Source organism: Paenibacillus sp. NPDC058898 (assembly GCF_049316025.1).
Taxonomy (GTDB): domain Bacteria; phylum Bacillota; class Bacilli; order Paenibacillales; family Paenibacillaceae; genus Paenibacillus_AQ.
On sequence record NZ_JBMOSM010000004.1, the window covers coordinates 288,358 to 403,700 of the forward strand.

107 protein-coding genes, 5 tRNA genes and 2 other annotated features (2 of these 114 only partly in view) are annotated in these 115,343 nt (G+C 48.9%); of the genes, 94 read left to right on the forward strand and 18 right to left on the reverse strand.

The genetic code is table 11. From position 1 onward, the window contains the following. The 29 genes from ACOZB4_RS13260 to ACOZB4_RS13400 form a co-directional block, all read left to right on the forward strand. A protein-coding gene (locus tag ACOZB4_RS13260) for an adenosylhomocysteinase (RefSeq protein WP_379406545.1) crosses the window boundary here: on the forward strand, positions 1–487 show its final stretch. The gene continues 782 nt to the left of window position 1, outside the view; only the last 487 of its 1,269 coding nucleotides appear in the window; its start codon lies beyond the left edge, outside the window; its stop codon occupies positions 485–487. A gap of 207 nt (positions 488–694) precedes the next feature. Continuing rightward, on the forward strand, positions 695–1,132 hold the full coding sequence (gene mraZ / locus ACOZB4_RS13265) for a division/cell wall cluster transcriptional repressor MraZ (protein ID WP_009590832.1): 438 nt from the start codon (positions 695–697) through the stop codon (positions 1,130–1,132). A 77-nt stretch (positions 1,133–1,209) separates the two neighbouring features. Beyond that, the gene (gene rsmH / locus ACOZB4_RS13270; RefSeq protein ID WP_339273450.1) at positions 1,210–2,163 is read left to right on the forward strand and encodes a 16S rRNA (cytosine(1402)-N(4))-methyltransferase RsmH; all 954 of its coding nucleotides are present in this window, start codon (positions 1,210–1,212) and stop codon (positions 2,161–2,163) included. Between the two features lie 33 nt (positions 2,164–2,196). After that, on the forward strand, positions 2,197–2,610 hold the full coding sequence (locus ACOZB4_RS13275) for a cell division protein FtsL (protein WP_379406544.1): 414 nt from the start codon (positions 2,197–2,199) through the stop codon (positions 2,608–2,610). Between the two features lie 18 nt (positions 2,611–2,628). Next, positions 2,629–4,899 carry a penicillin-binding transpeptidase domain-containing protein gene (locus tag ACOZB4_RS13280; RefSeq protein WP_379406543.1) on the forward strand — a complete coding sequence of 757 codons (2,271 nt, stop codon included), beginning with the start codon at positions 2,629–2,631 and terminating at the stop codon, positions 4,897–4,899. Positions 4,900–4,986: 87 nt separating this feature from the next. Continuing rightward, positions 4,987–6,930: a stage V sporulation protein D gene (locus tag ACOZB4_RS13285; RefSeq protein WP_379406542.1), complete on the forward strand. Its 1,944-nt coding sequence runs from the start codon at positions 4,987–4,989 to the stop codon at positions 6,928–6,930. A 59-nt stretch (positions 6,931–6,989) separates the two neighbouring features. Further along, positions 6,990–8,474: a UDP-N-acetylmuramoyl-L-alanyl-D-glutamate--2,6-diaminopimelate ligase gene (locus tag ACOZB4_RS13290; protein ID WP_379406541.1), complete on the forward strand. Its 1,485-nt coding sequence runs from the start codon at positions 6,990–6,992 to the stop codon at positions 8,472–8,474. Further along, positions 8,474–9,895, forward strand: a complete 1,422-nt coding sequence (locus ACOZB4_RS13295) for a UDP-N-acetylmuramoyl-tripeptide--D-alanyl-D-alanine ligase (protein WP_379406540.1) — start codon at positions 8,474–8,476, stop codon at positions 9,893–9,895. The genes ACOZB4_RS13290 and ACOZB4_RS13295 overlap by 1 nt, the downstream gene beginning before the upstream one ends. Before the next feature lie 4 nt (positions 9,896–9,899). After that, the gene (gene mraY, locus ACOZB4_RS13300) at positions 9,900–10,865 is read left to right on the forward strand and encodes a phospho-N-acetylmuramoyl-pentapeptide-transferase (protein ID WP_076320635.1); all 966 of its coding nucleotides are present in this window, start codon (positions 9,900–9,902) and stop codon (positions 10,863–10,865) included. 3 nt (positions 10,866–10,868) lie between these two features. After that, positions 10,869–12,302 carry a UDP-N-acetylmuramoyl-L-alanine--D-glutamate ligase gene (murD, locus tag ACOZB4_RS13305; protein ID WP_379406539.1) on the forward strand — a complete coding sequence of 478 codons (1,434 nt, stop codon included), beginning with the start codon at positions 10,869–10,871 and terminating at the stop codon, positions 12,300–12,302. A gap of 49 nt (positions 12,303–12,351) precedes the next feature. Next, entirely contained in the window at positions 12,352–13,449 is a 1,098-nt protein-coding gene (gene spoVE / locus ACOZB4_RS13310; protein WP_076320637.1) for a stage V sporulation protein E, read from the forward strand. 5 nt (positions 13,450–13,454) lie between these two features. Continuing rightward, entirely contained in the window at positions 13,455–14,564 is a 1,110-nt protein-coding gene (murG, locus tag ACOZB4_RS13315) for an undecaprenyldiphospho-muramoylpentapeptide beta-N-acetylglucosaminyltransferase (protein ID WP_379406538.1), read from the forward strand. 157 nt (positions 14,565–14,721) lie between these two features. After that, positions 14,722–15,627 (forward strand): UDP-N-acetylmuramate dehydrogenase, encoded by a 906-nt coding sequence (gene murB, locus ACOZB4_RS13320; protein WP_076320639.1) that lies wholly within the window; start codon positions 14,722–14,724, stop codon positions 15,625–15,627. Positions 15,628–15,643: 16 nt separating this feature from the next. After that, the gene (gene murA, locus ACOZB4_RS13325) at positions 15,644–16,927 is read left to right on the forward strand and encodes a UDP-N-acetylglucosamine 1-carboxyvinyltransferase (protein WP_076320640.1); all 1,284 of its coding nucleotides are present in this window, start codon (positions 15,644–15,646) and stop codon (positions 16,925–16,927) included. Positions 16,928–16,987: 60 nt separating this feature from the next. Further along, positions 16,988–17,743, forward strand: coding sequence for a cell division protein FtsQ/DivIB (locus ACOZB4_RS13330; RefSeq protein ID WP_339271948.1), 756 nt, complete (start codon positions 16,988–16,990; stop codon positions 17,741–17,743). Positions 17,744–17,958: 215 nt separating this feature from the next. Continuing rightward, the gene (gene ftsA / locus ACOZB4_RS13335) at positions 17,959–19,242 is read left to right on the forward strand and encodes a cell division protein FtsA (protein WP_076320641.1); all 1,284 of its coding nucleotides are present in this window, start codon (positions 17,959–17,961) and stop codon (positions 19,240–19,242) included. Positions 19,243–19,299: 57 nt separating this feature from the next. After that, on the forward strand, positions 19,300–20,430 hold the full coding sequence (gene ftsZ / locus ACOZB4_RS13340; protein ID WP_379406537.1) for a cell division protein FtsZ: 1,131 nt from the start codon (positions 19,300–19,302) through the stop codon (positions 20,428–20,430). Between the two features lie 392 nt (positions 20,431–20,822). Then, the gene (gene spoIIGA, locus ACOZB4_RS13345) at positions 20,823–21,839 is read left to right on the forward strand and encodes a sigma-E processing peptidase SpoIIGA (RefSeq protein WP_379406587.1); all 1,017 of its coding nucleotides are present in this window, start codon (positions 20,823–20,825) and stop codon (positions 21,837–21,839) included. Positions 21,840–22,009: 170 nt separating this feature from the next. Then, positions 22,010–22,732 carry an RNA polymerase sporulation sigma factor SigE gene (sigE, locus tag ACOZB4_RS13350; protein ID WP_071222992.1) on the forward strand — a complete coding sequence of 241 codons (723 nt, stop codon included), beginning with the start codon at positions 22,010–22,012 and terminating at the stop codon, positions 22,730–22,732. 77 nt (positions 22,733–22,809) lie between these two features. Continuing rightward, the gene (gene sigG, locus ACOZB4_RS13355; RefSeq protein WP_006209087.1) at positions 22,810–23,592 is read left to right on the forward strand and encodes an RNA polymerase sporulation sigma factor SigG; all 783 of its coding nucleotides are present in this window, start codon (positions 22,810–22,812) and stop codon (positions 23,590–23,592) included. A gap of 196 nt (positions 23,593–23,788) precedes the next feature. Then, positions 23,789–24,088, forward strand: coding sequence for a YlmC/YmxH family sporulation protein (locus ACOZB4_RS13360; protein WP_243390607.1), 300 nt, complete (start codon positions 23,789–23,791; stop codon positions 24,086–24,088). A gap of 69 nt (positions 24,089–24,157) precedes the next feature. Further along, the gene (pgeF, locus tag ACOZB4_RS13365) at positions 24,158–25,015 is read left to right on the forward strand and encodes a peptidoglycan editing factor PgeF (RefSeq protein WP_379406536.1); all 858 of its coding nucleotides are present in this window, start codon (positions 24,158–24,160) and stop codon (positions 25,013–25,015) included. 8 nt (positions 25,016–25,023) lie between these two features. Next, entirely contained in the window at positions 25,024–25,713 is a 690-nt protein-coding gene (locus tag ACOZB4_RS13370) for a YggS family pyridoxal phosphate-dependent enzyme (RefSeq protein WP_379406535.1), read from the forward strand. Between the two features lie 2 nt (positions 25,714–25,715). After that, positions 25,716–26,162 carry a cell division protein SepF gene (locus ACOZB4_RS13375; RefSeq protein WP_009589651.1) on the forward strand — a complete coding sequence of 149 codons (447 nt, stop codon included), beginning with the start codon at positions 25,716–25,718 and terminating at the stop codon, positions 26,160–26,162. A gap of 8 nt (positions 26,163–26,170) precedes the next feature. Beyond that, the gene (locus ACOZB4_RS13380) at positions 26,171–26,440 is read left to right on the forward strand and encodes a YggT family protein (protein WP_076320646.1); all 270 of its coding nucleotides are present in this window, start codon (positions 26,171–26,173) and stop codon (positions 26,438–26,440) included. A gap of 15 nt (positions 26,441–26,455) precedes the next feature. Beyond that, positions 26,456–27,238, forward strand: a complete 783-nt coding sequence (locus ACOZB4_RS13385; RefSeq protein WP_422759549.1) for an RNA-binding protein — start codon at positions 26,456–26,458, stop codon at positions 27,236–27,238. 172 nt (positions 27,239–27,410) lie between these two features. Continuing rightward, complete coding sequence (locus ACOZB4_RS13390; protein ID WP_076320648.1) at positions 27,411–27,905, forward strand: DivIVA domain-containing protein; 495 nt, start codon at positions 27,411–27,413, stop codon at positions 27,903–27,905. Positions 27,906–27,970: 65 nt separating this feature from the next. Continuing rightward, positions 27,971–28,251 (forward strand) — a binding site (T-box leader). Positions 28,252–28,354: 103 nt separating this feature from the next. Beyond that, positions 28,355–31,444: an isoleucine--tRNA ligase gene (gene ileS, locus ACOZB4_RS13395; protein ID WP_379406533.1), complete on the forward strand. Its 3,090-nt coding sequence runs from the start codon at positions 28,355–28,357 to the stop codon at positions 31,442–31,444. Between the two features lie 240 nt (positions 31,445–31,684). Beyond that, positions 31,685–32,032 carry a DUF5665 domain-containing protein gene (locus tag ACOZB4_RS13400; protein ID WP_076320650.1) on the forward strand — a complete coding sequence of 116 codons (348 nt, stop codon included), beginning with the start codon at positions 31,685–31,687 and terminating at the stop codon, positions 32,030–32,032. A 62-nt stretch (positions 32,033–32,094) separates the two neighbouring features. On the opposite strand, the gene ACOZB4_RS13405 is transcribed toward ACOZB4_RS13400, so the two are convergent. After that, a complete protein-coding gene (locus ACOZB4_RS13405) occupies positions 32,095–32,835 on the reverse strand; it encodes a TraR/DksA C4-type zinc finger protein (protein WP_076320651.1) in 741 nt (246 codons plus the stop codon). A gap of 209 nt (positions 32,836–33,044) precedes the next feature. Between ACOZB4_RS13405 and lspA the strand changes: the two genes are divergently transcribed. The 27 genes from lspA (at position 33,045) to ACOZB4_RS13540 (ending at position 54,573) form a co-directional block, all read left to right on the forward strand. Continuing rightward, entirely contained in the window at positions 33,045–33,545 is a 501-nt protein-coding gene (lspA, locus tag ACOZB4_RS13410) for a signal peptidase II (RefSeq protein WP_379406532.1), read from the forward strand. Between the two features lie 14 nt (positions 33,546–33,559). Next, positions 33,560–34,516, forward strand: a complete 957-nt coding sequence (locus ACOZB4_RS13415) for an RluA family pseudouridine synthase (protein WP_422759551.1) — start codon at positions 33,560–33,562, stop codon at positions 34,514–34,516. Between the two features lie 167 nt (positions 34,517–34,683). After that, on the forward strand, positions 34,684–34,827 hold the full coding sequence (locus ACOZB4_RS13420) for a hypothetical protein (protein ID WP_379406589.1): 144 nt from the start codon (positions 34,684–34,686) through the stop codon (positions 34,825–34,827). Positions 34,828–34,969: 142 nt separating this feature from the next. Further along, entirely contained in the window at positions 34,970–36,934 is a 1,965-nt protein-coding gene (gene abc-f, locus ACOZB4_RS13425; protein WP_379406530.1) for a ribosomal protection-like ABC-F family protein, read from the forward strand. 116 nt (positions 36,935–37,050) lie between these two features. Beyond that, on the forward strand, positions 37,051–38,304 hold the full coding sequence (locus ACOZB4_RS13430; RefSeq protein ID WP_379406529.1) for an LL-diaminopimelate aminotransferase: 1,254 nt from the start codon (positions 37,051–37,053) through the stop codon (positions 38,302–38,304). 318 nt (positions 38,305–38,622) lie between these two features. Further along, positions 38,623–39,177: a bifunctional pyr operon transcriptional regulator/uracil phosphoribosyltransferase PyrR gene (pyrR, locus tag ACOZB4_RS13435; protein ID WP_379406528.1), complete on the forward strand. Its 555-nt coding sequence runs from the start codon at positions 38,623–38,625 to the stop codon at positions 39,175–39,177. After that, on the forward strand, positions 39,177–40,088 hold the full coding sequence (locus ACOZB4_RS13440; protein WP_179090579.1) for an aspartate carbamoyltransferase catalytic subunit: 912 nt from the start codon (positions 39,177–39,179) through the stop codon (positions 40,086–40,088). Before pyrR ends, ACOZB4_RS13440 begins: the two co-directional genes overlap by 1 nt. 121 nt (positions 40,089–40,209) lie before the next feature. After that, positions 40,210–41,511, forward strand: a complete 1,302-nt coding sequence (locus tag ACOZB4_RS13445) for a dihydroorotase (protein ID WP_076320658.1) — start codon at positions 40,210–40,212, stop codon at positions 41,509–41,511. Positions 41,512–41,571: 60 nt separating this feature from the next. Continuing rightward, on the forward strand, positions 41,572–42,708 hold the full coding sequence (locus tag ACOZB4_RS13450) for a carbamoyl phosphate synthase small subunit (protein ID WP_213645330.1): 1,137 nt from the start codon (positions 41,572–41,574) through the stop codon (positions 42,706–42,708). 1 nt (position 42,709) lies between these two features. Next, the gene (gene carB / locus ACOZB4_RS13455; RefSeq protein WP_379406527.1) at positions 42,710–45,916 is read left to right on the forward strand and encodes a carbamoyl-phosphate synthase large subunit; all 3,207 of its coding nucleotides are present in this window, start codon (positions 42,710–42,712) and stop codon (positions 45,914–45,916) included. A 40-nt stretch (positions 45,917–45,956) separates the two neighbouring features. Further along, a complete protein-coding gene (gene pyrF, locus ACOZB4_RS13460; RefSeq protein WP_379406586.1) occupies positions 45,957–46,673 on the forward strand; it encodes an orotidine-5'-phosphate decarboxylase in 717 nt (238 codons plus the stop codon). Further along, positions 46,670–47,311, forward strand: coding sequence for an orotate phosphoribosyltransferase (gene pyrE, locus ACOZB4_RS13465; RefSeq protein WP_339271962.1), 642 nt, complete (start codon positions 46,670–46,672; stop codon positions 47,309–47,311). The genes pyrF and pyrE overlap by 4 nt, the downstream gene beginning before the upstream one ends. A gap of 207 nt (positions 47,312–47,518) precedes the next feature. Then, positions 47,519–48,103 (forward strand): TetR/AcrR family transcriptional regulator, encoded by a 585-nt coding sequence (locus ACOZB4_RS13470; RefSeq protein ID WP_379406526.1) that lies wholly within the window; start codon positions 47,519–47,521, stop codon positions 48,101–48,103. Positions 48,104–48,320: 217 nt separating this feature from the next. Further along, entirely contained in the window at positions 48,321–49,127 is an 807-nt protein-coding gene (locus tag ACOZB4_RS13475; protein ID WP_379406525.1) for a hypothetical protein, read from the forward strand. Continuing rightward, on the forward strand, positions 49,120–49,254 hold the full coding sequence (locus ACOZB4_RS13480) for a hypothetical protein (protein WP_379406524.1): 135 nt from the start codon (positions 49,120–49,122) through the stop codon (positions 49,252–49,254). The genes ACOZB4_RS13475 and ACOZB4_RS13480 overlap by 8 nt, the downstream gene beginning before the upstream one ends. Before the next feature lie 2 nt (positions 49,255–49,256). After that, positions 49,257–49,421, forward strand: coding sequence for a DUF4176 domain-containing protein (locus tag ACOZB4_RS13485; RefSeq protein WP_379406523.1), 165 nt, complete (start codon positions 49,257–49,259; stop codon positions 49,419–49,421). 38 nt (positions 49,422–49,459) lie between these two features. Further along, complete coding sequence (locus ACOZB4_RS13490; protein WP_164817394.1) at positions 49,460–49,624, forward strand: hypothetical protein; 165 nt, start codon at positions 49,460–49,462, stop codon at positions 49,622–49,624. Positions 49,625–49,706: 82 nt separating this feature from the next. Beyond that, positions 49,707–49,783: transfer RNA gene (locus ACOZB4_RS13495), tRNA-Met, on the forward strand. A gap of 55 nt (positions 49,784–49,838) precedes the next feature. Beyond that, a tRNA-Ile gene (locus tag ACOZB4_RS13500) sits at positions 49,839–49,912 on the forward strand. Between the two features lie 349 nt (positions 49,913–50,261). Next, the gene (locus ACOZB4_RS13505) at positions 50,262–50,372 is read left to right on the forward strand and encodes a YjcZ family sporulation protein (RefSeq protein WP_372238779.1); all 111 of its coding nucleotides are present in this window, start codon (positions 50,262–50,264) and stop codon (positions 50,370–50,372) included. A 559-nt stretch (positions 50,373–50,931) separates the two neighbouring features. Further along, complete coding sequence (locus ACOZB4_RS13510) at positions 50,932–51,519, forward strand: hypothetical protein (RefSeq protein ID WP_379406522.1); 588 nt, start codon at positions 50,932–50,934, stop codon at positions 51,517–51,519. A 383-nt stretch (positions 51,520–51,902) separates the two neighbouring features. After that, entirely contained in the window at positions 51,903–52,064 is a 162-nt protein-coding gene (locus ACOZB4_RS13515) for a hypothetical protein (protein ID WP_379406521.1), read from the forward strand. Between the two features lie 104 nt (positions 52,065–52,168). Then, entirely contained in the window at positions 52,169–52,375 is a 207-nt protein-coding gene (locus ACOZB4_RS13520; protein WP_379406520.1) for a hypothetical protein, read from the forward strand. A gap of 139 nt (positions 52,376–52,514) precedes the next feature. Continuing rightward, positions 52,515–52,585, forward strand: a tRNA-Ile gene (locus ACOZB4_RS13525). A 475-nt stretch (positions 52,586–53,060) separates the two neighbouring features. Continuing rightward, positions 53,061–53,240 (forward strand): hypothetical protein, encoded by a 180-nt coding sequence (locus ACOZB4_RS13530; protein WP_379406519.1) that lies wholly within the window; start codon positions 53,061–53,063, stop codon positions 53,238–53,240. Between the two features lie 194 nt (positions 53,241–53,434). Continuing rightward, positions 53,435–54,145: a DUF421 domain-containing protein gene (locus tag ACOZB4_RS13535; protein ID WP_339271967.1), complete on the forward strand. Its 711-nt coding sequence runs from the start codon at positions 53,435–53,437 to the stop codon at positions 54,143–54,145. Between the two features lie 239 nt (positions 54,146–54,384). Further along, the gene (locus ACOZB4_RS13540; RefSeq protein ID WP_076321296.1) at positions 54,385–54,573 is read left to right on the forward strand and encodes a hypothetical protein; all 189 of its coding nucleotides are present in this window, start codon (positions 54,385–54,387) and stop codon (positions 54,571–54,573) included. Between the two features lie 95 nt (positions 54,574–54,668). Here ACOZB4_RS13540 and ACOZB4_RS13545 read toward each other — a convergent pair whose 3' ends face one another. From ACOZB4_RS13545 to ACOZB4_RS13555, 3 genes are all read right to left on the reverse strand, one after another. Beyond that, positions 54,669–55,874, reverse strand: a complete 1,206-nt coding sequence (locus ACOZB4_RS13545; protein ID WP_379406518.1) for an MFS transporter — start codon at positions 55,872–55,874, stop codon at positions 54,669–54,671. A gap of 119 nt (positions 55,875–55,993) precedes the next feature. Then, positions 55,994–56,593, reverse strand: a complete 600-nt coding sequence (locus ACOZB4_RS13550) for a TetR/AcrR family transcriptional regulator (protein ID WP_339271969.1) — start codon at positions 56,591–56,593, stop codon at positions 55,994–55,996. Between the two features lie 366 nt (positions 56,594–56,959). Beyond that, positions 56,960–57,724, reverse strand: coding sequence for a polysaccharide deacetylase family protein (locus ACOZB4_RS13555; RefSeq protein WP_379406517.1), 765 nt, complete (start codon positions 57,722–57,724; stop codon positions 56,960–56,962). A 344-nt stretch (positions 57,725–58,068) separates the two neighbouring features. On the opposite strand from ACOZB4_RS13555, the gene ACOZB4_RS13560 reads away from it, so the two are divergent. From ACOZB4_RS13560 to ACOZB4_RS13570, 3 genes are all read left to right on the forward strand, one after another. Then, a tRNA-Leu gene (locus ACOZB4_RS13560) sits at positions 58,069–58,154 on the forward strand. Between the two features lie 207 nt (positions 58,155–58,361). Continuing rightward, positions 58,362–59,048 (forward strand): uracil-DNA glycosylase, encoded by a 687-nt coding sequence (locus ACOZB4_RS13565; RefSeq protein ID WP_215164057.1) that lies wholly within the window; start codon positions 58,362–58,364, stop codon positions 59,046–59,048. 19 nt (positions 59,049–59,067) lie between these two features. Further along, positions 59,068–59,463 carry a hypothetical protein gene (locus ACOZB4_RS13570; RefSeq protein ID WP_076320670.1) on the forward strand — a complete coding sequence of 132 codons (396 nt, stop codon included), beginning with the start codon at positions 59,068–59,070 and terminating at the stop codon, positions 59,461–59,463. A 100-nt stretch (positions 59,464–59,563) separates the two neighbouring features. Here ACOZB4_RS13570 and ACOZB4_RS13575 read toward each other — a convergent pair whose 3' ends face one another. Continuing rightward, positions 59,564–60,640 (reverse strand): AI-2E family transporter, encoded by a 1,077-nt coding sequence (locus tag ACOZB4_RS13575; protein ID WP_076320671.1) that lies wholly within the window; start codon positions 60,638–60,640, stop codon positions 59,564–59,566. A 100-nt stretch (positions 60,641–60,740) separates the two neighbouring features. Beyond that, positions 60,741–61,079, reverse strand: a complete 339-nt coding sequence (locus ACOZB4_RS13580) for a L,D-transpeptidase (protein WP_076320672.1) — start codon at positions 61,077–61,079, stop codon at positions 60,741–60,743. Positions 61,080–61,261: 182 nt separating this feature from the next. Between ACOZB4_RS13580 and ACOZB4_RS13585 the strand changes: the two genes are divergently transcribed. The 10 genes from ACOZB4_RS13585 (at position 61,262) to ACOZB4_RS13630 (ending at position 80,886) form a co-directional block, all read left to right on the forward strand. After that, the gene (locus ACOZB4_RS13585) at positions 61,262–63,085 is read left to right on the forward strand and encodes a cache domain-containing sensor histidine kinase (protein WP_379406516.1); all 1,824 of its coding nucleotides are present in this window, start codon (positions 61,262–61,264) and stop codon (positions 63,083–63,085) included. Beyond that, positions 63,078–64,589, forward strand: coding sequence for a response regulator transcription factor (locus ACOZB4_RS13590; RefSeq protein WP_379406515.1), 1,512 nt, complete (start codon positions 63,078–63,080; stop codon positions 64,587–64,589). Before ACOZB4_RS13585 ends, ACOZB4_RS13590 begins: the two co-directional genes overlap by 8 nt. 127 nt (positions 64,590–64,716) lie before the next feature. Continuing rightward, on the forward strand, positions 64,717–66,192 hold the full coding sequence (locus tag ACOZB4_RS13595) for an ABC transporter substrate-binding protein (protein ID WP_215164052.1): 1,476 nt from the start codon (positions 64,717–64,719) through the stop codon (positions 66,190–66,192). 139 nt (positions 66,193–66,331) lie between these two features. Continuing rightward, a complete protein-coding gene (locus ACOZB4_RS13600) occupies positions 66,332–67,261 on the forward strand; it encodes an ABC transporter permease (RefSeq protein ID WP_179090580.1) in 930 nt (309 codons plus the stop codon). A 53-nt stretch (positions 67,262–67,314) separates the two neighbouring features. Then, entirely contained in the window at positions 67,315–68,211 is an 897-nt protein-coding gene (locus ACOZB4_RS13605) for a carbohydrate ABC transporter permease (RefSeq protein ID WP_076321299.1), read from the forward strand. A 26-nt stretch (positions 68,212–68,237) separates the two neighbouring features. Then, positions 68,238–70,535, forward strand: a complete 2,298-nt coding sequence (locus tag ACOZB4_RS13610; protein WP_379406514.1) for a glycoside hydrolase family 3 N-terminal domain-containing protein — start codon at positions 68,238–68,240, stop codon at positions 70,533–70,535. A gap of 3 nt (positions 70,536–70,538) precedes the next feature. Further along, the gene (locus ACOZB4_RS13615; RefSeq protein WP_379406513.1) at positions 70,539–73,652 is read left to right on the forward strand and encodes an alpha-mannosidase; all 3,114 of its coding nucleotides are present in this window, start codon (positions 70,539–70,541) and stop codon (positions 73,650–73,652) included. A gap of 20 nt (positions 73,653–73,672) precedes the next feature. After that, positions 73,673–74,992 carry a glycoside hydrolase family 125 protein gene (locus ACOZB4_RS13620; protein ID WP_098742788.1) on the forward strand — a complete coding sequence of 440 codons (1,320 nt, stop codon included), beginning with the start codon at positions 73,673–73,675 and terminating at the stop codon, positions 74,990–74,992. Then, entirely contained in the window at positions 74,989–78,129 is a 3,141-nt protein-coding gene (locus tag ACOZB4_RS13625) for a beta-galactosidase (protein WP_379406512.1), read from the forward strand. The genes ACOZB4_RS13620 and ACOZB4_RS13625 overlap by 4 nt, the downstream gene beginning before the upstream one ends. Before the next feature lie 21 nt (positions 78,130–78,150). Further along, positions 78,151–80,886 carry an alpha-mannosidase gene (locus tag ACOZB4_RS13630; RefSeq protein ID WP_379406511.1) on the forward strand — a complete coding sequence of 912 codons (2,736 nt, stop codon included), beginning with the start codon at positions 78,151–78,153 and terminating at the stop codon, positions 80,884–80,886. 206 nt (positions 80,887–81,092) lie between these two features. Here ACOZB4_RS13630 and ACOZB4_RS13635 read toward each other — a convergent pair whose 3' ends face one another. Together ACOZB4_RS13635 and ACOZB4_RS13640 are read right to left on the reverse strand one after the other, a co-directional pair. After that, complete coding sequence (locus ACOZB4_RS13635) at positions 81,093–81,254, reverse strand: hypothetical protein (RefSeq protein WP_179090567.1); 162 nt, start codon at positions 81,252–81,254, stop codon at positions 81,093–81,095. Between the two features lie 179 nt (positions 81,255–81,433). Continuing rightward, positions 81,434–81,937 (reverse strand): L,D-transpeptidase, encoded by a 504-nt coding sequence (locus ACOZB4_RS13640; RefSeq protein WP_306023904.1) that lies wholly within the window; start codon positions 81,935–81,937, stop codon positions 81,434–81,436. Positions 81,938–82,282: 345 nt separating this feature from the next. Here ACOZB4_RS13640 and ACOZB4_RS13645 point away from each other — a divergent pair, with 345 nt between their 5' ends. The 8 genes from ACOZB4_RS13645 to ACOZB4_RS13680 all read left to right on the forward strand — a co-directional run bounded on the left by ACOZB4_RS13645 (position 82,283) and on the right by ACOZB4_RS13680 (position 88,356). Beyond that, positions 82,283–82,909, forward strand: a complete 627-nt coding sequence (locus ACOZB4_RS13645; protein WP_379406510.1) for a TetR family transcriptional regulator — start codon at positions 82,283–82,285, stop codon at positions 82,907–82,909. 22 nt (positions 82,910–82,931) lie between these two features. Beyond that, the gene (locus ACOZB4_RS13650) at positions 82,932–83,492 is read left to right on the forward strand and encodes a GNAT family N-acetyltransferase (RefSeq protein WP_379406509.1); all 561 of its coding nucleotides are present in this window, start codon (positions 82,932–82,934) and stop codon (positions 83,490–83,492) included. A 45-nt stretch (positions 83,493–83,537) separates the two neighbouring features. After that, complete coding sequence (locus ACOZB4_RS13655; RefSeq protein WP_076320685.1) at positions 83,538–84,323, forward strand: ABC transporter ATP-binding protein; 786 nt, start codon at positions 83,538–83,540, stop codon at positions 84,321–84,323. A 1-nt stretch (position 84,324) separates the two neighbouring features. Further along, entirely contained in the window at positions 84,325–85,956 is a 1,632-nt protein-coding gene (locus tag ACOZB4_RS13660) for a hypothetical protein (protein ID WP_379406508.1), read from the forward strand. A 660-nt stretch (positions 85,957–86,616) separates the two neighbouring features. Next, complete coding sequence (locus ACOZB4_RS13665) at positions 86,617–87,228, forward strand: hypothetical protein (RefSeq protein WP_379406507.1); 612 nt, start codon at positions 86,617–86,619, stop codon at positions 87,226–87,228. Positions 87,229–87,234: 6 nt separating this feature from the next. Beyond that, positions 87,235–87,780, forward strand: coding sequence for an accessory gene regulator ArgB-like protein (locus tag ACOZB4_RS13670; protein WP_379406506.1), 546 nt, complete (start codon positions 87,235–87,237; stop codon positions 87,778–87,780). Next, entirely contained in the window at positions 87,758–87,898 is a 141-nt protein-coding gene (locus tag ACOZB4_RS13675) for a cyclic lactone autoinducer peptide (protein ID WP_215164042.1), read from the forward strand. The genes ACOZB4_RS13670 and ACOZB4_RS13675 overlap by 23 nt, the downstream gene beginning before the upstream one ends. Positions 87,899–88,149: 251 nt before the next feature. Then, positions 88,150–88,356: a hypothetical protein gene (locus ACOZB4_RS13680; protein ID WP_339271983.1), complete on the forward strand. Its 207-nt coding sequence runs from the start codon at positions 88,150–88,152 to the stop codon at positions 88,354–88,356. A 99-nt stretch (positions 88,357–88,455) separates the two neighbouring features. On the opposite strand, the gene ACOZB4_RS13685 is transcribed toward ACOZB4_RS13680, so the two are convergent. Then, positions 88,456–88,528 (reverse strand) — tRNA-Val (locus ACOZB4_RS13685). 135 nt (positions 88,529–88,663) lie between these two features. Here ACOZB4_RS13685 and ACOZB4_RS13690 point away from each other — a divergent pair. Both ACOZB4_RS13690 and ACOZB4_RS13695 read left to right on the forward strand, forming a co-directional pair. Next, entirely contained in the window at positions 88,664–88,927 is a 264-nt protein-coding gene (locus tag ACOZB4_RS13690) for a hypothetical protein (RefSeq protein ID WP_379406504.1), read from the forward strand. A gap of 340 nt (positions 88,928–89,267) precedes the next feature. After that, a complete protein-coding gene (locus tag ACOZB4_RS13695) occupies positions 89,268–89,711 on the forward strand; it encodes a GNAT family N-acetyltransferase (RefSeq protein WP_379406503.1) in 444 nt (147 codons plus the stop codon). 89 nt (positions 89,712–89,800) lie between these two features. On the opposite strand, the gene ACOZB4_RS13700 is transcribed toward ACOZB4_RS13695, so the two are convergent. Together ACOZB4_RS13700 and ACOZB4_RS13705 are read right to left on the reverse strand one after the other, a co-directional pair. After that, positions 89,801–90,034 (reverse strand): DUF3892 domain-containing protein, encoded by a 234-nt coding sequence (locus ACOZB4_RS13700; protein ID WP_379406502.1) that lies wholly within the window; start codon positions 90,032–90,034, stop codon positions 89,801–89,803. A 62-nt stretch (positions 90,035–90,096) separates the two neighbouring features. Then, positions 90,097–90,834, reverse strand: a complete 738-nt coding sequence (locus ACOZB4_RS13705; protein WP_076320692.1) for an MBL fold metallo-hydrolase — start codon at positions 90,832–90,834, stop codon at positions 90,097–90,099. Positions 90,835–91,084: 250 nt separating this feature from the next. On the opposite strand from ACOZB4_RS13705, the gene ACOZB4_RS13710 reads away from it, so the two are divergent. Beyond that, positions 91,085–91,639, forward strand: coding sequence for a copper amine oxidase (locus tag ACOZB4_RS13710; RefSeq protein WP_076320693.1), 555 nt, complete (start codon positions 91,085–91,087; stop codon positions 91,637–91,639). A 94-nt stretch (positions 91,640–91,733) separates the two neighbouring features. Beyond that, a complete protein-coding gene (locus ACOZB4_RS13715; protein WP_071223049.1) occupies positions 91,734–92,057 on the forward strand; it encodes a DUF1292 domain-containing protein in 324 nt (107 codons plus the stop codon). 66 nt (positions 92,058–92,123) lie between these two features. Here the strand turns inward: ACOZB4_RS13715 and ACOZB4_RS13720 are convergent, their stop codons facing one another. Together ACOZB4_RS13720 and ACOZB4_RS13725 are read right to left on the reverse strand one after the other, a co-directional pair. Further along, positions 92,124–93,599 carry an aminotransferase class I/II-fold pyridoxal phosphate-dependent enzyme gene (locus tag ACOZB4_RS13720; protein WP_379406501.1) on the reverse strand — a complete coding sequence of 492 codons (1,476 nt, stop codon included), beginning with the start codon at positions 93,597–93,599 and terminating at the stop codon, positions 92,124–92,126. A gap of 374 nt (positions 93,600–93,973) precedes the next feature. Beyond that, positions 93,974–94,597 (reverse strand): YktB family protein, encoded by a 624-nt coding sequence (locus ACOZB4_RS13725; RefSeq protein WP_379406500.1) that lies wholly within the window; start codon positions 94,595–94,597, stop codon positions 93,974–93,976. Between the two features lie 264 nt (positions 94,598–94,861). On the opposite strand from ACOZB4_RS13725, the gene ACOZB4_RS13730 reads away from it, so the two are divergent. Together ACOZB4_RS13730 and gndA are read left to right on the forward strand one after the other, a co-directional pair. Then, positions 94,862–95,458 (forward strand): hypothetical protein, encoded by a 597-nt coding sequence (locus ACOZB4_RS13730; RefSeq protein ID WP_076320696.1) that lies wholly within the window; start codon positions 94,862–94,864, stop codon positions 95,456–95,458. A 192-nt stretch (positions 95,459–95,650) separates the two neighbouring features. Then, positions 95,651–97,060, forward strand: a complete 1,410-nt coding sequence (gndA, locus tag ACOZB4_RS13735; RefSeq protein WP_379406499.1) for an NADP-dependent phosphogluconate dehydrogenase — start codon at positions 95,651–95,653, stop codon at positions 97,058–97,060. Between the two features lie 93 nt (positions 97,061–97,153). Here gndA and ACOZB4_RS13740 read toward each other — a convergent pair whose 3' ends face one another. Next, complete coding sequence (locus tag ACOZB4_RS13740) at positions 97,154–97,591, reverse strand: hypothetical protein (RefSeq protein WP_379406498.1); 438 nt, start codon at positions 97,589–97,591, stop codon at positions 97,154–97,156. 217 nt (positions 97,592–97,808) lie between these two features. On the opposite strand from ACOZB4_RS13740, the gene ACOZB4_RS13745 reads away from it, so the two are divergent. After that, positions 97,809–98,321, forward strand: coding sequence for a shikimate kinase (locus ACOZB4_RS13745; RefSeq protein ID WP_256720386.1), 513 nt, complete (start codon positions 97,809–97,811; stop codon positions 98,319–98,321). A 131-nt stretch (positions 98,322–98,452) separates the two neighbouring features. On the opposite strand, the gene ACOZB4_RS13750 is transcribed toward ACOZB4_RS13745, so the two are convergent. Then, positions 98,453–98,761 carry a rhodanese-like domain-containing protein gene (locus tag ACOZB4_RS13750; RefSeq protein WP_179090581.1) on the reverse strand — a complete coding sequence of 103 codons (309 nt, stop codon included), beginning with the start codon at positions 98,759–98,761 and terminating at the stop codon, positions 98,453–98,455. Positions 98,762–98,928: 167 nt separating this feature from the next. Between ACOZB4_RS13750 and aroA the strand changes: the two genes are divergently transcribed. The 4 genes from aroA to ptsP all read left to right on the forward strand — a co-directional run bounded on the left by aroA (position 98,929) and on the right by ptsP (position 104,526). Next, entirely contained in the window at positions 98,929–100,221 is a 1,293-nt protein-coding gene (gene aroA, locus ACOZB4_RS13755) for a 3-phosphoshikimate 1-carboxyvinyltransferase (RefSeq protein WP_379406497.1), read from the forward strand. Between the two features lie 52 nt (positions 100,222–100,273). Further along, complete coding sequence (locus tag ACOZB4_RS13760; RefSeq protein WP_339271988.1) at positions 100,274–100,696, forward strand: CoA-binding protein; 423 nt, start codon at positions 100,274–100,276, stop codon at positions 100,694–100,696. A 186-nt stretch (positions 100,697–100,882) separates the two neighbouring features. Further along, entirely contained in the window at positions 100,883–102,766 is a 1,884-nt protein-coding gene (locus tag ACOZB4_RS13765) for a glucose PTS transporter subunit IIA (protein WP_076320700.1), read from the forward strand. Then, positions 102,763–104,526, forward strand: coding sequence for a phosphoenolpyruvate--protein phosphotransferase (gene ptsP, locus ACOZB4_RS13770; protein ID WP_076320701.1), 1,764 nt, complete (start codon positions 102,763–102,765; stop codon positions 104,524–104,526). The genes ACOZB4_RS13765 and ptsP overlap by 4 nt, the downstream gene beginning before the upstream one ends. 142 nt (positions 104,527–104,668) lie before the next feature. On the opposite strand, the gene ACOZB4_RS13775 is transcribed toward ptsP, so the two are convergent. Continuing rightward, positions 104,669–105,196, reverse strand: coding sequence for a type 1 glutamine amidotransferase domain-containing protein (locus tag ACOZB4_RS13775; protein ID WP_379406496.1), 528 nt, complete (start codon positions 105,194–105,196; stop codon positions 104,669–104,671). Positions 105,197–105,501: 305 nt separating this feature from the next. On the opposite strand from ACOZB4_RS13775, the gene ACOZB4_RS13780 reads away from it, so the two are divergent. From ACOZB4_RS13780 to ACOZB4_RS13795, 4 genes are all read left to right on the forward strand, one after another. Next, positions 105,502–105,924: a hypothetical protein gene (locus ACOZB4_RS13780; protein ID WP_422759553.1), complete on the forward strand. Its 423-nt coding sequence runs from the start codon at positions 105,502–105,504 to the stop codon at positions 105,922–105,924. 95 nt (positions 105,925–106,019) lie between these two features. Beyond that, positions 106,020–106,367, forward strand: coding sequence for a bacillithiol system redox-active protein YtxJ (gene ytxJ / locus ACOZB4_RS13785; protein WP_213645301.1), 348 nt, complete (start codon positions 106,020–106,022; stop codon positions 106,365–106,367). A gap of 93 nt (positions 106,368–106,460) precedes the next feature. Next, complete coding sequence (gene ccpA, locus ACOZB4_RS13790) at positions 106,461–107,471, forward strand: catabolite control protein A (protein WP_098742808.1); 1,011 nt, start codon at positions 106,461–106,463, stop codon at positions 107,469–107,471. 115 nt (positions 107,472–107,586) lie between these two features. Further along, on the forward strand, positions 107,587–108,288 hold the full coding sequence (locus ACOZB4_RS13795) for a 5'-methylthioadenosine/adenosylhomocysteine nucleosidase (RefSeq protein ID WP_379406494.1): 702 nt from the start codon (positions 107,587–107,589) through the stop codon (positions 108,286–108,288). A gap of 118 nt (positions 108,289–108,406) precedes the next feature. On the opposite strand, the gene ACOZB4_RS13800 is transcribed toward ACOZB4_RS13795, so the two are convergent. Next, the gene (locus ACOZB4_RS13800) at positions 108,407–109,039 is read right to left on the reverse strand and encodes a GNAT family N-acetyltransferase (protein ID WP_076320706.1); all 633 of its coding nucleotides are present in this window, start codon (positions 109,037–109,039) and stop codon (positions 108,407–108,409) included. A gap of 286 nt (positions 109,040–109,325) precedes the next feature. On the opposite strand from ACOZB4_RS13800, the gene acsA reads away from it, so the two are divergent. Continuing rightward, positions 109,326–111,050, forward strand: a complete 1,725-nt coding sequence (gene acsA / locus ACOZB4_RS13805; RefSeq protein ID WP_076320707.1) for an acetate--CoA ligase — start codon at positions 109,326–109,328, stop codon at positions 111,048–111,050. 222 nt (positions 111,051–111,272) lie between these two features. Here the strand turns inward: acsA and ACOZB4_RS13810 are convergent, their stop codons facing one another. After that, positions 111,273–114,380 (reverse strand): transglycosylase domain-containing protein, encoded by a 3,108-nt coding sequence (locus ACOZB4_RS13810; RefSeq protein WP_379406493.1) that lies wholly within the window; start codon positions 114,378–114,380, stop codon positions 111,273–111,275. A 144-nt stretch (positions 114,381–114,524) separates the two neighbouring features. Further along, positions 114,525–114,782, forward strand: a binding site (T-box leader). A gap of 51 nt (positions 114,783–114,833) precedes the next feature. Here ACOZB4_RS13810 and tyrS point away from each other — a divergent pair. Next, positions 114,834–115,343, forward strand: partial view of a tyrosine--tRNA ligase gene (gene tyrS / locus ACOZB4_RS13815; protein ID WP_379406492.1) — the beginning only. 744 nt of this gene lie beyond the right edge of the window; 510 of the gene's 1,254 nt are visible here — the first part of the coding sequence; its start codon is at positions 114,834–114,836; its stop codon lies off the right edge, out of view.

Here is a 115,343-nt window from a genome sequence, read left to right on the forward strand (position 1 = left end):
GCACGAAGCAGCCAAATTGGGAGACTTCTTTGTCACCGTCACGGGTAACCGCGATGTCATTAGTGGGGAAGACTTTGATGTCATGAAGGACGGTGCCATTTTATCCAATGCCGGTCACTTCGATGTGGAAGTCAATAAACCGGATTTGTCAGAACGGTCTCAATCGGTTCGCACGGTTCGGCGGAATATTGAAGAATATCATCTGAAAGATGGTCGTAAGATTTATTTGCTTGCCGAAGGCCGTTTGGTGAATCTGGCGGCAGGTGACGGACATCCGGCAGAAATTATGGATATGACGTTTGCGCTTCAAGCTTTGTCTCTCAAACACGTGAATGATCAGTACAAGAACATCGGTAACCACGTAGTAAATGTTCCTTACGAATTGGATGAACAGGTTGCCTTATATAAACTGGAAAGTCTAGGTATTACAATCGACAGTCTGAGCGCTGAGCAAAAGTCTTACTTGGACAGCTGGGCTCAGCACTAAACAGCAGCAGCTTTAGATCATTTGCAAACCTCCTTTCCATCCCCGAGTGGGATGAAAGGAGGTTTTTTGTGCGAATGTCCTGAGAGAAAGTTCCAAAAAAACAAATGCTCGTTAGAAGGTATTTGATTCTTGACGCCGAATCTATTATCCTAAAGTGGTGGAAAGTGGTGCAAAGTGGGGAATCGGGGTTAAGGGGTGGAGTGCCTGATGTTCATGGGGGAGTTTCAACATAGCATCGACGATAAGGGGAGAATCATCATCCCTGCTAAATTTCGTGACCTCCTGGGCACCTCGTTTATCGTAACCCGCGGATTGGACAATTGCCTCTTTGTATACCCCAAAGATGAATGGGCCATCATGGAGCAGAAGCTCAAATCCCTGCCACTCATGAAGTCGGATGCACGTGCATTCACTCGGTTTTTTTTCTCCGGGGCGACAGAATGTGAATGGGATAAACAGGGAAGGGTAAATTTGCCGGGCAATTTGCGCGAGTTCGCCAAGCTCGAGAAGGAATGCGTTGTCATCGGCGTATCGAGCCGAGTGGAGATCTGGAGCAAGGAGCAGTGGCAGAATTACTATCAGCAGTCGGAGGAAGCATTCAACGACATTGCTGAGAAGCTGGTAGACTTTGATTTTGATTTATAACCAGCTAGGAACATCGTATTGAAATGGACAAGTTACACTTAAAAATCATGAATGAGACACAATGGAGGGCTGCAGCTTTGTTCCATCACATCACAGTGCTTAAGCAAGAAGCAACAGAAGGGCTGCGCATCAAACCAGACGGTATATATGTTGACTGTACGCTCGGGGGAGCAGGGCACAGCTCGCTTATTGCTTCCCAACTAAGTTCGAAGGGCCGGTTAATCGCACTGGATCAAGACGACTGGGCATTGAATAATGCCCGGGAAGTCATGAAGCCTTATGTGGACCGGATCACTCTTGTCAAAACCAATTTTCGTGATTTGGAGGAGGTGCTCCGAAACGAAGTGGAGGTTGATGAGAACGGGCAGCCGCAAGTTGACGGTATACTGTTCGATTTGGGCGTATCCTCTCCGCAGTTCGATGAAGGGGAGAGAGGTTTTAGTTACAACCATGATGCCCCGCTTGATATGCGGATGGATCAGTCCGCTGAGCTTACCGCAGCCAAGATTGTAAACGAATGGCCAGAACAGGAAATCGCACGAATATTGTATGAATACGGCGAAGAGAAATTTTCAAGACGAATTGCCAAGGTCATTGTTGAAAGAAGGGCACAGAGTCCTATTCAAACAACGGGTGAGCTTGTCGAAATGATTAAGGAAGGGATTCCGGCCGCAGCTCGGAGAACGGGCGGCCATCCGGCGAAACGAAGTTTTCAAGCGTTTCGGATTGCGGTAAATGATGAGCTTGGCGCATTCAAAGATGCGCTTCACCAAGCCGTGAGATGTCTTGCACCAGGAGGAAGAGTTTCAGTAATCACTTTTCACTCGCTCGAAGACCGGATATGCAAACAGATTTTTAACAGCTACATTCCCAAGTGTACGTGCCCTCCAGACTTTCCGATGTGTGTGTGCGGAGGCGGCCAAGGTGATCTGAAACTGGTGAACCGCAAACCGCTTATGCCCTCTGCGGAAGAGATTGAGAGTAATCCAAGGGCACGATCAGCGAAGCTGCGGATTGCGGAGAAACTGTAGAAACATCAAATCCCTGAAGAAGGAGAATCAGCCATGGCCTACACACGCGGCAATTTAGCCGTACAGGAGAGACAGAAGGAAACGCAGCAGTCCGCTTATCTCGAGAAGACAAAAGTCGTCAAACGTCGTTCCCAGCTTCCGCAAAAAGAAAAGCTGCTGTATATGTTGTCCGTGGTGTTTGTGGTTGCCGTCATGGGCGTCATTGGCATGAGTCATGTTCATTCCTATGACTTAAATCGGCAAATTCATGATACCGACAATAATATACTCAAAGCGAAACGAAATATTGATCAGCTTCAGGTTGAAAAGCAAACACTGGAGACGCAAATATTGGACAAGGCAAAAGAGTTGGGTTATGTGCCTATTGAGGATAAAAATACGATCCATCTATCACCCGTCTCGGGTTCATCCGGGACACAGAATTCGGACTCGGGACAAAATGATTGAAGTGTGAGGTTTTGACCGATGATAAAAAAAATCAAATTGCGTACTGTGCTAATAGGGGGATGTATAACCCTCTTTTTTGCTTTATTGATTGGACGGGTCTTTTGGCTGCAGGTAATCGATAACGACTTCTGGAAGGAACAAGCTTTATCGAAATGGTCGCGTAAACAGGATCTTCCGGCCACACGAGGGACGATTATGGATCGGGACGGCGATATTCTTGCCATGGATGCGCCTGCCTTTACGGTCATTGTGAACCCTGCGGTCATTCAGGCTAACGGCATGGAGAATGAGGTCGTTAAAGGGCTGCATGAGATTCTCGACAAGGATGAGGGCGAACTTCGTGAGCTGGTTAAAGCTAAAGACGATAAAGGGGAATACCTCAAAGGCCGTGAAGTCCGCAGTGAAGGATGGAAGATTGACCAGGAGAAGATGGAAGAGGTTAAAGAGTTTAGTGAAAGCTTGAATCAAAAATTAAAGGCTGCCGGTAAGGTTCCCGATTCGGGTATCGGCTTTCAGCGAGAGTCAAAACGATTCTATCCCAAAGAGACATTGGCTGCACATATCTTGGGTTATACCGATCGTCAGGGTAAAGGTGTCGGAGGCATTGAGCAATATTATGACGACGAGCTGAAGGGAACTGACGGATTCGCTTCTTACAAGAGTGACAAGAAGGGGGTCAAGCTGCCGAGTGAGAACGATTTATATCAGCCTGCAATAAATGGGAAAAATTTAGTGCTGACGACCGACGATACAATCCAGTATTATATCGAGGAAGCGATGCGCGACACGTATAACCAATATAAACCAATCAGTATGACGGTAATCGCAGCGGATCCGAACACGATGGAAATACTGGGGATGGCCAATATGCCGACTTTTGATCCCAATACATATTCGGAATGGAATCAAAAGAATTTTAACAATCATGCCGTGCGGTCCACCTATGAGCCGGGATCGACCTTCAAAATTGTAACGCTGGCCAGTGCAGTTCAGGAGAAGCTGTTTAACCCGGGTGCTATTTATCAATCCGGATCCATAAGAGCGGGTGGAAGAACTCACCGGGACATTAACAGCGTAGGGTGGGGGCCTATCACCTATTTGGAAGGCGTGAAGAAGTCGAGTAACGTTGCTTTTGTCAAATTGGGATTCGAAATGCTTGGCAAGGAACGATTTACCAACTATATTAAGGAATTTGGGTTTACTCAGAGAACGGGGATCGACCTCCCAGTCGAAGTTTTGGGTACCTTGAATATGACTTATGATTCCGATATTTCAACCATGACCTACGGTTACGCTGTATCCGTAACGCCTATCCAACAGATTGCTGCTATTTCGGCAGTGGCCAACGGAGGCAAGCTCATGAAGCCTCATATGGTGAAGCAGATCGAGGACCCTAACACGGGTAAGGTTGATAAAATCGAGCCGGAAGTCGTGCGCCAGGTCATATCTCCTAAGGCCGCAAGAGAAACAGGGACTTACCTTGAGCAGGTAGTAGCCGACCAATCCATTGGTACAGGTAGGCTTGCGTATATTGATGGCTACCGGGTTGCGGGTAAAACCGGTACCGCTATAAAATCCGGCGGCGGATATAAAGACCGTTCGAAACAAGTGGTTTCGTTCATCGGATACGCTCCCGTCGAGAATCCGAAGATTGCCGTGCTGGTCATTATCGACGAACCAAACGTGGAACAGGGCGGTGGTAAGCTGGCAGCACCGATATTCAAAGAAATCGTCTCCAAGACCTTGAATTATTGGGGCGTTCCCAAATCGAATGAGGCTCAGGATAAAGAAAAATCGAATGCAGGCACGACGCAGAAGGATTCCCTGAAAGCACCAGACTTTACGGGGCTGAAGCTGAGTGACGTAAAAGCCAAGCTGCTGAAGGATGGAGTGGCATTTGAGACCTTGGGCAACGGAAACACGGTGAAAGAGCAATATCCGCCTGCAAATGCAATCATTAGTGCAGGGCAACGGATCTATCTTCTTACTGAGGATAGCCCAACGATGAAAATCCCGAATTTAGAGGGTGAATCGCTCAGGGACGCCATGGAAGTGCTCACCTTGATGAAAGTAAAGGTTAATGTTCAAGGTGAGGGCTACGTTGTTTCGCAATTGGAAGCCAAGGAGAATGGCCAGCGAATCGTGCAGTTAACCCTGAAATCGGCGCAAGAGTTAATAACGGGAAGCAGCAGCTCTGATGAAACATCATCCGCTGGCAACGAAGATCCTAACGGGGAAGAATCCACCGATGAAGAAACTGAAACAACAGGCAGCGCAGGAGGGGAATAGCTTGTTCTAACCCGGGTTTGTCCCGAATACTCATGTGAAGAACGCATAATCATGAGCTTTCGGGTTCAAACAGGGAGGGAAGCTTAGGTGAAAGTATCCAAGGTATCGCAGCGGAGAAGACTGCTCTGGAGCCTGCTGCTGCTGCTCCTGCTGTTCTCGGCACTGATCATCAGATTGGCTTACGTGCAGATTGGAAAAGGAACGGAGCTGTCGGCGAAGGCGGAGGATCTCTGGCGCCGCGACATTCCGTTTGCGGCACAGCGTGGTGAAATTTTGGATCGTAACGGAACCGCATTGGTTACGAATATAACGACACCGACCATTTGGGCGATTCCTGTACAAATCAAAGATCCGGACCATACGGCCGAAACCTTGGCTGGGCTTATCAACATGGACAAAACCGATATCAAGAAAATCATTACGAAACGTTCGAGGTTGGAACGGATAAATCCCGGTGGACGAAAAATTACGATGGAGCTGGCTCAGGAAATTCGTGATTTGAAGCTGCCGGGTATCGTTGTTGCTGAGGATTACAAACGGTATTATCCCTATGGCGATCTCGCAGCCCATATTTTGGGATTCACAGGGGCCTACAGTCAGGGACTTACCGGCTTGGAAGCCATGCATGACGACAAGCTGAAGGGCTTCGAAGGCGGAATATCCTATCTGTCCGATGCAGGCGGAAGAATCATGCCGGGCTCCTCGGAGAAGTATGTCGAGCCTCGTGATGGTTTGAATCTGGAGCTAACGATCGATAAATCGATCCAGTCCATTATGGAGCGGGAGCTTGACCAAGCCATGGTGAAGTATCAGGCGAACGGGGCCTGGTCGATTGCCATGAATCCCAAGACAGGCGAGATTTTGGCGATGGCCAGCAGGCCGGGTTATTCTCCTGCCAATTACCAGCAGTTTTCAGCCGAGACGTATAATCGCAACCTGCCGATCTGGATGACCTATGAACCGGGCTCGACGTTCAAGATTATTACGCTTGCCGCTGCCCTTGAAGAGGACAAGGTTAATCTGAAGAGCGATCACTTCTTTGACAGTGGGGCGGTAGAGGTCGGTGGAGCAAGACTGCGCTGCTGGAAAAAAGGCGGACATGGCAGCCAGACCTTCATGGAGGTTGTCCAGAACTCCTGCAACCCGGGCTTTGTGGCGTTAGGTCAGAAGCTGGGCAAGGAAAGCCTGTTCCAGTATATCCGCGATTTTGGCTTTGGGGCCAAGACGGGCATCGATTTGAATGGGGAAGAGAATGGCATCCTGTTCAAACTCGCTAACGTCGGTCCGGTTGAGTTAGCCACAACGGCATTTGGGCAGGGAGTATCAGTTACGCCGATCCAGCAGGTTGCGGCAGTGTCCGCGGCCATTAACGGCGGCAAATTGTTTAAGCCGCATGTGGCCAAGGCGTGGGTCAATCCGGAGACGGGAGAGACGGTTGAGGAAATCAAGCCGGAGCTCGTCAGACAAGTGATCTCGGAAGAAACATCCAAGCAAGTGCGCGAGGCGCTCGAGAGCGTTGTCGCCAAAGGGACCGGACGTCCGGCCTTCATTGACGGTTATCGCGTCGGAGGGAAGACGGGAACTGCCCAGAAGGTTATTAACGGCCGCTACTCGTCGACCGAGCATATTGTATCGTTTGTCGGATTCGCACCTGCCGATGATCCTGAGATTGTGGTGTACACTGCGGTAGATAATCCGAAGGGCATTCAGTTCGGTGGTGTCGTAGCTGCTCCAATCGTACAGAACATCCTGGAGGATGCGCTGCATTATATGAAGGTTCCACCGCGTAAAGATCAGCTTGCCCGCGAGTATAAATATGGCGAGACGCCAACCGTGACTGTGCCGAATCTGGTCGGAGCGACCATTCAGGATCTCTATGAGGATCTGAATATGAATTTCATGCTGGCCAAGTCCGGGACCGGCAACACGGTGATTTCCCAGGCCCCGAAGCCGGGAAGCCGGGTGGAGCGGGGGGCTACCATTCGGATTTATATGGGTGAAGACCCGGAGGAATCCAAGCACGAACATTAAGGCATCATCTGGTTCACGAGCGGGACGGATGATGCAGATATATAGAGAGAGGGATAACAATGAAATTGAAGCAATTATCATCCGTATTGGCTGCTGCTGTTATCAAAGGATCCGGAGATGTTGAAATAACGGGGATTGAAACAGACTCGAGACAAGTGAAAGCGGGGGATTTGTTCATTTGTCTGCCGGGTCATACGGTAGATGGGCACCAGTTTGCAGCCCAGGCTGCCGACCAAGGCGCTGCGGCATTGGTCGTTGAGCGTAAGCTTGAGGTAGACCTTCCGCAAGTCATCGTGAAGGACAGCCGTTTTGCGATGGCGGGTTTGGCGAATGCCTTTTTTAATCAGCCAAGCTCCCGCATGAAGATGATCGGTGTAACCGGAACGAACGGCAAGACCACGACAACGTATTTGATTGAGTCGATCATGAACGATTACGGTCTGAAGACCGGACTCATCGGCACGATTCAAATGAAATACGACGGCCGTTCGTTCCCGATGCCGAGAACAACGCCCGAGGCGTTGGAGCTTCAGCGTTACTTGAACGATATGGCGAACGCAGGCACCGAGTGCTGCGTGATGGAGGTATCCTCGCATGCGCTCGAACAGGGGCGGGTGAAGGGAACGGATTTCCGGACGGCCATATTCACAAACCTGACGCAGGATCATCTGGACTATCATCATACGATGGAAGAATACCGCGGGGCAAAAGGACTATTTTTCTCCCGGCTGGGCAACGCTTTTGCCAAGGAAGAATCATCGCGCAAATATGCTGTCCTGAATGCGGATGATGAGGCTTCAGCTTATTTTGCCAAGCAGACGGCAGCGGAAGTGATTACCTATGGTTTGGGAGACGATGCGGATATACGAGCAAGCAACATCTCGATCACCGCTCAAGGGACCTCGTTCCATGTGGATACATTCCGCGGCAGTGCGGATATTTCAATTCGAATGGTAGGGAAATTCAACGTGTATAACGCTATGGCCGCGATTGCTGCCGCGCTTCTTGAGGGAATCCCGCTCGAGGATATCAAGAACAGCCTGGAATCCGTACCCGGAGTCGACGGCCGCGTTGAGGTCGTGGATGAGGGTCAGCCGTACGCTGTGATTGTGGATTATGCACATACGCCGGACGGACTCGAAAATGTGCTGCGTACCGTTAATGAATTTGCTGAAGGACGGGTGCTCACGGTATTCGGCTGTGGCGGCGACCGGGATCGGACCAAACGGCCGATCATGGGTAAAATTGCCGCAAAATATAGCGATGTTGTATTGGTGACTTCCGATAATCCCCGTACCGAAGACCCGGATTTGATCCTGAAGGATATCGAAGCCGGCTTGATTGAGGACGGAGTGGCAACAGAAAGCTACAAGCTCATCGTCGATCGTCGGGAAGCGATCGAAAAGGCTATTGAAATGGCAAGCCCGGGCGATGTAGTATTGATTGCGGGGAAAGGTCATGAGACCTACCAGCTGATTGCGGGCGAAGTGCTAGATTTTGACGACCGCATCGTAGCCAAAGACGCGATAAGGGGCAGACAATAGTGATCCATAAATCATTAAAGAGCATCGCCGACATGTGCGGCGGGACGCTCTCACGTAACCAAGATGACAGCATTATCATTCAAGGGGTCGGTACCGACTCCCGAACCATACAGCCGGGTAATCTGTTTGTTCCGATTGTCGGCGAGAAATTTGACGGGCATACGTTTGCCGAGAGCGTGCTTGCCAGCGGAGCAGGCGCAGTGCTCTGGCAGAGAGATCATCAACCGATTCCCGACGACCTGCCGCTCATTCTCGTTAAGGATACGTTAACGGCACTCCAGTCGCTTGCTGCGGCCTATTTGTCCGAGAGCCGTGCAAAGGTGATCGGCATTACCGGCAGCAACGGGAAAACGACAGTGAAGGACATGGTGTCCGCACTGCTTGAAACCACGTTTAAGGTTCACAAGACGCAAGGCAATTACAACAATCATATCGGCCTTCCGTTAACCGTACTCGCGATGAAGGAAGATACCGATGTGATCGTGCTTGAGATGGGCATGAGCGGACGTCGCGAGATTGAACTGCTCTCGACCATTGCGCGTCCGGATATGACGGTGATTACTAACGTAGGGGAAGCGCATATGCTTCAGCTAGGTTCGCGCGAAGAAATCGCCCGCGCCAAGCTTGAAATCATCAGCGGCATGAAGCCAGGCGGATTGCTGATCTATCACGGGGACGAACCGTTGATCCGTCAGGTGCTTGCTGAAGAAGCTACGGTGAAGCCTGAGGGACTGCGAACGTTTACGTTCGGCAATCAAGAAACCAATGATGATTATCCGACGGGACTCATGTTCCATGCAAGAGGCATCATATTCACTTCGAACCGGCATGCGGGCGAAGGCTTCAGCTTACCGCTTCTGGGTCGTCATAATGTAGTCAACGCGCTGGCAGCGATGGCTGTAGCGGCCCATTTGGGAATCGGCGATGAAGCCATTCGCAGCGGCTTTGCCAATCTGAAGCTGTCGAGTATGCGGATCGAAGCTGTGGAGACTGCGTTCGGGGTCACCGTGCTGAATGATGCTTACAATTCCAGTCCTACCGCGGTTAAGGCGGCAGTGGACGTGCTTGGAGATATGAAAGGCTACCACCGACGGATTGCCGTTCTCGGGGACATGCTGGAACTTGGTCAGCGGGAAGAGGAATTCCATGCCGAGATTGGAGATTATTTATCTCCGGACAATGCGGATCTTGTGTTCACCTTCGGCCCATTGTCGCTTCACACGGCGAAGAAAGCGAAAGATCGCTTCCCTGAAGGGGCTGTGCTTCCGTTTACGGATAAAGAGCAGCTGATCGAGGCTTTGCTGGAGCGGGTAACGGAGAAGGATATCGTATTGGTGAAAGCTTCGCGCGGCATGAGACTGGAACACGTGGTTGACGCCTTGAAGGCCCTGCCTGGCGGCAACAATGGAGTGAGGGGGTGAGCTGATGGACTTTCAATTGCTGTTATTGACAATCGGTGTAGCGTTTGTGCTTGCGGTGATATCGGCTCCGCTGCTCATTCCGCTGCTGCGGAGGATGAAGTTCGGCCAGCAGGTAAGGAGCGACGGTCCGCAGAGTCACTTGAAAAAAGCCGGGACGCCCACGATGGGCGGCGTTGTAATTTTGCTTGCTTTTACACTGACTTATATTAAATTTTCACCTGTCGATACTGATTTCTATGTAATGATCGTAGCCACGCTCGGTTTTGGTTTGATCGGCTTTCTTGACGACTATATTAAGATCGTATTTCGCAGATCATTAGGACTCACGGCTAGACAGAAGCTGTTTGGACAGCTTCTGTTTTCCGGTATTATGTGCTGGTTATTGATCTCCAACGGCCATAGCACGGCAATAAGCGTTCCAGGAATGGATTGGTCCTTTGATTGGGGGCCGTGGTTCTATTATCCGTTCATCGTGGTCATGATGCTTGCGATCAGCAACGCGGTCAATTTCACCGATGGATTGGATGGTCTTCTGTCCGGTGTGAGTGCAATTGCCTTTGGTGCTTATGCCATTGTGGCGATCCAGTCTACCTCGTTTGCGGCGGCATTCTGTGCAGCAGCGATGATCGGTGCGGTTCTCGGTTTTCTGGTATTTAACGCTCATCCTGCCAAGGTGTTCATGGGAGACACAGGCTCTTTAGGAATCGGCGGTGCCATTGGCGCCATTGCTATCGTAACCAAGAGCGAGCTGCTGTTCCTGATCATTGGCGGAGTCTTCGTCATCGAGATGCTATCTGTTGTGCTTCAGGTGATCTCTTTCAAAACCCGGGGCAAACGAATATTCAAAATGAGCCCGATCCATCACCATTACGAATTATCCGGTTGGTCGGAGTGGCGCGTCGTCTTTACATTTTGGGCCGTGGGACTGATACTTGCGGGACTCGGACTTTATATCAACAAGGGGTTGTAACATATGAAGCAGCTAGATGACTATCGGGATAAGCATATCGTAGTATTGGGCCTTGCCAAAAGTGGAGTACAGGTAGCTAAAGTGCTGCATCAAGCTGGGGCTTTCGTCATTGTAAATGATAGAAAGGAAAGAGAACAGTGTCCTGAAGCTTCGGAGCTCGAGGCTTTGGGTATTTCTGTTATTTGCGGTGGACATCCCGATGATCTTATTCATCCCGGTGTGACGCTTCTTGTCAAAAATCCCGGAATTCCGTATTCCGTCCCGCCTGTTCAAAAAGCGCTTGAGCTTGAGATTCCTGTCGTGACCGAAGTTGAAATCGCCTATCACCTGTGTGAAGCTCCGATCATCGGCATTACGGGCTCGAATGGCAAAACAACGACGACCACCTGGGTGGGCAAGCTGCTGGAAAGCGCAGGTCTTTCCCCGATTGTAGCCGGTAATATCGGCACGCCTCTATCTGAGGCTGCAGCAGAAGCAACTGAAAACGACTGGATGGTCGTTGAGCTGAGCAGCTTTCAGTTAAAAGGAACACAGGCGTTCAGACCGCGTATTGCCTGCCTTCTCAACGTTGCGGAAACACATCTTGATTACCATGGCGGAATGGATGATTATACTGCATCCAAAGCCAAGCTGTTCGCCAACCAGACTGCGGATGATACCGCTGTGCTCAATTGGGATGATCCCGTGTGCAGAAACCTTGTTCCGTATATCAAGGCGCGCATCGTGCCTTTTTCGATGAGTGAGAGCCTTCGTGAAGGGGTTCACGTCTTGCCGCCGTATGCTGTCGGTGCCCAGGACTCGGACGAAGACGATCAAGGGCGTACCGTGATTTATACAGATGGCGAAGGGTTTACGCATGAGATCATCCGTGTGGAGAACATCGGACTGCCCGGAAGATTTAATGTAGCGAATGCATTGGCAGCCTGTGCAATTGCCATAGCGGCCGGCGTTGCCCCCGATAAGCTGGAAGAAGCTTTGTCCAGCTTCCGCAGCGTTGAGCACCGCCTGGAATACGTAGCCGAACTTAAGGGTGTATCCTATTACAATAACTCGAAGGCAACGAACTCCAAGGCGACGCATATGGCGTTGACTTCGTTTAAGGAGCCTATCGTATTAATCGCTGGCGGGCTTGATCGTGGCTCGGATTACGAGGATTTGATTCCTTCTATGCAAGGAAGGGTGAAAGCCATCGTGCTTCTTGGCGAAACCAAGGAGAAAATCGCGAATGCTGCTGCCAAAGCCGGATTAAAGGACATCTTCCTCGTCGATAATGGAAAGGACGCCGCCGCGACTTTAACCTCGGCTGTCCAGAAGGCTGCCGGGCTGGCAGAGAGCGGGGATATTGTTCTTCTATCTCCCGCATGTGCAAGCTGGGACATGTTTCCTTCCTTTGAGGTACGAGGACGCATTTTTAAAGAGGCGGTGCATAACCTTTAAGTAGGGGGGTGGATAAGCCCCTACTTAGGATGTACGAGGTGGCCTTTCCATGAACAAGAACCGCCAGGCGCCCGATCTGTGGCTGCTTATCTGTATTTTGGCCCTGCTGGCCATCGGAATCGTCATGGTATATAGCGCAGGATCCGTCCTCGCATTTCATGACTATGGCGATAAGTTTTATTTTGTGAAGCGTCAGCTGTTTTTTGCCTGTCTGGGGCTTGCCGCAATGTATTTCACATCGAAGACCGACTATCGGGTTTGGAAGAAATACAGCAAGCTTGCACTGCTGGTCTGCTTTTTTATGCTGATTATCGTACTTATTCCAGGGGTTGGCGTTGTTCGCGGCGGGGCCAGAAGCTGGCTCGGCATCAGCTCGTTCGGTATTCAGCCCTCCGAGTTTATGAAGCTGGGGATGATTCTGTTTCTATCACGCTGGCTTAGTAAGCAAGATTATGATATTACGTCTTTTACTAGGGGGCTTTTGCCGCCGCTTGGTTTGATCGGACTGGCATTCGGATTGATTATGCTGCAGCCTGATTTGGGTACGGGTGCCGTTATGCTGGGTGCTGCGATGATGATCGTTTTTACCGCAGGGGCACAGATGAAGCATCTGGGCTTTCTCGCATTAGGCGGGGTAGCCGGTTTCATTGGTTTGATTCTAACAGCCCCCTATCGGCTGAAGCGGATAACTGGATTTCTCGATCCGTGGTCCGACCCGCTTGGCGCAGGCTATCAGATCATCCAATCCCTCTATGCCATAGGGCCGGGGGGACTTGGCGGACTCGGACTTGGCATGAGCCGTCAGAAGTACGCTTATGTACCTGAACCGCAGACAGATTTTATTTTTTCGATCTTGGCCGAAGAACTTGGGTTTATTGGCGGTTTGATTGTCCTGCTCTTGTTCGCTGCCTTGGTGTGGCGGGGCATGAGGGTGGCCATGACCGTATCCGATGGCTTTGGAAGTCTGCTGGCTGTTGGTATCGTAGGCATGGTCGCCATACAGGTCGTTATCAATATCGGTGTCGTTATCGGTTTAATGCCGGTGACAGGGATTACGCTGCCGCTCATCAGTTACGGAGGCAGCTCGCTGACGCTGATGCTGACGGCGCTGGGCATTCTATTAAATATTTCCCGTTATGCGAGGTGAAGGGTATGCGTGTCGTATTGACCGGCGGCGGAACGGGGGGGCATATTTACCCCGCCGTTGCCATTGCAAGACAATGTGAAAAAGAAGATCCGAAAACGGAGTTTTTATATATCGGAGGCCAGCGGGGCCTCGAAAGCAAGCTGGTACCCCAAGAGAAGCTGCCGTTTGAGAGCATCGATATCACGGGGTTCCGGCGCAAGCTGTCGCTGGATAACGTGAAGACGATCATGCGTTTTTTCAAAGGCGTGAAGCGGTCGAAGGCCCTCCTGAAGGAGTTTAAACCCGATGTCGTGATCGGTACCGGAGGTTATGTGTGTGGTCCGGTGGTTTATGCAGCGGCCAAGCTCGGAATACCGACCATGATTCATGAGCAGAATGCAATCCCGGGCCTCACCAACCAGTTCCTTAGCCGATATGCGGATACGGTTGCCGTCAGCTTTGAGGGATCGGAGTCCTCTTTTCCTAAAGCCAAAAGAACGGTATATACAGGAAATCCACGTGCGACAACGGTATTATCCGCCAATCGTGAACGTGGATTTGCTACGCTCGGCATTCCGGTGGACAGCCAGGTCGTGCTGATCGTCGGCGGAAGCCGGGGAGCCAAGGCGATCAATAACGCGATGATCGGGATGGCACCGTTCATACAGAAGCACTCAGGCGTACATTTTGTGTTTGTGACGGGCGATACGTATTTTGAGAACACACGGGAATCCATCCTGTCGCAGCTCGGTACTATGCCGAATCATCTTCATATCGTGCCTTACGTTCATAATATGCCGGAAGTGCTTGCGGCTACTTCGTTGATTGTAAATCGTGCTGGAGCTTCATTCCTGGCGGAGATTACATCGCTGGGCATTCCATCTGTACTTATACCTTCACCTAACGTCACCAATAACCATCAGGAGGCGAATGCGAGGCAATTGGAGGAAGCGGGCGCATCCAGCATGATTCTTGAAAAGGATTTGACGGCTGAAACGCTGTTTCGAAAGCTTGAGGAGATCATGACCAGTCGCTCTACCAGAGAGGCGATGTCCGCGGCTTCGAAAAAGCTCGGCAAACCGGATTCGGCTACCGTCATGGTTCAAGAAATCCGCCGGTTAACCGGTAAACGCTAAAACGGCTGGGCGATTGTCACACACCTATGGAGCCTGACATAAGATACTCTATAATCGTGACACACCCATGAGGCCGGCATTACTGACAGCGGCCATCTCTTCATCTAGTTGAAGGAATGGCCTTTTGGTTTTGAAAGTCAAGGGGAGGTTTATTTAAATGCAGCAGTGGAAATCGCTACTATCAGAGGCCAATGTCGGAACCGTATTATGGAATGAACCGCTGGCAAAATACACGACGTGGAAAATAGGCGGACCAGCCGATTGCCTGATTATTCCTGAGAACAAGGAACAGCTCAGGGAACTGGTCACTCTTCTCCATGCCCATCACATACCTTGGACACAACTGGGCCGCGGTTCAAACATGTTGGTTGCCGATAAAGGCATTCGGGGAGCGGTCATCAAGCTGGGCCAGGGATTTGAGGAGCTTCATTTTGAGGGAGAGACGGTAACTGCAGGCGGCAGTCTGTCTTTTGTCAAGCTCAGTGTTCTGGCCGGAAAAGAAGGATTATCCGGTCTTGAATTTGCCGGAGGCATTCCTGGATCGGTCGGAGGGGCCGTCTACATGAATGCAGGTGCCCATGGGTCAGATGTGTCACGCATATTCAAGTCCGCTGACATTGTACTGGAAACAGGGGAATTGGTTACGTATGCTGCGAAAGATATGGCGTTTGATTACCGACACTCCATTCTGCATGAACGAAAAGGGATTGTGACTGAAGCGGTATTTGGGCTCCGACAAGGAGACCGCAAAGAAATTTCAGCTGTTATGGCCTCCTACAAGGACCGTCGCCGGCGTACACAGCCGCTCCAATCCGCAACGGCAGGCAGTGTGTTTCGCAACCCGCCCGGCGACCATGCCGCGAGGTTGATCGAGGCTGCCGGTCTTAAGGGCCTACGGATCGGGGGAGCAGAAGTTTCTTTACAGCATGCCAATTTCATTGAGAACACCGGTCAAGCGACAGCAGAGGACGTGCTTGCTTTGATGGAACGCATCAAGGAAACCATCTCGGAAAAGAACGGAATTCATATGGTGCCTGAGGTGTACGTTCTGGGCGAGCGGTAAACTCGGAGGTGATACATTGGACAAATTGGTGATTGAGGGTGGAAGGCCCCTATCAGGAACCATTCGTATCCATGGCGCAAAAAATGCAGCTTTACCTATTCTAGCGGCAAGTCTTCTGGCAGAAGGAACGGTAAGATTAAGCAATGTCCCGCATCTGCTGGATATTGAAGTGATGCTCAGCATTCTCAGCCGTCTTGGCTCCAAATGCAAGCATGAGCTGGAGACGGTTACCGTGGATACCTCGTCTGCCAATTCGTTTCATGTCCCGGAAGATTTAATGAAGCAGATGCGATCCTCCATCTTTTTGATGGGACCTCTGCTGGCCCGTTTTGGTGAAGTGACGATCTATCAGCCCGGAGGCTGCGCGATCGGAGAACGTAAGATCGACCTCCATCTTCAGGGATTGCAGGCGCTTGGTGCGGAAATCGAGGAGAGTAACGATAAGATCCATTGCAGGGCAAGCCGGTTGGTCGGGACTGATATTCATCTGGATTTTGCCAGCGTAGGGGCAACGGAGAATATCATGATGGCAGCAGCAACGGCGTTTGGCACAACGGTGCTCACCAATGCCGCCAGAGAGCCTGAAATTCAGGACCTTCAGCATTTCCTGAACAAGATGGGAGCGAACATTATCGGCGCAGGAACGGATACCATCACGATCCATGGCGTGGAGCGTCTGGAGCCTTGCGAGTACGAGATCATACCGGACCGGATCGTAGCCGGCACCGTCATGATCGCAGCGGCCGTCACCCGCGGTAGTGTAACGCTTACAAAGACCAATCCATCTCATTTAACTTCCCTTATACATGTGCTAAAGCGCGCCGGTGTTCAAACCAGTATATGCAATGATATAATAAACATAAGCTGTATGAGCCGACCTAAAGCGGTGGAACGTATTGTGACTTCACCGTATCCTTCGTTCCCGACTGATTTGCAATCCCAGGTCATGGTCTTGCTGTCCTTGGCGGACGGATTTAGCGTAATGAAAGAGACGGTATTCGAAGGACGGTTCAAGCATGTGGAGGAACTCTCCCGTATGGGGGCGGACATTTCCACGGATCTGAACTATGCATTTATACGCGGTGTTCAGAGAATTTATGGAGCTACGGTGGAGGCAACCGATCTTCGGGCTGGAGCGGCGCTCGTCATCGCCGGTTTGGCCGCGCAGGGAACAACCGTGGTGGAGCAAGTTCACCATATTGATCGCGGTTATGATCGTATTGAAAACATGTTCCAAGGTTTAGGCGCTCGGATCTATCGTCAATCTCCGGTGCCAAAACCGCTTGATTTAGCCAATTGAGGTCCTGTGCTTCCCCTCCGGAAAAGGAGGGGATAACAGGTCTTTATGGAGAGAGTGGATATGTCCAAGACACATATGCCTGTCCTTAAGCAGGACAAGCCCAAACCGAAAACAGCCAAAAAAATCATAGGGATACTTTTGCTGCTATTCGTAGCCCTGTTGACGATTCTATTTTTCCGGTCGTCAGTCAGCCAAGTTACCGAGATTCATTTTACAGGCAATACGTTTAATACAAATGAGCAGCTTATCAAGCAAAGCGGACTCCACATCGGAGACCAGTACTTTGGCGTTGAGCCGAAAGATGTGCAGGAACGCCTGATGAAGCTGGGAACGATTAAGTCGGCTGAAGTGGTCAAGAGCTTTCCGGGCGAAGTCAGCATCGTGGTGACGGAGCATCCTACGGTGGCCTACGAGTTGTCCGAAAGCGGGGAACTTCAAGCCATATTGGCCAGCGGCACCTCAGTTCCTGTTACAGCGAGCGGTATTGCCGTTGAGAAGCCGATTTTGACCAATTGGGCTCCGGACGATCCCAACAAGGCCGAGCTTAGCGAGGTGCTTGCGGAGATTTCGGGCAGCCTGACCTCCGATATCTCGGAAATCATGCCGTCTCCGACGTTATCTTTTCCGGATCGGATCAAGATGTATACACGTTCCAAGTTCGAAGTCATCACTTCGGTTTCCTTGCTCCGTGACAAAGTAGAGTACCTGAACCAGGTGACCGAAATGGAGCGGCCGGGTATGATTACGATGCTGGAAGCGGACTCTTATGTGCCGTTTGTAGAAGAAGTTGGAGAAGACGCGGAAGAAGGGCAATAACCCCCTACTCAGGGATTGGAATAAATGGTACAATTGAATGTATTGACAACTTGTTTCGGCTCTTCTTTTTTGAATGACTTTTACGGCCTGTTATAGCAAATGTTGGCAGTAAAAAAAATGTTGAAAAAAGAGGGAAAGACCTGCGAGTGTTGAATAAGTAGAAATGTATTCTTTATTATCAAAATTAATTTGCTAAAAACAGGAGGTGCCAGGGCTTGAGCAACAATGACATCATTGTTAGTTTGGACATCGGTACATCCAAAGTTCGTGCTATTATTGGGGAAGTTAATAATGGAACCTTTAATATTATTGGAGTTGGATCTGCCGACTCGGAGGGAATTCGCAAAGGTGCAATTGTAGATATCGACCAGACCGTACAATCCATTCGCAGCGCTGTTGATCATGCGGAGCGTATGGTCGGTATTCAAATATCCGAAGTATATGTCGGCATTTCTGGAAATCATATCGGACTTCAATCCAGCCATGGAGTTGTGGCAGTATCGAACGAGGATCGCGAAATTGGTGAAGAGGACATCGACCGCGTGCTGAAAGCAGCGGAAGTCGTGGCGCTTCCTCCGGATCGTGAAATTATCGATGTGGTTGCTAAACAGTTTGTAGTTGACGGTTTGGAAGGAATCTCTGATCCGCGAGGAATGATCGGCGTAAGACTGGAAGTTGAAGCGACGATTATTACTGGCGCCAAAACGGCAATACATAACCTGTTACGTTGTGTGGAGAAATCAGGCCTGAAAGTAAAGGATCTGGTGCTGATTCCGCTTGGTGCCGGACAGCTATCCTTGTCCAAGGACGAGAAAACGATGGGTTCGGTGCTGGTTGACGTCGGGGCGGGCTCAACCACGTTGGCTGTGTTCGAGGGAGGCAGTATTGCCGCAACTTCGACGCTCCCGGTTGGTGGAGATTTCGTTACGAATGATATCGCTTATGGCCTGCGAACGCTAACGGATCAAGCAGAGAAGGTTAAGCTGAAGTACGGATGCGCGCTGATCGAGAGTGCCGCACACGAAGTAACGTTTAAAGTAACGAGAATTGGAAGCAATGTGGACAAGGAGTTCACCCAAGAAGATCTGGCAGCTATCATAGAACCTCGCGTTCAGGAAATTTTCCAATTGGTGCGCCAAGAAATTAAGCGCTTGGGTTACAGTGAGCTTCCTGGTGGTTATATACTTACTGGGGGCACTATGTCCATGCCTGGTGTGCTGCAGGTGGCACAAAATGAGCTGGCGACTTCCGTACGGATTGCGGTTCCCGATTTCATCGGTGTTCGTGATCCGGGATACTGCAGCGGAGTCGGCATCCTCCATAATGCAATCCGGAATGTACGTGTACGCAATACAGGAGGAAGCAACAACAGCAGCGGAAATAGCAAGAAACCGGTGAACCGCGCTAAGCAGCAAAATCCTGTCGCAGCAACTCAGGAGACCAGCCAGAAGCCGGGATTTATTGAACGCTTGAAAAAGATGTTCAGCGAGTTTATATAGCGGATTCATTCGACTGTGGACGTGCCATCCACGCACATTGAGGGGGAGATGGATTAGATGTTGGAATTTGATTTTGAAATGGAGAGCTTAGCTCAAATAAAAGTAATCGGAGTAGGTGGCGGCGGAAGCAACGCCGTTAACCGAATGATTGAGAATGGTGTGCAGGGTGTTGAATTTATTACAGTCAATACGGATGCTCAGGCACTCCACCTTGCCAAATCAGAACATAAACTGCAAATCGGGGATAAGCTGACTCGCGGTCTTGGTGCCGGCGCCAATCCTGACGTAGGCAAGAAGGCTGCGGAAGAATCCCGCGATTTGATCATGAACACCCTGAAGGGTGCCGATATGGTATTCGTTACGGCCGGTATGGGTGGCGGAACCGGAACGGGTGCTGCACCTGTCATTGCTGAAATCGCAAAGGAATGCGGCGCACTGACCGTAGGCGTGGTGACTCGACCGTTTACCTTCGAAGGCCGCAAGCGTGCTTCCCAAGCGGAGCTTGGCATTGAAGCATTGAAAGAGAAAGTGGATACACTCATCGTCATTCCGAATGATCGCCTGCTGGAGATCGTGGATAAGAAGACACCGATGCTGGAAGCGTTCCGAGAAGCTGATAACGTATTGCGCCAGGCCGTTCAGGGCATTTCTGATCTGATCCAAGTGCCGGGTCTGATCAACCTTGACTTTGCCGACGTGAAAACGATCATGACAGAACGTGGCTCAGCTCTTATGGGTATTGGAGAAGCTACCGGTGAGAACCGTGCTTCTGAAGCTGCCCGCAAGGCGATCATGAGCCCACTGCTGGAAACCTCTATCGAAGGTGCGCGTGGTGTGATCATGAACATTACGGGAGGAACCAATCTCTCCTTGTATGAAGTAAATGAAGCGGCCGAGATCGTAACTTCAGCTTCCGATCCGGAAGTGAACATGATCTTCGGTGCGATTATTGAGGAAAACATGAAGGATGAAATCAAAGTAACGGTTATCGCTACCGGCTTTGAAGGCAAGCCTGCTCCAATCCCTCCTGGACGTCGTCCTGTGCCTCAAGAGGAACAGCAGCAACAACAAAAGCAGTCAGCAACGGACAAGAGTAATGTGAATCTGAAGCCATTTGGCAACCAGAACAGCAATGATCAGCTTGATATTCCCACTTTCCTTCGCAATCGTTCCCGCAATAATGATTAATATAAATAAGCCTGGGCTTCGTCATCATGATGAAGACAGGCTTATTTTTGTATTCAAACCTCGTTCTCTTCCTTTTGTTTCATTTGTAGGATCATACAGCTAATGCTGTCACACTTTCACGAATAAGAACCCGCCAATGGGTAAATACCGTAGAATTTAAGGATATTCCCCAAGCTTTCCTTCCAAGATAGAGATTACTGATAACGCCAAGTGGCTGCTCTTGGTTCGGGTCTTTTAAAAACTGCCCTTCATCGACAAAAAAAGTCTATAAACCGCCCACAGGTTTAGACAGACTTTGAATTCTATTCTTCTTATACTAGTAACATCTCCCATTGCCCAGCAAACAACAGAAGGATAACCGAAGTGATTCTTCGACTAGGCAGGTGAACAACCTGGTTGTTTATATTGATCTCATATTTTTGGCAAACCTCGTCATTGACGGCATTTTGCTGGCTTTGACCGCCTGGATGCGCAGGGTTCGGCCAAGGTGGTGGAGACTTGCATTATCCTCTGTGGTAGGCGCACTGTATGTCGTCATGATGTTTGTCCCGCAGCTGTCATTTTTGTTTACCTTTCTCATCAAATTTGGACTTTCGTTGATCATGTTATGGATAGCTTTCGGCTTTGCAAGTTTACAGAGTTATCTGCGGAATTTGGGAGCATTTTATATGGTGAATTTTGCCGCGGCCGGAGGCATTATCGGTGTTCATTACTTGGTCCAAAATTCGGGAGAACTGTTCAGCGGGATATGGTATACGACGTCGGGAGGGCTATCGTTTGAATTGAAGGTGGGATTCTGGTTTGCGTGCATTACCTTTTTTGTAGTTGTATTCGCGTTTAAAGCCGTTCAGACCACGAAACGTAAAACCGAGAACCGGGAAGCCTTATTGGGAGAGGTGTCCGTATGGATCGGCAGCACCAAAATATGCTGTGTGGGGCTTCTGGATACAGGTAACCAATTGAGTGATCCCTTAACGCGTACGCCGGTTATGGTGATGGAAGCAGCACTGTGGGAAGCTCACCTGCCCCAGGGATGGAGTAAACAGTTGATGGAGGGGGAACCGGACAAATTAATCATGGGGCTGGCGGCAGAGGAATTTGAATGGCAAGACCGTCTGCGGCTTGTTCCGTATCGCGGTGTTAACCGGGGGGCTGCCTTCATGCTCGCGCTAAAGCCCGACATGGTACGGATCGAACTAGGAGGATTTGAATATTCGGCATCCAAGGTGTTGATTGGTCTTGATAGCGGGACGCTCTCGGGTGACAGGGCATACAGGGCCATCATACATCCGGCGTTGACGGAAGGAGAAGGTACCCCGAAGATGAATGGACATTCTACCGAAATGGGCGCTTCATCGCTCAATGGAGGAACCGGTCCGGAATCAGGTGAAGCCGAGTATGCAGGATGAGAACGTGAAGCCATTTTCATAGTGCTTGCATGCTGCCGTCCTTGCAGCGAACCGCATGGATAAGTCTTTGAAAACCCTTATGACATTTCCAATGGATGCCGAACTAGAAGAATGAAAATTACGCTATGAAGTCAGTTATCCCTACGGGAAAACGTTTAGGAGGATAAGAGATGCCCGTTAAATGGAGATTAGCATTGCAGCTGCAGTATTATCGCGTACTTTTTTTGCTAGGCCTGAAGAGTCAGGAAATCTACTATATCGGAGGAAGCGAGGCGCTCCCGCCGCCGCTTACAAAAGAGGAAGAGGAGTTCTTGCTCAAGAAGCTGCCTACAGGCGATGCGGCCACCCGTGCCATGCTTATCGAACGTAACCTGCGTCTGGTTGTTTACATTGCCCGCAAGTTCGAGAACACCGGCATTAACATCGAGGATTTGGTATCGATTGGTGCCATCGGTTTGATTAAAGCGGTGAATACGTTTGACCCGGAGAAAAAAATCAAATTGGCTACATACGCCTCGCGCTGCATTGAGAACGAAATTTTGATGTATTTGCGCCGGAATAACAAAACCCGCAGCGAGGTTTCTTTTGACGAACCGCTGAATATCGATTGGGACGGCAATGAATTGCTCCTGTCCGACGTATTGGGTACCGAGAATGACACCATTTACCGTAATATCGAGGAGCAGGTCGACCGGAAGCTGCTGCAAAAAGCACTCGATAAATTAAGCGACCGGGAACGCATGATTATGGAGCTTCGTTTTGGCCTTCAGGACGGCGAGGAAAAGACGCAAAAAGATGTGGCAGATCTGCTTGGAATCTCACAATCCTACATTTCCCGATTGGAGAAGAGAATTATAAAGAGGCTCCGCAAAGAATTCAACAAGATGGTGTAACTGGAAATCGTAAGGAATAAAATAGCCCCCCTCGGAGATAATGTACAGTAATGTTTCTCCTTGGGAGGTTAGTCATCATGACGCGAAACAAAGTTGAAATTTGTGGTGTGGATACGTCAAAACTGCCTGTTCTGACGAATGTGGAAATGAGGGAACTGTTTCATAATCTGCAGCAGAACAATGAACGATCTGCTCGAGAAAAACTGGTGAACGGCAACCTGAGACTGGTGCTCAGTGTCATCCAAAGGTTTAACAATCGGGGAGAGTTTGTTGATGATCTGTTTCAGGTAGGCTGCATCGGATTGATGAAAGCCATTGACAATTTTGATTTATCGCAAAATGTTAAATTTTCCACGTATGCTGTACCGATGATTATTGGAGAAATACGTCGATACTTAAGGGACAATAACCCGATTCGCGTCTCCCGATCACTGCGTGATATTGCTTACAAGGCGCTTCAGGTCAGGGATCAGCTGACAAATGCGAACTCGCGTGAACCGACGATTTTTGAAATTTCCGAAGCGCTGAACGTGCCCAAGGAAGACGTTGTTTTTGCACTTGATGCTATTCAGGATCCCGTTTCGCTGTTTGAGCCGATTTATCATGATGGTGGCGATCCGATATATGTGATGGATCAAATCAGTGATGATAAGAACAAAGATGTGTCCTGGATTGAGGAAATAGCCCTCCGGGAAGCGATGCACAAGCTCGGACAACGCGAGAAAATGATTTTATCCATGCGCTTTTATGAAGGCAAGACCCAGATGGAAGTTGCGGATGAAATCGGCATCTCCCAAGCTCAAGTGTCTCGCCTGGAGAAGTCAGCGATCAAGCAGATGCAGAAACACGTCAAAACGTAAGAAGACCAGCCATCAATCGAACAGATAACGATCCCGTTCATGGGATCGTTTTTTTAATTTTAAATAAGCTATTTTACCCAATCGGCTCATATATTGAACAGAGGGATATGGAATAAAAACGGATGGACGGCTAACCTTCAAATACATCTAAGGTGTGATGTGCATGATACCTGATAATCAAATGGTGGGGAAAAAGATGAAAATTTCCGATTTTCAAACGAAGGATGTTATTAATATCATTGATGGCAAGCGGCTCGGACAGATCAGCGATCTGGAGCTGGACTTGAGGCAGGGCCGGATTGAAGCGATTGTGGTGCCTAGTTACGGTAAATTCATGGGGCTGTTCGGCGGAGGGAGCGACCTGATCATTCCGTGGCGGAATATCGTCAAGATTGGCTCGGATGTCGTCCTTGTCAAAATGGAGGAATTGCGAAGAACGCCCGATGATCCGGAATCGGTGGAATACCTTGAACGACCGGACCGGCGATCCTTCTAAACAGACAGATGGGTTAATGTGTCTCCGGCGTAGGTTTTCTGTTACACTGGTCATAGAGGTGGGATGCTCATGGAACCGTTTGTTAGGCAAGATCAGCAGACACCGAGTCTGTTTGTGCTCGAAAAATGGAGTGGGGGATCGGGAAGCGCCGCACTCACGGCCGGTTTTACAGGCCGGCATGGCGGCGTTAGCCAGGCCCCCTATGATAGTTTGAATTTAGCCTTTCATGTCGGAGACGAGCCGGGTGACATTGTAGAGAACCGGAAACGGACCGCTGCGGCGCTTGGCTTTTCTCTGGAAGACTGGACTTGCGGTGAACAGGTCCATGATGTTCAGATTGGCGTGGTTCATGATAAGGACAGGGGCAGAGGGAGCTTGGACCGAGCCTCGGCTTTTCAAGACACGGATGGACTTGTAACCAATGTTCCCGGCGTTTTATTGACGTCCTTCTACGCGGACTGCGTGCCGCTGTATTTCTGGGATTCGGTTACGGGTGCTGTTGGTTTGGCACACGCCGGGTGGAAGGGGACCGTGAGAAGCATCGCTGAGAATATGGTCGACAGGATGGCTGTGGAATACGGAAGTTTGCCTCAGCACATTCACGCAGCGATTGGTCCATCCATAGGCGAGTGCTGTTACGAGGTAGATGATCGGGTCATGGATCGTGTCCGTGATATTGGAATCGGGGAGTTTATATCCGAGGAAGTTACAAATTCAGCTGTTTATATCGACAAGGGACACGGGAAATACATGCTGAACTTGAAAGAAATAAACAGACACATTATGATTAAAGCAGGAATATTGGCGGAACATATCGAATGTACATCATGGTGTACAAGCTGCAATCACGATCTGTTCTTCTCCTATCGTAAAGATGGAGGGACGACGGGTCGTATGGCGAGTTGGATCGGGATGAGAAAGAGGTGAGTCGTCCCTTGAGTTTGAAGGAACGTATCGATCAAGTGGAACAGCGAATAACGGAGGCTTGCGCAAGAAGTGGCAGGGACCGAAATGATGTAAATATCATTGCGGTTACTAAATATGTCTCCTTGGATATGACAGCTTCGGTACTGGATCAGGGTCTGCAGCATATTGGCGAGAATCGCTGGCAGGATGCCCAGGCGAAGTGGGAAGCTCTTGGAGATCGCGGCACATGGCATTTCATCGGCCATCTTCAGACCAATAAGGTCCGGGATGTCATTGATAAATTTCAATATATTCATTCGCTCGACCGCTTGTCCTTGGCCCATGAGCTGGAGAAGAGGGCTGCTGCGCTGAATCTGCAGGTATCCGCCTTTATGCAGGTCAATATCTCGGGTGAGGAATCCAAGTATGGCTTGCCTCCTGAGCAAGCAGCCGAGTTTTTGAAGGAAATCAACAGTCTTTCACACGTAAAGGTGACCGGACTCATGACCATGGCTCCATACGAATCGTCGGCGGAGCAGACGCGTCCTGTATTTCGTGGTTTAAGACAACTAAGAGATGAGCTGAATGCACAGGCGCTTACGGCGGAGCCATTGACCGAATTGTCCATGGGCATGTCCAATGACTTTGAAGTAGCCATAGAGGAAGGGGCGACCTGGGTGCGTCTCGGCTCGATTTTAGTAGGGAAAGAGGAGGATTGACGATGGGCGTGATGAACCGGTTTATGAATTTCTTGGGACTGCAAGAGGAAGAAGAAGTTGTGGAACGCGAGGTTCTGGCCTCGCAGGAAGAGCCGGTGGAGGCAACGCCGTTTGATCATCGGAAGAACCAAAAGAGCGGCAATATCGTTAGCATTCATTCACAGAAGAACGTTAAGGTGGTATTAGTGGAGCCTCGTTCATATGATGAAGCACAGGAGATTGCAGATCATCTGCGCTCCTTCCGAACCGTTGTGGTCAATCTGCAGCGTGTGAGGAATGATCAAGCGCTGCGCATTATCGATTTTCTAAGCGGAACCGTGTATGCGCTTAGCGGCGGAATTTCAAAGGTGGGCGGGAACATCTTCCTATGCACGCCGGACACCGTGGAGATCCAAGGTTCAATCTCGGAGATTCTAGCGGACGAGCATGAATATAACAGAATGAGGTGATTTAGGCTTTGACCTACGAAATTTACAGTATAGTCGGAACGCTGTTCCAAATTTATTTTTATATGATCTTGGTCTACGTTTTAATGTCATGGCTTCCGAACGTGAGAGAAAGCTTTATCGGTGAGCTGCTTGGCAAGTTAGTGGAGCCGTATCTATCACCTTTTCGCCGCTTCATTCCGCCGATCATGGGTATGATCGATATTTCCCCGATCGTCGCACTGTTTGTGCTTCAACTGGCACAGCGCGGCGTGTACGCTATTCTCGGATATTTCCTGTAAGCAGGTGAATCAGCGATGAGACTGGACATCTATGATCATTTTCACAAGGATGAACGGGAATTTGTGGACCGGGCTTGGGAGTGGGTTGTCAATGCCGGACAATACCATGAAGCAAAACTGACGGATTTCCTGGACCCTCGGCAGCGATTCATTCTGGAATCGCTTGTTAATCGTCATCCGGATGTGCATGCTATGTTTGATGGTGGACATGCTGATGCAGAACGCTCGCGAGCGTTGATCGCTCCGGATTACCGAGCGCTTGAAGGCGAGGATTTCAAGATGAAGGTGCTCAGCATCTCTTCCGGAGATCAGAAGTTTCTGGAGCTGGAGCATGGCGATTATATGGGTTCGATATTGGGTCTTGGCATTAAAAGATCGAAGATCGGTGACATCCATGTGCTCGCGGACGGCTGCCATGCGGTCGTTGCCGACGACATTAGCGCGTTCCTCCATCTGAATCTCAGCCAGGTCCACCGGGTGCATGTGATGACGGAACTGCTGCCGCTGGACAAGCTTCAGGTTGTCCGCACGAATTTTGAAACGATGGACATTACGGTATCTTCCATGAGACTCGACGGGATCGCCAGTGATGCATACCGCATCAGCCGTACGAAAATCGTGGTGCCGATCAAGGCTGGCCGATGCCGCGTGAACTGGAAAGTGGAAGAGGATCCCTCAACGAATTTAAAAGAAGGCGATGTCGTTTCCATCCAAGGATTTGGACGGTTTAAAGTTTTGGAGACAGGAAGCCTGACGAAAAAAGGGCGGTACCGTATCAAGGTTGGGAAATATGCCTGACCTTTGAAGGAATTGCCGTTTTTTTGTCGAATGAGTACAAAGTAACATTCAAAATTACAATGGATTTACCGATAAATCGTAAATGACCGCTACTGTCTTCACGGACGGGTGGTTTGGCTAACACAGCGGATGAACCGTCCTGTAAGGCCCATATATTTAGGAGGTGCACACCATGCCATTGACGCCGCTTGATATACATAACAAGGAATTTGCCCGTCGAATTCGGGGTTATGATGAGGACGAGGTCAACGAGTTTTTGGATCAGATTATTAAGGATTATGAAAGTGTGATCCGGGAGAACAAAGAGTTGGGTAACCAGCTTATGACGATGCAAGAAAGACTGGATCATTTTTCGAATATTGAGGAAACCTTGTCTAAGACCATCATTGTCGCTCAGGAGGCGGCGGATGAGCTGAAGAACAACGCGAAGAAGGAAGCTCAGCTGATCATTAAGGAATCCGAGAAGAATGCGGACCGGATCATTAACGATGCGCTAGGTAAATCCCGCAAAATCGCGCTTGAGGTTGAAGAGCTGAAGAAGCAGGCTTCCATCTACCGCACCCGCTTCCGTTCCTTGGTTGAGGCGCAGCTGGAACTTTTGAAACAAGAAGGCTGGGAGACGCTGGAGAACCGTGAACCGAGTCTTGAACCTAAAGAGGTATACTAGGCGGGTATCCAGTTGACTTTTCTCGCGAAAGAGTCTATAACTAATAACATATTGTTGATTTATACAAGAATTCGTTGATGGGAATAGTACGCGAAGGATCTGTCCCTCAGAGAGCCGGCAGTTGCTGAAAGCCCGGCGTTCAGACCAAGCAGAAGATCATCCCGGAGAAGTGAAGCTGAAGCGTTTAACCGCGTGCGTAAGCTGAACCGTCAGCCGAACGTTACATCGGACCTTGCCTATTACATACAGGCATGGACATTGAGGTGTCGCTTGCGCAGGCTTTTTAGCGAAAAGTCGGTTAAGCGAAATTAGGGTGGTAACGCGAGAACAGGTTCTCGTCCCTTGGGGGATGAGGCCTTTTTTTATTTTCACAGAACATTTACGAAAAAGGGCGAGTTCAAAATCGGACTTTTTGAACAACCTCGAAAAAGAGTGAAAGGAAGATCTGCATGAACAAAGTAGACGTCAAGGAGAAGGCGCGGGCAAGAGAACTGCGCATCTTGAACAAATGGAATGAGGAGAATACGTTCAAGAAATCAATCGAGCTGCGGGCCGGCAAGCCGAACTATGTATTCTACGAAGGTCCCCCAACCGCAAACGGCGCGCCCCATATCGGTCATGTGCTCGGCCGGGTTATCAAGGATTTTGTGGGCCGTTATCAGACGATGAGAGGCTTCCATGTCGTTCGGAAAGCGGGCTGGGATACGCACGGACTTCCGGTGGAGCTTGGCGTAGAGAAGCAGCTTGGCATTTCCGGCAAGCAAGAGATCGAGAATTATGGCGTTGAAGCTTTTATCAAAAAGTGTAAATCCAGCGTATTTGAATATGAGCATAAATGGCGCGAGCTGACTGAAGCGATCGCTTATTGGACCGATCTGGATCATCCGTACATCACGCTCGAGAACAACTATATCGAGAGCGTATGGAACATTTTGGCGACGATTCATGATAAAGGCCTTCTGTATCGTGGTCACCGCGTAAGCCCATACTGCCCTTGCTGTCAGACCACGCTCAGCTCCCACGAAGTGGCTCAGGGTTATGAGGATGTTAAAGACCTTAGTGCAACGGCGAAGTTTAAGCTGCATGACAGCGGAGAGTATGTACTGGCATGGACGACGACGCCTTGGACGCTTCCGTCCCACGTAGCGCTGGCCCTTAATCCGGATATGGATTATGCTCGCGTCGAGCAGGAGGATGGCATCTATATCGTGGCTAAGAATCTGGTAGAGGATGTCATGAAGGGCGACTTTACCGTTCTATCGACGCTGAAAGGTTCTGAACTGGTCGGCAAGACTTACGATCCTCCGTTCCCGTATGTACAAGCCGAGAAAGTAAATCTCATCGTCGGCGCATCCTTTGTTACCGATGCAAGCGGTACGGGGATTGTACACATGGCGCCTGCACACGGTGAAGACGATTATCGCGTGTGCCGCGAGAATGGCATCAGCTTTGTGAGTGTCGTGAACGGCCAAGGCCGTTACACCGATGAAGTGACGGATTTTGCCGGACGCTTTGTCAAGGATTGCGATCTGGACATTGTGAAGGCATTGTCTGAAAAAGGACTGCTGTACAGCAAGGAGAAATACGAGCACAGCTATCCATTCTGCTGGCGCTGTAAGTCCCCGCTGCTCTATTATGCAATGGAGAGCTGGTTTATCGAAACGACAGCGGTTAAGGATCAACTAATCGCGAACAACAATGAGGTTACCTGGTATCCGGGCCATGTGCGCGACGGCCGCTTCGGCAAATTCCTTGAAGATCTGGTCGATTGGAACATCAGCCGGAACCGTTATTGGGGAACGCCGCTCAATGTATGGGTCTGCGATTCTTGTGAAGGACAATTCTCGCCGCACAGCATTGCGGAGCTTCGCGCCAACGCGGTAGGTGAGGTAGCGGAGGATCTGGAGCTGCATAAACCTTATGTGGATGAAGTGAAAGTGAAATGCCCTCACTGTGAAGGCGGCGTGATGGAGCGGACCTCGGAAGTCATTGACGTATGGTTTGACAGTGGATCGATGCCGTATGCGCAATACCATTATCCGTTCGAGGACAAGGAGAAATTCGAACAGCAGTATCCTGCCGATATGATCTGCGAAGGGATTGACCAGACGCGCGGCTGGTTCTACAGCTTGCTCGCCGTATCAACGCTCTTCACGGGTAAAGCGCCTTATAAAGCGGTTATGGCCACAGGTCATATTCTTGATGAGAACGGACAGAAGATGTCCAAATCCAAAGGCAACGTCATCGATCCTTGGGAAATCATCGAAGAGTACGGCACGGATGCGTTCCGTTGGGCGCTGCTGGCTGACAGTGCGCCATGGAACAGCAAACGCTTCTCGAAAGGAATTGTTGGCGAAGCCAAATCCAAGGTTGTGGATACGCTGGTCAATACTCATGCATTCCTGACGCTGTATGCCGGTATTGACGGCTATGATCCGAAGGAACATGACTTCAAGGGATCGGACCATAAGCTGGACCGCTGGATTCTGTCCCGCCTGAACAGCTTGATTCAAGTGGTTGACAAGGGATTGGCTGTGAATGATTTCCTGAATGCGGCAAAAGCAATCGAAGCTTATGTGGATGAGCTGAGCAACTGGTATATCCGCCGTTCGCGTGACCGTTTCTGGGGCAGCGGACTCGGAGAAGATAAGCTGGCGGCTTATGGAACGCTTACACATGTGCTGCTGACCCTCTCCAAGCTGATGGCCCCATTCACGCCGATGCTGTCTGAAGACATTTTCGTGAATTTGGGCGGAGGAGAAAGCGTGCATCTGGCCGACTTCCCGCAAGCCGACGAAACATTGATCGACAAGGCGCTTGAGCAGGACATGGAGACGGCAAGACAGATTGTAGAGCTCGCGCGCAACGTCCGCAACGAGACAGGGATTAAAACGCGTCAGCCGCTGTCTGAGCTGATTGTGTCGATGGATCGTGAGTTTGATCTCTCCGGTTATCAAGACATCATCAAGGATGAGATTAATGTTAAAGTGATTGAGGTGGAGACCAGCGATAGTGGGTTCGTCGATTTTACACTGAAAATGAACCTGAAGGTCGCAGGCAAGAAATACGGTAAAAATATCGGTTTCCTGCAAGGGTTCCTGAAAGGCATGAGCAGTGACGAGACCCGCAAGGTGGTGCATACGGGCGGTGTGAACGTTACTTCGCCGGAGGGTGAAGAATTACAGATCACGTCCGAAGAGCTGCTGGTGGAGAAGAAGGCGAAGGAAGGTTTCGCATCTGCTTCAGGTTATGGTTTAACCGTGGCGCTCAATACGGACATCACGCCAGAGCTGGAGCAAGAAGGCTGGGTTCGCGAAGTCGTGCGTGCCGTACAGGATACGCGGAAGAAGCTGGACCTTCCGATCGAGAAGCGGGTCAATCTGACACTGGATACAGATGATGAGCTTACAGTTGCGATCACTGCATTTGAAGATGTGCTGCGCGAGAATGTCCTGGTTAACGAATTGCAATTCGGACAAAGCGAAGGCATGGAGCGGGTTGAGCTTGGTGGCAAAACCATAGGCATCCAAATCTCATAAGTAATAAATTGGTTATACAACACTGCCCTTATCTACAAGGGGCAGTGTTTTTTTCGTGTTCAAAAAAGTATCGGTTTTCCATAGGTGATTCTCACGAACGAATGGGATTCTTCCAATTGATGCATAATAATCAGCGAAATCAAAAGTAATGATAAACAGGCTGCGAGCACACATGGTGATGGAGCTGCTCTTGATCTCATTTATTTGATGTCGATTAGTTTAGGCAAAGGGGCGGTGGACATGGCGGAGAAGCCGGATGCTGGGGTGTCAACTGAACAAAAAAAGCCGTTGGAGGATGAGCAGGACCAATTGAGCGCTATACACCGCATGACCACGGACATTGCAGAGCAGCTGGAGAAGGCCCGAATCGCTGAATACACCCAGCTGCTGAACCGCCCATGGAAATTGATATGGACCAATCTGCTGGCCGGGTCGGCCCGGGGTGTGGGAATCGCGATTGGCTTTACCTTTTTTGCGGCGACCATTATATACGTCCTGCAGGCGCTTGGCGCGTTGAACTTGCCAATTATCGGCGACTACATTGCGGATATTGTTCGGATCGTTCAGCGTCAGCTTGAACTAACGTGAGTTTGTATGTAATGCCCGGCAGCACTGCATCCAATTTTATGCTGCCGGTCGTAAAGACTTATTTAACTTAAAGATTCATCATCAGGGTCGGCATGGGGATCCAGCAGGTAACTTCCTTCGCCCCGGTTTAGGTAATCGACATATTGCGGACTTCGAACGATAAACACTTCGGAGCCATCGATATTGGTTGCAACGAAATTTTCATACACTTCAACAAATCCGCCTTGATCATCGCCATTCTCGATATCCATCTCGTTATAGCTGTCAATTTCGTTGCCTTCCGCCAGAGCAGGGGAATTGGAGCTACCCCAGCTTTCGACGATCTGCCAGGCGTCCTCGCCGTCAAACGCAGCATACTCGTGCTCATCCATACTGGATTTTCCAAAAGCGGGAGCAAGGACTTCCTCCTCAACCGGACGATCACGGGAGACTCGTTCACGAGGCGTGTCTTTTATACAATATTGCGTATCCGGGAGAACCTCCAACCGCTCGTACGGAATCGGCTGGCCGCAGGTAAGGCACACGCCGTAACGGCCGTGATGAATCGCTTCAAGCGAAAAAATAACTCGCTGCAGCTCCTGATCCACCCTATCCTGAAGGGCGAGGTCTTTTCCTCTTTCAAACATCTCGCTTGCCAAGTCCCCAGGGTGATTATCAATATGGGACAGCTCGCCGGTCATATCTCGCTCCGATTCCCCCAGCCCATGTTGATCGTTATATACCATGCGCCGTTCAAGCTCAACCTTTCGATCCATCAGCTTTTGTTGTAAATTATTGAGTTGCTCCTGAGTTAGATGCGACATGTCAGGCTCCTTTCATGGTCCGAAGTTGACCTTCTGGTTCATATGTATAGAGTGCACCCATTGAGATGGTTTTACTGACGGAAAATGTTCTCGCCACTGGACAGGAATGGACGGTTTCTGAGCCGCTGTGCTACAATAAGACGAGTTACTGACCGATCAGCGAAGTGATCGCAAGATTGGAGAAGACAAGAACGGAGTGACATAAACAAGTGGTGTATTATTTGATTGCATTTGTTTTATTTCTTATCGATCAGGGAACCAAGTACTTGATTGCCTCGAAGCTGGAGCTTTATGAACAGATCCCTGTGATCGGAGACTTCTTCCTGATTACCTCGAGCCGAAACCGGGGAGCCGCGTTTGGCATACTGCAGGATCAATTATGGTTCTTCATAGTGGTGACGCTAATCGTTGTGGGCGGGATTGTCTGGTACCTGCGGAAGGTATCGAAAGAAGGACGTAAGCTGCTGCCTACGGCTCTTGCGCTTGTACTTGGCGGGGCATTTGGGAACTTCATCGATCGGTTGGTGATGGGAGAGGTTGTCGATTTCCTGCAATTTAATTTTGGCAGCTACACATTCCCGATTTTTAATATTGCCGATTCTTGTATTGTCATCGGTGTGGGATTGATCATATTGGATACGCTTCTGGAAGGAAGACGCGAGAAGATACAGACAACAAGTGAAGTTTCTGGCACAGAAGGGAATGAATAATGTTGCAAGACGGTATGGATACAGATACGGAATGGACAGGCGAAACAGGGCACGAATCCGAAACCTATGAGTGGACGGTGGATGCAGAATCTGCCAAAACCCGTATAGATAAATACATAACAGAGAACCTCGGTGAGAAAGTTTCACGCTCCCAGGTGCAGTTATGGATTACCGATGGACATGTCATCGTTAATGAAGGTCCGGTTAAGTCTAATTACAAAGTGAGTCAGGGTGACCGCATCCTGCTGAAGGTTCCTGAGCCATCGGCAGTAGAGATTATTCCGGAGGACATCCCGCTTGAGATCGCGTTTGAAGATGCAGACGTCATTGTTGTGAACAAGCCAAGAGGGATGGTTGTTCATCCGGCTCCTGGTCATTCCTCGGGCACTCTTGTGAACGCATTAATGTTTCACTGCAAGGATTTGTCAGGCATTAACGGTGAACTCCGGCCTGGCATCGTGCATCGGATTGATAAAGATACAACTGGTCTTATTATGGCAGCGAAGAATGATAAAGCTCATGCTTCTCTTGCGGCTCAGTTGAAGGATCACAGCGTGAACCGTCGTTATCTGGCTTTGGTTCATGGCAATATGAGTCATGATCAAGGGACCGTTGACGCGCCAATCGGGCGGGATGCACATGATCGTAAATTGTATACGGTCACGGACCGGAACAGCAAGCATGCGGTAACCCATTTTACCGTCATAGAACGCTTCGGCGATTACACTCTTCTTGAGCTGAAGCTGGAGACTGGGCGTACGCATCAAATCCGCGTGCATATGAAGTATATCGGCCATCCTCTCGTGGGGGATCCCGTATACGGCAAGAGCAAGGGCATAAAATTGGACGGCCAAGCCCTTCACGCAGCCGTTTTGGGTTTTGTCCATCCTTCGAGTGGTGAGTATATGGAGTATTCGGCGCCGATGCCGAATGATATGGAAGAACTTTTGACGATTCTAAGGGGCCGCTAGCGGTTCCTTTTTGCATTTATATGTTTTGGGGTCACCGCAAAGTATTTGGAGTAAGCATCGAAGCATAAGCTCCACTTTGTGGGGCTATTTTTCTTGCCATTTCATCCCGGGATATGTTATAGTGACGATAACTTTTGATGAAGGAGGTGAGCAGGATGAATATCGAGATGGCTAACAACCGTATTAGCCAGCTGCCTTTAGCTATGGCTGGCATTGTTCATGCATTTCTCTACAACGGGAGAGGTCTGTCCAATTTTACCAATACGGTTTGTACCATCGCGAGAAGTCACCTGCCTGCCTGCACGGATTAAGCCTATTTAGGCTTACAATTCTTGAAGGGTCCGCGGAGCTTGCTCTGTGGGCCCTTTTTGCGTTTGCAGTCCGGGTCTTCTCCCTAATCTATACGCTCTTCGAACAGGTTGAATGTTCGCAGCATACAGGAGGAAACCTAGAATGAATATAATCAATGTACAGAAAATGACGCAATACCACGGTGCTCATCTGGTACTGGACCAGATATCGTTTGAAATACAGGAAGGCGAGAAGGTTGCGCTTATTGGAAGGAACGGCAGCGGGAAGTCGACGCTGATGCGCCTGCTTGCCGGTTTGGATCAGCCAAACGAAGGGCAGCTGGCTATAAAGAAGGGGGCAAAAATCGGATATTTAGAGCAGATTCCGAGCCATATGGATACCTGGACGGTGCTGGATGTATTGTCACAGGGGTTGAGTCACTTGAAGGATTACCGAGCGGAAATGACGGAGCTTGAGGAGAAAATGAGTGACCCGGACACCGCTGGAAATCCGGAACTGCTCGATCGAGTGCTGCGGAAATACTCATCACTTCAAGAGCGGTTTGAAACAGAGGGGGGTTATGAGCTGGAAGCGAGCATCGACAAAATCGCTACCGGGCTGCAAATACCCAAGAGCGAGTACGGACTGACCTTTGGCTCGTTGTCCGGTGGAGAACAAACCCGTGTCGCGCTGGCATCGCAGCTGATCGTACAGCCGGATTTGCTCTTGCTTGATGAACCGACCAACCATCTGGATTTGGCACGTACGGAATGGCTGGAGGAATTCTTACGCGAATATCCGGGAACCTGCGTCATAATCTCCCACGACCGATATTTTCTGGATCGGGTCGTGTCCAAAACGATTGAACTTGAAGATGGCGAAGCTTTTACTGCCTATGGTGGCTACACCGCGTTCATGAAAGATAAGGAAGAGCGTTTGCTGCAGCAGTTTGCAGACTATCAGGAGCAGCAGAAAGTAATCAAGAAGATGAAGGAATCCATCAAGCAGCTTGAAGAGTTCGGCCGGATTGGCGGCAATGAGAAGTTTTTCAAGCGCGCGGCTTCCATGAGGCGGGCGCTGGAGCGGATGGAGCGGGTAAAGAGGCCCGTGCTGGAACGAAGACAGGCTGATTTTGAACTGAATCCTCAGGATCGTTCCGGTCGCCGCGTGGCATACTTTGAGCAAGTTGAGGTTTCTTATGGGAATCAGTCGGTGCTGAGGGGAGCATCCGGTCTAATCGAATTTGGCGAGAAAATTGCGCTGATGGGCTCGAACGGTAGCGGGAAAACAACGCTATTCAAAGTGCTGTTGCGCGAGCTTACGCCCGATTCCGGTTCGCTTGAATGGGGTTCGCGTGTCGATGTAGGCTACCTCGCTCAGCAGGAGGAACCGGACAATCCGAAGGAAACGGTGCTTCAATATTTCCGGGAGAAGGCTGGAGTAGAAGAGGGAGAAGCTCGAGGAATATTGGCAAGGTATCTGTTCTATGGTGCGGCCGTGTTCAGATCGGTGGAGCAGTTGTCCGGAGGGGAATGGACACGATTGAGACTCGCGCTGCTAATCCATCAGAAGCCGAACCTGCTGCTTCTGGATGAACCCACGAACCATCTGGATATTGCCTCCCGTGAAGCATTGGAGGACGCACTGCAGGATTATGCGGGGACCGTTCTTGCCATTTCCCATGACCGTTATTTCGTGAATCAAGTGTCTCGCAAAGTGTGGGATTTGAATCAAGGGAAGCTGACTGTCTATCATGGGAATTATGATGATTTCCGAGCTAAGAAAGAACAGCTTGAAGCGGCATTGATAGGAAGGGAGCTATCAGCGGGGAGTGAAGGTATTACCAAACAGAAGGTGGCGCAGCAGCCCCAAGCGAAGGATAGCCCTGCTCCGCTTTCCAAACGCGTAAACGCGGATCGCTCTTCCGCCGTAAGGTCCAAATGGTTGGAGGAGGAAATTGCTCGTATAGAGTTCCGCATCCGGCAGCTTGACGACTGGCTCGAGACGGAAGGCGATGATTTACACGAGGATACGGATCTGTCGCTGCTCGAGCAGCGATGGAACGAGCGGGAGTCGCTATCCGCGAGTCGTGACGAGCTCCTTGCGGAATGGCTGGAGCTGACTTAAGCTCCGCCCAGCCGAAAAAGTACAAATCATTTGATATATAATGCATGGCTCCAGTTGTGATTTTCCTGCATATTTAGGATGAGTATGAAAGCTTGAGTAGGAGATGAATACAAATCATGAGTATGGATAAATATCAGGAAACGTACATTCAACAGAGCTTCGCCAACCGGATCGGCGGTGCTAATTATGGCAAAGATACAGCCATTTATAAATTCGAGAAGATCAAAAGAGCGAAGGCAGCTGCGAAGCAGGAACACCCTGGCACGGAGCTGATCGATATGGGAGTTGGCGAGCCGGATGAGATGGCGGATGCAGGCATCGTGGCGAAGCTGGCAGAAGAAGCGGCAAAGCGGGAAAACCGCGGTTATGCGGATAACGGAATTCCGGAGTTCAAGGAAGCGGCTGTTCGCTACTTGAAGAATGTATTTGGTGTTGAAGGCATTGATGCCGCTACAGAAGTTCTGCACTCCATCGGTTCCAAGCCGGCACTGGCCATGCTTCCGTCCTGCTTCATTAATCCTGGGGACATCACCATCATGACGGTTCCCGGATATCCTGTACTCGGCACGCATACCGAGTACTTGGGCGGCGAAGTTTACAATGTGGAGCTGAAAAAAGAGAATGGATTTCTGCCGGATCTCAACTCGATCCCTGAGGACATTGCGCGCCGCGCCAAACTGCTCTACCTGAACTATCCGAACAACCCGACGGGTGCCAGCGCAACGGCCGAGTTTTTCACCGAGGTTGTCGAGTGGGCCCGCAAGTATGGCGTTGTTGTTGTCCATGACGCTCCTTATGCAGCGCTCACTTACGATGGCTTAAAGCCGCTCAGCTTTCTCTCCGTCCCCGGCGCGAAAGATGTTGGGGTAGAGCTTCACTCCCTGTCCAAATCTTATAACATGACAGGATGGCGCATTGGTTTCATCGCCGGTAACCCGCTAGTGGTTAAAGCCTTTGGTGATGTGAAGGACAACAACGATTCCGGACAATTCATAGCCATTCAAAAAGCTGCCGCATACGGTCTGGACAATCCGCAAATTACGGAGAAGATTGCTGAGAAGTATTCCCGTCGCCACAACATGCTGGTAGACGTGTTGAACGGACTTGGTTTTACGGCCGAGAAGCCGAAGGGTTCCTTCTTCCTCTACGTTGAGGCTCCAAAAGGCGTTAAAGGCGGACGCCGTTTTGAATCCGGCGAAGATTTCTCACAATATCTGATTCGCGAGAAATTGATCTCCACCGTACCATGGGATGATGCGGGACACTTCGTACGCTTCTCCGTAACCTTTATTGCTGACGGCGAGGAAGAAGAGAAACGCGTCATTTCCGAAATTCGCAGAAGACTTAGCGATGTAGAATTTGAATTCTAATGAACACCATATAAACTCCGCTTGGCACACGACATTACTCGACATGATTGCTGTTGACATCTCCTGTAGGGTCTGTCATAATGGGATCAATCGAATAGCACCTTTAAATCAGTCCCGTGAGGCTGGCAAGGTAACGTGAACCGAGGTTCATTAACAGGAGGCATGGCTCTGTCTGCGGATAGATGCTGCGCTTTCGACACTATCTCTATGAGATCAACTCCTTGTCCAGCCGGGCAAGGAGTTTTTTTGTGTGTAATGAACTCACGGATCGTCTGAACTAAAGAGGGCTAATTAAACGTTTAGAAGGAGGATTTAAGGATGAGCAACGAACAGCATGTGATTATGGACGAGACGGCCATCCGCCGCGCACTAACGAGAATTGCCCATGAAATATTGGAAAAGAATAAAGGGATTGAGGACTGTGTCCTGGTCGGCATTCGCACACGCGGCGTGTTCCTGGCTCAGCGAATCGCTGAGCGAATGAGTGAGATTGAAGGTACGCCGATTCCATGGGGAGAGATCGACGTGACTTCCTACCGCGATGACCGTGAAAGTAAAGAAGCCACTGCAGAACGGGGAGCCAAGCGCAGTCTGGAACACCTGAATATTCATGACAAGAAAGTCATTTTATTCGATGACGTGCTGTACACCGGACGGACGATTCGGGCTGCGATGGATGCCCTGATGGACTGCGGGCGGCCTAGAATGATACAGTTGGCGGTTCTGGCAGATCGCGGACATCGCGAACTGCCCATCCGGCCGGATTATATCGGTAAGAACGTTCCTACCTCCAAACATGAGGAGATTACGGTTGCATTAACCGAATTCGACGGCAAGGACGAAGTGACCATTAGCCAAAGAGAGGAACGATAATCATGACAACAGCCATTTCATTGAAAGAACGTAGCCTCTTAGGTTTGAAGGATATTAGCAGGGACGAGATTGGATCGATCCTGAGTCGGGCGTCATATTGGGAAGCACAGTCCGAGAAAGTGGTGCCGGTACTTAAATCGAAATTTGCGGTTAATATGTTCTTCGAGAACAGCACCAGAACGAGATTTTCGTTTGAAATGGCTGAGAAAAGACTCGGCGCCGAGGTCATGAACTTTGCAGCGGCAGCCTCCAGCGTCGAGAAGGGCGAGTCCATCTACGATACCGTAAGAACACTGGAATCCATGGGGATCGATGCTGGCGTCATCCGGCTGAAACCCTCCGGAGTGCTTCAGGAGCTTGGGGAGCGGATCTCGATCCCGCTAGTTAATGCGGGTGATGGCAACAACGAGCATCCTACCCAGGCGCTGCTCGATCTGTATACGATGAAGAAAAGCTTCGGAGAGCTTAAAGGATTGACGGTATCCATTATCGGAGACATCAAGCATAGCCGGGTTGCGCGTTCGGACCTGTGGGCACTGCAGAAGTTCGGAGCCCATGTGCAATTCTGCGCACCGGAAACGATGCAGGCTCCAGAGCTGGCTCAGTATGCGCCCTATGTATCAATGGAGAAGGCACTAAAGGCAGATGTGGTGATGATGCTGAGGGTTCAGCTGGAACGCCATAGCGAAGGTGCATTCAAATCCAGCGCGGAATACCGGCAGCAGTATGGTTTGACGGAAGAACGGGCGGCCAAGCTGTCAGAGCACACGATGATTATGCACCCGGCACCGGTGAATCGCAATGTTGAAATCGACGATGCGGTCGTGGAAAGTCCTAAATCGATGATATTCAAGCAGATGGCGAACGGAGTGCCCATTCGCATGGCGGTTATGGAACGGGCGATGGGCTGATTGGAAAACGTGATATACGGTGTATAGAATGAATATGCGCTAATATTTATACACAAAAGTGAATTTTTATTATACAATATACAAAGAAGCGAATGGTGCTTCTGCTGCGGAGGGAATCAAGATGCAAATGCAAGTGATAAAGAATGCCAAAGTGATCAATGAACGAGGACAGCTCGAAGATAAACATATCGTCATTGCAGACGGATTGATTCAGTCGGTTGCAAGTGATATCGCAGCTTTGCCGGAAATGGACGATAACGTTCAACTAATCGATGCCGAGGGCAAACTGGTCACACCGGGATTCATCGATATGCATGTGCACTTGAGAGAGCCGGGTTATGAGCACAAGGAAACGATCGAGAGCGGCAGCCGCTCGGCAGTGAAAGGCGGCTTTACAACCATTGCCTGCATGCCGAACACAAGACCAGTGACCGATTCGCCGGAAACGGTGAAGCTTGTACTGGATAAGGCTAGCGAAGCGGGTCTGGCCAAGGTGCTGCCTTACGCAGCCATTACCAAAAACGAGCTGGGCCGCGAACTGACGGATTTTGAGGCCTTGAAGGCAGCGGGTGCGATCGGGTTTACGGATGACGGCGTTGGTGTGCAGAACGCACAGATGATGAAAGATGCCATGAACAAAGCGAAGGCGCTGGGCATGCCGGTCATTGCTCATTGTGAGGATGACTCGCTGGTAAAAGGGGCTTGCGTGACGGAAGGCAAGTTCGCTCAAAAGCACGGCCTGAAAGGTATACCCAATGAGTCGGAAGCGATCCATGTCGGACGGGACATTCTGCTTACCGAAGCCACCGGCGTACATTACCACGTATGCCATGTGAGCACAGAGCAGTCCGTACGCTTGATCCGCCAAGCTAAAGCAATAGGCATCTCGGTAACGGCCGAAGTATGCCCGCATCATCTGGTTCTCTCTGACGAAGATATTCCCGGTCTGGATGCCAACTGGAAAATGAATCCGCCGCTGCGCACCCCGCGTGATGTGGAGGCTTGTATAGAAGGTCTGCTGGATGGAACGCTCGATATGATCGTAACGGACCATGCGCCGCACAGCGCGGAAGAGAAGGCGAAAGGCATGGAGCTTGCACCATTCGGTATTGTAGGATTCGAAACAGCATTCCCACTGCTCTATACCCAATTTGTCGCTACAGGCAAATGGGATCTTGGCTTGCTGGTGAAGCGGATGACCAGCGACCCGGCAAGAGTATTTGGTCTTGCAACGGGTGTGCTGGAAGCTGGTAAAGCAGCAGATCTGACCATGATTGACCTCGAAGCAGAGAAAGAAGTGAATCCGGAAGAGTTCGCAACGAAAGGCCGCAACACGCCATTTACAGGCTGGAAGCTGAAAGGTTGGCCTGTGATGACTTGGGTGGACGGCGAAGTGAAATGGTCGGAGCAGCACGGATTTTAAGTAACACTTAGGCAAAAGACTTATAAAATAAATTACACATAGATGACAGGAGTGATCGGGATGCAGGCAAGATTGTTACTGGAGGACGGAACGCTGTTCAGCGGAAAATCCTTTGGCGCGGATGCTGAAATGACCGGAGAGGTTGTTTTCAATACAGGGATTACAGGATATCAAGAGGTGCTGAGCGACCCGTCTTACTGTGGACAGATCGTGACCATGACGTATCCTTTGATTGGAAACTACGGCATCACGCGGGATGACTTTGAATCCATTCGGCCGTTCGTCCACGGATTCGTTGTTCGTCGTCATGAGCCTGTTCCTAGCAATTGGCGTGCAGAATATAGCGTTGACAGCTTATTGAAGGAATACGGTATTCCAGGGATCAGCGAGATTGATACCCGGATGTTGACCCGGATCATTCGTCACTACGGTACGATGAAGGGGATTCTGACCACTTCCAACAAGCCAGTGGAAGAGCTTAAGGAGATGCTCGGTGATACGACGATCGCCGAACTCCGCAACCAGGTGGCAAAAACCTCAACGCCGCAAATGTTTACAAGCCCAGGCTCCAAGGAGCGGATCGTTCTGGTGGACTTCGGTGCAAAAAGCGGAATTCTGCGCGAACTGACTTCCCGCGGCTGCGACGTGATGGTCGTTCCGCATGACACGACGGCCGATGAAATCCGCAGACTTCACCCGGACGGCATTCAGTTGTCCAACGGCCCTGGGGACCCGAAAGACGTTCCGTATGCGGTCGATATGGTCAAAGAACTCCTTGGCGAATATCCGATCTTCGGCATCTGCCTTGGCCACCAATTGTTTGCACTGGCTGCGGGCGCTGATACCGAGAAGCTGAAATTCGGCCACCGCGGCGGGAACCACCCGGTAAAAGAGCTTGCCAGCGGACGCTGTTACATCACTTCCCAGAATCATGGCTATACGGTAAATGAAGATTCCGTCAAAGGGACGGATCTGGAAGTTACACATATCAACAATAACGATAAAACGATTGAAGGCTTGAAGCACTCGAAATTCCCGGCCTTCTCCGTGCAATATCATCCTGAAGCTGCACCTGGTCCGCAAGACAGCAGCTATCTGTTCGATCAATTTCTTGAGATGATAAGAGACCATAAACAGAATGAAATCCGGAAACCGCGCCAAGCGGTTCTGGCCGCAGCCGTGAAAGGAGCTCATTAATATGCCTAAAAATGATACATTGAAAAAAATTCTCGTCATCGGCTCCGGTCCGATTGTCATCGGGCAAGCAGCGGAATTTGACTACGCTGGAACCCAAGCCTGCCAAGCATTGAAAGAAGAAGGTATCGAGGTTGTGCTGATTAACAGCAACCCGGCGACAATCATGACGGACACGAACATGGCGGATAAAGTATATATCGAGCCAATTACGCTCGAATTTGTTACACAGATCATCCGTCAAGAGCGTCCGGATGGATTGCTCCCGACGCTTGGAGGGCAAACGGGCCTGAATATGGCCGTTGAGCTTGCACGCGCAGGTATTTTGGAGCAGGAGAATGTGAAGCTGCTCGGAACGCAGCTGGAGTCCATCGAGAAAGCGGAAGACCGTGACTTGTTCCGTGAGCTGATGCGTGAACTCGACCAGCCCGTACCGGAAAGCACGATTGTAACGACTCTGGAAGAGGCGCTTGACTTCGCAAATGAGATTGGATATCCGCTGATCGTGCGCCCGGCATACACTTTGGGCGGCACCGGCGGCGGTATCTGCGCAACCGAAGAGGAACTGCGTGAAACGGTCAGCTCCGGACTTCGTTACAGCCCGATCACGCAATGTTTGGTCGAGAAGAGCATCGCAGGTATGAAAGAAGTCGAGTATGAGGTTATGCGCGACGCGAACGACAACTGCATTGTGGTATGTAACATGGAGAACTTTGATCCGGTCGGCGTTCATACTGGCGACAGCATCGTCGTGGCACCAAGCCAGACTCTGTCCGATCGCGAGTATCAAATGCTCAGATCCGCATCGCTGAAAATCATCCGCGCCCTGAACATTGAGGGCGGTTGTAACGTGCAATTCGCGCTGGATCCAAACAGCTATCAATATTATGTCATCGAGGTAAACCCTCGGGTCAGCCGCTCTTCTGCCCTTGCTTCCAAGGCAACGGGCTACCCGATCGCGAAGATGGCAGCAAAAATTGCGATGGGTTACACCCTGGACGAGATCGTCAACCCGGTAACGGGACAGACTTATGCTTGCTTTGAGCCTACACTGGACTATATCGTCAGCAAAATTCCACGCTGGCCATTCGACAAGTTCATCCACGCAAACCGGAAGTTGGGAACTCAGATGAAGGCAACCGGCGAAGTGATGGCGATTGGCCGCACCTTCGAAGAGTCGATCCATAAAGCAGTTCGTTCTCTGGAGATCGGCGTGCACCGCCTTTACTTGAAGGGCGCTAATGAGCTGAGCGATGAAGTGCTTCAGCAGCGTCTGATCAAAGCCGACGATGAGCGGATGTTCCTGATTGCAGAAGCGTTCCGCCGGGGGTATGGACTCCAGCAGATTCAGGACCTGACAAAGATTGACTGGTGGTTCCTGGACAAGATCGAGCGCCTGATCCAATACGAAGATCACATTCGCAGCGAAGCGTCACTGACTTACGAAACGCTGTACGAAGCGAAGCGACTCGGCTTTACGGATCGTGCGATAGCCGAACTTCGCGCAGAAGGCAATGCCAGCACGCATACAACTGAGGAGTCGATCGGATTCCTGCGTCGCGAGCATGGATTGCGCCCGGTTTACAAAATGGTGGATACTTGCGCAGCGGAGTTTGAAGCAACGACGCCGTATTACTACTCGACGTACGAAACGGAGAATGAAGTCATCGAATCCGCCAAGGAGAAGGTCATCGTGCTGGGCTCCGGACCGATCCGGATTGGTCAAGGGATCGAGTTCGACTACTCCACAGTGCACGCTGTATGGGCGATCCAGAAGGCGGGATACGAAGCGGTTATCATTAATAACAACCCGGAGACCGTCTCCACTGACTTTAATACGTCGGACCGACTCTACTTCGAACCGCTCTTCCTCGAAGATGTCATGAACGTCATCGAGCAGGAGAAACCGATCGGTGTCATCGTACAGTTTGGCGGGCAGACAGCAATTAACCTAGCTGAGCCGCTCAGCAAAGCGGGCGTGAAGATTCTCGGTACCAGCTTGGAAAGCATTGACGAAGCTGAGGACCGTAAAAAATTCGAAGCGCTTCTGTCCAGACTCGAGATTGCCCAACCGAAAGGCAAAACTGTAATTTCAGTTGATGATGCTGTAGAAACTGCGCAATCACTGGGTTATCCTGTTCTGGTAAGACCATCTTATGTACTCGGTGGACGCGCGATGGAGATTGTATACTCCGACAGCGAGCTGCTGAGTTACATGAAAGAGGCGGTTAAGATTAACCCGGACCATCCGGTTCTGATCGACCGTTACATGATGGGTAAAGAAGTGGAAGTAGACGCGATCTGCGATGGCGATACGGTGCTGATTCCAGGCATCATGGAACATGTAGAGCGCGCGGGCGTTCACTCCGGTGACTCGATTGCGGTATATCCTCCGCAGTACTTGTCCCAAGGGCTGAAAGACAAGATTGCCGAAATTACGATCAAAATTGCCAAAGAGCTGAATACACGCGGACTTGTTAACATCCAGTTCGTTATCTATAAAAATGAAGTGTACGTGATCGAGGTGAATCCACGTTCTTCCCGGACGGTTCCGTTCCTGAGCAAGGTAACAGGCATCCCGATGGCGAACCTGGCAACACAGGCGATCATGGGCAGCAAGTTGAAGGATCTTGGATACGAGGAAGGCATGTGGCCGGAAAGCGAGCATGTATCGGTTAAAGTACCGGTCTTCTCCTTTGCTAAACTTCGCCGCGTTGAGCCTACACTTGGACCGGAAATGAAATCCACCGGTGAGGTTATGGGCCGTGACGTGAAGTATGCCAAAGCGCTGTACAAAGGTCTGATCGGTGCAGGCATGAAAATTCCTTCAACGGGTGCGATCATCGCTACCATCGCAGATAAAGATAAAGCTGAAGCTACAGCACTGCTGAAAGGCTTCCATAAGCTTGGTTATAAAATCATCGCCACAGGCGGCACGGCTGCAGCATTGAAAGAGGGGGGGCTTAACGTGACCACCATTAATAAGCTGTCCGAGGGAACACCGAACATTTTGGATATGATCCGCACAGGCGAAGCGAATTTCGTCTTCAACACATTGACCAAGGGTAAAACGCCGCAGCGTGACGGATTCCGAATTCGCCGTGAAGCGGTAGAAAACGGTGTGGTATGTATGACCTCGCTCGATACGGTTCGTGAGCTGCTGACGATGCTGGAGACCATCAACTTCTCCTCTGAAGCGATGCCGGTTTAATCGAGAAGGAGGGATATAGGTGAACGCCAGCTACAATGAAATGGCGGGCCGCCTGATGGTGGCCCTGGATTACCCCGATGCCGAGCGCGCGAAAGCATTAGTGCAGCAGTTGGAGGGTATCCCGTGTTATATGAAGGTCGGTATGCAGCTGTTCTACGCTGCCGGTCCCGATTTTGTTAAAGAATTAAAAGAAAAAGGTTATTCCGTGTTCCTGGATGTGAAGATGCATGATATTCCGAACACGGTAAAAGGTGGGTCGAACAGCGTAACGCGGCTGGGTGTGGACATGTTTAATGTTCATGCCAGCGGCGGCGCTCTCATGATGCAGGCGGCAAAAGCCGGGGCGGAGGCCGCAGTGGCGGACACCCCGGGTCTTGCCATGCCTACGATCATTGCGGTAACCCAGTTGACTAGTACGAGTCAGAATGTCATGAATAACGAAATCGGCATCCCGGGTTTGGTAGAGGATGCGGTCGTACGATATGCGAAGCTGGCTCAGCAAGCGGGACTGCATGGCGTCGTCGCTTCATCGCTTGAAGTGGAGGCCATTCGGTCCGCATGCGGCCAAGCGTTTAAGACCGTTATACCGGGTATCCGTCCAGCCGGTGCGGATATCGGAGACCAGACTCGGGTCCTTACACCAGGAGAAGCCATCCGCAAGGGCAGTCATTATCTGGTTGTCGGCCGTCCCATTACGGAATCCCCGAGCCCGAGACAAGCTGCAAAACAGATTATTGAGGAGATGATTCAAGCATGAGTACACTCGCGAATATTCCACATCAGATCGCATCTTATTTGCTGAAGATTGAGGCCGTTTCTCTTAGACCTCACCAGCCGTTTACGTGGACGTCGGGAATTAAGTCCCCGATCTACTGTGACAATCGCTTGACGATGTCCTATCCCGAGATTCGCGACTACATTGCTGAATCGTTCGCAGCCGTCATCCGGGAGCAATATCCGGAGGCCGAGGCCATTGCCGGTACGGCCACAGCCGGTATTCCGCATGCAGCCTTTGTATCCCAGAAGATGAACCTGCCCATGTCCTATATTCGGGACAAAGCAAAGGGTCATGGCAAGGAAAACCTAATCGAAGGCTTGATCAAGCCAGGTCAGAAGGTGGTTGTGATCGAGGATTTGATCTCCACGGGCGGCAGCTCGCTCAAAGCGGCGCAAGCGGTCAAGGATGCAGGGGCAGAGCCGCTGGTGGTATTGGCTATATTCAGCTACCAGCTGGATAAAGCGGTACAAGCTTTCGCTGAAGCCGGTATTCCGCTGCAGAGCTTGTCCAATTACGGAGCGCTGATTGATGTTGCGCTATCCGAGAATCGGATTCAGGAACAGGATGTGGAGCTTCTTCAATCCTGGAGATCGAATCCAACTTCCTTTGGCGTGTAAACAACTTATACCAGCTAAGATCATCAGGCTGTCGTCTTTGTGAGTTATCGCAGAGCGACGGCTTTTTTTATTGTAATGTGGCGAAGACAATCCATGGTGGGTGCCGGGTTGACAGCGGCAGGCTGGATCGTTACATTAGGACTGTACGCGGCTGGTAGCCAGCCATCGGTGTCCTTATGCTGATATAGAAGGGATATAGTCTAACAGATGAATGCTAAGAAAGAAGCAGTGCTTGAAGCCGGGAAGCGGTTGTTTTTGGAGCAGGGGATTTTACAGACGAGTATGGAGCAGGTTGCCGAAGCGGTCCCCGTTTCCAAGATGACGATTTATAACTACTATCAGAGCAAAGAGGGCTTACTGGATCATGTCGTGGACCGGATGGTTGACGAGCTCATGGCGATTTACCGCGATATGATGGACCAGGCAAAAGATCCGCTTGAGGCGTTAACCGTCTTCTACAAGGATCAGCACAAATTTTCGGCGTTTGTCTCGCAGAAATTTGTGGCGGATCTGGCCAAATTCCCGGAGCAGATGGACAAGCTGCTCCAATTCAACCAGAAATTCGTTGTTCCGGAATTTGAAATGCTGATCTTTAAAGGCCAGCAGCTTGGACAGATACGGAAAGACATCTCTCCCCAGGTATTGGTTGCGTTCCTTACTTTTATCAAGGAATTTACAGCCCGGAACGAATGGTACCATGGTCTGGGGAGCCTGAACGTGATCAGTGAACAGCTGATGACGATTCTTTATCACGGTATTATCCAGCAGGAAGATCCGTCTAATCTAACATGAGTACAAGAACATTCCAGAGGTGATTTCGACCCGGGAATGTTTTTTTATGAAATTTTACTGTTGAGCAGTTTGAAAATCGGCTGATTTGAGTATATGTTCCTATAAATTTAGGGCCACGACTTGGTAGAGGGCAAGGAGATGTCTCACCTATAATAGTAATGATAACTTCAGATTTTAACACAAAATAGGCGGGGCTGACCGTAAGGAGGAGAGATCTTTGGAAATTCCGTCAAGGATCCAACTGACCGGCAAACAATTCTTTGTACTAACTGGCATTGTCGGTGCGCGGGCTGTTATTGGGTTAGAGGACCCTTTTCGTGGAACGTTGACCGAGGAGATGCCCATAGAAGTGGCCAAGATTGAGCAGGAGCTGCAGGAGAAAGACTTGATTGATACGGGTGACAGCGAGCCAGTTCTTGTGCAGGAACTGCTGGAATACATAGAAGTATGCAGCCGGACCCTGTTAACGATACATATGAGGGTGTCCGGTTCCGACAAGGAGCCGAAGGAGTGTTTCATTTATTACAGTTCAAGTCTGGTGGTAAAGGCCGATATTGAAAGCGAGCCTGACGGTGAGAGAGTCTATGTGCTGGAAGCGCTGGGAACCCCTTCGGAAGCTTGGCTTAAAATCATCAATCATCTGCAGCTGGAGGACCGGAAGAACCGTGATACAGCTCCATTGGCAATGCCTAAAGGCTGGTTTCAGCAATGGATGAGTGACGAGCAAGGGGAGCAGGAGCCTCGCAAGTACTTGCTTGCCCAAGGCTACCCGGAATCGGTTGTCTCCGCCTTGGCCGATTGTGTCATCCATCCGGAGAGATACGCTACCTTTACAGCGTACTATTGTCCGGATCTGAACTGCCGAATACAGGGAATCGAACTGTTGAGAGGACAGCATTCCAATTGGCTGATTCGCAATGAAGGCGAACAGGATCAAATTTGGGGCGCCACGGTAACGGAAATCATACGGGAGCTTGGCGCGGTGATTGAGCGCATTAAGTTTCATCCAGAACAATATGGATAAGCTGAAAGCTCATTATCCCGTACTGGGATTGCCGAAGGAGCAGCGGAACGCCGCGTTTCTGAACAAAATGAACCGGGGCCGTATGCCTGCGGCACCGCACAGGAGGAGCAAGAAAAGGAGAGGATAATTATGACGCAACAACAACAGCAGCTGCCAAACGGATCGATTGTCATTTTGAAAGAAGGCAAGAAGAAGCTGGTGATCTACGGTCGCAAGCAAATTCTGGCGCTTGAGCAGCCGCAAAAGAAGTTTGTTGGATTTCGGTTTTTTTGTGGAAGTTTGGATATAATATGACAGCATTACATTATCATTCGGGTAAGGAGTCGCATAGGATGAACTGGGTATATTACGGAAAGCTGTATACAAGCAAATTTCAGGCGGGCTGCTTCGCTAAACGTTTGGAGCAGGATGGCTGGCTGTTCGGGTACCATGATCCGCGGATGGTGGAGGTTTACCGTTCCAAAAAGGGTCGCTATGGCGTGCGGTTTATGCCTTGAGAAAATTCCATTAAAACAGCACTTGACTTATTATAGGGAAATGGTGTATATTTATTCTTGTCGCTGTTTGATACAGCATTGACGCGGGGTGGAGCAGTTCGGTAGCTCGTCGGGCTCATAACCCGAAGGCCGCAGGTTCAAATCCTGCCCCCGCAACCAATTTTTAAACGATGTATGTATGACGTCCTTATGTTTATGTGTACATGTATGTTCAGGGCCCTTAGCTCAGTTGGTTAGAGCGGTCGGCTCATAACCGACTGGTCGGGGGTTCGAGTCCCTCAGGGCCCACTTTATCGAAAACCCTTGCGATGCAAGGGTTTTTTGCTGTTTATAGGGCTGTTTAGTTGAGTGAAAAACTATGGTGAAAAACGCATTTGCTAACGGCAGCTATTGATCGACAGTATCGTTCATTGAACATTGCTGTGGTCATTCCAAGGCGTTCAACTGCGACTTTCAGATAGCTGAAGGCACTGAGAGTATGGCTAATACGTCCGTTCTTCAAGTAGACCGCGATGTAAAGAACCCCTCCCAGTCCTATTTATGGTACATTAGCACATTCTGATCATGATTGCCGAAATGTCCAGACTAAGTCCGTCTATGTACATAAACTGTACCATTCCACAAAGCAAGGAGGTAAATATCGGTGAGTTACGAAAAATCTTGTTATGGCGGATACGGGAATCCAGTAGGTACTGTTCTGGTTTTATTTATTCTCTTGGTTATTATCTTGGGAACTTTTTGGATTTAACTAAGCACCTGAATGAAGCATTCATTGAATTAATTTAATTCACCAATTACGATACTGCACCCATGCGGTATCCCCAATTCGGTAAACGGGGACGGCCACTTTCCGTCCCCGTTTTTGATTAAGTTCATTGTACATAAACTGAACATCAAACAACGAGGAGATCAGTGCTGTAAGGCATGTTTATTTGTCTGCGAACATGATATCGTGACAAGGGCAGAAAATAGTAGAGAAGGGGCACAGCGTTGGCGTGTGCCCCTTATTTGTCGTGCATCCATATATAGAAACCAACAGGGCATCAACGGTATAAGATCATGGTTCATGAGCTGGGCTATCAGAGCTGGAGGTGTCAGTTGTTGACCTGGATGATCGGCAAGAACTCTATGTAGCTGGTTTGATTCTATGGTCACCAAGCAAAATGTGAGACAGCTCTCCGTTTTTACGGGGGGCTATTTTCATTTGAGGAAATTGAGCGATTTGACTAATCATTTGTCCAGATCCATTAAATCCATGGACTCATATATATGTTAAGATTCGTTGATAAAAAAGGAGGAAGCATAAAATGCACAAAAGAACAGTACTAGGAAAGGCAAATAGTACGGCCAAACAACTACAAGCGCCTAGAAGACTTAACGGAATCCGGGCGAGTAGCGTTGCAAAGGCAATGAGAACGATGATTGCCGCACAAAGATCATTGAATGCACAAAATCCGGTTGTTATTAGTCAAAGAACTAGGAGAATAAGTACGAATCGAAACTGGGTAAACGCACTTGAAATCGAGCGAAATCCGGCATGGGTAGCGCCGCAATCTGGTGAATCGTACGTTTGGGGAAGAAATGACCCTAACGGTCCTGCTGCTGTGGTCGCCAGAAGATTTACGATTAGAGACGATATTGAGAGAGCTAGCTTATTCCTGTCCGTTGATAACTTTGCCATCGTTTTAATAAATGGACGGCCGGTAGTTATCGACAATCCGCAGGACAATGTTTCATTCTTTAATCCGGGAAGATCGTTTAATATTAGGCGTTTCCTTCGGAGAGGTACAAATGATATTGTGATCGCCGCTTTTAACTTCCCGTCAAATGCAAACAGAAGCGGAGATAATCCAGCAGGTGTCCTTGCACGTATCGAAATTGGACTAGAAAATTAGTCCGGTAGTAGCTCTAAGTTCAATCGGTTGCGAACGCTATAACGTTGCCGATGTCGTAATCATCGCCATGTTCGACTTTAATTCGCCGCAACCGGTATGTTGAGGAGTAGACGACTTTTTTGATGACCGAGTTTTTTTAAATGATGTGCTCCTCATCGACGTACTAAGCTGACTGAGCAAATGGGACACTATAGTTTAGAACAAACCGCCTAATGATTGGGCGGTTTTTCTTATGCCAAGACATATTAAAAGGAGGACGCTGACACGTCCTCCCCTTAGTCCAGGGTATCCCCCGGCTGAGATAGCGGCCCGCCGAGCGCAGCAATTTAGCTGACATCCGTTATCTCGCACTCCATCATAACTGAACGCCGAGAGGAACGACAATGGGAACACTTGAGAGTAAGAATTTGCTAATGCTGCACGAGCTCTTCAAAGCCGGAATAGCCAAAAGGGTAAAGGATTTTCAGGACGGCCGGATCGAGAATAAGACAGTGGATGATCTTAAGAAGCTGGTTGAAATAGATATCGAATTGCCAGAAGGATGAACTATAAAAACTATTAGAGTAGTCCTAATAATGGCCTTGCACATAACCATGTATGTCTAAATAGGATGTTGTAAGTCGTTTAAATTTAAGGAGGCACACAACGAATGCAGATGAAACGGCCAGCAATAAAGAAGGTTAGAATAACATCTACAAAACAGGTGAAGAGACGCGTAAAGGTACAGAGACATGTACATGAATTTGAAGGTAGTACCAAGCTGGCTGAAGAAGGAGCAGATCGGCACACTACATTAAACGATGGTCACGTACACCAATTCAATTTTACGACATTGATTCAATCACCTCTCGTATAGGAATTATAAAACTATAAACTTTGACGGCTAGTGGTCTAACGCAATTGCTGACGAAACATAAAAACACACGAAAACATTTGCAGTTCTAAACCTATATATAATGAAGTAACTAAACTGGCTGTACCCCGCAAAAACGTTTTCCTTAGCTCAGTTGGTTAGAGCGGTCGGCTCATAACCGACTGGTCGAGGGTTTGAGTCCCTCAGGGCCCACTTTATCGAAAACCCTTGCGATGCAAGGGTCTTTTGCTGTTCATAGGGCTGTTCCGTTGAGTAAAAATATTATGGTGAAAATTTAAATGTAGGGTTCTTTTTTAAATTTTAAAAAACGACTATTTTTCGTCCTCGTTTCTCATATTCTTGTAAATTAGTATGCTTACAAATAGCGCAGGGCCAATCGAACCCGTAATGATTCTCATCAACCGTGTTTCGCCAAAATCAAATAGTATATGCCCAATGATGTACAAAGCTAACAGAACAATAACCCATCGAACGATTGCTTTTTTCATTAGCAGTCACCCCTCATTAAAAATAATTATACTCCAAGCAGCGGAACAGACTGTATTTTTATTAACCGTGTTGATTAACCTGAGGAGGTTATCTTGTTCAATGATCGATGTCTCCACAATGCACTTACTTAACTCCACTATGAGTGGAAACACGCAGAAGAACCCTACTGCTTAGGCTGGTGGGGTTATTTTTTGTCCATAGAGCAACTTCTTATAAATCGTTAGATGAGGCACTTGCATTAATTGAACAAGCCGTTTCAGGCGAGCGAGAAGACGAGTTGTTTTATGATTATTTAGTTTCAGTGGCTCCGACGACTGAATTCATTTATAGAGGGAGTAGAGAAAGCTTTAATGGGTGAATTAAGGGTAGTGGAAAAATACCGTAATAGAGCCGGGATGCCATACAGGTACTATAGGGACATGGTATTTGAGATTTTAACAGACGAATTTAAACATGCAAGTAAGTATAATTTTATTATGACCTTATCGGTTTATTTTTGTGAAAATTGCCCATATATATGTTATACGATGAAAATGGGGTGTATGGGCTCACATGGATGAACATATGATAATTCTACTTCGTAGTATATCTGCATTTGTGCTTTTGTTGATTATTACGCGATTCTTGGGAAAACAAACGTTATCTAATATGAATTTTCATGAGTTTGTTACCGCCGTTATTTTGGGTGCAATTGCTGCGAATTTTGCTTTCAATGAAAAATTGCAGGTAATACAACTACTCATCTCGCTTGCTGTTTTTACATTTACATCCTATCTTTTATCAAAGCTCGTTGTGAAGAACCGTAAATTCCGTATGTGGGCTGAAGGGACACCGAGTATACTTATAGAGGGTGGGAAGATTCTTGAAGAGAATCTAAAGAAAAATAAATTAACATTAGATACAGTAAATCAGATGTTACGACAAAAAGATATTTTTGATATCTCGGAAGTTGAGTACGGCGTATTAGAGATCAATGGAATGATATCTGTGATGAAGAAAAAGGAATACCAGAATGTAACTTTAAAAGATATGAAAAAGGGAATGAAAGGGAATCAACAGTTTCCGATTGAGCTTATCATGGATGGACAACTTTTAGAGAAGAATCTAAAGGTAAATGATCTCTCCCCCGATTGGGTTCATGATAAATTAAAAGACCGGAACAAAAATATTGAAGATGTTTTTTATGCAGTTAAGGGAACGGACGGTCAATTGTATCTCGATTTTTATAAGGATAAGATACAACATCCAATTGACGTAGAGTGAAGCTGAGCGGCATGATCAGCGAAACAAACATAACCGAAGCGAAAAACTCCCCGCGGTTCACTTTAACGTAAGACTCCACCAAATGCCGGTGGAGTCTTTTTCGATATATATTTTAAGCGAGATTTGTAATCGGGGGCGACATACGGTACATTTTAATAGAATCATTGGGGGATACGCTTATTTATACAGCTGCTGCTGCTTGGATGCAGCTCATTTTAGATATAGGATGGGGGATTAAGGTGTCAGAGTGGGTGTTAAATCAGTCGTGGGGATTGCCTGTGTTGCTTGCCTTCTTGATGGTCGTATTCGTATTTGAGTCACGGAAAGCCTTTAAGGCATATAAAGAAAAAAGACGGTTCGAATTGGGATGGGCTCTCTTGTTTGCGCTTGTGGCTTTATTGGCGATGATCGTCCTGGTGGCATATTAAAAATACATAACCAAAAACAAGACACCCCCAGAAGCTTCCGGCGGTGTCTTGTTTAATGATTGGCTATAAACGTTGAGGAACGAAGTTATCCTTCGTTACCGTTCACTCATGACAGCCTCTGTTGCGGCCCAGGCTCTGCCAGCACGCATGGCCAGGAAGAAGCAGAGGATGAGGACGATGGACGCGGAGATGTAGGGAAAGTTGATGTCCAAATCAAACAGATACCCTGCTACCAGCGGTCCTGCAATATTCCCCAGGCTGGTATAGGCCGAGTTCAGACCGGCCACGTAGCCTTGCTGATCCTTCGCCAGCTTGGACATTTGCGTACCGATAGCGGGACGTAAGATGTCGATCGACAGAAAGACCAGGAAGGTAACAAGGAATATCAGCCAGTATTTATGCACAAACAGGGTTAACAGGATACAGATTCCTGCGGTAAGCAAGCTGAGCGTAATGACTCTTTTCTCACCGAACCGGTTCAGGATCCAACCGAAAATCGTCGCTTGGACGACGGCACCCGCAATCGATCCAAATGTGATGATCATGGCAATATCTTTAGGGGTGAACCCAAATTTATGATCCACAAACAGGCCGAACACCGTTTCATAATTGGCAAGGCCGAAAGAGAGCACAAATACAATGATCAAACTTAAGAAATAAGGTTCTTTGAAAGAACGTACCAGTTGGACAACCATGCTCTCCTTCTTCCGTCCCAGCACGGTAGGTGCTTCCTGTTTGGTGGATGATTCCGGAAGCAGCAGCAGCGTTACCAGTGCGGCAATTCCTCCCGCAACAGCCGCAGCGTAGAAAGGAACGCGAATGCCAAACTCGGCGATAAACCCTCCGATACCCGGTCCGATGATGAAACCTGTCGTAATCGCAGCATTAATGAACCCCATGCCCCTGGCACGTTCCTCATTCGAAGTCACGTCAGCCGTGTAGGCCATAACAGCAGGCATAATGAGCGCAGCGCCAATACCGCCGAGCATTCTCGATGCAAACAGGAGCGGCGGTGTGCTGGCAGCTCCGAACAACCATTCCGATATAGCGAACACAATCATGCCGGAGATGATGATTTTTTTACGACCCATGGTATCCGACAATCTACCCGCAAGTGGCGAGAATAACAGCTGTGTTAATGAAAAAGCGGCAACGAGCATGCCTACCGTGCTTCCGCTGATATGCAGTTCCGTCATATAGGTTGGCATAATAGGTATGACGAGCCCGATGCCGGTGAAGACTAGAAATATATTGAACATGAGGAGCAGGATGGCTCCATTGTTTCGCATCAGTAATGACATGATGATTCCTCCAAAATAAAAGACGATATAATAATGACATAATGAAAATGATGGTAATTCGATTATTTATATACTGAACGTTCGGTTTGTAATAGAGCATGAAAAAAGAGTCTTGTTTTTCATGATTTCTTTTCAATACCATGCAGAAATACTTTGATGGCGGCATGATAAAGGGAAAGTGCATTTTCCACCTTCGTTATGCGGGACATCTGGCTTAAACCAACAATGAGGCTCTCAAAGATGACGGATAGCTGCTCCACATTATGATTCTCAAACTCCCCGCGATCAATCCCTTGCTGCAGCAATCTTTGATCGAATTCCAAATGGCTCCGAATAATCTGGACGATTCGCTGCTCTACTTCCTCGGTAACATCTCCATTGCTGTTCATAAATTCATCAAGCGCCTTGGAGAAGGGGTGGTTCAGATCATCAAACACCAATTGATCCGCTATTCCGTATAGCTTGTCAACGGTGGTGGTGTAATGCTGCTCTTTACTGTTCCATTTCTGTTCCCACTCGAGGTCCCATTCCTCGATCAGATACAGAAACAGCCCTTCCTTGCTCTTGAAATGATAATAGATATTCCCTTTGCTGCTCCCGGTGGCTTCAACGATTTCCTCAATGGACGTGGATTTGTAACCCTTCTGCATAAAAAGCGCCTTGGCGGCTTCGGCTATGCGTCGCTTGGTATCTTCCGTTTGTTGTTGTTTTTTATTCACGCATGCACCCCCTTATACCCTTTGCGAGCTTTTCAAAATTTATATACTGAACGTTCGTTCTGTATCTTACCAAATACAATTAATTTATTCAAGACCTCTTGCTGGAGACCTCCACTGGGTGCGTTTTTAATTCCAGGATATCGCCCTTGAGCGTAAAGGAAGTAGCGGCCTGCTCCGTAACCTGGGTACGAATATTGTCATTCCGCAGAGGAGGAGCTCCATATTGCTCAGCCGGCGCTCTAGCAAGATATTTCCACTCGAGGGGGATCCGAAATTGAACTCTGTGTTATCGGATCCAATCGGTTTCCCAAAAATAACCGTTACCATGAGTAGGTAGCGGTTATTGTAGAAGTTGATTCATTCCCTTTAATGGTTTACTTCAATGAACTTACGCGATTTCTCATGATAGGACAGCAGCCCCGAAACGGTCACAAATTCGTAGCCTCTCTTTTGCAGCTCCGGCAGAATCACTTTGAGGGCTTCAACTGTCTGTGTACTACCCGGCACAAAATCGTGCATTAGTACAATGTCTCCATTATGGGCATTATCCAGCACTTTTTTGGCAATCCGATTAACGCCGGGCTTTCGCCAGTCCAGCGTATCCTGGTGCCATGACCATAATACGGTCAGCATACCGAAGTCCTTGCTTGTGCGGACAATCGCATCATTATAACTGCCTCCGGGTGGACGAAACAGAACGGTTCGAATGCCGGTTGCATGAAAAATCGCATCCTGCGTACGGTTCAGTTCGCTCGTTAACTTGCTGACGTTAATATTGTGAAAGGGAGGATGGGAGTATGAGTGATTGCCGATCTCATGTCCTTCCTGCAGCTCTCGCGCTACGATCTCAGGGTGTTTCTCCACCCGGTTGCCAACAACGAAGAAGGTAGCTTTAGCGTCATATTGCTTTAGCAGATCCAGAATTTGAATGGTATTCTTTTCGTCCGGACCATCGTCAAAGGTAAGGGCAATTACTTTGTTTTGTGTTGGGACTTCCCATACAATCTCGCCGCGTTCCTCATAATAATCCCTGCCTTTGGAAGCGGATGGTGCATGCTCGGCGTTAACAACTTTCGGATAGCAAAGGGAAATGGAGAGAGCGATTAATACGACGGTTGAGAGTTTTTTCATGGTGAGGGGTATCCTTTTCTCGGCTGTTCTAGTCTTCGCATATGACAATGCAAGCCTATTTATCATTTGGCGATAACGGTAAAATTATTCTTTATGGCATACGGAAGCCTTTGAATCGATGAATTAAAGCGGTGGTTCAAGCTATTAAGTAAGGTGATGCCAAAAATTATGAGTTTCATATATTGACATCACATGGTTGGACATGGTATTATCAATTTTGTCGCTAAGACGAAATGTGCACACCTAGATATCGGAATGAGATCGCAATATATTGCGATTCCCACGCGTACCTTCGGCTATGTAAGTGAACGTGAACGACGCTAGGAACATGCGCGGATAAATATGCCGGGGTGGCGGAATTGGCAGACGCACAGGACTTAAAATCCTGCGGTAGGTGACTACCGTACGGGTTCGACCCCCGTCCTCGGCATTATAACAGCGTCTGGTAAGATGCAAAATAAGTCGGCCCCCGTATGGGTGCCGGCTTATTTTTTTAAATCGACATAAGGTCAATTCATGATGAGCGTTGTTATTGGATTCAAATTGAACGGAAGATGTTATGGTGTTCCGATTATAGAAATCGCATTCTTTTATGATTCCATGCTGGCCTGTGTGAGAGGAGAGAGGAGACATGCGGATGTTTAACAATGATTGGGACCTTATTCTGCAGGGAGAAATGGATAAGCCTTATTTTCAAGCTTTGATGGAACGGGTGGACGAGGAATACCGGCGCAGCACGGTGTATCCCCCCAAGGAAGATATATTTCGGGCTCTTCAGCAAACATCGTACCAATCGACAAAAGTCGTTATTTTGGGACAAGATCCTTATCACGGTCGTAGGCAGGCGCAGGGACTGAGCTTTTCCGTTTCGCCCGGAGTTACGATTCCTCCGTCTTTACGAAATATACATAAGGAGCTTGCTTCGGATCTGGGAATCTCGATTCCCCGTCACGGTTCCTTGCAATCGTGGGCGGATCAAGGAGTACTGCTGCTCAATGCAGTGCTTACGGTTCGCGAAGGCGAGCCGAACTCGCATAAAGGGATCGGGTGGGAGACATTCACCGATACGGTTATTGCGAAACTGAATGAACGTGATCAGCCAATGGTTTTTATATTATGGGGCAGTTACGCACAGAAGAAAGGTTCCTTCATAGACCGAAGCCGGCACAAAGTGCTTGAGTCCAGTCATCCGAGTCCATTTGCAGCGCATAAAGGATTCTTCGGTAGTCGTCCATTTTCAGCATCGAATGCTTTTTTAATGCAAAAGGGTATGGATCCGGTGAATTGGGACATCCCAAGCACACCGGGCGATGGAGATGAATAATCCGCGAGAGGTGACCTTCATGAAGCATTGGATTGGTCGTCATGTTGTCATTCAGCGTTTAGACGGGGCGAAAAGCACGGTTGAAGGTGTGCTGAAAGGGTGGGATCCCGTTCAGGAAAAAGTGATTCTAGGTCCGGGTGAGCTTGTTATACCGTTTCGCGCCATTCATAGAATTATGCCAAGAAACGCATACCCTGCCTTGAACTCCATCGGTTATGTCGTGAATCATACCATTCAATTCGATAACGCCATCTATTTTGGATCTTCCGTGATGATATGGCGAGGCAATCGACTGGTGTTATCACAGGCCATCCTGACTACTCACGATGAGGATACCGTTACCTTGTCAAATGGTATGATATTGCGCAAGGATGAGCATGATTTTGTGGTTCGATCTCTGCGCGGCAATGCGTGATTCTTTAAATAAAGGATGTCCCCAGCAGCCATCGTGAAGTTGGCGGGGACATCCTTTTTTGTACAAATGGCAGTTGTATGTCTCCAGTAACTCGAGTTCATTATGCGTCTTCTACTTTTTCGGCAAGGAACAGTTCGTAAATCCGTACCACGATAATTTTGACGATCATGTAAGCGGGAATGGCGAGCAGGATGCCAAGCAGCCCGAAGAAGTCGCCGCCTACAAGAATGAGGACAATCGTGGTCAACGGGTGAATATCCAGCTGTTTCCCGTAGATGACCGGTGTCAGAATATTATCTTGGATCTGCTGTGCGATGACAATAACGACAACAGACCATATCGCAATCGAAGGAGATTCGATAAAACCGATGATCACGGCAGGAATGGTCGCCAGCAGCGCTCCGATATACGGGATGAAATTCAAGAAGAAGGAGATCACCGTCAAGAGCAAAGAATAAGGCAGCCCGATGATCAGAAATCCGATATAGATCATGATGCTAAGTATAAGATTCAGGATCACTTTGCCGATAATAAAATTGCTGAGTGCTGTATCAATCTCACCCAGCACTTCCTTGCCGTCACGGCGGTATCGTCTTGGTAGGACACTGAGCAGCTTGGGCGGAAGCTTGCTGCCTTCCTTCAGCATGTAGTACAGAATGATCGGAATCGTAGCAATAATAACGACAACGCTGGATACAACGGCAATCAGGTTATTGATGGAGTTGCTGATCCAGGTAATGATCCGATTCATGTATTCCGTCAGTGAGGTAGATAACTCGGATTCCGTTGGTATAAAGCGTGACCAGTATGGATTCTGCTGCAGCTGGTCGATCTGTTGCTGCACACCCTCTACCAGAAAGGGGGCATTACTGATAAAATTTTCGATCTGCTCGCGCAGTGTCGGCCACACCACAATGCCGAAGATGGCGCAGAGACCGGCAAACACGAAATACAGCATCAGGACGCCAATGGATCGTTTGATTTTCCGCCGCTCCAGGTAGTCCACAATCGGTCTGAGCAGATAATAGAAGAAGCCGGCCATCGCGACGGGAACGATCAGCATATTGAACATGGAGACGATTGGCCGGAACAAGAAGCTGATTTCGGATCCGAGATAAATGATCAAGAGCAGTGCGATTATGCCAAAGCATGTCCTGAAATATTTGCTCTGCATCATGGGCAATCCCTCCATACAACGAATAGGTAAATACATAGGTACGATGTAACATTTGTATTTAACCAATTTGGAGGGATTTGAAATCACTAGTTTATGCTTATCAGTTTCGTATGGTGACCCGGGTATGAATCGGCACGAGGGAGGCAAGCTCAATGACGTCCTCGTTGTACATCCGAATGCAGCCATGGGAAACGTAGCGGCCGATGGATGAAGGGTCATTCGTGCCATGGATGCCATAATGGGGTTTGGACAACCCTAACCAATAGGCTCCAAAAGGCCCCCCGGGATTTGGCTGTTTGTTGACGATGGTGTAATTGCCTGGCGGCGTCTGTGTAGCCATTTTACCGATGGCAACCGGGAACGTACGTACCACGGTGTCGCCATCCAGCAGGTGCAGCTGAAAATTGGATAAATCGACAATAATGCGGTATTGGGGCATCTTAATTCATCTCCTTCCTGATTATGCTATGAATTAGCGGGAAGAGCGACCCCTAAATCAACTTAAAATAGGCAAATTACATCTTCATGCTGGTAGAAATTTCATCCATTGATAACGCTCTGCTGATGTTATTATTTAATAGGTTAAGCAGTAACAACGTTTACATCAGGAAGGGGAAACCAATGTCTCCTGCTAAGTTTTATCAAAAATATATTAAAAATAATATGTTTACCAAAATGCTGCTGCTAATCTCCTTGATTGCGGTGGTTACCATCGTCACCTTATCTTTTCTCATGTATTACTTCTTGTTTCAATCGGCCGTGCGCAGCGAACTCGACATTCAGCGAAGAGCGGTTGAACGGGTGGAGCGGCAATTGAATCAAAAATTTGAGAATGAGCAGTCCTATGTAAATGACTTGTACCGCAACAGTTCTCTAGGGATTGACACTTCCTATTTCCTCATGAACTCGTTTGATGAGTACATGGCCAAGCGAATGGATCGGATCGCGGGCGGCGGGCAGTCCAATTCAGACAGTGTGGTTGCTTACTTCAAGCAAAGGCTGGACGACGACCCGGATATTGAGAATATCATGCTGTATAGTGCCGAGAAACAATATGTATATGTATACAAGCAGGGCAGCATGACAAGGCTCTATCAGGCGAATGCCACGCATTCGTACATTCCTGATGTGATGGCGATGGAGAGCCAGAGCGTCACGCTGCCGAATCTCTGGGTACGTAAGCTGGCTGGAGATGTGAATTTGCCGTTATTCTCGATCCGGAGCCCGATCAATGATATGACCACATACAAGAATTTGGGGCAGTTGGTTATTTTATACCGAACGGAAGCGTTGGATGCTGTCCTGAACAGCGGCGAAGATCCCCTGAAGGGATCCGTGCTGGTCTTGTCGGGTGACGGCCGTGTGATGTTTGATTCTTCGGGCAAATATTACGGGAAGAAGTATCCTTATGCCGACCGGCTGCTGAATTCCAAAGATACCGTGAACCTAGATGAGGAATCGTACATTACAACAGCGGCTCACAATCAGGCAGGGTATACGGTGGTCGGAATCACACCCAAACGTGAGATATCGGAGTCCTTCCATGGTTTGCAGAACACCATCATCATTGCGGCCCTGCTATGTATTGTCGTTGCGGTATTCATTCCTTCGCTGACAATCGTGAATTACTCCAAGCGCACCGATAACATTATCCGTTTTATGCGCAAGGTAGAGAAGGGGGAATTCGTTGCCCGGATGCAGGATACCAAGGAGGATCAGCTAGGGCAAATTGCGGGCAGCTTCAATGAGATGCTGGATGAGCTTTCCCGGTATATCGACAAGGTATATAAGGCAGAGATTAACCAGAAGAACGCGGAGCTGTCTGCACTGCAAGCGAGAATTAACCCGCATTTTTTATACAATACGCTTGAAGTGATTCGGATGAGAGCTCTTTCGCAGGGGGCTCAGGATGTCGGTGATATGATCTACAGCTTGTCGATGCTGTTCAAGAATATCGTTCAGCATAAGTCCCACTACACATTGAAGGATGAGCTGGAGGCGTGCAGGCTCTATCTGGAGCTGTTTCGAATTCGCTATAAGGACAAGTATATTTATAAAATGCACTGTGAGGAACAAATCAAACATGTGCCGATGATGAAAATGTCGCTGCAGCCACTGATTGAAAACTACATCGTTCATGGGCTGCGCAGCGACCAGGATGATAACTGGCTAACGGTTAACGCGTCGCAGCAGGATGATGATGTCGTAATCGAGATCAAGGATAACGGGAAAGGGATCGAGCCAGAGCAGCTTGAGGAGATCAAATCCCGGCTGGAAATGGCCGAGTCGAGTGAAGAATCATTTGGTCTGCGGAGTGTGAATGAGCGATTAAAGCTGACGTTTGGAAGTTCGTACGGAATGGACATCCAGAGTGAGCCGGGCAGCGGTACAACGGTGACAGTCAAATTTCCGGTGGCAGAAGGGAAGCTGAATAACGATGTATAAAGTGTTTATCGTGGACGATGAGCCATTTATTATAGAAGGATTGGTTGACGTCGTGGATTGGTCGAAGTATGGCATTGAGGTGGTGGGGCATGCGGAGAATGGTCGTCAGGCGCTGGAGAAGATGGCGGTCATTCCGGTTGATATTCTCATTACGGATATCTCGATGCCTGTCATGACGGGACTTGAATTGATTGAAGGCGCACGAAAATTGAACCGCAATTTGAAGGTAATCATCCTGAGCGGCTTCGACGATTTTGCCTATTTGAAGGAAGGCATGCGTCTGGGGATCGAGAATTATTTGCTCAAGCCGATCAATCTGAAGGAATTGGAAGAAACGATTGCCAGCACAACGGATAAAATGAACAAATCCAGAAGAGAGATGAGACTGGACGAGTACGACATTAACGTATTGCGGAGCAATATCCTGTACCGCTGGATCACGGACCGGATTGAGCCGGAGGAACTGGAGGAGCGCACGACCCTTCTGGGGCTGAATCTGAATTTGCCGTATGTCATGGCGTCTATCCTGAGAGCGGATTTCACGCCGCTGGAGAATAGCCTGTATCAATTAATGGATCAGGAGCCGGGTGTCCTGTATTTCCGAGACAACGACGGCGATCACGTGGTGATTTTTATGATGAAAGATCCGGACACGGAAAAAGCGAGAGCCATTCGGCTGCTGCAGCAGGTGCGCGAGCAATGCTATGAAGAGGAGCTGTCCATCTCGCTTGGCAGCGTGGAAAGTCTCGGCGGAAATTATAAGAACAGTTATCTTCATGCCAAGGAGGCGCAGGAATACTATCTTGTTCTGGAGCAGCCCTCCTACGTGGATTATGTTGATGTTCAAGCAAAGAAGGGGGAAGCGGCGGAATCCTATTCCGTGCAGTGGCCCGAGTATGCCAAAGGCATCGCCGGTAGGGACAAGCAGGTGCTGTTTGATTTGATCGATAGTGATTTTGATCGCCTTCGCCATACGCAGGGGATGATCCCGACGACACTCAAGAGCATCGCGGTCGAGATGGTCATTCGCCTGAAACTGGAGCTGAACGATATCCAATACACGGCTGCCCCTGATTTTGTGAAAAATACGATTACGGACATTATGGATTCCGTGTCGATCGACGATCTGATTACGGCTGTGAAGGATGGGGTAGGCGGGCTGGTTGATTCGCTCAACAATGATGTGAAGAGCCCTGTCATCCAGCAGATTCTGCATCATATCCAGCACCATTATAATGAGGATTTGTCGCTGAAGGTGTTGGGCGCTCAGTATCATATTCATCCCGTCTATCTGGGGCATCTGTTCCATAAAGAGACGGGAGAGAATTTTACGGAGTATATTAACCGGTACCGGATTGAAAGAGCGAAGGAGTTGCTCCGAAACTCTTCAACGAAAGTACAAGATATCGCAAAAAATGTAGGTTATTGGGAAACCGGTTATTTCTATAAACAGTTCAAAAAATTTGTCGGCGTATCGCCGAGGGATTTCCGAGGAATGCTCTGATTGATTTAATCAGAGTTTTTTTCTTTATTTTCACCATAATACCTTTAATTTTTCGCCTATGTGAAACTGCTTTCATGGGATAATCTTATAAGTGTAGAGACACAAGGATTCAAAAGGGAGGATAAACATGAGTAAATCGAAAAAGAAATGGCTCCTGCCCCTAACGCTTTTATTGTCCGCATCCATGCTGTTGTCGGCATGCGGGGGCAACAAAGAGAGTGCAGGAAACGGCGGGGGAACTGCCGAGAAACCGGTTGAGCTGATCTGGTACACCATCGGAACACCTCAAAAGGATGTTGACAAGGTTGAGGAAGAAATCAATAAATACACTGCTGAGAAGATTGGTGTAACCGTTGACATGAAAATGATCGACTTCGGTGATTACAACCAGAAGATGCAAGTAATGGCAGCTTCCGGCGAACCGATGGATATCTTGTTCACAAGCTCATGGGCGTTTGACTATGTGCAAAATGCACGTAAAGGCGCATTCATGGAAATGGACGAGCTGATTGAAAGTCATGGACAAGGCATTAAAGACGCGATTGACCCTGCGTTCCTGGAAGGTTCCAAGGTTGATGGTCACAACTATGCGATTCCGGCAAACAAAGAGCTTCCTGCTCAAGAAGCATGGCGCTTTAATAAAACATTGCTTGATAAGTACAATCTCGATATTTCGAACGTGAAATCGATGGAAAGCTTGGAGCCACTGCTGAAAACGATCAAGGAAAAAGAACCGAACGTCGTTCCTTTGGCACTGAGCAAAGACTTCGGTCCATTGCTTCCGTTTGACTACATCATCGAAAAAATGCCAATGGCCGTTTACCTGGATGACAAGGAAGATCTGAAAGTTGTGAACTTCCTCGAAATGCCAGAAACAATGGACATGCTTAAATTGATGAACAAGTACTACAAAGCGGGATACATTTCCCCAGAAGCAGCTACAACAACTTCGACGCAAGATCTGATGACTTCCGGCAACTGGTTCGCAGACCGTGCGGCAACGCAGCCATTCGCAGATAATCTGTGGAGCCAAAGCTACGGCTATCCGGTAGTGTCCACTCCGGCTGGCGATGCAACGATCTTCAACTGGTCGGTAATGGGTTCGATGCAAGCGATTTCCGCTAACTCGAAATACCCTGAGAAAGCCATGGAGTTCCTGAACCTGCTGAACACAGACGTATATCTTCGTAACCTGGTTGACTCCGGTATCGAAGGCGTACACTACAAAAAGCTTAGCGAGAACGTAATGGAAAACTTGCCAGAATCGAAAAACTACGACATGCCTACCTTCGCGCTTGGTAATGTCATGCTGACTTACTTGAATCCTGAGGATCCTGAGAACAAATGGGAAGAGTTCAAGAAGTTTAACGAGTCCGGCCAGGCTGCTCCGCTTCTCGGTTTCAACTTTGATCCAACCAAAGTATCCACAGAGCTCGCAGCAGTCAACAACGTAAAAGAAGAGTTCTGGGCGCCGCTGATGACAGGTACCGTAAATCCTGAAGAGTTCCTGCCAAAAGCGAATCAAAAGCTGAAAGCCGCTGGTCTGGACAAGATCATCGCTGAAGCACAAAGCCAAATTGATGCTTGGAAAGCAAGCAAGTAATAACAATGCATGAAGCGGTCTTTCTTGTCCCAAGGACAGCAAAAACCGCTGCAGTATGAACAAGGACGGGGCGGCGGATGTTCACCGCCCTTCTTTTGTTCATTCATGCACATCACGAGGAGGGGTAAGCGTGAGAGCGATCGGACAGTTTTTCAAAAATATTATGACGAATAAGGCCATGCTGTTCATGGTTTTGCCGGGGACCCTATGGTTTCTCTTATTCTCATATTTGCCCATGTTCGGGACCATTATTGCATTTAAGGAATACCGCTTTAGCCGGGACGGCTTCTGGGCAAGTATCGTTAATAGTGAATGGGTAGGATTCCAAAACTTTAAATTCCTGTTCAGTACCAACGATGCTTACATCATTACGCGCAACACCGTACTTTATAATTTCGTGTTCATCATTTTGGGTCTCATTCTATCCGTAGTACTGGCTATCGTGTTGTCCGAAATTGTGAATAAGAAATTGGCGAAAGTCTATCAAACGGGTATGTTTCTGCCGTACTTCTTGTCTTGGGTTATTGTAGGTTATTTTGCATTCAGTTTCCTGAGCATGGATAAAGGGATGTTGAATCAAATCCTGGGATGGTTTGGCATGGAGCCGGTTCAATGGTATTCCGAAGCCAAGTATTGGCCGATATTCCTGACGTTAATCAGTTTGTGGAAATCCGTTGGTTATAACAGTGTCGTTTATCTGGCGGCGATTATGGGGATCGACAAATCCTTGTACGAAGCGGCGATGATTGACGGCGCGAACAAATGGCAGCAGATTAAAGCCATCACGCTTCCGATGCTGAAACCGCTGATGACCATTTTGACTCTTCTTGCGATCGGTAAAATCTTCTACGCTGACTTTGGTCTCTTCTATCAAGTGCCAAGGGATTCGGGAACCTTGTATTCCGTAACGAATGTTATCGATACCTATGTATATCGTGGTCTGAAGACAACAGGCGAGATCGGAATGAGTACTGCTGCGGGTCTGTACCAGTCGGTAGTCGGATTTATTCTCGTTATGGTATCGAACTATATCGTTCGTAAATATGACAAGGATAATGCATTGTTCTAATCGATCAATCTACCAAGAAGGGGGTATGTGACGTGTTCAAATCTAAAAGCAAGATGAAAGATTTCCATCAGCTTTCATCCGGGTGGAATGTCGTGTTCAACCTGATTGCCGGTATTTTCTCGTTCCTGTGTGTATTTCCGTTTTTGTTCGTCATGATCATTTCATTTACGGATGAAGGCGCCCTTGCCCGCAACGGATATCAAATCTGGCCGGAAAAATGGAGTCTGGAAGCCTATAAATATGTATTCCAAACGGGCGATACACTCCTTCGTTCCTATGGCGTTACGATCTTTGTAACGGTAGTGGGGACGTTGATCAGCTTGTTTATTATCTCGTTGTATGCTTATGCCATCTCTCGTAAAGGATTCAGATATCGGAACTTCTTCGCGTTCTTTGCGTTTTTCACGATGCTGTTTAACGGGGGTCTGGTACCGACTTATATCGTTGCAACACAATTGCTCGGTCTGAAAGATTCCATCTGGGCTTTGATCCTGCCATTGGCACTCAACGCCTTCTATATTATGATACTTCGTACGTTCTACAGCACCAGCGTTCCGGATGCCATCATTGAATCCGGTAAAATCGACGGTGCGAGCGAGTTTAAAATTTTCTACAAGCTGGTATTGCCTCTATCCTTGCCGGGTCTGGCAACCATCGGGTTGTTCAGCACCTTGGGTTATTGGAATGACTGGTTTAACGCATTGCTCTACATTGATGATCCGAACCTGGTTCCACTGCAATCCATGCTCATGCGGATTGAGACCAGCATGCAGTTCATCTTGCAGAACTCTCAGAATTCATCCCTTAGCATGGCCGCTCTGCAGAGCATGCCGCAGGATACTTCGCGGATGGCGATGGTCGTTCTGGCAACCGGACCGATTATTCTGGCCTATCCGTTCTTCCAGCGCTATTTCATTCAAGGTCTGACCATCGGCGCGGTTAAAGAATAAATTCTTCATGTACCGGAGGGTATGAGATGACTTATAAAGATTCCAGTAAACCCATTACGGAAAGAGTGGAACATCTTCTTGGCCTGATGAACCTGAAGGAAAAGGTTGGGCAGCTGATTCAGCCGTTCGGCTGGAAGACCTATGAAGTGAATAAAGGTCGGATTACATTAACGGATTCATTTAAAGAGCAAGTGAAAAATGGCGGCGTCGGATCCCTTTACGGGACCCTGCGCGCCGATCCATGGACCGGTGTAACACTTGAGACCGGTCTTTCTCCGCGTGAAGGAGCAGAAGCCGTCAATCACATCCAGCGGTACGCCATTGAGGAATCACGTCTGGGTATTCCGATTCTGATCGGGGAGGAATGCTCGCATGGGCACATGGCCATCGGCGGCACGGTTTTCCCGGTCCCGCTGTCCATTGGAAGCACATGGAACGTGGATTTGTACCGGGATATGTGCCGTGCCGTGGCGCTCGAAACGCGCAGCCAAGGCGGTGCCGTCACCTATTCCCCGGTCCTCGACGTCGTGCGCGATCCAAGATGGGGCCGTACCGAGGAATGCTTCGGCGAAGATCCATACCTGATCAGCGAATATGCGGTCGCATCGGTTGAAGGCCTTCAAGGCGATTCATTGGACAGCCCGAACAGTGTTGCTGCGACATTGAAGCATTTTGTGGGTTATGGGAGTTCCGAAGGCGGGAGAAATGCGGGTCCCGTGCATATGGGAACACGTGAATTGATGGAAGTGGATATGCTGCCTTTCAAGAAAGCCGTGGAGGCAGGAGCTGCATCCATTATGCCGGCCTATAATGAAATTGACGGTGTGCCTTGCACCGTTAATACCGAGCTCCTTGACGGCATTCTCCGCAAGGAGTGGGGTTTTGACGGCATGGTAATTACCGACTGCGGTGCCATCGATATGCTGGCCAGCGGCCATGATACTGCTGAAGACGGAATGGATGCCGCTGTTGAGGCGCTTCGTGCCGGTATCGATATGGAGATGTCAGGCGAGATGTTCGGCAAGCATCTCCTGAACGCGATCGAGTTAAACAAGCTTGAGGTTGCCGTACTGGATGAGGCCGTTCGCCGAATATTGACCTTGAAGTTCAAGCTCGGATTATTCGAGAAGCCTTACGTGGATCCGCAGGTAGCGGAGGAAGTTATCGGCAGCCAGCAGCATGTCGAACTTGCCAGACAGCTTGCGGCGGAAGGCATCGTCCTGCTCAAGAATGAAGGCCAGGCGCTGCCGTTATCCAACGAAAGCGGCGTGATTGCCGTCATTGGACCTAACGCAGATAAAGGATACAATCAGCTTGGAGATTATACGTCTCCGCAGCCGCCGGCAAGCGTGACCACCGTACTGGGTGGAATCCGCGCGAAACTGGAGGATGAAGCTGAACGTGTATTATATGCACCGGGCTGCCGCATTAAGGATGACTCCAGGGAAGGCTTTGAATTCGCACTAGCTTGTGCGGATCAGGCCGATACCGTGGTCATGGTACTGGGTGGTTCCAGCGCACGCGACTTTGGCGAAGGCACGATCGATTTGCGAACAGGAGCATCGAAGGTCACGGACGACGCTTTAAGTGACATGGATTGCGGTGAAGGCATCGACCGGATGACGCTGCAGTTATCCGGCGTTCAATTGGAATTGGCTCAGGAGATTCATAAGCTTGGCAAGCGGATGATCGTTGTGTATATCAACGGTCGGCCCATTGCGGAGCCGTGGATCGACGAGCATGCGGATGCCATCTTGGAAGCATGGTATCCGGGCCAGGAGGGCGGCCATGCGGTAGCGGACATTTTGTTCGGCGATGTGAATCCGTCCGGTAAACTGACGATGTCGATACCGAAGCATGTCGGACAGCTTCCGGTTTACTATAACGGCAAGCGGTCGCGCGGTAAGCGTTACCTCGAAGAGGATTCCCAGCCGCGTTATCCGTTCGGATACGGGCTCAGCTATACCGAGTTCAGTTATTCGGATATTCAAATTACCCCGGAAGTGATTAGAACGGGAGAAACGGCTGTTGTCTCCGTGAATGTTACAAACAGTGGCGACAGGGAAGGATCCGAGGTTGTACAATTGTATGTGAGCGATGTGGCCAGCAAATATACGAGACCGGCCCGTGAGCTGAAGGGCTTCCGCAAAATCTCTCTGCAGCCTGGAGAGCGGAGCAAGGTGGAATTTACCATCGGTACGGAACAGCTTCAATATATCGGTCAAAATTACAAGCAAGTGGTTGAACCTGGCTTGTTCCGTATCATGGTTGGCAGACATGTGAACGATACGCTGAGTGCAGATCTGACTGTACAGGAGGGTTAAGGAATGGAACGCATTCGACGTTTTATACGCGAACTTTCGGAGCGGCAGTGGCTCGAGTCAGTAGAGCTTGGAGAGTGGAACATTACCCGAACTACGTACATGGTTCCGGGCGTGTATGAAGATAAAGCCCCTTATACGGAAGGACAAGACTTCAACCGATTCCCGAGCACACAGGGGACAACCTATTTCTTTCGGAGGAACCTTGAATGGCCCACACACTGGGTGGACGGAGCGATCGGACTTGTGTTCCACTCCGGGGGCGAGGGCTTACTGCGCATAAACGGAGTATCTTATCAGGGTTTGGATCGTAATCATACCTTCGTCAAGCTTGATCCGAAACGCACCGGCTTGAATATGGAGCTTGAGATCGAGTTATACGATCCAATTCCGGAGCCGGTGGACCCGCTGAATCAGCAGGCTGTCATTCAGCCTCCGATTACTAAGGTGCAAAGCTTGCTTGTCAAGGTGAACGTGTCCGTTCAGAGCCTGATGTACACCGCGACCGTGATTCGGGATTCACTTATCCTGTTGCCGGATAGCGATATGCGGCGCATCCGCTTAATGGAGGCGCTGTATCAGGCGATGGACCGCTTAGTCAGCCTGGATGACGCCGCCATCCGGGACGGCGCTCAGGTAACCGGGATTGAGCATGATCTGAAACGGAGCGTTACTGCCATTGGCGGCCATGCTGAAGGCATGGAGCATATGGTGGGTCAATCGCATATTGACATCGCTTGGCTGTGGCCCGTCCGGGAAACCGTACGTAAAACAAGCCGGACCTTCTCCACCATGGATGCGCTGATGAATGAATATCCCGAATTTAAGTACGCGCAGAGCCAGCCTTTGCTATACCAATTCCTGAAGGATCATGATCCTGAGTTGTACGAGAGAGTGAAGGCTAGAATCAAGGAAGGACGCTGGGAGCTTGTCGGCGGGATGTGGGTCGAACCGGACCTGAACATTCCGAGCGGGGAGTCCCTCATGCGTCAATTGCTATACGGGCAAGGCTTCTATCAAGAAGAGTTTGGCCAGACATCTCATATTGAATGGCTGCCGGATACATTCGGATATTGTGCATCGCTGCCTCAGATCTTGAAGCATGGCGGCATTCGTTATTTCATGACAACTAAGCTTGGCTGGAACGATACGAATGTGTTTCCTTATGACCTGTTCCATTGGGTTGGGATCGATGGAACACCGATGTTATCCTATCTCAATCATGGCGTGAACGAGAACACGCTGCCCAAAGATGTTCACGAGCATTGGCAGTCATACCGCCAAAGAGCCGTTCATCCGGAGCAGATGCTGCTGTATGGACACGGTGACGGCGGAGGCGGCGTAACCCGCGAAATGTTGGAATATATCGACCGTGCCGAGCTTATGGTCGGTCAACCGGCCAGCGAGTATAGCACAGCTGCCGAGTTTTTCGGCGGGATTGAGGATGCACAGCCGAAGCTGCCTCAGTGGCGCGGGGATTTGTACCTCGAGCTTCATCGCGGCACCTATACAACGCATGCGCGGAACAAGCGTCATAACCGGAAAGCGGAAATCCTGTACCGCGAGGCGGAGCTATGGAACTCGGTGGCATTTCCGTCGATGGACAATGAGCAGCGGCAGGCGATAATGAGCGAGCTGCATGACGGCTGGAAGTTGATTTTGCTGAATCAATTTCATGATATTATCCCGGGCTCTGCCATTACGGAGTCTTACGTTACTTCTGAGAAGGAATACGCAGAGGTGTTCCAAAAAGGAAATCAAAGCCTCCGTCTTGGGCTTCAGGTATTGGCGGATCAGGCCGATACAGAAGGGGAAGGTATTCCGTATGTCGTCTTTAACGGACTTGGATGGAGCAGAGAAGCCGTCATTTCGATTGAAGGAGAGCAGGGCTTTGCGCCGTATGATTCGGATGGAGCGCTGCTGCAGTACGATGCCCAAACAGAAGGAAACAGTAAAACCTCTCACCGCTTGAATGTTCATGTTCAAGGCATCCCGTCTTTGGGATACAAGACCATTTGGTTGAAGCCTTTGGCAGGAAACAAGGCGGTAGCGGAGAATTCTACTACAGTGTTCGCAGATTCCTGGGAAACGGATTATTATAAGGTCAGCTTTAATGAGCGCGGGGAAATCACGAGCCTGTGGGATAAAGAGGCTCATCGGGAAGTGGTTAAGCCGGGCGAAGCCGCAAACCGCTTCCACTTCTTCCATGACCGTCCAACACTGTGGGACGCATGGGACATCGATACCCGTTACGAGGAGCAATTAGCCGGAGAGGCGGAGCTGATCGAGAAGAAGCTCGTGCAAGCGGGTGAGGTGCAGGATGTGCTGCGTTTCCGCTGGCGTATCCATAACTCGGAGATTATGCAGGACATGATTTTTTATCATCATGACCGGCGGATCGACTTCAAGACGCAAGTCAGCTGGAACGAATCACACAAACTGCTGAAAGTCGGCTTCCCAATCGGGGTCGTTGCCGATAAGGCTACGTATGAGATTCCGTTCGGAACCATCGAGAGACCGACCCATCGTAATACAAGCTGGGAACAGGCGCAATATGAAGTCTGTGGCCACCGTTTCGCGGATGTGTCGGAGCATGGATACGGCGTCAGCCTCATCAACGACTGCAAGTACGGGTATGACATTCAGGACAGCACGATCCGGTTATCCCTGCTGCGCGCACCGAAATGGCCCGATGCCACGGCAGACTTGGGTGAGCATGAGTTCACGTATTCCTTATACCCGCATAACGGAGACTGGAGAAGTGCCGGAATCGTCCGTAAAGCTGCCGAGCTCAATCATGAGCTTCCTTGCGTAAGAACAAGTTCGAATCAGGGTACTCGGCCTGCTGTTCATTCATTTATTCCGTTCGAGAGCCATCATGTAATCCTGGATACGGTCAAACCCGCAGAAGACGGTTCAGGGTATATCCTTCGGATGTACGAATCTGCGGGAGGCAGAGATAATGCAGCACTGAGCTGGCCTTATCCTTATGAAAGCGTCCATTTATCCAACGCCTTGGAAGAAGAACTCGAACAACTGGATACCGCAGAAGGAAGGTTAACCCTTCGATTCATGCCGTATGAGATCAAAACCATCAAATTGACTACACATCATACTTAACTAAAGGAGCCAGAACAACCATGGAACAATTCAGACTCCCCAAAATACCAATGCCGGAGCTTGAGCTGCCGCAATCAATTCAGGCAGTTCTGCAAGAGGCTGAAGAAAAGCTTGCGCACCGTCCCAAGCTGCTTCAGCTGTTCAAGAACTGTTTCCCGAACACGCTGGAGACAACAACCAAACTGATGGAGGATGGCACAACATTTGTGATTACCGGTGATATCCCGGCCATGTGGCTGCGCGACTCGGTAGAACAGGTGATCCATTACATTCCGTTTGCGAAGAATGATCTGCAGCTGCAGCGGATTTTAAGCGGATTGATCAAACGCCATTTTCAATATATTCATATCGATCCTTATGCCAATGCCTTTAATGAATCGGCGAATGATTGGCATTGGAACACAACCGACGAAACTGAAATGTCCCCATGGGTGTGGGAGCGCAAATTTGAGATTGATTCGCTATGCTTCTCTGTTCGCTTGGCCTACCTGTACTGGAAGGAAACCGGCCTTACGGATGTGTTTGACGCCAACTTCAAGTCGGCTATGATCAAGATTATTGAGCTGTTTAAAACGGAACAATACCATTTCGAGAAATCGCCTTACCGTTTCACACGGGATAACGGAATTCCAACGGATTCCTTGCGTAATAACGGGCTCGGCATGCCGGTGAATTATACGGGCATGATCTGGTCCGGCTTCCGTTCAAGTGATGACGCTTGCGATTTCCACTACAATATTCCAGGCAACATGTTCGCCGTTGTCGCCCTGCGTCAAATGCAGGAATTCGCGGAATGGGTATTCCGGGATATGAAGCTGTTGGATGAACTGAAACGACTCGAAGCTGACGTGGATCACGGAATTCAGTTGTACGGCATTTACCGTCATCCGGAGTTTGGACCGATTTACGCCTATGAAACAGACGGTTACGGAAATTACTGCTTGATGGATGATGCGGGAACACCTGGATTGATGTCCATTCCTTATCTGGGTTATTGCTCTGCAGATGATCCGATCTACCAAAACACCAGACGGTTTGCGCTAAGCAAAGAAAATCCTTTCTACTACGAAGGCGCTGTTGCCAAAGGAATCGGCAGTCCGCATACGCCGCCGGATTATATCTGGCATATGGCCTTGTCCATGCAGGGAATTACGGCACAAACGGCAGAAGAGAAGCTGCAGATGATTGCATTGCTGGAAGCAACCGATGCCGATACCGGATTTATGCACGAAGGCTTCCATGCCGACGATCCGAAAGTTTTCACCAGATCATGGTTTGCCTGGTCCAACAGCCTCTTCTCGCAATTGGTGTATCAGGCGATGAAAGCAGGGATTCTATGAGCGGGCGTCTGATTGTATTTTATGATCCGTCCTTTCCGGTAGCAGAAGCTGCCGGTTTGCCGGCTAGCGCGGCGGCTCTGAATGCATTCGATGTCGTGTGCCGCGCTGAAGATTTGGCTGAAGCACTGGAATCTGCAGGAGGACAGGGCGCAAGCTTTGTCAATTTGCATGCGCCTTACTTCCCGAAAAGCGCCTGGAGAGCGATCCTGGACTTTCTGAGAAATGGCGGCGGCTTGGTCAGCATTGGCGGCGCACCTTTCAAGCGTCCTGTCCGCATGGAGGACGGCGCTTGGGTGGTGGAGCACGAACAGACGGCATACCATCAGCAGCTCCACATACATGAAGCGCTGCCAGTGGACAGCGGACGCGTCGACCATTTGACTTCCAGTGACGTTATTCCCCTTATGGAGAGCAGCCGGGAGCGGTTATCCATAAACGATACGTGGAACCTGGTTCCACATGTCACCAAAAGCAGTGATTTGCCGCATCAGATGGGATCGGCCGGGCCGATGGATACGCGGATTTATCCGCTCCTTAAGGGGAGCACAGCTAAGGGAAGAGAAGTCGCGGCTCCTGTCGTTCTGTGGGAAAATGTCGGCGGGCCATTCTTGGGCGGACGCTGGCTGTTTGTGAATCAGCCTCTCTCTGCTTCATTCTGGGAACAGGATGGAGGCGAAGAGGTGCGCAGCTGGGCGGCATTCTGTGCGAAGGGGATTACCGAGCTGTGGATCAAGCCGAATTATGCGACCTACGAGTCTGGCGAGCGTGCGATCCTGACCCTGCAGGCACAACGGCTTGGCCGGAAACTTTCCGAACAAGAGCCGCAGAGCTGGACGTTCCGCATCTCCGTCCAACACGACCAAGATGAATCCTTATCATGGAATCATTCCGTGAAGGTGGATGTGACCGGACAATTTCATGTACAGCGCATTCCGGTTATGCTGGATATCAAGCCGGGGTCTTATCGGGTGGTGTGTGAAGCCGAAGGGCCGGATGGAGAAATCCGCAGGCTGAGACAAGGGTTCTGGGGAGCGGATTCCGAGCTTTTGCAGGCGGGTACGCCTGTAACCTGCAATCGGGATTACTTCATCAAGGATGGTCGCCCACTGCCTGTTGTCGGGATGACTTACATGACGTCCGATGTAGCGCGTAAGTTCCTGTTCCTTCCGAATACGGATGTGTGGGATCGCGATATGGCGCAAATGCGGGGTGCGGGCATCAATTGGATTCGTACCGGGATTTGGACCGCGTACCGCAATATTATGCAGGTGGACGGGCATGCATCCGAAGAGGTTTTGCGTTCGATTGACGCCTTCCTGTTAACGGCGAAGAAGCATGATTTGCAGGTAACATTCACGTTCTTCTCCTTCACGCCGGAGACTTGGGAGGGCCAAAATCCTTACCTCGATCCGCGAAGCGTGGAAGCGCAGAAGCGTTTCATACGTTCCATCATTAGTAGACATAAAGATACGAAGAATGTGGACTGGGATCTGATTAACGAGCCATCCATGTTCGATCCGCCGCAGATTTTCTCGGACGGCCCGCGTTCCGCGAAGGATCCGTTTGAGAAACAAGCTTATATCGAATGGCTGAAAAAGCGTCATGGTTCGATTGAGCGTCTGCAGGAACGTTGGAATATGACAGCGGATCAGCTGCCGGGTTTTGACTCCGTGGTTCCGCCGGAACCTCAAGTCATTAATTTTGATGTTCAAGACATGCATCAAGGGAAAAAAGGCACACAATGGCTCGATTATGCACTGTTCTCGATGGACATGCATAACCGCTGGGCCAAGGAATTATATGACGATATCAAAGAGGTATGCCCTGATCATATGGTTACCGTTGGACAGGACGAGGCCCTTGGGGCACAGCGTCCATCTCCGTTCTTCTATGCCGAAGCCGTAGACTATACGACGGTTCACTCCTGGTGGTTCAACGACTATTTGATCTGGGACGGCATATTTGCCAAAACGCCGGATAAACCGAACCTGATTCAGGAAACAGGCATCATGTACGTGGAGACACCGGATGGCCGGGCGAAGCGAAGCGAAGCCGAGCTTCGGAATCTGCTGGAGCGCAAGTATGCTTACGCCTTCTCCACAGGAGGCGCTGGAGCCATTCATTGGATCTGGAACACGAATTTCTACATGGATAATGCTAATGAATCGCATATCGGAGCTGTCCGCGCTGACGGCACGGAGAAACCGGAAGCGGATGTGTCGTATGATTTCGGTGCCTTCATGGAAGACATCCGGGACATGTTTAAAGGCCGGAAGCTGGAAGAAACCGCGGTCATTTTCCCTTATTCGAATGATTTCTCGAACCGGAAGCTCGCTTTTGAAGCGACGACCAAGGCGACGCGCGCGCTTGCTTACGAGCTGAACGTGCCGTTCCGTGCTGTCGGGGAGTATGATTTAAGCTCGCTGCGTAACCATCCGGTGAAATTCATCATTCTGCCGAGCGCGCACAATGTCGATGACCAGGCGTTTGCTGAGTTGATGGATATCGTGAAGGAAACGGGAGCTACATTGCTTCTGACGGGTCCAATCGGTCTGGATGCATATTGGCATCAGGTCGATCGAATGACAGAGGAGCTGGGCGAGCGGAAGCTGGCGAATGTGCGCCGGGAAGAAAGCTTGCGCATTGGGGACCGTACATGGTCTGTATCGTATGGACATCGGAAGATTGCCGAGCTGACCAAAGAAATTCCGGCAGGCAGCGGGGCGAAACCGGCCGATATGGCTGGCGATTCCATCGTGGATGTGAAGCTTGGTGCAGGACGTCTTCTCTGGAGCCCGCTTCCTGTTGAATTGAATGATCGAATCGACACCATTTCGGCTTTATATCGGTATGCATTGGAGCTATCTGCTGCCGACACAGGGCTCATCTGGAATCAAGGCGGAGAACATTCCGGCGTATATGGACGCAAGGTAACGTTTGAAGAAGGAGCACTCTTCGTATTCGGCTCGGAGCAATCGTGGGACACGAACGTCGAGGTAAAGGATCCTTCAACAGGACTCATCTATTCATTCGTGCTGGAAGCGGATCGTTCGATCTTGTTTGCAGTAGATGCGAGCGGTGACCTGTTATCGGTGTACCGCCCGGATGAGGTCGAAATCACAGTATCGAAGGGCTAACATAAGGGGGACTAAGCAGAGATGGATCAATCCAGAAAAGCACATATTATTTCGCATACTCACTGGGACCGCGAGTGGTATTTACCGTATGAAAAGCACCATGTGCGGCTGATCGAGCTCATGGACAGCTTGCTTGAGACGATGGAGAAGGACTCGGAATACCGCAGCTTTTTCCTTGATGGCCAGACGATTATTATCGAAGATTATTTGCAGGTAAGATCTGAGAAGAAAGAGCAGCTTGAGAAGCTGATCACGGACGGACGTATCATTATCGGTCCATGGTACATTTTGCAGGATGCCTACCTCACGAGCAGTGAAGCTAACGTGAGAAATATGCAGATAGGCCACCAGGATGCCGAGCGATATGGCACGGTTGCCAAAATCGGTTATTTCCCGGATACATTTGGACTTACAGGCCAAATTCCGCAGTTGATGCTGCAGTCCGGCATTGATAATGCCTTCTTCGGTCGGGGCGTAAAGCCAACGGGCTTTAACAATACCGTCTCCGACAGCGGCTATGAGTCTTCATTCTCAGAGCTGATGTGGGAAGGTCCGGACGGCTCCAAGGTGCTGGGCATCCTGTTTGCCAATTGGTACAGTAACGGTAACGAGGTTCCCGTTGATGAAGCGGAAGCGAAGGCATTCTGGGACCGCAAGCTGGCGGATGCCGAGAAGTACGCTTCCACACCTGAGCTGCTCTATATGAACGGGTGTGACCATCAGCCGATACAGACCGATCTTGCGGAAGGCATCCGTACAGCGAAGAAGCTGTATCCGGATACGGAATTCATTCATTCCAATTTTGACGATTACCTGACAGCCGTTCGGGAGAAACTGCCGCAAGATCTTTCCTCCGTAAAAGGAGAGCTGCGCAGTCAGCGTACCGATGGATGGGGTACACTTGTGAATACCGCTTCGGCACGCGTATACCTGAAGCAGATGAACCAGCGCGGCCAGACCTTGCTGGAAAAAGTGGCCGAACCGCTTGCATCCTACGCCAGCCTGCTAGGCAAGGAGTATCCGCATCATCTGTTCACCTATGCGTGGAAGACGCTGATGCAGAATCATCCGCATGACAGCATCTGCGGCTGCAGCGTGGACGAAGTTCACCGCGAGATGGTGACCCGCTTTGAGAAAAGCGCGAACGTGGCCGAAAATATCGTGGATGACAGTGTTCGCGTCATTGCAGATGCGGTTGACACAACCGCCTTTGAGCAATGGGGATCCGATCCGCTGCCGCTTGTTGTATTCAATACGACGGGATGGAGCCGCAGCGGTACGGTCAGCATTGAGCTGGACGCGAAACGCCTTTATTTCCGGGAAGGTTACTCTTTGGAGGAAACCAGCCGCCGGATGAAGGAAATCGACTTGTCCGGCCGTGTGCTGGTTAATGCTCAAGGACAAGCTGTGCCTTGCACCGTTGAGGATCTGGGTCTTCAGTTCGGATACGATCTGCCGGACGATCGTTTCCGCCAGCCGTATATGTGCCGCCGTGTGAGACTTACCTTCGAGGCAAACGCGATCCCAGCAATGGGCTTAACTACTTATGCTTGGGTGAAGAGCGAAGTGAAGCCTGCCGAGGTAGCATCCTTAATTAGTAAGTCCAATGTGATGGAGAATGAGCTGATCAAGATTGAGATCGCTGAGGATGGTTCCTTCTCCTTGACGGATAAAAAGAACGGACAAGTATACCGGGATCTGGGCGTCTATGAAAATACCGGAGATATCGGTAATGAATATATGTACAAACAGCCGGATGGCGAAGCGGCATTGACCACGAAGGGTCAAACCGCCCAAGTTTCGGTTCTGGAAGATACACCTTACCGCGCATCCATTGAAATCGTTCATAACTGGTCCATTCCGGCTATGGCGGACAGCAAGCTGGATGAAGAGCAGCATGAGCTCATCTATTATCCGAACCGCACAGCGCAAAGATCGAGCGAAATGGTGCCAATGCGCATTCGTACCGTAATCAGTCTGAACCGCAGCGGTAAAGGCGTGGAGATCGAAGCGACAATGGATAATCAAGCGAAGGATCATCGGGTGCGTGCATTGTTCCCAACGGATCTGCTGGCATCGTCCCATAACGTGGATTCCATGTTTGAAGTGGCAACTCGGGATAATGAACCTGCTGCCGAATGGGAGAATCCAAGCTATACGGCTCATCAACAGGCATTCGTTGATGTCTCGACAGCTACTGCAGGATTGACGGTAGCTAACCAGGGCTTGAATGAATATGAAGTCCTGCGTGACGGCCGGAATACCATCGCTGTTACATTGCTTCGTTCCGTAGGCGAGCTCGGTGACTGGGGGTACTTCCCTACGCCTGAAGCTCAGTGCATCGGCGTGCATACGGTACGTATGGAGGTCATTCCGCATCAGGGCGACGGCATGAAGTCAGGCGCATACGCCGAGGCTTACCAATTCCAAATCCCATGGACGGTTACACAGACCGGGGTCCATGCCGGCGCTGTCGCATCGACTTCCGCACCGTTTGAATGGAGCCATGAAGAACTTGCGTTCTCTTCCCTGAAAGTGAATCCGAAGACCGGGGATCTGATGCTGCGCTGGTTCAATATGGCAGGCACGGATACTGAGCTGAAGCTGAAATCTTCTCTACCTTCCCAGGGTGTGTATAAGAGCTCTATTCTGGAAGTAGAGGGAGCGGTTCAAAGCTTTGATGGCGATGGAAGCTTCACGCAGCCGGTTAAGCCTCACGAAATCGTAACACTGGGAGTTAAAGTTTCGGTCAAGTAAGCATTTATTATGATATAGTGCTGGGAATGTTGTTGTACATCCCGGTCCAGCAAAGCCCGATTCCGAAATTACAGGGATCGGGCCTTACTGTCTTGCCTAATGACAGGCAGATTCCTGAACGCTCTGAAATATATATAATGAAAAGGCTGCTCTCCCTAGGTCTTTGCGGACGGCTGGAGGGCAGCTCTTTATTGTACTCGGCTTAATTATTGATTTTTCCCTTGGTTTTGGTCTTTCTCGTAAGCAATCAGGGTGATATCTTTGCCTGTAAGCTCGGCAATCTTGGTCTCGGCGTCTTCAATCGCTTTCAAGGTACCTTCATTCCCATTGAGTGAGGCAATTTTATATTCCTCCGAATGGATGTCCATGTGAATCCCCCCCTTAGATGGTTGATAACAAATATAATGATAAGTTATCCTATACAAGATGGTTACATACCTGGTATTCAAAGAATTGGAATGAACTTGAGGAATGGAGCGGAGTATGGTTCCTACACGTCCAATTTAAAAAAGCCAGACACATGAAATGTGTTTGGCTTTTTGCGTTCTTATTTTTGGATGAGGACGGGGGTACTCATTTTCACCTTGTCGTAAAGCCAGCGTACGTCTTTATTATGCATCCGTATACAACCTGCCGACACGTACTTGCCGATCGAGTTGGCGTTGTTGTTTCCATGTATGGCGTACGCGTAGCTAACTCTACCGTTCACTTTCACATTAATGCCGAGCCAGCGATCCCCAAGCGGATTGCGCGGGTCTCCTCCCTTGATGCCTTCCTTGTAGTAAGGTCTGTTCTTCACTTTTTCGTGAATTCTGAACAGGCCTTCCGGCGTATAGGAGGGTTTTTTGCCTGTAGCGACGGGAAATGTTTTTATGACCTTACCTTTTTCATAATACGTCAGTTTGTTGGTGGATTTATCAATGACGATAAACTGTGCGTACTTGGTGTACTTACTGTCCAGCTTCTGTCCGGAAGCGCCTTGGGATACGGCGGGGAAAAAGAAAACCAGCAGTAAGGTGAAGATCAGTATGCGGCTGATGCCCTTAATGATGTCCGATCACCTCTTTTCGTTCTCCCCCATATATATGCAGCTATTCGCGAATGTTGACGGAAATGTGCGTAAGCCGAAAAATAGAACAAGTTGTTTTCAAAGAGAGATATAATGGCGCGGAGGGGACATTCTATCGAATATCGGATCGTGGCTTGGCTGTACGCAAATGACCTCCTGAAGAGATTTCTTCAAGAGGGTTTTCGCGTTCATTATAGCAACCACTTGAAAACGACACTAATGTCGTTTATGATGAAATGAGTTAAAAAAGGACACTTATGTCGTTTGTATTGAGGTGAAGTTCATGGAATCGAAATTGATGTTAAAGGGCGGAAAGGGGGATGACTTATGTCTCCAAGGGTTAGTGAGGAATATAAACGGGAGAAGAAGTTTGAAATATTGACGGCAGCCAGGCGCGTCTTTATCAGAAAGGGCTACACCCGCACCGTGATGCAGGACATTATGGATGAAGCGGGCATGTCCCGCGGAGCCGTGTATGCGTATTTTGATAATGTGGAGCATGTGTTTATAGAGGTTCTGCGTTTTGACGACCAAGAGACGCTCGGTTTTTTTGAACCGGATCCGCAATATCCGATATGGAATCAGTTGAGGGACTGGGTTCAGAAACAGCAGGGTGATATTTCGCTAATCCAGCATTCACTTGTATTGGCCAGGGCGGAATTTTTCCTGTCTTCCTCTTATGTTCATGCCAAGAAGGAGTATCCCTATATAACTGAACGTTATCAGCTGACCGTTGAGGCCATGGGTCGGGTCATTCGGAAGGGTAAGGAGCAAGGGGAGTTTCGGCCACGATTGGAACCGGAAGCCATAGCACGTTATATGATTTCGTTTCTGAACGGACTGATGCTGGATACCTTCCAACTCGGACCGATGGTGACTTGCGTGCCGGAGCAGCTGGAAACCTTCGTACATTCTCTTAATGCAATGTTAAATCCTATAAAACTAGAATCATGATGATGGAAAGGGTGTTTTTTGAATGCTATTTGATTCTGCTAGACTTGCTTGTCGAAAAATGACGATAAACGACGCGGAGCTGTACCATTCCTGGCGCAATGACCTAGAAGTGATGCAATCCACCAGTCCCAACCTGGATACTTTTCAACTGGAGGAGACAAAGGACTTCGTTCAGCAGGTGATCCTGGGTTCTTCCTCCTCGAAGAGCTATCTGATCCAGTTGAAGGAAACCGGCAGACCGATTGGCATCATGTCATTGATTCATATCGATACCAAGAACCGGAACGCGGAATGTATCATCGACATTGGCGAAAAGACCTATTGGGGCAAGGGTTACGGCTTTGAAGCGATGACGCTTTTGCTTGATTATGCTTTTTTGGAGCTGAATCTGCACCGGGTAAGCTTGCGGGTATTTTCCTTCAACCATAACGCGATCAAACTGTATGAAAAAGTCGGATTTGTCCAGGAAGGCAGCTCCAGACAGAGCTTGTACCGGAATGGTGTCTGGCATGACATCGTACACATGGGGATATTGCAGAGCGAGTATATGCGTCAAAAGGTTGATTTTCCCTCCCTTCCATAATAAGGTAGGTATGTGAAGACAATGAGGGAATGGGAGAATTATATCATGTCTGAAAATGAAGTGTTATTGATTCAAGACCTGCGCATGAAATATGATAATCGTTATGTGCTGAACGGTATCGACTTGGAAGTACGCCGCGGCGAGATGATTGGATATATCGGTCCGAACGGCGCGGGGAAGAGCACGACGGTCAAGATTATGCTTGGGCTGGTTGAGGGGTACACGGGGACAGTGCGCATATTCGGTCAGGATATTTCCGATGGGAATATCGATTATAAACGGAGAATCGGATATGTGCCTGAGGTGGCGGAATTGTACGATCAGTTAACGGCAGCCGAGTATTTGACTTTTATAGGCGAGTTGTACGGACTTACATATGATGCAGCGGATTATAAGGCGAAGCAATTAATGGATTGCTTTGACATGGAAAAGGCATATCACTCACGGATCGCTACGTTTTCAAAAGGAATGCGGCAAAAGGTGCTGCTGATCTCGAGCCTGCTGCATGATCCTGATCTATTGTTCCTGGATGAGCCCTTAAGCGGGCTGGATGCGAACAGCGTGATGGTAGTCAAGGAAGTACTGGCCCAGCTGTCTGCCCAGGGCAAGACGATTTTTTATTCCTCACATATCATGGACGTCGTAGAGAAAATCAGCAGCCGGATCATTCTGCTCGCTGACAGCCGGGTAGTGGCGGACGGAACGTTCAAAGAATTGCAGCAGCATTCCCATGAGGGGTCCCTGGAAGAAGTGTTTAATCAGCTGACGGGGTTCCATGACCATGCCCGTATTGCAGAACGGTTCGTATCGATCGTTCGGGAGGGAAGCTGATATGGCGGGATCGGATTCATCGTTTCGGATGTTGAAGATACTGGATCGATTTCAGGGAATCATCTCGAGATTGGGTGTCGACTATAAAACGCTGCGCCGGATACTCCATGTCAAATTATTGATGGATTCGAGGCGCGCACCCGTCATATTATCTTCTAGCAACCGGAAGAAAGAAGAGCAGGACAAGAACCTGTTTGTCAGCTCCCTCTGGCTGTATGGCTTAATCGGGCTTGTCCTGACGCCGTTTGTGTTCTGGAGCGATCCGGAATATTTAATGCCGATGAGCATCCTGTCTGCGATCCTAATGTTCCTGATTATGAGCTCCATGATTTCAGATTTCTCATCCGTGCTGCTGGATGTGCGAGACCGCAGCATTTTGATGACGAAGCCGATCGACGGTCGAACGGTCGGATTGGCGCGATCGATTCATGCAGGAATTTATTTGCTGCTGCTAACCGGAGCGCTCTCAGCAGGCTCACTGGTCGTGGGATTGATCAAGCATGGCGTGCTGTTCTTTCTGATCTATATCCTGGAGTTAATACTGATGAATATGCTCATTCTGGTAAGCACCTCCTTGGTTTATCTGTTGCTGCTCAAGTATTGGGATGGAGAGAAACTGAAGGATCTGATCAATTATGTACAGATTGGACTTTCCGCCACGCTGGCCATCGGCTATCAGTTTGTGATCCGTTCCTTCGATCTGATTGATTTTCATTTGGTATTTAAGCCGGCCTGGTGGCAGATTCTGCTTCCGCCGGTGTGGTTTGCGGCTCCGTATGAGTGGTTGTTTGGCGAGGGGAGCGGGTGGCTGGCTGTTCTCTCGATGCTGGCTGTATTCGTCCCGATTGTGTTTATGATCGTCTATGTCCGTTATATTCCTTCGTTCGAGCAGCATCTGGAGAAGCTGGCTCACAGCGAAGCGGGGAAAGGGCGGGAGCGCGGGCGATTGGACAGATTCTTGGCCAAAATGGTATGCCGGTCGCGTACGGAGCAGGCTTGTTTCCGATTATCTGCCAGCATGCTGAAGAACGAGAGAGAGTTTAAGCTTAAGGTGTATCCTACACTTGGGTTGTCCGTGTTATTGCCTTATTTATTCTTTGTCTCTACGATCCGTAACTCCTCATTGGCGGAAATCAGCCAGGGATCGTCGTACTATGTACTGCATAGTATGCTCATCATGATTATCACCGTCGTTATGATGCTGAAATTCTCCGGCAAGCCCAAGGCCTTCTGGTTATTTGGCGCAGCCCCGATGCAAAGCATGAATCCTTTGTACAAAGGGGCTTTAAAGGCTCTTGCCGTCAAAATGTTCGTGCCGCTGTTCATTGTGAACGCGATCGTGTTTCTGATCGTATTCGGTACTCGGATCATGCCGGATATTCTCATCATACTCCTAACCGGCTTGGTGTTGATTCCCTTATCAGCCAAGATAATTCTGCGCAATCCACCGTTCTCTCAAGCGTTTAATATGGCGCAGCAGAAAGACGGCTGGTGGGTATTGTTGTTCTTCTTTGTTATTGGTGGACTCTGTGGTTTACATTATGCAAGCAGCACGATTCCTTATGGTATGTTGGCCTATATCCTCGCGCTGCTCGTTGCGAATGGCTTGGCATGGACCAAGCTGTATAAGTAAATTGGGGAAGGCATCCGATTGGATGCCTCTTCTTTTATTTTGTCAGATCATTGTATACTTGCGTTTAAAGGTGGTTGAACAAGAACGTAGGTTCGTATATAATGGAGATATAGCAAATTAACTCTCTATTTCACTCTTCACTTCATAAATCCATGATGGATTCCCCCACTAATGTATTTAATTACCTGTTGTTATGCCTTCCGGGCCTTATATAATCAACTTAGATGATGTCAGGATGTTAAATAGTAGAATCTGAGTTTATTCTGGCTTAGTCATATTCACAAGGTCGTGGATTCTTGATAAGTAATGCTTGGTTTTCGTTTGGTATACGGATTGAACATTTCAGTGGTTTAATTCGTTTTGGTGTATAAGAAGTTCTAAGTTGTTCTGTTTTAGAATTTTTGAGCCAAGCCGGAGCTATAAACGACGTTTAATGTTTTTGCATTTTCCATCACAGTTTCCAGACATATAAGAAGTGGCAGGCGCCATCGGAATTGACCTCAAGAACATGCATCATTAGGACGACTCGATAGAAGCTGAGGGTCTGTCGGTATATCGTTTATTTATAGACGTTATAACCATCAGTGTAATCAGGTTACATCGGGAAGTGGCGTAGCACACATTTAACCATTTCTTATGGTGTAGGGAGGAAATCTTTGAATGGAAGTTATCTGGTTTATGGTGTTTTCAACATTTGAAACACTGGCGATTTATTCACTAATCATGACATTGCTTAGATTTAAGACAACAGAGTACATATGGCAGGCGTTGATTGTCATGATCCTTGCCAATTTGCAAAGTTTCGTTATGCGCAACGAGCTTCACTTGGATTTTCTCGCCCCTCTCATTACCGTGCTGATCTTCGTTTTCTTGTTTTCTGCCATTATTAAGATCCCAGTTATCTGGTCGGCGATATGTACCATTCTGGGGTATATGTTTTATGCTCTAATTCAGGCCTTTTACATGCTATCATTGTATGGCTCAATCGAAGCTACACACAACAATGAAGTAGATGGCTATGTACTTCAGCTATTATCGTCAGTGACGGGTTTACTCATTTCTTGGATTATTTATAAGTTTGCAATAGGTTTTACATATGATCTCGAAAAGTTGCGTATTAAATTTGAGCACATCTTACTAATCTCCCTCATCGTAGTCGTTTTGATCTTATTGGCGATATTATTTTATCTTAATCGGTTATGGCTTCTTCTTCTCTTTTTTGGTATAACTTTTGGTATTTTCTTATTTTATGCGATCCAATCAAAGGAGTGACAATTAATGATTGAAAGAGCCGCCCTTTGGATATCGGAAGGCATTAAACGACAAGTGCCTGAACACCCTTCATCTGTTGGAGTTTTAAAGCATGCGATCGCAATTCTATTAAATATACTATTTATTGTTACATTTACTTTATTAATATCCATTTATACCGGACATATGAAGCAGGCTATTACAGGTTTGATCGGTTTTGCACTGCTAAGACAGTTCTCTGGAGGAATCCACGTTAAGACTGGCGCTGGTTGTATTGTTATTACTACTGCTTTGTTTACTGCAGTGTCTTTTGTTGATTTAGGCGAACTGCCTACACAAATTTTGAACATCCTAAGTTTTTTGTTAGTCGTTTTATTTGCCCCTAGTAAGATTGCCAAGCAATCAAGAATACCAAGAAAACATTATCCTAAACTTCGTCTAATTAGCTGTATTATTGTTGGGGTGAACTTTCTCATTCAATCACCAACATTATCCATAGTATTCTTTATCCAGGCACTGAGCCTAATTCATTTGAAGGGAGGTGAGCCAAGTGTCGGTAATCAACAAATCTAAGCATGGCTTATTTTCATTTATCGCATCTGCTCTTACAGTGGTAGCTGTATTCTTTGTTAATACTGCAAGTCCTGTTTTTGTGTATAGTGGTGATACACCCGAAGAGCTCTTGAAATAACCTTTCTAAATATGAATCCATTATTATTCTGTTTATTGAATTCCGGTACCTACTAGGTGCCGGATTTTTCTTTTACTATCAACATCAACAAAGCATGATCATGCAAATTAAACTGTAGTCATCATGACCAGGATTTATAAATTGCTGCGTCCTCCTTTAATCAAGTGCAGTCAGGGTAAAATTGACATTGCTAAAAGAACGAATGTTCGCATATAATACAAACAAACGTTCTGGTTAGAGGTGGTGGCATGATGTTTAAGAATTACCTGGAGCAAACCATAGAAATCATATATGAAGACAGGAAAGGGAATATCACCCAACGGAAAATACAGATACACAGTATTCGGGATCATCGGATACGGGCAACGTGTCTGGAGACTGGAAAACCTCGGGTGTTTAATGAACATAATATTCTGTCCTGGAGACCCGGGAAAGGAAGGGGAACGCATGCTTCCTGACGGAACGAATATGGCTGAGAATCTCGGTCAACCCAAATAGACAATAGGTTTAGAAAATGAAAAACCCCTGACGCCAATAGCATCAAGGGTTTTCGATTATGATCTGTAGTGGGCTCGAACCACTGACCCCTACCCTGTCAAGATAGTGCTCTCCCAGCTGAGCTAACAGATCATGAAATATTTAAAAAGGTAATTCATATATTACCAGCAGACAGTGTGGCTGTCAATGGTTTTCTCGTTATAAAAAATCACATTCCGGTTCAGACTAAATACAGCATGATTATGCCAATGGAGGAGTGTGAATGGCATGGCAGGTGGGAAATCCCATCATTTTAATCGAGCCAGTCTGGTGCTCTCGTTGCTGGGGGTATCTGTACTAGGGAGCGGTTGCAGTATCTCGGAGAGAACGTCGGTGCAGTTGGAGCCGCTACATGGGCCTGCGGCGCCTGTAATGCTTGATGTTTACGGACGTTCGATAGATCAGGACGTATATTCCAAGCAGGGAAGCGGAGCACTGGAGCCGGTATCCCCGATGAATTCGGTGGATACCTTACGCGATCTCCATCCGTAATGGGTGCAGCAACGTCTATAACAAATCGGTCATACCAATATCCTTACCTTTTGCGAGCAGAGCAAACCGCCGGCAGGCAAGCTGGCGATTTGCTGTAAAACGGCCGATGCTATTCCTCATCCCATTTCCGGGAATAACCTTTTTTAATCGCCCAAAAGATAGGGTAGATGATGATGGCTGAGATGATAACAGCCCAAAATATCGTGGTTCCCATGCCCATAAAGGCAATGCTCCTTTCAAAAAAACGTTAGCTTATACTATACAGGAAAATGATTATTTTGTATAATAGCTCGATCTGCGATATTACAAGGAATTGATTCTACATAAAGAGGTGTTGAAATTGGCAGCAGAAATCATAAATGTATCAACCGAAGAGCAGTTGCAGCAAGCGCTGGATATTCGGAAGGATGTTTTTGTGCTTGAACAGAAGGTTCCGATTGACCTGGAGATTGATGATTACGATCGTCTGGACTCCGATGCACATCATGTCCTGATCAAGTCGGAGGGACAGTATGCGGCAACTGGACGTATCACCTATTACAATAAGGACTCCGCCAAAATGCAGCGCATTGCGGTACGTAAGCCATTCCGATCCAAAGGGATAGGGCGTGTGCTGATGATGGCATTGGAAGCGCAGGCGCGTGAATTGAAACTGCAGTATTCCGTGCTGGATGCCCAGGTGCAGGCGGAGGCGTTTTATCGCAAGCTGGGGTATGAGACGATTTCGGACGAGCCGTTTGATGATGCTGGCATTCCCCATGTTCGTATGAAAAAGGAACTGTAGGCATCTTCTTAACTATAAGGTGGCTGATGATCCCATCGTTCTAAAAGGAAAGACCTCGAGTATCGACTCGAGGTCTTTTTAGGCATGAATTAAAAGCTTGGCATATTATCCAGGTTGTTGCTGGGATCGCCATCCGCATTGGAACGAAGATGTTCATCTCCGTCACGTCCACGGAATACGTTCACGTTTTTGATTTCTTTATTCTTGGCCATCTGTTGTGCAGTCTTGTAGTCCACGACACTACCGTTATCCAGCTTCAATTCGATGATGTCGCCGTCGCCATTTTTACGGACGCCTACGACTTCTTGTTGTTTATTATCCATATAGATCGCCTCCCGGAATTAGTGTTCCCGGGAACCCTCATAAACTATTCATCTATATTGAACTACAATTCGTATACCCGCTGCTGCTCCACAAATTCCATGATTCCGGTCTTGCCAATGAAAGCTTCGACCTCATCACTGTAATGCATGAGATAGGTGCGTTCCTGAATTTCTTCAGGAAGGCTGAGCAGCTCATCCAGTGTCGTATGAACCTCGCCGGGGCCTTGCAGCTGACATTCATGCAGAATCACTTCACAATCCCGCTCATTCACCAGTTGGTTGAGCAGGATCGGATCGAATACCATGTCAGCACTGTAAAATATCCGATCATTCAGATAAAGCGAATAGCTGTCCTTGCCGGGAATATGCTGCGTATGAATCAGCTCTACCGAGATGCCTGATGAAATATGGGCCTTCACTCCCGGTTTCAGAGGGTGTACGTCAAATACATCATGCAGGGAGGAGATATGTCCCTGTTGATATAATCCGCCTTTGAGTGAATGTTCCCATATTGGTTCCACCAGCGATTCAGCAATGTAAAGCGGGAGTTTGCGGTTGTATTTCATTTTCATCATAAAGGCAAGCTCTTCGAGTCCGCCCACATGGTCGGCATGAATGTGTGTGATAAGCACGGCATCGATATCGTTAAATGTCTTATTCAGCTGATGTAGTGCCATTGGAGCGGTGATGCCGCAGTCGATCATAAGTGTGAAATTCCCGTCATGTACCAGTGCGTTATTGTTATAGTAGTTCTTGGCAAACGCACTGCCGGTGCCAAGCATTTGTAATTTCAGTGTCAATGGATGAAACCTCCTGATGATATGATATGTAGTCCAGTATGCTAATGTATATTTTAACGAATTCCACGTTGATTTACACGGATTATATGATCGAATCGGCCCTGAAATGCAGTATAATTCTTGATAGGCACAGACCTTACTGCATGAGGAAAAAATTTTACCACAAAGTGCAAAATTGTCCGCAACTTGTTTTTTGACATGTAGTATACACATATAACAACAAGATGAGCCAATGGAGGGAAATGAATATATGAAGTGGAAAAAAGTGATGGCATGTATGTTAGTGCTCTCTTTAATGGGTGGCAGCACCCTTTTGTTTGCAGATTCCGTCAATGAGCGAGTCCGTGTCTGGCTAAACGGTCATGAATTGAAGGATGGTGGATATTTAATTGATGGCAAAACCTATGTTCCGGTTCGGGAATTCGACGGGGCTGTGGATTGGAATCCCGCGAATGGACAAGTTCAAGTCATCAAGCCGAACGTGCATATTTTTCTGTTTAAAGGAGATACTGTATTCGGCAACGTGAACAAGGGTAAGCTGAAATTCAATGTTTTTAGCCAGGTGGACAGCTTAAACAACGATATACACTCAGTGAAAGTAGCGATTGAGGATCCTTCGGGCAATATCAAGGATATTCAGTCCCAGGAAGTGAAGGATCGCAAGGATAACTTCTGGTTCCGAACCTATGATTTCACGTACGATTTTAAAACAGCGGGAAAATACTCGGTAGGCTTTTATGTAAAAGTCAAACCGGATGACGGTTTTGTGAAAGTTGCGGAAAAAGTGATTACTGCCCTAAATTGATGGGCCCTAAGGCGATTGGCAGAAATTGACCTGGAGAAGCTATCCGTGATACGATACGAAAGTATGATAATTTAACCGAAGTGAGGTTTTTTCAATGAGTGAACACAAACATGAACACGGAGATGCTTGCGGCTGCGGTCATGACCATGACCACGACCACGAACATGAAGAGTTTGTGCTGACATTGACGGATGAAGAAGGAAAAGAAGTAGAGATGGTTCTTGTGGAGACATTTGATGTCGGCGAGAAACTCTACGCGCTTTTGCTTGAACGCGAAAATCCGGAAGCGGACGGCGTCATTCTACGTATGGAAGAAGAGAACGAGGAAATGGTTCTTTACAATATTGAGGACGAAGAAGAATGGAATGAAGTAGAGGCGGTTTACAACGAACTGGTCGCTGCTGCAAACCAGGAATAAGACTCCTAAGCAATAAACCCGGTGCGAACCTCTCGCACCGGGTTTATTGTATTTACAGCTGCCATTTTAGAATATAGGATCCGTTTCCACGATGACTTTAACATTTTGGATACTGCGGTCCTCAGGACCTTTCACCGGAAGGCCTACCTCGACATGATCGATAATGTAATCGATGTTTTCCTGGGAAATCACTTCGCCCGGAAGCAGAATCGGAATGCCTGGCGGGTAGACATAGATGAATTCGGCAATAATGCGTCCTGCCGATTCCTTGAAAGGTACAACCTCTGTATCCCCGTAAAACGCATCGCGAGGGATAAGCGACAACTGCGGAATTTCTGGTGTTTTCACAACCAACTCGTTAATCTCATTCACATGCATGTACTGATTCGAAAGCTCGCGGAGCGCTGTTAGCAAAATATCGATGGCCTCCTGATTGTCTCCCGGTGTAATGAGGCACAGAATATTGTACATATCACTGAGCTCAACTTCAATATTGTAGTGATCCCGCAGCCAGTTCTCGGTTTCATATCCTGTAATGCCGAGATGGCGTACATGGATCGTCAATTTGGTCGGATCATAGGAGTATGTTGCTTCTCCGCCTAATATTTCTTCACCGAAGCTGTACAAACCTTCGATTTTATTGACTTCCTGACGTGCATATTGCGCCAATTCAATCGTCCTTGCTGCCATTTCTCGTCCATGCAGCGCCAGACTGCGGCGTGAAGTATCAAGCGATGCCAGCAGGATGTAGGAGGTGGAGGTTGTGGTCAGCATGCTGATGATCGTCTGTACGCGATAAGGATTGATGTATCCGTTCTTGGTATTCACGTTCAGTACGGAGCTCTGCGTCATCGAGCCGCCGAGTTTGTGCACGCTGGTCGCAGCCATATCGGCCCCGGCTTCCATTGCCGACATCGGAAGATCTTCATGAAAATGGATCAATACGCCGTGCGCCTCATCCACGAGAACGGGTACGTTGTAGCTATGAGCCAAATCCACGATTTCTTTCAGATTGGCGCTTACGCCGAAGTATGTCGGGTTAATGACCAATACGGCTTTGGCGTCAGGGTGACGTTTTAATGCTTTCCGGACCGAGCTGATGGTGATGCCGTGATCGATGCCCACATTGGCATCCTGGGCAGGCGATACGAATACAGGCTTGGCCCCGGTAAAAATGATGGCGGAAAGCACGGATTTATGGACATTGCGCGGTACAATGATTTTATCGCCAGGCGAACATACCGACATGATCATAGTCATGATCGCTCCACTTGTTCCTTGGACACTGAAGTAGGTGTGATCGGCACCGAATGCATCGGCGGCCAGCTTTTGGGCTTCCTCGATGACGCCTGTAGGTTGATGTAAATCATCCAGCGGCGCAATATTGATCAAATCTATAGAAAAGGCGTTATCCCCTATAAATTCCCTGAATTCGGCATCGGTGCCGAGGCCCTTCTTATGTCCCGGAATGTGAAATTGCACGGGGTTTTTGGCCGCATGTTTTTTAAGTGCGGTGAAGAGCGGTGTACGACTGTGGTCCATGGACGTTGTCACAACCTTTCCCTATGTTTATTTTCTTATGATTTGTTGATTTCTGTTTTTATATAAACAAAATTGAGTATAGCAAAATAGGGGGGGAATGCAAGGAGAATGAACGGCTTTTTTTTGCTTTGTCCAGCAACGCTTCAAACTTTAGACATATTAAGGAGGAGCAACAAGATCTTCATCGTTCCTTCATTAAAATATCATCCATAAGAAAAACGTCTATCGACGTACTTTCTCAGAAGACAGACCGCGGTTAAAGGAAGTTTTTCTTGCGATTATAGAATTGTTCAGCTTCGCTGAAAATTTATAAATTCTATAATCTTAAAAAAAGAGCTGCACCAGCAGCCCTTTTCATCAACATATCTTGCTCATTAAAACGCCATTTTATAAAGCGGCAGCAGCGACTCAAACGTCTCCTGCACCTTTTGCACCAGCTCGTCCCCTTCAAGCTTGACGGCTTCCTCGCGCGGGATGCGCAGTCCGCACATGACTTCAGCCTTTTTCACCTGCTTCAGCTTCTCAATCAGACGCGTGAAATCCTCCTCGCTCATATCCTGATGAGGGGTGCCGGACGGGTTCATGTGATCCATGGACCAGTAGAAATTTTTGGGCAGCGCCTTTGCTGTTTTCTTCAGCTTGGCTCCCAGGTTGCTGGCAAACACGGTCTTATTGGGACTTTCGTAAATAATCGCGAAGATGACAAACAGATGGGTTCCGAACATGCCTACCTCAAAATGAGGCAGTGCTTTGTACCCGCGTTTGCTGGCAGCCCAAGCGACCCAAGTGTCAATGGGAGGATTGACAGTGCGTCTTGCATGCTTGGCGACATGCACAAACATCTCTTCCCCAGCCAAGACGGATACATAGGGGGCGAGCTCAGCCCCTAGCGCCTCCAGCTTGGGTCTTACCCGTTCAATGAGAACCTCCATACGGGCTTCAAGCCCGGAAACGGAGAATACGTCGAAATCTTGATCTGTAAATCCGGTAACCGTCATGGATGTGATGGCCTCCCTGTTGTAGATGATATCGTTACTAAACTCGGTTTTTGGATAACTTATTATACCATAAGGCGAATGGACATCACGCATTACCCAGAAAAGCTTCACCGTATGTTCATGTGGGCTAAAAATAGTCAATAAACCAAGTTACCGTTACATAAGATGGAGTATAAGATATAGATAAGACAACATCAAAAGCAGCCATGGGGGAAAGCTTCACCGCCGTTTAATGATCGGTAGTAAACCGGAGGAGGGAGTGCCGTGAATAAGAGCGAGGAAGTGGAGTATTGCAACCTGGAGCTCCGGTTTGATCGCCGGCATATCCAGGACCTAATCAAGGAATTGATCCAGGAAGGATATTCGCTTTATTGGAGCGAGAATGATACGCAGTTTGTCATTTCAATCCGAACAGGTCGCAAGCTGGTAAAGCTGCGGTTTCAACGAACAGGAAGCGGTTTTAAACTAGTAGGCGATTATATGATCCGTGATCCCAAACTCGCGGAATGGATGGAGAAATTGATCGAAAATACCCGTGGTCATGCTGTCGTGAAACGTTTCAAGGACCGGCAAATATTGATCGAGAATATTTTGTTCGGTGAGGTCATAAGGCTTGTGGAAATATCCGGTTACCGGCAGCGGGTGCTGTTTCAGAAGGGGACGCCGATGACGGAGCAGGAAATGCTGCGGTTGTTTGAATCGGATGTAGGGGAACAGCGATTGCTGCTGTCCAGACTGGAAACCGACGATGAGCTTGAGAAGCTCCATGCGGCACTGCAAGAGGGGAACGAAGACAAAATTTTGGCTTGCAAGCAAAGACTCCGTGAGCTTTCCTTGGAGCTGATGAGGCTGGAGTGGTAACTACTTCTATCCGGATACAAGTTTAAAGCACGAACAACACTCCGAAACAGAAGGGGTGTTTTCGCGCGTGTTCTGATTTTGTGACAGGGGTTCACTTGTCAAATGAAAAACGTTAATATAAGATTATTGCAAATCATCTCGGATAGGGATGGGTTGTTTAAAAATATATTGGAGCAAAGGATGGAGAACCAGATGTCAAAACAACAAATCGGTGTGATTGGCCTTGCTGTAATGGGAAAAAACCTGGCCCTGAACATCGAAAGCAAAGGCTTCACCGTTTCTGTATATAACCGCTCTCCGCAAAAAACGGAAGACATGCTGAAGGAAGCCGAAGGCAAGCAAGTGAAGGGGACATTCTCGATCGAAGAATTCGTGGATTCCCTTGAGACACCTCGTAAAATCCTGATCATGGTACAAGCGGGACAAGCTACCGATGCTACGATTGAACAGCTGATTCCACATTTGGACAAAGGCGATATCATCATTGATGGCGGTAACGCATATTTCCCTGATACACAGCGCCGCAGCAAAGAACTGGCTGAAAAAGGCTTTAACTTTATCGGTGCTGGGGTTTCCGGCGGCGAAGAAGGCGCATTGAAAGGCCCATCGATCATGCCTGGCGGACAAGAAAGTGCCTACAAGCTGGTTGAGCCTATTTTGACAGCCATTTCCGCTAAAGTTAACGAAGAGCCTTGCTGTACATATATCGGACCAGACGGTGCTGGCCATTATGTAAAAATGGTTCACAACGGTATTGAGTATGGCGATATGCAGCTTATTTGCGAAGCTTACCAATTGCTGAAGGACGTACTTGGCCTTGATGCGAAGGATCTGCACGGAATCTTCACAGAGTGGAACCAAGGTGAACTCGATAGTTACCTGATCGAGATTACGGCTGACATTTTCTCCAAATATGACGAAGAAACCGGCAAGCCGATGGTGGACGTGATTCTGGATACGGCGGGTCAAAAAGGAACAGGTAAATGGACAAGCCAAAGCTCCCTGGATCTGGGTGTGCCGCTGTCCATGATCACCGAATCCGTATTCTCCCGTTTCCTGTCCGCGATGAAAGAAGAGCGTGTGGCAGCAAGCAAAATCCTGAATGGTCCAAAAGCAGCTGCATTTGACGGCGACAAAGCCGAGTTCATTGAAAATGTGCGCAAAGCGCTGTTTGCAAGCAAAATCGTATCCTACGCTCAAGGCTTTGCACAGCTTCGCGTGGCATCCGATGAGTACGGCTGGAACCTGCAATACGGCAACCTCGCTAAAATTTGGCGCGGCGGCTGCATTATCCGTTCCCGTTTCTTGCAGAACATCACGGATGCATATGAGAACAATCCTGAGCTGAAGAACCTGCTGCTGGATCCGTTCTTTACCAATATTATTGAATCCTATCAAGATGCATGGCGTAAGGTTGTTGCTTCCGCAGTATCCTTGGGCATCCCGGTTCCTGGGTTCTCCAGCGCGCTTGCATACTACGATAGCTATCGCACCGCAAACCTGCCAGCGAACCTGCTGCAGGCTCAGCGTGACTACTTTGGAGCTCACACGTTTAAACGTGTGGACAAAGAAGGAACCTTCCACTATAACTGGATGGATTAATTCTGCTCTATTTATGGCAGCATGAATACCATCCTCCCTGGATGGATTAATTCTGCTTTTATGGCAGTATGAATCCCATCCTCTCTGGATGAATTAATCCAGCTCTTTTACGGGAGAATGAATACCATCCTCGCTGGATGGGTCAATTTCTCTCTCAGAGGTAGGATGAATTCCGTTCGTCGGAGGAGAAGCCGGAGATTCAACCGTGCGGGCTTGAGAAGGGGAGTGCGCCTCCGCCAGCTCAGGGAGTCCGTGCATGGCTTCTAAAAGACAAGTGCGGATGTCGTGGTTCTTCGTATGGATGTGGTTTCCGCTTCCGAGCAAGAGAAGCGCGGCTTCGCAATAACTGTTGTAATTTTGCAGCAAACGTGGCTTTGAAAGATCCAGCAGTGCAGGATCCTTCAGAGCCACTTTTTTTTGGACAAAATGAAGCACCCAGATCACATCTTCGCGGCATAGCGGGTAGGATGGGTCAAGGATCTTGCGGATGCGCTTGGCAGCGGAAGAGAGGCCAGTTGGACGAAAAGACATAATGGATTTCACTCCTTTCTTCTAATCTTGTATTCTTGTAATTAGTATATGACAATAGGGAACCAGATAGACTCGATAAAATTGGAGCATTACTTGGGGTTACTCGCGTAACAGCAACCTAACAGTAATTTAGAGAGTTAGGTCCATTGTCGAAAGATTTGGGGCTGTGGTATGATATGAGCAACCTTTACAGTGAAGCAGCAAATGGGGTGTCAAATTGGATAAGATAGGTAAGAACATTATCCTGATCGGGATGATGGGCACGGGCAAGTCAACCGTAGGGCGTCTTCTGGCAGAAACGCTCGGCTACACCCTGATCGATCTGGATGCGGAAATTGAGAGGATGGAAGGCAGAACGATTTCCGAGATGTTTGAAGCGGATGGAGAGCCGTATTTTCGTGAGGCTGAATCTGTCGCACTGCGCAGGGTATTGCAACGGAAAGGCATTGTTGTAGCGTCCGGCGGAGGGGCTGTGCTTCGTTCCGAGAATTGTGACCAGATGAAACGAGATGGCTGGGTCGTCGCTCTAACAGCGGATGCTGCTAGCATCGTCGAACGGGTACGGGGTGATGCCAATCGGCCGCTGCTTGCGGGTGATGTCGAAGATAGAGTTCGGCGTATCCTGGATGAACGAAAGGACAAATACCTCTTTGCGGATGTCATAGTGGATACAGTTGGCCGATCTGCAGGGGAAGTGGCGACTGACATTTTAACGCATTACCGCGGCTAAGATGGTCAGCGAACGGGTTTGGCGTGATGATTTTGAATCAGTCTCTATGGGTGAATCTGGGGATCGCATTCGGATTGGAATAAGCAAAAAAAGGCGGGGATAACGATCATCCCTCACCTTTCATAGCTGGTTTATTCTTCATCGTCATGCCACTGAAGCATGCCGCCCTTCATATTGATTATATTAGTCAAGCCTTGGTGATTCAAAAATTCGCATACGTGTTGACTGCGTCCGCCGCTGCGGCAGATGAAGACAACCTCTTGATCGCGTGGAATTTCGTCCAGGCGATTCGGGATCTCGCCCATCGGAATATGCTTGGCACCGCTGATCATGCCGGCGGCAACTTCCTCATCCTCGCGGACATCAATCATGTATACATTTTCGCCGTTTTGAAGCCGGCTTCTAAGCTCCGTTGTTTCCATTTGAGGGATCGGTTTCATCATATAGACCTCTTTTCTGATAATAAATGATTAAGATCGTAACGATCTGTATTTCCAGTTCACATGAACTATGATAACCAAGCGGTTCTTTCCCTGTCAATTTATCCTAAGGGAGATTTCAAGGTTGGTTTATCGTAACATAATATATACAAGGAGAGATACATACGATGGATGTAATCGTCAAGCCTACGCCTATACTAAACGGAGAGATTGGAGCGTTATCCTCCAAGAACTATACAACCCGTTACCTGCTGGTGGCTGCACTTGCGGAAGGAACAAGCACGATCTATTACCCAGCTCATAGCGAGGATAGCGATGCCATGAGACGCTGTATCCGGGATCTCGGAGCCGTGATCGAGGAGGACGAGGAGAAGGCGGTTATTACGGGCTTTGGCAAATCGCCCCGGGATGTGAAGGAGCTGAATGTCGGTAATGCCGGTGCCGTATTGCGTTTCCTGATGGGCGTTACGGCATTATCTAAAGAGGTTACTTTCGTCAATACCTATCCGGATTCACTGGGCAAACGTCCTCACGATGATCTCATTGAGACGCTTGGTCAATTGGGTGTGGAAGTGGAGCATAACGAAGGCAAACTGCCGATCACGATTCGTGGCGGTCAGCCTAAGGGCGGAAAGCTCACTGTTTCTGGCGAAGTGAGTTCGCAGTACTTAAGCGCATTGTTGTTCTTAACGCCACTGCTTGCTGAAGACAGCGAGATTACCGTTACCGGAGATTTGAAATCCAAGGTCGTTATCGGTCAGACCCTGGAAGTGCTGGAGCAGGCGGGCATTACCATTCATGCAGCGGACGATTATACATTCTTCCGGGTTCCTGGCGGTCAATCCTATGAAGCGAAGACCTATACGGTTCAAGGTGATTATCCGGGCTCTGCAGCCGTCCTGGCGGCGGCTGCGGTTACGCAGTCGGATGTAACCATCCGCAATCTGTCAGAGGACAGCAAGCAGGGAGAGCGGGCCATTATTGACGTCCTCCGGATGATGGAGGTTCCGCTCACACACGAGAACGGAAATGTCCATGTACAGGGCAATCGTACCCTGAAAGCATTGGAATTTGACGGAGATGCAGCGACGGATGCGGTGCTTGCTATGGTAGCGGCAGCTGTGTTTGCGGAAGGGACCTCCCGATTCTACAATGTGGAGAATCTCCGCTATAAGGAATGCGACCGGATTACGGATTATTTGAACGAATTGCGGAAAGCCGGAGCCAACGTTGAGGAACGCCAGGCAGAGATCATCGTTCACGGCCGTCCTGAAGGCGTCGAAGGTGGCGTTGAGATCAATGCCCATTATGATCATCGGGTGATCATGGCTCTGACGGTGGTCGGGCTTCGCGCAGATCAGCCGATCCGGATTAAGGACGCGCATCATGTGGCCAAGTCGTATCCGCAGTATTTTGATCATATGAAGGCGCTTGGTGCCAACGTAGAATGGGTAAAATAGAGGAATAGGCCAAGCTGCTCATCTATAACGAATGGAAAGGTGGTCATGAACCATGGCATTTGAAAATCCTACGCGCGAAGAAATCGCGGATATTTTGCGCAACGCAGGCAATATTGCTGTTGTCGGTCTGTCTGATCGGCCGGATCGTACATCCCATATGGTTTCTGCTGCGATGCAAAAGCGCGGGTACCGGATTATCCCGGTTAACCCTGGTGCAACAGAAATACTCGGGGAGAAAAGTTATCCATCCCTGAAGGACATTCCGGAGCCGATCCATATCGTTAATGTATTTAGACGCAGTGAATACTGTGCCGATGTGGCGCGGGAAGCTGCCGAGATTGGCGCCAAGGTGCTCTGGCTGCAGCAGGGAATTATCAGTGAAGAGGCGGCGGCCATCGCGGAGAAGAGCGACATGATCGCCATCATGGACCGCTGCATTAAGGTGGAGGATTCCATCGCTTTGGGCGGGCGTTAAGATTTAAATGGTGAATTGGAAGTATGGGCAAGCCTTATGTTAAAGCAGCCATGGCAGACTGGACACGATCCGTCTTGCCGAGGTATTGCTTGTGAGGCTTGCTTTTCTTTGTGGCATTTGCCCTGATTTCTTTTTGACAAAAACAGGCGCAGCGCTTACCATCAAGGATAGAAAGGAGGGCTCGCCTTGAATTGGTTGGGATCATTACAACAGCTGGGCAGAGCAGTTATGCTCCCTACAATGGCGCTTCCAGCGGCAGCTCTCCTGCTTAGCGTGGGAAGTCTGCCATGGTCGGCGTGGGGCTTCGGAACCTTGGGCGAGATTGCTCAGGCTGCGGGGCACGGCGTGTTTTATTACATGCCGTATTTATTTGCCATTGGTGTCGCGTGGGGACTTTCGAATCAGGGAGGACCCGCAGGGCTTGCCGCTCTGGCTGGCATGTTCATCTATGATCAGGTTATATCCCGTCTGGGAGACGGGAGTGTACAGCCCTCGACTTTGATTGGTATTATTTTTGGGGTAATGTCCGGTTACGTTTACAACCGGTTCAAACATATTAAGCTTCCCGAAGCGATACAGTTTTTTGGAGGCTCCCGATTTGTACTTTTATTCATGGGACTGTTCTCCACGATATTTGCATGGGTCATGCTGGGGATGGCCCCCATTGTACAGCGCGGATTAGATGTTTTTTATGATCTGACCGTACATATGGGGGCGTTCGGATTATTCCTTTACGGAATTTTGTACAGGGTGCTGACGGCATTCGGTCTGCATCACTTGTTGAATAACGTGTATTGGTTTCAGTTGGGATCGTACGAGACGGAAGACGGAACCGTCGTTCAAGGGGATCTGCCCCGATTCTTTGCGGGTGATCCAACAGCAGGCGACTTCATGGCCGGGTTATTCCCGATTATGATGTTTGCTCTGCCGGCGATTGCATTTGCCATTATTCAAGAAGCGCGTGAAGATTTGAAGCCGAAGGTAAAAAAAACGTTTATGCGGTCCGCGCTTGTCTGTTTTTTGACCGGGGTATCGGAGCAGATTGAATTCGCGTTCTTATTTGCGTCTCCTTATCTGTATGTGCTCCACGCCTTGATGGCCGGGTTCGCGATGGTGCTTACCTATGCATTTGATATTCATCACGGGTTCTCGTACTCGGCGGGATTTATCGATTACGTACTCAATTTTCACTTGTCCAAGAATGCCTGGATCATCATACCGATCGGGGCCGTATACGGCATCGTTTACTATTTTCTGTTCCGTTGGGCCATTCGCACCTTCGAAATCCCGACACCGGGACGTGAAGAAGGTTCGGCGCTGGAAGGCCGGGCAGGAGACATTCCCTATCAGGCACCGCTTATTCTGGAGGCGCTTGGGGGAAAAGACAACATCGTTCAGGTTCAATCCTGCATGACGCGTCTTCGATTAACCGTATATAATGACCGCCAGATTGATTCGGATGCACTGAAATTGCTCGGTTCAGCTGGTATCATCAAGCTGGGCGGCGGTAACGTTCAGGTGGTGTTCGGGACGTATTCCGAGCTCATCCGCGAAGAGATAAATAAGCTGATGCAGCAGGATTTGCCGCGCGTTCTGTTCAGCGCGCCCGTACAGGGACGCATGCTTCCTATTGACGAAGTGCCGGATGATATTTTTGCCGCCAAGCTTGTCGGTAACGGCGTGGCGTTCATTCCGGAAAAAGGAGAACTTGTATCTCCGGTATACGGCACCGTGATGCATGTCTATCCGACGATGCATGCCATTGGCATTTCAACGCCGGATGGACTCGAGGTATTGATTCATATCGGGATCGATACCTCTCAACTGAAAGGACCGTTTTCAGCTGTGGTAAGCGAAGGGGATACCGTTGAGCCGGGGCAATTGCTGGTCAAGTTCGATCTGGCTTATTTAAAGACACATGCCGCATCACTGGCCACACCTATGGTGATCACGAATCCCGATAAAGTAAGATCTTGGAGCTTTGCTCCATTCAAGTCCGTTAAGAGAGGACAGTCATCTGTCATGTCCGTCGTATTAAATGAGAGTAATGCTGGGGGTAGAGAATCATGATACAAGGCATTGGCGCAGCAACAGGCGTAGCGATTGGTAAGGCTTTCGTACTGCCTCACTGGGAGCTGGACCTTCCAGATTCCGAAATGGATGCTGTCGATTTAGCCAAAGAGTTCGAGCGCTTATATGAAGGCATACGAACCTCCAAGAATGAAATTGAATATATCAAGAACGAATTCAAGGAAATGGTGGGACATGAGGAGTCGCAGATCTTTGATGCGCATCTGGCCATACTGGAGGATCCCGTGTTCATGAACGAAATTCAAGGGATCATCGAGCGCCAGTACAAGGCTGCCGAGGTGGCGGTTAAAGAGGCGATCGATCATTTCGTATCCATGTTCGATTTGCTGGACGACGAGTATATGAAGGAGCGGGCGCTGGATATTAAGGATGTTGGCAATCGGCTGCTCAAGCATCTTCTCGGTGCTCCGGAAGTCAAACTTCCGGCTGATACGCAGCCTTATATTTTGGTTGCGAAGGAGCTCTCTCCGTCTCAGCTCGTGCACCTTAACCCTTCCCACGTTCTTGGCATTGTGACGATGACGGGTGGCAAGACCTCTCATTCGGCGATTATGGCCCGCGCTCTTGGCATACCGCTCGTATCCGGGATTGAGAACAAGCTGGATCATCCGATCCAGACCGGACAGCATTTAGTTGTGGATGGAGATGAAGGCTTGCTGTATTTGGAGCCTGACACGCTGATTGTGGAGCGTTATGAAGGGATCCGAGAGCAACAACGGAAAAAGAAAGAGCAGTTGCAGCTCCTGGCAACGGTTGATGCGGTTACGAAGGATGGAACATACTTTAATCTGGCCGCGAATATGAACTCCATAAAAGAAATGGAGATTGCGCTCAAGAACGGCGCGCAGGGAGTTGGATTGTTCCGGACGGAATTCTTATATATGGATCGCCACAACTTTCCTTCGGAAGAAGAGCAGTTTGAAGTGTATAAGCTGGTTGCCGAGAACGCAGGTCAGGCTTCGGTCGTGATCCGTACGCTGGACATTGGCGGCGATAAGCAGCTTGATTATTTCGGGCTGCCGGAAGAAGAAAACCCCTTCTTGGGGTATCGCGCCATTCGTATCAGTCTGGATCGCACAGAGCCGTTCCAGACCCAGCTGTCTGCTATTCTGAGGGCCAGTGCTTTCGGTAACGTCAAAATCATGTATCCGATGATATCCTCGGTAGAGGAAGTCAGGCAGGCTAATGCCGTGCTGCGGCGTGCGATGGCCGATTTGGACCAACGCGGCATAGCGTACGATCCGAACATTAAGGTTGGCATTATGATTGAGGTACCGGCAGCAGTCACCATTTCGGATTTGTTGGCAGAGGAGACCGATTTCTTTAGCATCGGGACCAATGATCTGGTTCAGTATGTGCTGGCGGTGGATCGCATGAATGAGCAGATTGCACACATGTACCATCCGTTTCATCCAGCGGTTTTGCGTATGCTACGGACGACGGTGGAGGCTGCGCATGAGGCAGGCATACCGGTCAGCGTGTGTGGAGAAATGGCAGGGGACGAGCGGGCGATTCCAATATGGCTGGAGCTTGGCGTTAAGGATCTAAGCATGTCTCCGCAATCCTTGCTTCGCGTGAAGCATCGCATCTTGAATACCAATGCGGCAGAAGCGAAGGGGGAGGCAGCGGATTGCTTCAAATTGCGTACCAGCGACGCTGTCGAAGAGCGCCTTAGCGCCTTTGCCGAACGCAGCAGTTATCTGAACGGAAAGAATGGTACGGACAGCACAGCCTCTTAAAAGGCTTCTAGGATAACGTTCCAATTTTTCATGTTTCTTTTTTGAGTGGACAAGCTATATTCATATAAAAAACAGCTGCCTATCTCACCAGGAGCACTTCTTGGTGAAATGAGCGGCTGTTTTTGTGTGGTGCAGGGGAGCTTTAGCCTTGCTGTGCCAGAGCATCGCAAAAGGCTTTGCCGTACGGCGGCAGATCCGGAGGACGGCGGGCGGAAATAATATGGCCATCGGTTACAACCGCTTCATCCTTCCAGATTGCACCGGCATTTTCCATGTCGTCCCGGATTCCCGGTGTGGAAGTCACCGTAATGCCGTCCAGGATTTTGGCAGAGATGAGCACCCATCCGGCGTGGCAGATCTGTCCGATCGGCTTTTTGTCCGCATTCATCTCTTTAACGAGTTGCAGCACTTTATCATAACGGCGCAGCTTGTCCGGCGCCCAGCCGCCCGGAACGAGAATTCCATCATAATCCTCGCTGTTCAGTTCTTCAAAGGAATACTCAGCTTGAGCGGGAACACCATATTTGCCTGTGTAAGTTTTTCCTTTTTCCAATCCGGCGAGATGGACTTCGGCCCCTTCTTCCCGGACTCGGTAAACGGGATACCATAGTTCCAGATCCTCAAATTCTTCGTCTACAAGCGCTATCACTCTTTTTCCAGCCAATCTCATGATCGATTTAGCCCCTTTCTCTGCAGATTTCTTGATATATCCGTAACATGATCGAATAGGTCTCTTAAGACTGTATTCATTGTAACAAATATGGACAGGGGTTTCATAGGAGCGACCAAAGAACAAACATTTGGAAACATATCTGGTAAATAAAGCATTATCACAAAATAGCAGGATTCTCTGGTATGATAGTCGAATAGAACTAGTTCAGGCGACAGATTTGTGACATAGGGCTGTTGGTATTAGATTACGTGATAGGATTTGGGGTGGGCATTTTGTTCAAAACCTGCAACTGCGGACAATGGATGAAGTTGGAATTAAGGAAGCTGATTCATGAAAGAAAGACTCGAATATGTCATGTTCCTGTTTATGCCTGTCAGTCTTGTATGAAGTATGAGCTTCTACCTCTTATTAAACCGGATTTACTTCGCTATCTCGCATCGATTAGCAATGAAACCGGACGAATACGCGTTTCGTTCGCAGATGTTAATGAGTCTGCATACGTACTTCGAGAAGTGTTCCGTACATACGATGATAATTTGTCGGTAGAATGGCAGGCACGCTGCATGGAAGTTTTTGATGAGCGAATTAATATGCTGTTGGATCTATTTCGTTATGCCCAGAGCATGGGCGACGGTGACTGGATGAGACAAATTGAGGGACGTCTTGAGCAATTAAGCACCATCAAATCTCTCATTCCTGAAAATTCGGGCAATTATGCAAGATAATTTTCAGAAAATTTTCGCGGTTGTTGGATTTTTCACGCACTTTTTGTTAGGATAGAGGATAGGAACTTCAATACAATGAAGGGGATGTATATCCTATGGCGACGTTGACGAAAATGACTACTATAGAAGAGTTACGCAACACGCTTGAATCTTCGGAGCAGAGGCCCTTGCTGTTGTTCAAACATAGTACCAGATGCCCAATTAGTGCCGGAGCTTATAAGGAAGTGCAAGCTTACCTTGAGGACCAGCCGAACGAGCGGATTGACTATGTATGGATCGATGTCATTGCCGACCGTCCGGTGTCGAGTCAGGCTGCGGAAACTCTAAGCATACAGCACGAATCGCCACAAGTTATTCTTGTAAAAGAAGGAGCGCCAGTCTGGCATACATCCCATTCCCATATTACGGCTGAAGCGCTGAAAGCTCAATTGGACGGCATCTAATGCCGTGTCGTTGCACAAAGCAGTAATTTGTCGTATCATAAATTCAATTGGTATTGAACGAATGAAAATCTATTGGCAATGGAGAGAAGGAATTTGACGGTAACCATTTACGATGTTGCGCGCGAAGCAGGCGTTTCCATGGCGACGGTATCACGGGTTGTAAACAATAACCCGAACGTTAAGCCTCAGACCCGGAAAAAAGTATACGAAGCGATTGAACGTTTAGGGTATCGTCCGAATGCGGTAGCCAGAGGTCTGGCCAGCAAGAAGACCACAACCGTCGGCGTTGTGATCCCTGATATTTCGAACTCGATCTTTGCGGAGATTGCCCGTGGTATTGAGGATATTGCTAACATGTACCACTATAATATAATTTTGTGTAATGCCGACAAACGTAAGGAAAAAGAAATCCGCGTTATCAACACCTTGCTTGAGAAGCAAGTGGACGGGCTGTTGTTTATGGGTGGAACGGTGACGGACGAGCATATCCAGGCGTTCCAGACATCGGCTGTGCCGATTGTTCTTTGTGCGACAAGTGATGAGAGAGGTTCTTATCCTTCGGTCGACATTGATCATGAACAAGCTGCGTTTGATGCGGTAAGCACACTGATCCGGCACGGGCATCGTGAGATTGCCATGATCAGCGGAACGCTGCAGGATCCGGCGAACGGTTATGCACGCTTCCAAGGCTACAAGAAGGCACTGGAGACAGCTGGCATTGAGTATCAAGAGGATCTGGTGCGGATTGGTAACTATCGCTACGAGTCCGGCGTGGAAGCGATGAAATACTTCCTGGGGCTTAAGAAGAAACCGACGGCTATTTTTGCTGCTACCGATGAGATGGCAATTGGCGCTATTCATAGCATTCAGGATGAAGGCTATAAAGTGCCGGATGATTTCTCTATTATCAGCGTTGATAATATCCGGATGGCATCAATGGTTCGTCCACAGCTGACAACGGTAGCTCAACCGATGTATGATCTGGGAGCAGTAGCTATGCGTTTGCTTACCAAGCTAATGAAGAAGGAGAATGTGGAGAATCCTCGCGTGATTCTACCGCATGAAACGATTCTTCGGCTTTCGGTTAGTCATGTGAACGAGTAAGAAGTGTGAATAAAAGCTGTTTAGACATCTATTGATTTGAAGAAAGCTCCTGATTTTAAGGGGCTTTTTTCTGGTGGGATTTATATGTGGTCTTGAATTCAGGAGGGATATCGGTATGACAACACAGGTTATCGGCCTAATCGGGGCCATGGACGAAGAAGTGGAATTGCTGCTCAGTCAACTGGAGAATAAAGAAACAGCAGTCCGTGCAGGAGTTACATATGCTTCAGGAACGATTCATGGCAAGAGAGTCGTTGTATGCAAGAGCGGGGTGGGTAAGGTGAATGCCGCGGTTACCACGCAAATCCTGATTGACACCTATGGCGTTTCCAAAATATTGTTTACCGGCGTAGCGGGTGCGCTGCATCCGGAGCTGAATATTGGCGATATCGTCATCTCTTCCTCCTGCATGCAGCACGATATGGATGTGACTCCGCTCGGCTTTGCGCGCGGTTTGATTCCGTATCAGGAAGTGTCTGATTTTCCTGCGGATCCGTCGTTGATCGAGCTGGCTGAGGAAGCGTGCAAAGAGCAGGCGGTGAATCATTACGTCATCGGGAAGGTTCTGTCCGGCGACCAGTTCATTGCCAGCCGTGAAACGGTACGGACGCTCTACGAGGATCTGAACGGGGCTTGCGCGGAAATGGAAGGTTCTGCTGTTGCCCAGGTGTGTTATATGAACAGCGTGCCATACGTGGTGATCAGATCCATGTCAGATAAGGCTGACGGCTCTGCCCATGTCAACTTCCCTGAGTTTACAGTGAAAGCTTCCAAGCGTTCACACGAAATCGTGAACTACATGCTAGGCAAAATCTAGCAACAAATTTGAGCAAGCAGTCGGTATGCATATTCAGTTATGCGCCCGCAGATAACAAACTCCCCTGTGGCAAATTCTCGGGGAGTTTGTTTTTTTGTTTATTTTATTGGGTATCGACTTAATACATAAACCGCTGTCTGAAACGGATACGATCGAATTGTTCTTGTGATGAAAGCGGTACGTGCCGCCCGATTCTGACCATAAGACAGTTGGCAGGATGGGAACAGATTTCCGGATCATCGGTTGCGTACCACTCCATATCCACGATTTTCATTAACCGTTCCATCATTTTGCGGTAATCCCATACGTTAAGGCCGCTTCCTTTAAGATCCCAATGCCAGTAGTACTCGGTCGTAAACACGATGTAACGCTCCATCTGTTCTTCTTCAAATGCTGTCTTGATCATCTGCTGCCCAAGTCCCAGAGAACGGTAGTCTTTTGCTACCTCGATGGCACCAAGTTCAATCAAATCTTCCATATTGCCCTCGGACCAGCGTTCCTGCTCATCCGGGTGATGAAATGTTACATATCCAACGATCATATCTTGGTCTCTCGTGATGATGATTCTGCCCTCGGGCAGGCCTGCAATTTCCACCAATGCCTCATGCTGCTCCGCAGGACGACGAAAAGCCTTGAGATCAGGGTGCATGGTTAGCTCGGATAGTTGCTCGGGAGGTACAGGTCCTTCGATGATCAGGCGGCGGTCTTCAGGGAACAAAACATGAGACAGGTATACCTTGCAGTGTTCCATCCGTTACGCTCCTTTCAATTCCATACCCTACTTATAGCAAAAAAATAAAAAAATGAAAAGCAATGACAGGCAAACAAGAGCTATGATATAATCTTTTCGACATAAAATCTTCACATTTATGTTGTACTTAACGATATGTTTCCTTGCGAATTCTAAGGGTTGATGACTCGATGACTGCGACAACGTGACGACCCACCGCAATGTGTAAAATGTATGTTTCATTCAATCATTTTGTAAGCGCTGTCCACTATGAGGAGACCGATTTGAGAATGAGGAGGATGTTATCATGAATCAAACGCATAGCGAAATATTGCCAAGTGAAGTTTCACATTCCAATATGAAGAGTTACGAGCAGGCACGCTCCGAGTTTTCATGGGACGAAATCGAGAGACATTTTACTTGGTATGAGACGGGCAAAGTAAATATGGCGTATGAAGCTATTGATCGTCATGTAGCAGAGGGGCGAGGAGACAAGGTAGCTCTCCTGTACAGTGACGCCAATCGCGAGGAATCTATTACTTATGCGCAGTTGAAAGAGAAATCTGACAAGTTCGGTAATGTACTCCGCAAATATGGTGTTGGCAAGGGTGATCGGGTATTTATCTTTATGCCGCGCGGCCCTGAGCTCTATGCCGGTTTGCTGGGCATTCTGAAGGTAGGCGCCGTGGTCGGCCCATTGTTCGAGGCGTTTATGGAAACGGCGGTAAAGGACCGTCTGGAGGACAGTGGTGCTGTTGCACTGATTACGACACCTGCACTGTTGTCACGTGTGAAGCGAGACGAGTTGCCTGAACTGAAGCATATTTTTGTTGTTGGAGAGATTGAGGAGGAGGACTCGCGGCTAGTAAGCTACCACGAGGAAGTAGAGGCTGCATCAAGTGAGCTGGAGATTGAATGGCTTGAGCGGGAAGATGGATTGATCATGCACTATACATCAGGCTCTACCGGGAAACCGAAGGGCGTGTATCACGTGCAGAATGCCATGATTCAGCATTATTATACGGGCAAGGTTGTTTTGGATTTAAGGGAAGATGATATATATTGGTGCACGGCGGACCCGGGTTGGGTAACCGGTACGTCCTATGGTATTTTTGCACCGTGGTTGAATGGGGTTACCAATGTCATTCGCGGAGGCCGTTTCAGTCCACAGGATTGGTACAGCACGTTGGTGAACAATAAGGTAACGGTATGGTACAGCGCTCCGACCGCTTTCCGCATGTTGATGGGTGCCGGTTCCGACCTTATCGACCAATATGATTTGAGCCATGTACGGCATATTTTATCTGTTGGTGAGCCGCTTAATCCCGAGGTGGTGCGTTGGGGACACAAGGCTTATAAGCAGCGTATCCATGACACATGGTGGATGACAGAGACCGGCGGACAGCTGATCTGTAATTACCCGGGCATGGCGATCAAGCCAGGATCCATGGGGCGTCCGGTGCCGGGCATTACAGCTAAGATTTTGGACGATCAGGGGAGAGAAGTGCCTCCGTACACGATGGGTAATTTGGCCATCAAGACACCTTGGCCGTCCATGATGAGAAAAATTTGGAACAACGAGGCGAAGTATGAAGAATACTTCCGAATTCCGGGCTGGTACATTTCAGGTGATTCGGCATATATGGATGAAGAAGGATACTTCTGGTTCCAGGGCAGAATAGACGATGTGATTAATTCGTCCGGTGAACGAATCGGACCGTTCGAAGTGGAGAGCAAGTTGGTTGAGCATCCCGCTGTCGCTGAAGCAGGCGTGATCGGTAAGCCTGATGTAACCCGTGGCGAGATCATAAAGGCCTTTATCTCCTTACGTGAGGGGTATACACCTACTCAGGAGCTCAAGGATGAAATCTACCGTTTCGTAAAGGAAGGACTTTCCGCTCATGCCGCACCTCGTGAAATTGAGTTTAAGGATAAACTTCCGAAGACGCGCTCTGGTAAGATCATGCGCCGCGTATTGAAAGCGTGGGAACTGGATCTTCCGACAGGCGATTTGTCCACGATTGAAGATTAAACCGTGATCAAGAACAGACTGACAATGGAGATGGTGACCACCATTTTCGTTGTCAGTCTTTTTTTAGAGAAAGTTTAAACTTCCGAGGTTAACCTTCTTATCTCGCAAGATGCAGTCTGTCCTCATGGAATATACGTAGAAGTACCTGCTTAACCTAAAAAATAAAGCCAGCCCTTCTAACAGATGATCTCTGTAGAGGGGCTGGCTTTTTAGTATACCAATCTATTTTTTCTCAAAATATACGGCCGGTGAAGCTGCAGATTCACCGATTGGATTTACGGCAGTTACTCTAAAGGTACCGCCGATTGGGTTACCCGAGGAGTAGTAGAACTCCGTGCTCTTGCTTGAGCCAAGAAGCTGGTAATTGCCATCACTGTTCGGACTGATGTAGATGTTGTAGACCATTACTTCTTCCTCTGGAGCATTGCCGCTCCAGGTGGCCTGGAAGCCCTCAGGGGTAGCCGCAAGGGTCGGCTGACCTGGTGCAGACGGTACGGTAGTAGCACCTTCATTCCCAAGTTCCAGGTCGTCATTGGGATCTCCCTCCGTGATGCCGTCACCAGGATTATCGATGTCGTCATCCGGATTCGTGTCGTTATCGCCTGGAACTTCGAATCCAGGTGCTGTACCGCCCACAATAGCGCTTGGTTCAGATGTTTTGCCGGCTACGTCAACGGCAACAACGTAATAGGAAGTAAACATTCCGTCAGCTCCAAGTCCTGAGAAGACAAGGCTCTCGTCGCCGAGCACCACCTGCCCTTGATGTGTAAACGGACTGCCGTTAACGGACTTAAAGAGCCGGTATCCGACAACATCAGGAGATCCACTGGCATTAAAGCTGATGGAGCCGCTGCCCATCGAATAATGTACGTTTTTCGGTGGGGTAGGGGCTTTGCCGTCATCTGTTCTAGGGTCAACCTTGCTTGGCATCCCTTTCTTCGCGTCCTGAGGAAGATAAGACTCCAGCGATCTCTTTTCACCTTTCATGACCTTCAAGGCGTTCTGCAGTTCTACAATCAGCTCATCAAGGGGCTTCTCACGCTTGATTACGATTTGTTCTCTCAACATATCCAAAGGCGTCGCTTCCTGTGGAATGTAATTTACACCCCGATAGGTGATGTATTTCGCTTTTGCGATACCGTCATCGCTTTCGGTAGGCACAAACTTCACATTAAACAGATCCGTTACGAATCTGTCCGTTAAGGCCGTCGGCAGCTTGCCGCTGTAAGCGGAAACCGTCTTGGACGTTATGCCCTCAGGTTTCTCGAACGTTTTGGTCGGGAACAGCTCCGGCTTCACGTCCGTTACTTCGTTCATGATTCTGGCCCAAATGGCCTGGGCGTGCTTGCGCTGGTCTCCGACGAGCGTATTTTTTTGTTCCTTATATCCGACCCATACGCCAAGCGTAACGTCAGGCGAGTATCCCATGAACCAGACATCCCCGTAGTTCTGGGTGGATCCGGTTTTACCAACAACCGGAACCTCATTGAATTTCTTGTACGTGTCTCGGACCTTGCTGCCTGTTCCGTTCGTAATGACGGTACGAAGCATATCCGTCATGAGATACGCGGTTTGTTCAGAGAATACCTGCTCCGGTTTTACTTCGTGTTTATAGACAATATTGCCTTTGGAATCCACGATTTTCTCAATCATGAAAGCGTCCGTGAATTTGCCTTGGTTGCCGATGGCACTGTATGCATTGGTGAGTTCTTCCACTGTCACCCCGTAATGCAGCCCCCCCAGTACACCGGTGGAAGCATTATAATCGTCTTCCTCCAAGGTAGTGATACCCAGCTTCTTGGAAAACTCCCAAGCCTTCTCGATGCCAACCGTGTTGTTAAACAACTTGAGCGCCACCGTATTGGTTGAATTGTTCAGTGCCTGTCTTGCCGTCATCAATCCCCTATACCCGCTGTACGAGTTTTTTGGAATATGGAACACTTTGCTGTAGTCCTTTAAGATGATCGGTGAATCGTCCACCACGCTGGCAGGCTGAATCGCCCCCGAATCGAGTGCCGGTAAATAGGCGGCAATAGGTTTCATGGCAGATCCAGGTTGTCGTTTCATTTGCGTAGCGTAGTTCATTTGTTCTGTGTTAAAATCCCTGCCCTCAATCATACCGAGAATGGCGCCGGTTTTGTTGTCGATCATCATCGCGGCGGTTTGCTCCATTCCTTTTTCCGCGCTGTCAGGCACGTAGTTGCTGTCATTCTCTGCGATGGAGCGCATGGTCTTGTATAATGTCCGGTCGATGGTGGTGTAAACACGGTAACCGCCGGTGCTGAGCTGAGCTCGGGATGCATCCATCAGATCGGAGTTCGCTTGCGTGCCTTTTGCGTTCTCTTCGGCTTCCTCGCTCAGCTTCATCAGGATATTCGATGCTTGGCGCTCTACTTCCATCATGAGATAAGGATAAGTCACATAGGCCTTCTGCGTGCGAGGAGCAAGCGATTTTTTGATATCGAATGCCTTGGCCTCTTCATACTCAGCTTGCGTTATTTTACCTTCTTCCAGCATGCTTCCCAGTACGCGGTGCTGGCGGTTTATTGCACGGTTGAATGATTTCTCGTCAAATTCCCCCTTGCCGTTAAAGGCAGAGTAGGAGGACGGTAGCTGCGGAAGACCTGCCAAATATGCAGCTTGAGCCACATTCAGATCATTCAGATTGTTAATGTTAAATATGCCTTTTGCCGCAGCCTTGATCCCGAACAGTTGGTATCCGCTGGAACCGTTACCGTAAGGAACCTTGTTCAAGTAGGCTGTTAAAATTTGGTCTTTACTCAAAAAGCGTTCCATCCGCATGGCCAGCAGCATTTCTTTGACCTTGCGGTTATCGGTTTTGTCGCGACTTAAAAAAGTGAGCCTGGCCAGCTGTTGCGTCAACGTGCTGCCGCCGGTTTGAACCGACTCGTTCAGCACGCGTTCCTTCACGGCGCGAGCGGTACCTTTTATGTCAACACCCTTATGTGTATAAAAACGGTTATCTTCTATGGATACGACGGCATCTTTCACAAGCTGGGGAATATCCTTGAATTCCACAGGTCGTCTGTCTTCTTCGGTTCTAAGCTGCCCGATCGGTGAGCCATCTGCGAAGTAGGCGAAGCCCGTTATAGCATTATCGTTCACCGTATTCTCGATGAGAGCCCTGGATCTTACCGGCTCATTCTCAACAATAGAGGTTACGTAGCCACCTATGGCTCCTCCGGCGAACAAAACGCCCATCAGACCTACCACAAAGAGCCATCCGATGACGGATCCGAGCACCCGCAGAAAGGACCGTTTACGCGGTTTCTTCTGTTTTTCAGGCTCTTGTTTTTTCTCCTCAACCATGAATGTATACTCCTCCTTTTAACGCACCTATTATAGCATAAATCGAAGGTTTTGAATCATGTGTCCCTACATAGCGTGTCCTTTTTTGAGGAAGATTGACTTTTTCGGGAAGCATATGATACAAATAATGCAAAGTTCATATCGTGAAAAGCTTTGAAGGACCCCAGTAGAAGGCGGAGCCTTTCGTTTCCAGAGAGTCGGTGGGTGGTGTAAACCGATAACGAGCCCCTTTGAATTACCGTCCGGAGCTGACCGGGGGAAACAGAGTCGTGCACCTGTACGGCTGTTACAGTAGTCCGGTTCCGGGATGACAACCCGTTATGGCAATGAAGTGAAAATCCGTTCCTGAGGCAACGGATTTTAATTAGGGTGGTAACGCGAGCGCTCCTACTCGTCCCTTGGGATGAGTAGGAGCTTTTTTGCGTTCAAAATTAAAGGGAGGTGTATGGAAACATGAAATGGGATGTGTTATCGAATGTCCAGCAGCAGGAAGTGGAACGCCAAATGGAGGTGATTTCCCGTGGAGCGGTGGAGATCATTCCGGAAGAAGAGATGAGGCAGAAGGTGATGACATCGGTCGTAACCGGCGAGCCGCTGCGCGTGAAGTTGGGAATGGACCCGTCAGCGCCTGATCTTCACGTCGGGCATACCGTCGTGCTGCAGAAGCTGCGTCAGTTCCAGGAACTCGGACATGAAGTACAGCTCATCATCGGGGACTTTACTGGCAGGATCGGAGATCCGACAGGCAAATCCGAGACGCGCAAGCAATTGTCAGAAGAGGATGTGAGGCGTCATGCGGAAACGTACAGGAAACAAATATACAAAGTATTGGATCCAGAAAAAACGAAGGTATACTATAACTCCGAGTGGCTTACGCCGATGACTTTTGCTGAAGTGGTCGGCTTATCGGCAAAGGTTACGGTGGCACGGATGCTGGAGCGCGATGATTTTACTAAACGTTAC

Coding starts and splice junctions, on each gene's coding strand:
- mraZ (WP_009590832.1), top strand. CDS start 695: ATGTTCATGGGGGAGTTTCAACATAGCATCGACGATAAGGGGAGAATC.
- ACOZB4_RS13275 (WP_379406544.1), top strand. CDS start 2,197: ATGGCCTACACACGCGGCAATTTAGCCGTACAGGAGAGACAGAAGGAA.
- ACOZB4_RS13280 (WP_379406543.1), top strand. CDS start 2,629: ATGATAAAAAAAATCAAATTGCGTACTGTGCTAATAGGGGGATGTATA.
- ACOZB4_RS13290 (WP_379406541.1), top strand. CDS start 6,990: ATGAAATTGAAGCAATTATCATCCGTATTGGCTGCTGCTGTTATCAAA.
- mraY (WP_076320635.1), top strand. CDS start 9,900: ATGGACTTTCAATTGCTGTTATTGACAATCGGTGTAGCGTTTGTGCTT.
- murD (WP_379406539.1), top strand. CDS start 10,869: ATGAAGCAGCTAGATGACTATCGGGATAAGCATATCGTAGTATTGGGC.
- spoVE (WP_076320637.1), top strand. CDS start 12,352: ATGAACAAGAACCGCCAGGCGCCCGATCTGTGGCTGCTTATCTGTATT.
- murG (WP_379406538.1), top strand. CDS start 13,455: ATGCGTGTCGTATTGACCGGCGGCGGAACGGGGGGGCATATTTACCCC.
- murB (WP_076320639.1), top strand. CDS start 14,722: ATGCAGCAGTGGAAATCGCTACTATCAGAGGCCAATGTCGGAACCGTA.
- ACOZB4_RS13330 (WP_339271948.1), top strand. CDS start 16,988: ATGTCCAAGACACATATGCCTGTCCTTAAGCAGGACAAGCCCAAACCG.
- ftsZ (WP_379406537.1), top strand. CDS start 19,300: ATGTTGGAATTTGATTTTGAAATGGAGAGCTTAGCTCAAATAAAAGTA.
- sigE (WP_071222992.1), top strand. CDS start 22,010: ATGCCCGTTAAATGGAGATTAGCATTGCAGCTGCAGTATTATCGCGTA.
- sigG (WP_006209087.1), top strand. CDS start 22,810: ATGACGCGAAACAAAGTTGAAATTTGTGGTGTGGATACGTCAAAACTG.
- ACOZB4_RS13360 (WP_243390607.1), top strand. CDS start 23,789: ATGAAAATTTCCGATTTTCAAACGAAGGATGTTATTAATATCATTGAT.
- pgeF (WP_379406536.1), top strand. CDS start 24,158: ATGGAACCGTTTGTTAGGCAAGATCAGCAGACACCGAGTCTGTTTGTG.
- ACOZB4_RS13375 (WP_009589651.1), top strand. CDS start 25,716: ATGGGCGTGATGAACCGGTTTATGAATTTCTTGGGACTGCAAGAGGAA.
- ACOZB4_RS13385 (WP_422759549.1), top strand. CDS start 26,456: ATGAGACTGGACATCTATGATCATTTTCACAAGGATGAACGGGAATTT.
- ACOZB4_RS13390 (WP_076320648.1), top strand. CDS start 27,411: ATGCCATTGACGCCGCTTGATATACATAACAAGGAATTTGCCCGTCGA.
- ileS (WP_379406533.1), top strand. CDS start 28,355: ATGAACAAAGTAGACGTCAAGGAGAAGGCGCGGGCAAGAGAACTGCGC.
- ACOZB4_RS13400 (WP_076320650.1), top strand. CDS start 31,685: ATGGCGGAGAAGCCGGATGCTGGGGTGTCAACTGAACAAAAAAAGCCG.
- ACOZB4_RS13405 (WP_076320651.1), bottom strand. CDS start 32,835: ATGTCGCATCTAACTCAGGAGCAACTCAATAATTTACAACAAAAGCTG.
- ACOZB4_RS13415 (WP_422759551.1), top strand. CDS start 33,560: ATGGATACAGATACGGAATGGACAGGCGAAACAGGGCACGAATCCGAA.
- ACOZB4_RS13420 (WP_379406589.1), top strand. CDS start 34,684: ATGGCTAACAACCGTATTAGCCAGCTGCCTTTAGCTATGGCTGGCATT.
- abc-f (WP_379406530.1), top strand. CDS start 34,970: ATGAATATAATCAATGTACAGAAAATGACGCAATACCACGGTGCTCAT.
- ACOZB4_RS13430 (WP_379406529.1), top strand. CDS start 37,051: ATGAGTATGGATAAATATCAGGAAACGTACATTCAACAGAGCTTCGCC.
- pyrR (WP_379406528.1), top strand. CDS start 38,623: ATGAGCAACGAACAGCATGTGATTATGGACGAGACGGCCATCCGCCGC.
- ACOZB4_RS13445 (WP_076320658.1), top strand. CDS start 40,210: ATGCAAATGCAAGTGATAAAGAATGCCAAAGTGATCAATGAACGAGGA.
- ACOZB4_RS13450 (WP_213645330.1), top strand. CDS start 41,572: ATGCAGGCAAGATTGTTACTGGAGGACGGAACGCTGTTCAGCGGAAAA.
- carB (WP_379406527.1), top strand. CDS start 42,710: ATGCCTAAAAATGATACATTGAAAAAAATTCTCGTCATCGGCTCCGGT.
- pyrF (WP_379406586.1), top strand. CDS start 45,957: ATGGCGGGCCGCCTGATGGTGGCCCTGGATTACCCCGATGCCGAGCGC.
- pyrE (WP_339271962.1), top strand. CDS start 46,670: ATGAGTACACTCGCGAATATTCCACATCAGATCGCATCTTATTTGCTG.
- ACOZB4_RS13470 (WP_379406526.1), top strand. CDS start 47,519: ATGAATGCTAAGAAAGAAGCAGTGCTTGAAGCCGGGAAGCGGTTGTTT.
- ACOZB4_RS13480 (WP_379406524.1), top strand. CDS start 49,120: ATGGATAAGCTGAAAGCTCATTATCCCGTACTGGGATTGCCGAAGGAG.
- ACOZB4_RS13485 (WP_379406523.1), top strand. CDS start 49,257: ATGACGCAACAACAACAGCAGCTGCCAAACGGATCGATTGTCATTTTG.
- ACOZB4_RS13490 (WP_164817394.1), top strand. CDS start 49,460: ATGAACTGGGTATATTACGGAAAGCTGTATACAAGCAAATTTCAGGCG.
- ACOZB4_RS13510 (WP_379406522.1), top strand. CDS start 50,932: ATGCACAAAAGAACAGTACTAGGAAAGGCAAATAGTACGGCCAAACAA.
- ACOZB4_RS13515 (WP_379406521.1), top strand. CDS start 51,903: ATGGGAACACTTGAGAGTAAGAATTTGCTAATGCTGCACGAGCTCTTC.
- ACOZB4_RS13520 (WP_379406520.1), top strand. CDS start 52,169: ATGCAGATGAAACGGCCAGCAATAAAGAAGGTTAGAATAACATCTACA.
- ACOZB4_RS13535 (WP_339271967.1), top strand. CDS start 53,435: ATGGATGAACATATGATAATTCTACTTCGTAGTATATCTGCATTTGTG.
- ACOZB4_RS13545 (WP_379406518.1), bottom strand. CDS start 55,874: ATGTCATTACTGATGCGAAACAATGGAGCCATCCTGCTCCTCATGTTC.
- ACOZB4_RS13555 (WP_379406517.1), bottom strand. CDS start 57,724: ATGAAAAAACTCTCAACCGTCGTATTAATCGCTCTCTCCATTTCCCTT.
- ACOZB4_RS13565 (WP_215164057.1), top strand. CDS start 58,362: ATGTTTAACAATGATTGGGACCTTATTCTGCAGGGAGAAATGGATAAG.
- ACOZB4_RS13570 (WP_076320670.1), top strand. CDS start 59,068: ATGAAGCATTGGATTGGTCGTCATGTTGTCATTCAGCGTTTAGACGGG.
- ACOZB4_RS13575 (WP_076320671.1), bottom strand. CDS start 60,640: ATGATGCAGAGCAAATATTTCAGGACATGCTTTGGCATAATCGCACTG.
- ACOZB4_RS13580 (WP_076320672.1), bottom strand. CDS start 61,079: ATGCCCCAATACCGCATTATTGTCGATTTATCCAATTTTCAGCTGCAC.
- ACOZB4_RS13585 (WP_379406516.1), top strand. CDS start 61,262: ATGTCTCCTGCTAAGTTTTATCAAAAATATATTAAAAATAATATGTTT.
- ACOZB4_RS13590 (WP_379406515.1), top strand. CDS start 63,078: ATGTATAAAGTGTTTATCGTGGACGATGAGCCATTTATTATAGAAGGA.
- ACOZB4_RS13595 (WP_215164052.1), top strand. CDS start 64,717: ATGAGTAAATCGAAAAAGAAATGGCTCCTGCCCCTAACGCTTTTATTG.
- ACOZB4_RS13605 (WP_076321299.1), top strand. CDS start 67,315: ATGAAAGATTTCCATCAGCTTTCATCCGGGTGGAATGTCGTGTTCAAC.
- ACOZB4_RS13610 (WP_379406514.1), top strand. CDS start 68,238: ATGACTTATAAAGATTCCAGTAAACCCATTACGGAAAGAGTGGAACAT.
- ACOZB4_RS13615 (WP_379406513.1), top strand. CDS start 70,539: ATGGAACGCATTCGACGTTTTATACGCGAACTTTCGGAGCGGCAGTGG.
- ACOZB4_RS13620 (WP_098742788.1), top strand. CDS start 73,673: ATGGAACAATTCAGACTCCCCAAAATACCAATGCCGGAGCTTGAGCTG.
- ACOZB4_RS13625 (WP_379406512.1), top strand. CDS start 74,989: ATGAGCGGGCGTCTGATTGTATTTTATGATCCGTCCTTTCCGGTAGCA.
- ACOZB4_RS13630 (WP_379406511.1), top strand. CDS start 78,151: ATGGATCAATCCAGAAAAGCACATATTATTTCGCATACTCACTGGGAC.
- ACOZB4_RS13635 (WP_179090567.1), bottom strand. CDS start 81,254: ATGGACATCCATTCGGAGGAATATAAAATTGCCTCACTCAATGGGAAT.
- ACOZB4_RS13645 (WP_379406510.1), top strand. CDS start 82,283: ATGTCTCCAAGGGTTAGTGAGGAATATAAACGGGAGAAGAAGTTTGAA.
- ACOZB4_RS13650 (WP_379406509.1), top strand. CDS start 82,932: ATGCTATTTGATTCTGCTAGACTTGCTTGTCGAAAAATGACGATAAAC.
- ACOZB4_RS13655 (WP_076320685.1), top strand. CDS start 83,538: ATGTCTGAAAATGAAGTGTTATTGATTCAAGACCTGCGCATGAAATAT.
- ACOZB4_RS13660 (WP_379406508.1), top strand. CDS start 84,325: ATGGCGGGATCGGATTCATCGTTTCGGATGTTGAAGATACTGGATCGA.
- ACOZB4_RS13665 (WP_379406507.1), top strand. CDS start 86,617: ATGGAAGTTATCTGGTTTATGGTGTTTTCAACATTTGAAACACTGGCG.
- ACOZB4_RS13670 (WP_379406506.1), top strand. CDS start 87,235: ATGATTGAAAGAGCCGCCCTTTGGATATCGGAAGGCATTAAACGACAA.
- ACOZB4_RS13680 (WP_339271983.1), top strand. CDS start 88,150: ATGTTTAAGAATTACCTGGAGCAAACCATAGAAATCATATATGAAGAC.
- ACOZB4_RS13690 (WP_379406504.1), top strand. CDS start 88,664: ATGGCAGGTGGGAAATCCCATCATTTTAATCGAGCCAGTCTGGTGCTC.
- ACOZB4_RS13700 (WP_379406502.1), bottom strand. CDS start 90,034: ATGGATAATAAACAACAAGAAGTCGTAGGCGTCCGTAAAAATGGCGAC.
- ACOZB4_RS13710 (WP_076320693.1), top strand. CDS start 91,085: ATGAAGTGGAAAAAAGTGATGGCATGTATGTTAGTGCTCTCTTTAATG.
- ACOZB4_RS13715 (WP_071223049.1), top strand. CDS start 91,734: ATGAGTGAACACAAACATGAACACGGAGATGCTTGCGGCTGCGGTCAT.
- ACOZB4_RS13720 (WP_379406501.1), bottom strand. CDS start 93,599: ATGGACCACAGTCGTACACCGCTCTTCACCGCACTTAAAAAACATGCG.
- ACOZB4_RS13725 (WP_379406500.1), bottom strand. CDS start 94,597: ATGACGGTTACCGGATTTACAGATCAAGATTTCGACGTATTCTCCGTT.
- gndA (WP_379406499.1), top strand. CDS start 95,651: ATGTCAAAACAACAAATCGGTGTGATTGGCCTTGCTGTAATGGGAAAA.
- ACOZB4_RS13740 (WP_379406498.1), bottom strand. CDS start 97,591: ATGTCTTTTCGTCCAACTGGCCTCTCTTCCGCTGCCAAGCGCATCCGC.
- ACOZB4_RS13750 (WP_179090581.1), bottom strand. CDS start 98,761: ATGAAACCGATCCCTCAAATGGAAACAACGGAGCTTAGAAGCCGGCTT.
- aroA (WP_379406497.1), top strand. CDS start 98,929: ATGGATGTAATCGTCAAGCCTACGCCTATACTAAACGGAGAGATTGGA.
- ACOZB4_RS13760 (WP_339271988.1), top strand. CDS start 100,274: ATGGCATTTGAAAATCCTACGCGCGAAGAAATCGCGGATATTTTGCGC.
- ptsP (WP_076320701.1), top strand. CDS start 102,763: ATGATACAAGGCATTGGCGCAGCAACAGGCGTAGCGATTGGTAAGGCT.
- ACOZB4_RS13775 (WP_379406496.1), bottom strand. CDS start 105,196: ATGAGATTGGCTGGAAAAAGAGTGATAGCGCTTGTAGACGAAGAATTT.
- ACOZB4_RS13780 (WP_422759553.1), top strand. CDS start 105,502: ATGAAGTTGGAATTAAGGAAGCTGATTCATGAAAGAAAGACTCGAATA.
- ytxJ (WP_213645301.1), top strand. CDS start 106,020: ATGGCGACGTTGACGAAAATGACTACTATAGAAGAGTTACGCAACACG.
- ACOZB4_RS13795 (WP_379406494.1), top strand. CDS start 107,587: ATGACAACACAGGTTATCGGCCTAATCGGGGCCATGGACGAAGAAGTG.
- ACOZB4_RS13800 (WP_076320706.1), bottom strand. CDS start 109,039: ATGGAACACTGCAAGGTATACCTGTCTCATGTTTTGTTCCCTGAAGAC.
- acsA (WP_076320707.1), top strand. CDS start 109,326: ATGAATCAAACGCATAGCGAAATATTGCCAAGTGAAGTTTCACATTCC.
- ACOZB4_RS13810 (WP_379406493.1), bottom strand. CDS start 114,380: ATGGTTGAGGAGAAAAAACAAGAGCCTGAAAAACAGAAGAAACCGCGT.